This is a genomic window from Pseudomonas sp. GW821-FHT01C01 (assembly GCF_059422645.1).
On the sequence record NZ_JBWKXF010000013.1, the window covers coordinates 1 to 111,812 of the forward strand.

Annotated in this window: 87 protein-coding genes and 1 pseudogene; 49 read left to right on the forward strand and 39 right to left on the reverse strand. The window is 59.7% G+C overall.

Translation table 11 applies throughout. From position 1 onward, the window contains the following. Positions 1–159: 159 nt before the first annotated feature. Together AC07XF_RS11240 and AC07XF_RS11245 are read right to left on the reverse strand one after the other, a co-directional pair. Positions 160–2,571 (reverse strand): glucose/quinate/shikimate family membrane-bound PQQ-dependent dehydrogenase, encoded by a 2,412-nt coding sequence (locus AC07XF_RS11240; protein ID WP_495026540.1) that lies wholly within the window; start codon positions 2,569–2,571, stop codon positions 160–162. Positions 2,572–2,776: 205 nt separating this feature from the next. Then, a complete protein-coding gene (locus tag AC07XF_RS11245) occupies positions 2,777–4,159 on the reverse strand; it encodes a carbohydrate porin (RefSeq protein ID WP_495026541.1) in 1,383 nt (460 codons plus the stop codon). Between the two features lie 342 nt (positions 4,160–4,501). On the opposite strand from AC07XF_RS11245, the gene AC07XF_RS11250 reads away from it, so the two are divergent. Together AC07XF_RS11250 and AC07XF_RS11255 are read left to right on the forward strand one after the other, a co-directional pair. Then, the gene (locus AC07XF_RS11250) at positions 4,502–4,732 is read left to right on the forward strand and encodes a VF530 family protein (RefSeq protein WP_007985772.1); all 231 of its coding nucleotides are present in this window, start codon (positions 4,502–4,504) and stop codon (positions 4,730–4,732) included. A gap of 2 nt (positions 4,733–4,734) precedes the next feature. Continuing rightward, on the forward strand, positions 4,735–5,376 hold the full coding sequence (locus tag AC07XF_RS11255; protein ID WP_495026542.1) for a Pr6Pr family membrane protein: 642 nt from the start codon (positions 4,735–4,737) through the stop codon (positions 5,374–5,376). An 87-nt stretch (positions 5,377–5,463) separates the two neighbouring features. Here the strand turns inward: AC07XF_RS11255 and AC07XF_RS11260 are convergent, their stop codons facing one another. Both AC07XF_RS11260 and AC07XF_RS11265 read right to left on the reverse strand, forming a co-directional pair. Beyond that, positions 5,464–6,246: a siderophore-interacting protein gene (locus AC07XF_RS11260; RefSeq protein WP_495026543.1), complete on the reverse strand. Its 783-nt coding sequence runs from the start codon at positions 6,244–6,246 to the stop codon at positions 5,464–5,466. Further along, on the reverse strand, positions 6,243–6,818 hold the full coding sequence (locus AC07XF_RS11265; protein ID WP_495026544.1) for a PadR family transcriptional regulator: 576 nt from the start codon (positions 6,816–6,818) through the stop codon (positions 6,243–6,245). The genes AC07XF_RS11260 and AC07XF_RS11265 overlap by 4 nt, the downstream gene beginning before the upstream one ends. A gap of 516 nt (positions 6,819–7,334) precedes the next feature. On the opposite strand from AC07XF_RS11265, the gene AC07XF_RS11270 reads away from it, so the two are divergent. The 6 genes from AC07XF_RS11270 (at position 7,335) to AC07XF_RS11295 (ending at position 14,446) form a co-directional block, all read left to right on the forward strand. Next, positions 7,335–7,823 carry a CS1 type fimbrial major subunit gene (locus AC07XF_RS11270; protein ID WP_495026545.1) on the forward strand — a complete coding sequence of 163 codons (489 nt, stop codon included), beginning with the start codon at positions 7,335–7,337 and terminating at the stop codon, positions 7,821–7,823. Between the two features lie 109 nt (positions 7,824–7,932). Next, positions 7,933–10,455 (forward strand): TcfC E-set like domain-containing protein, encoded by a 2,523-nt coding sequence (locus tag AC07XF_RS11275; RefSeq protein WP_495026546.1) that lies wholly within the window; start codon positions 7,933–7,935, stop codon positions 10,453–10,455. A 40-nt stretch (positions 10,456–10,495) separates the two neighbouring features. Further along, positions 10,496–11,746: a hypothetical protein gene (locus tag AC07XF_RS11280; RefSeq protein ID WP_495026547.1), complete on the forward strand. Its 1,251-nt coding sequence runs from the start codon at positions 10,496–10,498 to the stop codon at positions 11,744–11,746. A gap of 52 nt (positions 11,747–11,798) precedes the next feature. After that, positions 11,799–12,539, forward strand: a complete 741-nt coding sequence (locus tag AC07XF_RS11285; RefSeq protein WP_495026548.1) for a molecular chaperone — start codon at positions 11,799–11,801, stop codon at positions 12,537–12,539. A 98-nt stretch (positions 12,540–12,637) separates the two neighbouring features. Further along, complete coding sequence (locus AC07XF_RS11290) at positions 12,638–13,126, forward strand: CS1 type fimbrial major subunit (protein ID WP_495026549.1); 489 nt, start codon at positions 12,638–12,640, stop codon at positions 13,124–13,126. 60 nt (positions 13,127–13,186) lie between these two features. Continuing rightward, positions 13,187–14,446: a hypothetical protein gene (locus AC07XF_RS11295; RefSeq protein WP_495026550.1), complete on the forward strand. Its 1,260-nt coding sequence runs from the start codon at positions 13,187–13,189 to the stop codon at positions 14,444–14,446. 54 nt (positions 14,447–14,500) lie between these two features. Here AC07XF_RS11295 and AC07XF_RS11300 read toward each other — a convergent pair whose 3' ends face one another. From AC07XF_RS11300 to AC07XF_RS11310, 3 genes are all read right to left on the reverse strand, one after another. Further along, positions 14,501–19,168 (reverse strand): NEL-type E3 ubiquitin ligase domain-containing protein, encoded by a 4,668-nt coding sequence (locus tag AC07XF_RS11300; protein ID WP_495026551.1) that lies wholly within the window; start codon positions 19,166–19,168, stop codon positions 14,501–14,503. Positions 19,169–19,313: 145 nt separating this feature from the next. After that, positions 19,314–22,439 carry a transglycosylase domain-containing protein gene (locus tag AC07XF_RS11305; RefSeq protein ID WP_495026552.1) on the reverse strand — a complete coding sequence of 1,042 codons (3,126 nt, stop codon included), beginning with the start codon at positions 22,437–22,439 and terminating at the stop codon, positions 19,314–19,316. Positions 22,440–22,689: 250 nt separating this feature from the next. Further along, positions 22,690–23,148, reverse strand: a complete 459-nt coding sequence (locus AC07XF_RS11310; RefSeq protein ID WP_495026553.1) for an REP-associated tyrosine transposase — start codon at positions 23,146–23,148, stop codon at positions 22,690–22,692. Positions 23,149–23,628: 480 nt separating this feature from the next. Here AC07XF_RS11310 and AC07XF_RS11315 point away from each other — a divergent pair, with 480 nt between their 5' ends. Then, on the forward strand, positions 23,629–25,050 hold the full coding sequence (locus tag AC07XF_RS11315; RefSeq protein ID WP_495026554.1) for an amino acid permease: 1,422 nt from the start codon (positions 23,629–23,631) through the stop codon (positions 25,048–25,050). A 112-nt stretch (positions 25,051–25,162) separates the two neighbouring features. Here AC07XF_RS11315 and AC07XF_RS11320 read toward each other — a convergent pair whose 3' ends face one another. Continuing rightward, the gene (locus AC07XF_RS11320; RefSeq protein WP_495026555.1) at positions 25,163–26,302 is read right to left on the reverse strand and encodes an OpgC family protein; all 1,140 of its coding nucleotides are present in this window, start codon (positions 26,300–26,302) and stop codon (positions 25,163–25,165) included. A gap of 246 nt (positions 26,303–26,548) precedes the next feature. Here AC07XF_RS11320 and AC07XF_RS11325 point away from each other — a divergent pair, with 246 nt between their 5' ends. Genes AC07XF_RS11325 through AC07XF_RS11335 form a run of 3 tightly spaced genes read left to right on the forward strand, consistent with a single transcriptional unit; the run spans position 26,549 to position 29,435 of the window. Beyond that, the gene (locus tag AC07XF_RS11325; protein ID WP_495026556.1) at positions 26,549–26,923 is read left to right on the forward strand and encodes a GtrA family protein; all 375 of its coding nucleotides are present in this window, start codon (positions 26,549–26,551) and stop codon (positions 26,921–26,923) included. Then, positions 26,920–27,885, forward strand: a complete 966-nt coding sequence (locus AC07XF_RS11330) for a glycosyltransferase family 2 protein (protein WP_495026557.1) — start codon at positions 26,920–26,922, stop codon at positions 27,883–27,885. Before AC07XF_RS11325 ends, AC07XF_RS11330 begins: the two co-directional genes overlap by 4 nt. Beyond that, complete coding sequence (locus AC07XF_RS11335) at positions 27,882–29,435, forward strand: glycosyltransferase family 39 protein (RefSeq protein WP_495026558.1); 1,554 nt, start codon at positions 27,882–27,884, stop codon at positions 29,433–29,435. The genes AC07XF_RS11330 and AC07XF_RS11335 overlap by 4 nt, the downstream gene beginning before the upstream one ends. Positions 29,436–29,468: 33 nt before the next feature. Here the strand turns inward: AC07XF_RS11335 and AC07XF_RS11340 are convergent, their stop codons facing one another. Both AC07XF_RS11340 and AC07XF_RS11345 read right to left on the reverse strand, forming a co-directional pair. Next, positions 29,469–31,088, reverse strand: coding sequence for an FMN-binding glutamate synthase family protein (locus AC07XF_RS11340; protein ID WP_495026559.1), 1,620 nt, complete (start codon positions 31,086–31,088; stop codon positions 29,469–29,471). Between the two features lie 165 nt (positions 31,089–31,253). Continuing rightward, positions 31,254–32,054, reverse strand: coding sequence for a helix-turn-helix transcriptional regulator (locus tag AC07XF_RS11345; protein WP_008000231.1), 801 nt, complete (start codon positions 32,052–32,054; stop codon positions 31,254–31,256). Between the two features lie 124 nt (positions 32,055–32,178). Between AC07XF_RS11345 and AC07XF_RS11350 the strand changes: the two genes are divergently transcribed. The 5 genes from AC07XF_RS11350 to AC07XF_RS11370 all read left to right on the forward strand — a co-directional run bounded on the left by AC07XF_RS11350 (position 32,179) and on the right by AC07XF_RS11370 (position 36,292). Continuing rightward, entirely contained in the window at positions 32,179–33,000 is an 822-nt protein-coding gene (locus AC07XF_RS11350) for a carbon-nitrogen hydrolase family protein (RefSeq protein ID WP_495026560.1), read from the forward strand. Positions 33,001–33,206: 206 nt separating this feature from the next. Next, positions 33,207–34,532, forward strand: coding sequence for an APC family permease (locus AC07XF_RS11355; protein ID WP_007985737.1), 1,326 nt, complete (start codon positions 33,207–33,209; stop codon positions 34,530–34,532). 166 nt (positions 34,533–34,698) lie between these two features. Continuing rightward, positions 34,699–35,130 (forward strand): NUDIX hydrolase, encoded by a 432-nt coding sequence (locus AC07XF_RS11360; protein WP_495026561.1) that lies wholly within the window; start codon positions 34,699–34,701, stop codon positions 35,128–35,130. Between the two features lie 23 nt (positions 35,131–35,153). Continuing rightward, positions 35,154–35,792, forward strand: coding sequence for a LysE family translocator (locus AC07XF_RS11365; protein WP_495026562.1), 639 nt, complete (start codon positions 35,154–35,156; stop codon positions 35,790–35,792). Positions 35,793–35,794: 2 nt separating this feature from the next. Beyond that, positions 35,795–36,292: a GNAT family N-acetyltransferase gene (locus tag AC07XF_RS11370; RefSeq protein ID WP_495026563.1), complete on the forward strand. Its 498-nt coding sequence runs from the start codon at positions 35,795–35,797 to the stop codon at positions 36,290–36,292. Between the two features lie 118 nt (positions 36,293–36,410). On the opposite strand, the gene metR is transcribed toward AC07XF_RS11370, so the two are convergent. Together metR and AC07XF_RS11380 are read right to left on the reverse strand one after the other, a co-directional pair. Next, positions 36,411–37,328, reverse strand: coding sequence for a transcriptional regulator MetR (gene metR / locus AC07XF_RS11375; protein WP_495026564.1), 918 nt, complete (start codon positions 37,326–37,328; stop codon positions 36,411–36,413). A 120-nt stretch (positions 37,329–37,448) separates the two neighbouring features. After that, positions 37,449–42,686, reverse strand: a complete 5,238-nt coding sequence (locus AC07XF_RS11380) for a dermonecrotic toxin domain-containing protein (protein WP_495026565.1) — start codon at positions 42,684–42,686, stop codon at positions 37,449–37,451. A gap of 219 nt (positions 42,687–42,905) precedes the next feature. On the opposite strand from AC07XF_RS11380, the gene AC07XF_RS11385 reads away from it, so the two are divergent. Continuing rightward, positions 42,906–43,940, forward strand: coding sequence for an alpha/beta fold hydrolase (locus tag AC07XF_RS11385; RefSeq protein WP_495026566.1), 1,035 nt, complete (start codon positions 42,906–42,908; stop codon positions 43,938–43,940). Between the two features lie 146 nt (positions 43,941–44,086). Further along, a complete protein-coding gene (locus tag AC07XF_RS11390; protein ID WP_495026567.1) occupies positions 44,087–44,752 on the forward strand; it encodes a DsbA family oxidoreductase in 666 nt (221 codons plus the stop codon). A gap of 164 nt (positions 44,753–44,916) precedes the next feature. On the opposite strand, the gene AC07XF_RS11395 is transcribed toward AC07XF_RS11390, so the two are convergent. Genes AC07XF_RS11395 through AC07XF_RS11415 form a run of 5 tightly spaced genes read right to left on the reverse strand, consistent with a single transcriptional unit; the run spans position 44,917 to position 51,102 of the window. Beyond that, positions 44,917–46,308 (reverse strand): sigma-54-dependent transcriptional regulator, encoded by a 1,392-nt coding sequence (locus AC07XF_RS11395; protein WP_495026568.1) that lies wholly within the window; start codon positions 46,306–46,308, stop codon positions 44,917–44,919. Beyond that, complete coding sequence (locus AC07XF_RS11400; RefSeq protein ID WP_495026613.1) at positions 46,298–48,070, reverse strand: sensor histidine kinase; 1,773 nt, start codon at positions 48,068–48,070, stop codon at positions 46,298–46,300. Before AC07XF_RS11400 ends, AC07XF_RS11395 begins: the two co-directional genes overlap by 11 nt. 53 nt (positions 48,071–48,123) lie before the next feature. Next, positions 48,124–49,020, reverse strand: a complete 897-nt coding sequence (locus AC07XF_RS11405; RefSeq protein WP_495026569.1) for an alpha/beta hydrolase — start codon at positions 49,018–49,020, stop codon at positions 48,124–48,126. Continuing rightward, a complete protein-coding gene (locus tag AC07XF_RS11410) occupies positions 49,017–50,411 on the reverse strand; it encodes an aspartate aminotransferase family protein (RefSeq protein ID WP_495026570.1) in 1,395 nt (464 codons plus the stop codon). Before AC07XF_RS11410 ends, AC07XF_RS11405 begins: the two co-directional genes overlap by 4 nt. Further along, positions 50,404–51,102, reverse strand: a complete 699-nt coding sequence (locus AC07XF_RS11415; protein ID WP_495026571.1) for an HAD-IB family phosphatase — start codon at positions 51,100–51,102, stop codon at positions 50,404–50,406. Before AC07XF_RS11415 ends, AC07XF_RS11410 begins: the two co-directional genes overlap by 8 nt. Before the next feature lie 219 nt (positions 51,103–51,321). On the opposite strand from AC07XF_RS11415, the gene AC07XF_RS11420 reads away from it, so the two are divergent. Continuing rightward, positions 51,322–52,074, forward strand: coding sequence for a MipA/OmpV family protein (locus AC07XF_RS11420; RefSeq protein WP_495026572.1), 753 nt, complete (start codon positions 51,322–51,324; stop codon positions 52,072–52,074). 167 nt (positions 52,075–52,241) lie between these two features. Here AC07XF_RS11420 and aauR read toward each other — a convergent pair whose 3' ends face one another. The 7 genes from aauR to AC07XF_RS11455 form a co-directional block, all read right to left on the reverse strand. Continuing rightward, positions 52,242–53,570, reverse strand: coding sequence for a two-component response regulator AauR (gene aauR, locus AC07XF_RS11425; protein WP_495026573.1), 1,329 nt, complete (start codon positions 53,568–53,570; stop codon positions 52,242–52,244). After that, positions 53,567–55,468 carry a two-component sensor histidine kinase AauS gene (gene aauS / locus AC07XF_RS11430; protein ID WP_495026574.1) on the reverse strand — a complete coding sequence of 634 codons (1,902 nt, stop codon included), beginning with the start codon at positions 55,466–55,468 and terminating at the stop codon, positions 53,567–53,569. The genes aauR and aauS overlap by 4 nt, the downstream gene beginning before the upstream one ends. A 161-nt stretch (positions 55,469–55,629) precedes the next feature. Continuing rightward, positions 55,630–56,364, reverse strand: coding sequence for an amino acid ABC transporter ATP-binding protein (locus tag AC07XF_RS11435; protein WP_007985725.1), 735 nt, complete (start codon positions 56,362–56,364; stop codon positions 55,630–55,632). Continuing rightward, on the reverse strand, positions 56,361–57,032 hold the full coding sequence (locus AC07XF_RS11440; protein WP_322616344.1) for an amino acid ABC transporter permease: 672 nt from the start codon (positions 57,030–57,032) through the stop codon (positions 56,361–56,363). Before AC07XF_RS11440 ends, AC07XF_RS11435 begins: the two co-directional genes overlap by 4 nt. Further along, positions 57,032–57,778, reverse strand: a complete 747-nt coding sequence (locus tag AC07XF_RS11445; protein ID WP_495026575.1) for an amino acid ABC transporter permease — start codon at positions 57,776–57,778, stop codon at positions 57,032–57,034. The genes AC07XF_RS11440 and AC07XF_RS11445 overlap by 1 nt, the downstream gene beginning before the upstream one ends. A 195-nt stretch (positions 57,779–57,973) precedes the next feature. Further along, positions 57,974–58,888 carry a glutamate/aspartate ABC transporter substrate-binding protein gene (locus AC07XF_RS11450; RefSeq protein WP_007985718.1) on the reverse strand — a complete coding sequence of 305 codons (915 nt, stop codon included), beginning with the start codon at positions 58,886–58,888 and terminating at the stop codon, positions 57,974–57,976. A gap of 356 nt (positions 58,889–59,244) precedes the next feature. Further along, a complete protein-coding gene (locus AC07XF_RS11455) occupies positions 59,245–60,873 on the reverse strand; it encodes a glucan biosynthesis protein D (protein ID WP_495026576.1) in 1,629 nt (542 codons plus the stop codon). A gap of 417 nt (positions 60,874–61,290) precedes the next feature. Here AC07XF_RS11455 and AC07XF_RS11460 point away from each other — a divergent pair, with 417 nt between their 5' ends. Beyond that, entirely contained in the window at positions 61,291–61,476 is a 186-nt protein-coding gene (locus tag AC07XF_RS11460; RefSeq protein WP_495026577.1) for a hypothetical protein, read from the forward strand. Between the two features lie 175 nt (positions 61,477–61,651). Here the strand turns inward: AC07XF_RS11460 and AC07XF_RS11465 are convergent, their stop codons facing one another. Continuing rightward, a complete protein-coding gene (locus tag AC07XF_RS11465; protein ID WP_495026578.1) occupies positions 61,652–62,152 on the reverse strand; it encodes a BRO-N domain-containing protein in 501 nt (166 codons plus the stop codon). A 437-nt stretch (positions 62,153–62,589) separates the two neighbouring features. On the opposite strand from AC07XF_RS11465, the pseudogene AC07XF_RS11470 reads away from it, so the two are divergent. Then, positions 62,590–63,834, forward strand: a pseudogene (locus AC07XF_RS11470) (AAA family ATPase); the annotation flags it as partial. 5 nt (positions 63,835–63,839) lie between these two features. Beyond that, a complete protein-coding gene (locus AC07XF_RS11475) occupies positions 63,840–64,466 on the forward strand; it encodes an RloB family protein (protein ID WP_495026579.1) in 627 nt (208 codons plus the stop codon). Between the two features lie 58 nt (positions 64,467–64,524). On the opposite strand, the gene AC07XF_RS11480 is transcribed toward AC07XF_RS11475, so the two are convergent. The 8 genes from AC07XF_RS11480 to AC07XF_RS11515 all read right to left on the reverse strand — a co-directional run bounded on the left by AC07XF_RS11480 (position 64,525) and on the right by AC07XF_RS11515 (position 74,616). Next, a complete protein-coding gene (locus AC07XF_RS11480) occupies positions 64,525–66,009 on the reverse strand; it encodes an APC family permease (RefSeq protein WP_495026580.1) in 1,485 nt (494 codons plus the stop codon). A gap of 275 nt (positions 66,010–66,284) precedes the next feature. Next, on the reverse strand, positions 66,285–67,709 hold the full coding sequence (locus AC07XF_RS11485) for a gamma-aminobutyraldehyde dehydrogenase (RefSeq protein ID WP_495026581.1): 1,425 nt from the start codon (positions 67,707–67,709) through the stop codon (positions 66,285–66,287). Between the two features lie 174 nt (positions 67,710–67,883). Then, the gene (locus tag AC07XF_RS11490) at positions 67,884–68,693 is read right to left on the reverse strand and encodes an ABC transporter permease (protein WP_495026582.1); all 810 of its coding nucleotides are present in this window, start codon (positions 68,691–68,693) and stop codon (positions 67,884–67,886) included. Beyond that, the gene (locus AC07XF_RS11495; protein ID WP_495026583.1) at positions 68,683–69,630 is read right to left on the reverse strand and encodes an ABC transporter permease; all 948 of its coding nucleotides are present in this window, start codon (positions 69,628–69,630) and stop codon (positions 68,683–68,685) included. Before AC07XF_RS11495 ends, AC07XF_RS11490 begins: the two co-directional genes overlap by 11 nt. A 1-nt stretch (position 69,631) precedes the next feature. Next, the gene (locus AC07XF_RS11500; protein ID WP_495026584.1) at positions 69,632–70,669 is read right to left on the reverse strand and encodes an ABC transporter ATP-binding protein; all 1,038 of its coding nucleotides are present in this window, start codon (positions 70,667–70,669) and stop codon (positions 69,632–69,634) included. Between the two features lie 192 nt (positions 70,670–70,861). Further along, complete coding sequence (gene ydcS, locus AC07XF_RS11505) at positions 70,862–72,013, reverse strand: putative ABC transporter substrate-binding protein YdcS (protein ID WP_495026585.1); 1,152 nt, start codon at positions 72,011–72,013, stop codon at positions 70,862–70,864. An 83-nt stretch (positions 72,014–72,096) separates the two neighbouring features. Continuing rightward, complete coding sequence (locus AC07XF_RS11510; RefSeq protein WP_495026586.1) at positions 72,097–73,596, reverse strand: gamma-aminobutyraldehyde dehydrogenase; 1,500 nt, start codon at positions 73,594–73,596, stop codon at positions 72,097–72,099. Between the two features lie 105 nt (positions 73,597–73,701). Then, on the reverse strand, positions 73,702–74,616 hold the full coding sequence (locus tag AC07XF_RS11515; protein WP_007975056.1) for a LysR family transcriptional regulator: 915 nt from the start codon (positions 74,614–74,616) through the stop codon (positions 73,702–73,704). Between the two features lie 203 nt (positions 74,617–74,819). On the opposite strand from AC07XF_RS11515, the gene AC07XF_RS11520 reads away from it, so the two are divergent. From AC07XF_RS11520 to AC07XF_RS11590, 15 genes are all read left to right on the forward strand, one after another. Next, positions 74,820–75,512 carry a tellurite resistance TerB family protein gene (locus tag AC07XF_RS11520; protein WP_495026587.1) on the forward strand — a complete coding sequence of 231 codons (693 nt, stop codon included), beginning with the start codon at positions 74,820–74,822 and terminating at the stop codon, positions 75,510–75,512. A 353-nt stretch (positions 75,513–75,865) separates the two neighbouring features. Beyond that, positions 75,866–77,488 (forward strand): methyl-accepting chemotaxis protein, encoded by a 1,623-nt coding sequence (locus tag AC07XF_RS11525; RefSeq protein ID WP_495026588.1) that lies wholly within the window; start codon positions 75,866–75,868, stop codon positions 77,486–77,488. Beyond that, positions 77,488–78,024: a chemotaxis protein CheW gene (locus AC07XF_RS11530; protein WP_495026589.1), complete on the forward strand. Its 537-nt coding sequence runs from the start codon at positions 77,488–77,490 to the stop codon at positions 78,022–78,024. The genes AC07XF_RS11525 and AC07XF_RS11530 overlap by 1 nt, the downstream gene beginning before the upstream one ends. Then, positions 78,021–79,292, forward strand: a complete 1,272-nt coding sequence (locus AC07XF_RS11535) for a CheR family methyltransferase (protein WP_495026590.1) — start codon at positions 78,021–78,023, stop codon at positions 79,290–79,292. Before AC07XF_RS11530 ends, AC07XF_RS11535 begins: the two co-directional genes overlap by 4 nt. Continuing rightward, positions 79,289–79,969 carry a chemotaxis protein CheW gene (locus AC07XF_RS11540; RefSeq protein ID WP_495026591.1) on the forward strand — a complete coding sequence of 227 codons (681 nt, stop codon included), beginning with the start codon at positions 79,289–79,291 and terminating at the stop codon, positions 79,967–79,969. Before AC07XF_RS11535 ends, AC07XF_RS11540 begins: the two co-directional genes overlap by 4 nt. Next, positions 79,966–82,251, forward strand: coding sequence for a hybrid sensor histidine kinase/response regulator (locus AC07XF_RS11545; protein WP_495026592.1), 2,286 nt, complete (start codon positions 79,966–79,968; stop codon positions 82,249–82,251). The genes AC07XF_RS11540 and AC07XF_RS11545 overlap by 4 nt, the downstream gene beginning before the upstream one ends. Then, positions 82,248–83,258, forward strand: coding sequence for a chemotaxis response regulator protein-glutamate methylesterase (locus tag AC07XF_RS11550; protein WP_495026593.1), 1,011 nt, complete (start codon positions 82,248–82,250; stop codon positions 83,256–83,258). Before AC07XF_RS11545 ends, AC07XF_RS11550 begins: the two co-directional genes overlap by 4 nt. Positions 83,259–83,306: 48 nt before the next feature. Continuing rightward, positions 83,307–84,308: a diguanylate cyclase gene (locus AC07XF_RS11555; RefSeq protein WP_495026594.1), complete on the forward strand. Its 1,002-nt coding sequence runs from the start codon at positions 83,307–83,309 to the stop codon at positions 84,306–84,308. Between the two features lie 282 nt (positions 84,309–84,590). Further along, positions 84,591–85,686, forward strand: a protein-coding gene (gene prfB, locus AC07XF_RS11560; protein WP_104450710.1) for a peptide chain release factor 2 whose coding sequence is annotated in 2 segments (ribosomal slippage) — positions 84,591–84,662 and positions 84,664–85,686 — 1,095 coding nt in all. Because the reading frame shifts where the segments join, the coding sequence is not laid out codon by codon here. Positions 85,687–85,781: 95 nt separating this feature from the next. Then, complete coding sequence (gene lysS / locus AC07XF_RS11565) at positions 85,782–87,284, forward strand: lysine--tRNA ligase (RefSeq protein ID WP_495026595.1); 1,503 nt, start codon at positions 85,782–85,784, stop codon at positions 87,282–87,284. 111 nt (positions 87,285–87,395) lie between these two features. After that, positions 87,396–88,100, forward strand: coding sequence for a TetR/AcrR family transcriptional regulator (locus tag AC07XF_RS11570; RefSeq protein ID WP_495026596.1), 705 nt, complete (start codon positions 87,396–87,398; stop codon positions 88,098–88,100). A gap of 139 nt (positions 88,101–88,239) precedes the next feature. Next, positions 88,240–88,794, forward strand: coding sequence for a hypothetical protein (locus AC07XF_RS11575; protein WP_495026597.1), 555 nt, complete (start codon positions 88,240–88,242; stop codon positions 88,792–88,794). 32 nt (positions 88,795–88,826) lie between these two features. Further along, the gene (locus tag AC07XF_RS11580; RefSeq protein ID WP_495026598.1) at positions 88,827–90,104 is read left to right on the forward strand and encodes a flavohemoglobin expression-modulating QEGLA motif protein; all 1,278 of its coding nucleotides are present in this window, start codon (positions 88,827–88,829) and stop codon (positions 90,102–90,104) included. A gap of 148 nt (positions 90,105–90,252) precedes the next feature. Then, entirely contained in the window at positions 90,253–91,167 is a 915-nt protein-coding gene (locus AC07XF_RS11585; protein ID WP_495026599.1) for an alpha/beta hydrolase, read from the forward strand. Continuing rightward, a complete protein-coding gene (locus AC07XF_RS11590; protein ID WP_495026600.1) occupies positions 91,164–91,490 on the forward strand; it encodes a PA3694 family proteiin in 327 nt (108 codons plus the stop codon). Before AC07XF_RS11585 ends, AC07XF_RS11590 begins: the two co-directional genes overlap by 4 nt. A gap of 133 nt (positions 91,491–91,623) precedes the next feature. Here the strand turns inward: AC07XF_RS11590 and AC07XF_RS11595 are convergent, their stop codons facing one another. Next, complete coding sequence (locus AC07XF_RS11595; RefSeq protein WP_104450704.1) at positions 91,624–91,968, reverse strand: pilin assembly protein; 345 nt, start codon at positions 91,966–91,968, stop codon at positions 91,624–91,626. Positions 91,969–92,169: 201 nt separating this feature from the next. Here AC07XF_RS11595 and ppc point away from each other — a divergent pair, with 201 nt between their 5' ends. The 6 genes from ppc to AC07XF_RS11625 all read left to right on the forward strand — a co-directional run bounded on the left by ppc (position 92,170) and on the right by AC07XF_RS11625 (position 98,779). Next, complete coding sequence (gene ppc / locus AC07XF_RS11600; RefSeq protein WP_495026601.1) at positions 92,170–94,800, forward strand: phosphoenolpyruvate carboxylase; 2,631 nt, start codon at positions 92,170–92,172, stop codon at positions 94,798–94,800. Positions 94,801–95,088: 288 nt separating this feature from the next. Beyond that, positions 95,089–95,736 carry an adenylate kinase gene (adk, locus tag AC07XF_RS11605; RefSeq protein WP_007990793.1) on the forward strand — a complete coding sequence of 216 codons (648 nt, stop codon included), beginning with the start codon at positions 95,089–95,091 and terminating at the stop codon, positions 95,734–95,736. A 94-nt stretch (positions 95,737–95,830) separates the two neighbouring features. Beyond that, positions 95,831–96,505, forward strand: coding sequence for a tRNA (adenosine(37)-N6)-threonylcarbamoyltransferase complex dimerization subunit type 1 TsaB (gene tsaB / locus AC07XF_RS11610; RefSeq protein ID WP_495026602.1), 675 nt, complete (start codon positions 95,831–95,833; stop codon positions 96,503–96,505). 255 nt (positions 96,506–96,760) lie between these two features. Then, positions 96,761–97,066, forward strand: a complete 306-nt coding sequence (locus tag AC07XF_RS11615) for a hypothetical protein (RefSeq protein ID WP_007990798.1) — start codon at positions 96,761–96,763, stop codon at positions 97,064–97,066. Further along, positions 97,066–97,926, forward strand: coding sequence for a DUF72 domain-containing protein (locus AC07XF_RS11620; protein ID WP_495026603.1), 861 nt, complete (start codon positions 97,066–97,068; stop codon positions 97,924–97,926). Before AC07XF_RS11615 ends, AC07XF_RS11620 begins: the two co-directional genes overlap by 1 nt. 31 nt (positions 97,927–97,957) lie before the next feature. Beyond that, positions 97,958–98,779, forward strand: coding sequence for an isocitrate lyase/PEP mutase family protein (locus AC07XF_RS11625; protein ID WP_495026604.1), 822 nt, complete (start codon positions 97,958–97,960; stop codon positions 98,777–98,779). 29 nt (positions 98,780–98,808) lie between these two features. Here the strand turns inward: AC07XF_RS11625 and AC07XF_RS11630 are convergent, their stop codons facing one another. Then, positions 98,809–99,429, reverse strand: coding sequence for an energy transducer TonB (locus tag AC07XF_RS11630; RefSeq protein WP_495026605.1), 621 nt, complete (start codon positions 99,427–99,429; stop codon positions 98,809–98,811). 93 nt (positions 99,430–99,522) lie between these two features. Here AC07XF_RS11630 and AC07XF_RS11635 point away from each other — a divergent pair, with 93 nt between their 5' ends. Beyond that, positions 99,523–100,305, forward strand: a complete 783-nt coding sequence (locus AC07XF_RS11635) for a class I SAM-dependent methyltransferase (RefSeq protein WP_008019582.1) — start codon at positions 99,523–99,525, stop codon at positions 100,303–100,305. A gap of 96 nt (positions 100,306–100,401) precedes the next feature. Here the strand turns inward: AC07XF_RS11635 and AC07XF_RS11640 are convergent, their stop codons facing one another. Continuing rightward, positions 100,402–101,040 (reverse strand): TetR/AcrR family transcriptional regulator, encoded by a 639-nt coding sequence (locus tag AC07XF_RS11640; protein ID WP_495026606.1) that lies wholly within the window; start codon positions 101,038–101,040, stop codon positions 100,402–100,404. A gap of 93 nt (positions 101,041–101,133) precedes the next feature. On the opposite strand from AC07XF_RS11640, the gene AC07XF_RS11645 reads away from it, so the two are divergent. The 4 genes from AC07XF_RS11645 (at position 101,134) to AC07XF_RS11660 (ending at position 107,726) form a co-directional block, all read left to right on the forward strand. Continuing rightward, positions 101,134–102,234, forward strand: coding sequence for an efflux RND transporter periplasmic adaptor subunit (locus tag AC07XF_RS11645; RefSeq protein ID WP_495026607.1), 1,101 nt, complete (start codon positions 101,134–101,136; stop codon positions 102,232–102,234). 6 nt (positions 102,235–102,240) lie between these two features. After that, positions 102,241–105,306 (forward strand): efflux RND transporter permease subunit, encoded by a 3,066-nt coding sequence (locus AC07XF_RS11650; protein WP_495026608.1) that lies wholly within the window; start codon positions 102,241–102,243, stop codon positions 105,304–105,306. Between the two features lie 665 nt (positions 105,307–105,971). Then, positions 105,972–106,253 (forward strand): DUF6124 family protein, encoded by a 282-nt coding sequence (locus tag AC07XF_RS11655; RefSeq protein ID WP_495026609.1) that lies wholly within the window; start codon positions 105,972–105,974, stop codon positions 106,251–106,253. Between the two features lie 126 nt (positions 106,254–106,379). Next, positions 106,380–107,726 carry a Fic family protein gene (locus AC07XF_RS11660; RefSeq protein WP_495026610.1) on the forward strand — a complete coding sequence of 449 codons (1,347 nt, stop codon included), beginning with the start codon at positions 106,380–106,382 and terminating at the stop codon, positions 107,724–107,726. Positions 107,727–107,775: 49 nt separating this feature from the next. Here the strand turns inward: AC07XF_RS11660 and AC07XF_RS11665 are convergent, their stop codons facing one another. From AC07XF_RS11665 to plsB, 3 genes are all read right to left on the reverse strand, one after another. Then, positions 107,776–108,465 (reverse strand): DUF4197 domain-containing protein, encoded by a 690-nt coding sequence (locus AC07XF_RS11665; protein ID WP_495026611.1) that lies wholly within the window; start codon positions 108,463–108,465, stop codon positions 107,776–107,778. A 24-nt stretch (positions 108,466–108,489) separates the two neighbouring features. Next, the gene (locus AC07XF_RS11670) at positions 108,490–108,888 is read right to left on the reverse strand and encodes a YbaY family lipoprotein (RefSeq protein WP_007990311.1); all 399 of its coding nucleotides are present in this window, start codon (positions 108,886–108,888) and stop codon (positions 108,490–108,492) included. A gap of 149 nt (positions 108,889–109,037) precedes the next feature. Next, positions 109,038–111,539, reverse strand: a complete 2,502-nt coding sequence (gene plsB / locus AC07XF_RS11675) for a glycerol-3-phosphate 1-O-acyltransferase PlsB (RefSeq protein WP_495026612.1) — start codon at positions 111,537–111,539, stop codon at positions 109,038–109,040. Positions 111,540–111,812: the final 273 nt, after the last annotated feature.

Consider the following 111,812-nt stretch of genomic DNA (forward strand, 5'->3'; position numbering starts at 1 on the left):
CGCGAAAGCGGTGTGCCAGACAACATTTGCATCGACTGACACACCGCATTCGCGAGCAAGCCCGCTCCCACAGTGGTCCGGGGGTGTTTTGAAATCTGCGGCCACAAAAAAAGGCGACGTCCTCACGGGCGTCGCCTTTGTTTTGACTGCCGCTAAAACTTACTCGGACAGTTTGTACGCAATCACATAGTCACCCATTTTGGTGCCCAGTGAGCCGTGGCCACCGACGACCAACAGCACGTACTGCTTGCCGTCCTTGCCGGTGTAGGTCATCGGCGTAGCCTGACCGCCCGCCGGCAGGCGCGATTTCCAAAGCTCCTTGCCGGTGTTGACGTCATAGGCACGCAGGTATTGATCCAGCGTGCCGCTCAGGAAGCCGACGCCGCCGGCGGTGACCATCGAGCCGCCCATGCTTGGCACGCCGAGTGTCAGGCCGATAGGCAATGGCGAGCTGTCGCGGCTGGTGCCGTTCTTGCGTTTCCACACGACTTTATTTGTGGTCAGGTCGATGCCGGCCACGTAGCCCCAGGCCGGAGCCTGGCACGGTACGCCGAACGGCGACATGAACGGGTGCATGATCACCGCGTAAGGTGCGCCCGTGTTCGGTTGCACGCCCGCTGTTTCGCTCTCGCGCTTGCTGCCGGCCGCGACTTCGGCGCGAGGCACCATTTTCGAGACGAAGGCCATGTAGTTCGGACTGGTGAACAGCATCTGGCGAACCGGGTCGACCGAAACTCCGCCCCAGTTGAAGACGCCGACGTTACCCGGATAGATCAGGCTGCCCTGTTCCGACGGCGGGGTGTACTGGCCTTCGTAGCGCAATTCCTTGAACTGGATGCGGCACAGCATCTGGTCAAACGGGCTGGCGCCCCACATGGCTTTTTCGGTCAGTTCCGGGGCCAGCAGGTTCAGGTCCGAACGGGCCTGGGTCGGTGCGGTGTGGTCACCCTTCACGGCGCCTTGCGGAACCGGGATTTCCTTGATCGGGATGATCGGCGTGCCGTCACGACGGTCGAGTACGTACAGGCTGCCTTGCTTGGTCGGTTGGATCACAGCCGGCTTGATGCCGTCGGCGGTTTTCATGTCCAGCAGGGTTGGCTGACTGCCGACGTCCATGTCCCACAGGTCATGGTGAGTGAACTGGTAGTTCCAGCGCACCTTGCCGGTGGCCAGATCCAGTGCGACCAGGCCGGCACTGAACTTCTCGGCGCCCGGGGTGCGGTCTGCGCCCCACTGGTCAGGGGTCTGGTTGCCCAGTGGCAGGTAGACCATGCCGAGTTTTTCGTCGACGCTGGCCAGCGACCACATGTTGGCCGAATTTCGGCTGTAGTGTTCGCCCTCTGGCAGCGGTGCGGTCGCGTCAGGATTGTTGCTGTCCCAGTTCCACACCAGATGACCGTCGTGTACGTCAAAGGCACGGATCACACCGGATGGCTCGTTGGTCGACTCGTTGTCGGTGACGTGGCCGCCCATGATCACCAGGTCACGGGTGATCGCTGCCGGCGAGGTGGCGTAGTAGCCACCGGGGGTGAACGGCCCGATGCCTTGAGTCAGGTCAACCACACCGTTTTTACCGAACCCTTCGCAGACCTTGCCGGTGTCGGCGTTGAGTGCGATCAGGCGTGCATCAGCGGTTGGCAGGTACAGACGACGCGGGCAGGCCTGGGCGACGGCTTTGCCGGCCTCGGAAATCACTGCGGAGGCCGCGTTTTCAGACTTGGCGTAGGCCGCTTCGTCGTAGTACGACACGCCACGGCAGGTCATGTGGGCGAAGCCCTTGAAGCCCACCGGGCTCTTGATCTGCGGGTCGAAACGCCACAGTTCCTTGCCGGTGTCCGGGTCCAGCGCCAGCACTTTGCTGTGGGCGGTGCAGGCATAGAGCATGCCGTTGGCCTTGAGCGGGGTGTTTTCGTTGGTCAGTTCCACCGGGTCATCGGCGGTTGGCAGATCACCGGTCTGGATACGCCAGGCTTCTTGCAGCTTGCCAACGTTACCCGGGGTGATCTGCTTGAGTGGCGAATAGCGGTCACCGAATTCGCTGCGGCCATAGGCCTGCCAGTCTCCGTCAGGCATTTGTGGCGCAGTGCTGGTCATGTCAGCCGATTCACGACCCAATTCGCCGAGGGTCTCGCCCGGGTGGGTGAACTGGCTGGCCACGGCGGTGGCGCCGGCCAGGACCACGGCCACACTCAAGGCGCCGGTGCCCATAGGGGCTGGGCCGTTAATCAGCAATGGACGACGGAACCACGGCAACAGCATCACCACGCCGAGGGCGAACCACAGCGCCAGGCGCGGCACCAGTTGCCACCAGTCGAGGCCGACTTCCCACAGGGCCCACACGGTACTGGCGAACAACACCAGTGCATACAGGCCCAGCGCGGCACGGCGGGCGGCGATCAGCAGGACGCCGCTCAGCGCGATGCCGATACCGGCCAGCAGGTAATACAGCGAGCCGCCAAGCATGCTCAGCTTGATCCCCCCGGCCAGCATGGCCAGGCCCATCAGCAGAAGCAGAATACCGAGCAGGGTCGGCAATAGACGGCTTCGACTCAAGGCACTATCAGTACTCATAGTGTGATTCTCCGTGACGTTTTAATGAGTCCCGCGCAGGTTCACTGTAGATGATGATCCTGAGCGGGCATGGTTCAGATAAAAGTGTTCGGTTTCCTTGTAGGAGCTGGCTTGCCAGCGAAAGCGGTGTGTCAGTCGACACTTGCATTGGCTGATACGGCCTCTTCGCTGGCAAGCCAGCTCCTACAGGGTTTTGTGTTGTTGCTTAGAACGACGACTGGACCTTGATCCCGCCAATCAGCGCGTCATCGACCTGGTTCACGCCACCGGGGTGGCGGATGTATTGCAGGTTCGGGCGCACGGTCAGCCAGTTGGTCACGTGCACGCCGTAATAGAGTTCGGCGCTGTATTCGGTGTCCTGGGGCGGCAGGAAGGCCGGGTCGTCGTAGTCGAAGACGGCGTGGGCCTGGTTGGTCGCCTCGGCATTCTTGCGAAAGGCCGGGTTGACGTGGACACGGGCCATGGCAAAGCCGATGTCATCCCTGGCGCGCGCGTCGAACAGGCCTTTGTAGACGAGGCCCGCCTGGACGTAGTTGTCGATCGCGTTGGTCTTCTTGTCGTGCATCGTGCCGTTGGCGAACAGGCTCAGGCCGCGCGAGTGGTCGCTGGCGATGCTGGTGACTTGCTGCTGAATGCCGAGCCACACGCCGTGTTTGCTGGAGGCGCTGCGATAGGCCTCGCCACTCAGGGCGGCCGGCTGACCATTGTTGTCCTTGTAGACATCGGTGGCGTTGGCGCTGCTGTAGTAGTAACCGGCGCGATACTCGCCCGGCAGGCCGTTGAGCTTCGGCGTCCACACCAGTTCCACCGGCAGGACCGCGCCCTGGGTGCCGCTGCCGCTGAGCTTGAAGCCGTTGCCGCGATCCAGGTTCGACGAGTTTTGCTCATACGCGCCGATCTGCGCGTACAGCTGCGGCGTCAGATGATATTTGACCCGCAGCGCCCACTGGCTGACCGGCCAGTTGTACCAGATGTCGCCCGCCCAGTTGCCGACCTGGGAGCCGCAGAACGCCAGGTTCTGGAAGTCGCAGGGGAAGCTGTTGAAGTCTTCGCCTTCGCCGAAACGGCCGGCCTTGATGTCGAGTTTTTCATCGAAGAATTTCTGCTGATACCACATCTGCGTCAGGCGCCAGGTCTGGCCACGGCCCCAGACTTCCTGGGCCGAGGTAAAGCCGCCGACACGCGGATCGTTGATGCGGTCGTTGCTGATGTTGTTGCCGCTGCGTTCGGTGATGGTCAGCTGGAACTCGGCGGCGTCCCAGCCGAGGATCTTCTGCAAGTCCAAATGAGTGCCGAGGGCAAACTGGTCGCTGTAGCGCGCGGTGCGATCGTGATCGTAACCACCGTGCAAATTGCTGCCCATTTCGCCGGTGTAATCGACTTTGAAGTCGTAGCCTTTTTCCGCAAGTTCGGTACGAGTGCCGTTCCAGTCACCGAGCATCCAGGGGGAGTCACTATCGAAGGCAGGTGCCGAGTGAGCGCAAGTGGCAAGGCCCAAAGCGGTGAATCCGCCTATCAGGTTCAAGGTTTTTCGGCAGGCAACAGGCTTGAAGACAGCGCTGTCTTTCGAAAGTTGGAAATCAGGCATAGAGAAGAAATTCTTGATCTTTTTCTGGGGATTAAACGGAAGAAATGGCTAGCAGAAGCGTTTCAGCTAAGGCGGGCGCAAGGATAATGATCTGTTACAAATAGAGAAAGGGCTTTTACTGACATGCATCCTTTCGGATTCGGTAACAGTTGTAGGAGCGAGCTTGCTCGCGATGGACTTGTGAGCAACGCGTTGATCCAGAATGTGCGCGTTATCGTTAACGACCATCGCGAGCAAGCTCGCTCCTACAAGTTCACCTACATTTGATAGATCGCTTCCCCCCAACGAAGCCCTCGGCTAAGGTGCGCGGCTTCCAATTCCCACTCTGCTCGAAGGCCCGGCATGACCGAACACAACACCGATCCGTTGCATGGCGTGACGCTGGAACAGATCCTCAACGCGCTGGTTGAACACTACGAGTGGTCGGGGCTGGCCGAGCGCATCGATATCCGCTGCTTCAAGAGCGACCCGAGCATCAAGTCGAGCCTGACGTTCCTGCGTAAAACCCCGTGGGCGCGGGAGAAGGTCGAACGTCTGTATGTGAAGTTGATGCGCACCAAACGACCGCTTTGAACATGGTCAACCCGTCTGCGTTACGCCATCGTCTTGTGGCCGTGGCTGCCATGCTCGGCTGGGCGGGATTGGGCATCCAGATGTACCTGATTTTCTATTCACGCTGGACGCTGGGTGCCAGCCTGATCGGCGGGCTGATGAGTTTTTTCAGCTATTTCACCGTGCTGAGCAACACCCTGGTGGCGACCGTGCTGACTTGTGAATGGACATCCCGCGAGTCAGCCGCGCGCCGCTGGTTCCTGCAGCCCTGGGTCAGCAGCGCGATTGCCGTGAGCATTGCCGTGGTCGGCCTGGCCTACAACCTGTTGCTGCGTCACTTGTGGCATCCCGAGGGCTGGCAATGGCTGGCCGATGAGCTGTTGCACGACATCATGCCGTTGCTGTTTCTGGGTTATTGGTGGAGTTGCGTGCCCAAGGGCACATTGCGCGTGGGGCATATCGCGGTGTGGGTGATTTATCCGCTGCTGTACTTCGCGTACTCGCTGCTGCGCGGGCATTTGCTGGCGGTTTATCCGTATCCGTTCATTGATGTGGATAAGCTGGGTTATCCACAGGTGTTTATCAATGCGGGTGGGTTGTTGGTCGGGTTTGTGCTGATTGCGCTGTTGCTGGTGGCGCTGGACCGTCGTCGTTATCAATTGTAGGAGCTGGCTTGCCAGCGAAAGCGTCCTGTTTGACACCGCAAGGCTCAAGGGCCTCTTCGCCGGCAAGCCGGCTCCTACAGAATGGGGTCACTCTTCAATGTTGTCATCCAGCCGCCAGTAGCCAACCGCCTTGACGAACTGCTCGTCCAGCCCGTGTTCATCGAGCAACACCCGACGAATCTGCCGCGAGACTTTGCTCTCGGTCGCCACCCACGCGTACAGGCTGCCGGCAGGCACCTGAACCTGGCGCACGGTGGTCAGCAAATGATCCTTGCCACCTTCGCGCAGCACCCAGATCACATTGACTTCGGCAGCGCTGTGCAGCACTTGCTGCTCCTTGCCGTTCTCCACTTCGATGATCACCAGGGCACGCCGATTGGCCGCCAGCCCTTCGAGGCGTCGGGCGATGGCGGGCAGGGCGGTTTCGTCGCCGATCAGCAAGTAGCTGTCGAACATGTCCGGCACGATCATCGAGCCCCGTGGCCCGCCGATGTGCAGGAACTGTCCAGGTTGGGCCTGTTCGGCCCAGGTCGCGGCCGGACCGTCGCCGTGCAGTACGAAATCGATGTCCAGTTCCAGCGTGTCGAGGTCGTAGCGGCGCGGGGTGTAGTCGCGCATTTCAGGCATCGGGCCGTTGTCCTTGCCGGCGCCGAGCACCAGGGTTTCCAGCGCCGCCGCTTGCTCGGCGTTCTGCGGGAACAGCAGTTTGACGTGGTCGTCCGTACCCAGGCTGACGAAGCCAGCCAGCTCAGGCCCGCCCAGGGTAATCCGGCGCATGCGCGGGGTCAGGTCGACCACCCGCAGCACTTCCAGGCGACGGCGTTTGATCTCGTGCATGACGCGGTGAATGGTGGTGATCACTTCAGTCATTCAGCGTTCTCCTGAACGGGTTGAACGGCAGGGCCGTCGACGATGGCTTTGGCGGTGTTGTTGAGCAGGGTGGCGACGCGCTGGATTTCTTCCGGGCTCCAGCGGCCGTGGTGCAGTTGCAGGGCATGGCGCAGGTTATGCACAGCTTCGTGGATTTCCGCCGGGCGATCATGGCCGCGCAACGAGCGCTTGCTGACATCGATGCGCACCCGCACACCTTCGAGGGCGACGGCTTGCTCGCTCAGGGACTGGCGTCCGGCGTCGGTCACGCTGTAGCGTTTTTTCCCGCCTTCGGCATCGCCCGCAATCAATTCGCTTTCTTCAAGGAATGTCAGGGTCGGATAAATCACACCGGGGCTGGGGCTGTAGGCGCCGTCGAACATGCCTTCGATCTGGCGGATCAGGTCATAGCCGTGGCACGGCTGTTCGGCGATCAATGCCAACAGCAGCAATTTCAGATCGCCGGGGGCGAACACCCGCGGGCCGCGACCGCCGCGTTCGCGGCCGGGGCGCTTCTCGAAGCCGTCACGGCCGTCGCCGTGTTCGCGGTGGGGGGAATGATGGTCTCTCATTTTTGCTTTCTCTCGTCGTGTTTAGATACAACTTAAGATATATCTTATCGAGCGAGCAAGGCTGACTGACCAACGGCGCGTCCGGCGGCAGGCGTAACCGTCATTGAAAATGGCGCTTTCACCGTTCCCGGAATGGCTTTTAATGTAGGTTGAAAAGTTGAAATTAGTGTTAACTCTCCAAATATTCGAATCGCGCCTTTATTTATTGGTTATGTAATATCTCTCCTACAGAAGTTGCTGTGTCGTTGTCGGCTGTTATTAGTCGATCGTTGGCTTCACGTAGTCCATCTCTTACAGTCGAACAGTGGGTTTATCGATAATTCAGTATTTTTCTTTCTGTGGTTGTGGCACTTTGGCTACGCACTTCAGGGAACTTGCCTGCTTACTTTCCAGAAGAATTGCTTGATCATTCTTCGGCGTTGAAAGTTCGGGAGAACACAAAACTGCTCGTGACGGTTTTTTGTTTTGTCGGAACTTTCAATGAACCGAAAATTTTATAAAGACAGGTACTGAATGATGTTCAAGAAATTCGCGATTGCCGCTCCACTGGCTGTTCTGGCTCTGAGTTCTTCGATGGCGTTCGCTGCGGAAGAAGTGCGTAGCTCCATTAACATCAGCGCCACCATTCCAAGTAAGGTATTTCACGCCCAGCCGGTGAACCCTGACTTCGGTAAAGATGAACAAATGAACTATAACCTGGTCGATGGCACTCTGAGTTCACTGCGGGCGCCTTACGATATCCGGCACACCAACGGCTCGGTCGGCGCTTATGTGGAAGGCGGGCCACAGCCCCTGTTCAACGGTGCCGACAACATTGCACTGACTTACACCTTCAACGGCGTGACCTTGACCGGAGCTTCTCAGGAAGTGGTAGGCGATACCGAATCCAATGGCGGTATGCGCGCTGATCTGGTGATTGCCGCGGCCAAACCATTGACCACTCAAACGGGTCTTTACACGGCCAATCCGGTTGTGATCTTCGATGCTATCCCGCGCATCCCTTAATAGGGTTATGACTTAAGGCTTGTCCCTATTCGTTAACGTTTACCGGTCGATGGGTAATCACTACCTGTCGATCGGGTTTTAATGCAATTAACTTCAGAGTATTTAGTTCATGTTCCCGATGACTCCCATCGCGACGGCGCTTGCCCTTTTTTTCTGCGCAACGGCTCTGGGCGCGCCAGCGAATACAGGTCATACGCCTCGAAGTTTGCTGGCGCAGGCAAAGGGTTTGCCAACCGAATTTGAAGAGCATTTTTTTGATGTGCCGCTGGTGGTGCGCGTGGAACTTGACCAGCAATTTCTCGGTGAAGCGATGGTGGTGCTAACCCGCGATGATCGTATCACCCTTGTTGACTTCGCCGATGTCGGTGACAGCACGGTAAAGGCCAGCGAACGCGACACCTGGTCGAACTATCTGAAACAGGGTGTCGCACTGGGCGGCTGCCAGGCCAAGTGTCCGGAGCAACTGTTGGCAGTGCACTACAGCCTTGAAAACTCGCTAGTGTCGATTCTCACGGAAAATGCCGAACGTGACGATCAGGAACAGCGTTACTACACACTGCCTGAAGGCGGCAGCACCGGGTTGATCGTACGCAATCAGATGAACCTCAACGGTGGCCAGAATCAGGATCTGGGTGGGCGCTATGGTCTTGAAGCCAGCAGTAGTCTGGGTAACTGGACTCAGGCGATCAATATGCAATTGTCCCGATTGGGCGGCATGGACAACACGCTCTATCACTCGGTCAATGAGCTTTTCACTCAGCGCGAACTGGAGGGCAGTTTCCTTCGCTTGGGCCTTTTCACACCCTCGTCCGAAGGGTTGACCCGTCAGCCGCGCACTTTTGGCACCAGTCCGGACACTGCGCTGGGCATCATGTACGGCAGCTCCGACAGTCTGGCCATCAATAATCCGAAACCGGCGGTCTATCCGATCTACGTCACCGCCAATCGCCAAGGCTCGGTGGAAATCTACCGTGATGGCTTATTGATCAACACCCAGGCGATGCCCGCCGGGTTGCAGACCCTCGATACCCGGCCGTTGCCGGGAGGGATCTATGAAGTGGAAGTACGCCTGATTGAAGACGGTCAGATCACCTCCAGCACCCAGGAGCTGGTCTACAAGCCCAACAATTGGCGCAATCACGACGAGCGCTGGCGCTACAACCTGTTCGCCGGTCGTGAATCCAAAGTGCTCAGCAATTGGACCGAACAGGATGACGGCGACATGACCGCCGGTGCGGCGTTCAACTACCTGTTGCATCCACGGGTCATCCTTGGCCTGAGCGGGCGGCAGGTGGGTGATGCCTTGCAATACGGCAGCTCGGTCGATTGGGCGATCGTCAACAATGCCAGCCTCTATGCCAGTATCTACCAGACTGAGAACTATGGCACCGGCCTCGACGTGCAGGGGCTCTACTCCTATGGTAGCGGCAGCATCGTCGCCAGTCACAACCGCAGCTGGCTCGACACGACTCGGCTCTACGACACGTTGCCGGACGGTACACGAGTGCGGCAGCGCAATGTGTTTGTCGGTCAGACCAGTAACTCTGCGCTGTCGGTTAATCATCGGTTGACCAGCAAAAGCTCGGTCAATGCCCGGGTGTCCCACAGCGAAGGCAACACCGAAGGTACGGGCATTGACCTTGGCTGGACCCAACGCACCCAACTGTTTGGCAGCGATGCCAACTGGCGGTTGTCTATGTTCGACCGACCCGGCAGTTTCAGTTCGGGTGACGACAGAAATCGGGGCATCGACCTGAGCGTCAACATCGCCCTTGGCGGCCCGGGTGAGCAGGTCTCCGGCAGTATCGGTACTCGTACGGCTCGGGACGGCGGCCGGGATAACAACGCGTCGATCACCTATCGCAAAGACCTTCAGGACCACCTGCTGCAAAGTGTTTCGGCCACGGCCATTACCGATACCTACGGTGTCGGTTTGAATGCCATGGCAAGCATGCAATCGGACGTGGTCAACGGCGACGGGTTTATCCAGCGCTCGTCTTTCAACAACGACCTTACCGGTGGCTTGAATCTGGACAGCACCATTGCCGTCGGCGCGCGCAAGATTGTCATGACCAGCCAGTACCACCGCGATGGCGCGGGCATGATCATCGACGTGGAGTCGGATATCGATGGCATCGTCCTGCGCGCTGACGACTTGAGTGGCGGCAACGCAGTGCTGCGTCCGGGGCGCAACTTCGTGCCGATCACCGCTTACAAAAGCAGTTCAGTCAGCTTCGATTTCGAGGGCAATCATGTGCCCGCGGCGAGTATCCAGCCGGCCCGCTCCAGCTATCACCTGAACAAGGGCGGCGTGGAGTACCGCAAGATCACCGTCAGCAAAACCATCACCGTGCTCGGCCGCCTGGTCGACCCCCAGGGTAAGCCGCTCAAGGGCCACCACATTATCAACCACGCCAGTCGTGGGGTGAGTGAAGTCGATGGCTTCTTCTCGATGGAAATGAACGCCGGTTCACCGACGCTGGAAGTGCGTTTCGGTAATCAGTTGCTCTGCCAGTTCCGTCTCGATCCGAACAACGCACGTCGTGAAAACGATGTGGTGATGATTGGGGATTTGCGTTGTTCGCCGGAGACGTTGGCGGATGTGACTTTCAAAGCCGAGAAGGCGGGGTGACGTAGTTTTGCGTCGCCATGAAATTTCAGGTGAACCAATCATGAATTTATCTTTTACGCGTAGTACAGCGGTGGCCCTTTGTCTCACAGTAGGGGTGCTGGCCGGGCTTCATGCGCCTTCGGCCGAAGCGGTGGTGCAGGAGGTCCGAGCGCTTTTCAAACCTGACCCAGCGAATCCGATGCTCAACAAGTTCGTCAATACAACTCCCCCAAGTGGGCTGTGTACTACGTACATGGCGACTCGCTGTAACGAACTGGGTATTTTCAGTTTAAGGGTTCCTGGTCTGACGTTCGAAACGGACAGAGAAGTCGTAGCCGATCATGCAGACCCGCGACAGGGCATCATGTTCTCCCTGCCTACAAACTGGCGAGACGTTGAAGTGGTTGACTCGGCAGGCGACCGCGAAACTGTGCAAGTTCGAATCGCCGGAATTGGTGGCAGCTGGAATATGTCTTGGCCTCCTGGTTTAAACGGATGGGCGAGGGGAGGAATTTCAGGGCCTAACAATTGGCGATACCCTCCTGCTCCATGTGCCAGTGCGGGATTTCTAATTAATGGTAATGCCTTCGCACAGTTTTTCTGGCTGATGCCAGAAGGTATCGGAGCTTGTGCGATTACTCCCTCGCTCTCATTTGATTATTTCCGTTACAGCGGTTTCGATTATGTGTATGAGCTACGTACTCCTAATCCGTTGACCATGCGTACTGGCCAGTATCGAGGAAGTCTGGTGTACAGCATTGGCAAAGGTATGGATTTCGATATGGGTGATGTCTTGATCCCTAGCGTCGACAGTCTGACCCTCAACTTCACACTTGATGTCATGCATGCGCTCAAGGTTGAAGTTCCGCCAGGTGGCAACAAGATCGAATTGTTGCCCCAAGGCGGCTGGCAAGCCTGGCTGAATCAGGGACGTAAACCCACGCGCCTGTTCCGCGACCAAACCTTCAATATCTCGTCTTCAAGCCGCTTCAGGATGCATCTCGAATGTCAGTATCCCACCGGCAATACCTGCGCATTACGAGACGCCGACTCTGCTGATCTGGTTCCCTTGAATTCCAGCGTAAGCCTGCCCAACGGTCTGACCGATGCTGTGGGCCAAACCGTCCAGCGTCGGCCCTTGTTTCTCGATGGCAGCGGCACCGAGTTGTTCCAGCCCAGTATTTATGTCGATCGCAAACCGGGAGCCCTGCACTTTGAAATAACCAAGGAACACGTCGAGCCGATATTGCGCGAAGGCGTGGGTAAAACCTTCACGGGCAATATCACGGTGATCTGGGACTCGGAAGTCTGAGTCTTGTTCATATGGTTCGATTAGTCTGTTTTAACAATTGAGGTGGTACGTGATGAAACGCCTGTTGGCACTATTTGGTTTTTTTGTGTTTTCCCATGTTGCACTGGCCGGGCCGCAAATCAATGTCGGTGTTGTCTACGATTATCTCGATGGCGATAAAAGTTCTTACTTGAAACGGGTATTCAACGGCGGTGAGAGCACGGCGTTCGTGAAGATCAATATTCTCGAGATCATCTATGACGCCGATGGCACGGCTAGAGAGGTTCCGTTGGAGAACCAGGCCGATGGCTCTGCCCGCAATGGCCTGATGGCCAGCCCTGCACGATTGATCGTGCCTGCCAATGGCATGCAGGGTTCGCGCTTGCTGTTCATGGGGGAACGGGAGAAAGAGCGTTACTTCCGTGTACGTTATGTGCCCGTAGTGCCTGAGAAAGAAGATGAGTTTGCCGTGTCTGCCGAAGAGCGTGACGATTACAAAAAGAATTTGTCGGCCGGGGTAAATGTGCTTGCCGGATATGGCACGGTGTTTTTCGTGCGCCCGAAAGAGACTCGTTTCGACAGTGTGATCGAAAACGAAGCGGGACAGTACCGGATCCGCAACAACGGCAATAGTGTGGTGGTGATCGACGAATTCAAGGATTGCTCGATCAAGAATGAGCAGGAGTGCCTGCCGACGACCAAGCATCACGTTCTGACCGGCCGAACGTTTCAGTTCGAAAAGCAGGCTGGTCGTCACTACCGTTTTACCTTGGTTGAAGGAAGCAAAAGCAATAATCTCGATATCAAGGGATAAAGCTGCAGTCGGGTGAGCATTAAGTTGCTTTAAAAACTTTGAGTTTCATATCGATTTCCTTGTTTGCAGCAATGAAGTGCAAACAAAAGGTGAAGATCATGTTGAAGAAATGGATAACCGTCACCTCGATGGTGTGTCTGACGCTGGCGAGTGTTTACACCTTTGCAATTGTGGAACGCGAAACCTTTGAAGTATCGGTGACTATCCCGGTTGCGGAGTTCTATGTATTGCCAGTGGACCCGGGCTGGATCGGGCGTGAACAAAAACTGCCCTGGAATCTGACGACGGAGGAACTCGGTTCGCTGCGTAAACATTTCGATGTCAAAAACGCCAATGGAGCGATTGCTGCCCGTTTGAGTGAGGAACCTTATTTAAGTAATGGCAGAGATATTGACAACATCGCGCTGGATGTCACATTCAATCGGGCAAAACTCACGGTGGACAATACCGAAGTCATTTCGGAACTGGACGGAAAAGCCGGCAAACGAGTGGAGTTACTGATTGCGGCAGTCAAACCTGTCGGCGGTTACAAACCCGGTGAGTACTACGGCAGTGTGCATATGATTTTTGAGGCCATCGCTCCTTGATTTTGTTTCAGGACTAAGTGACGGGTGTTCCGTCATATCGAAGTTTCAGGTTAACCCACTATGAAGTTATTTACTTTGCAAAGAATATTCGCCGCATTCTCCCTGGCGGGAGGCTTGTTGGCGAGTTTGTATGCACCACATGCCAATGCGGTCGTGCAGGAGATCCGGGCTAGGTTTGTGCCTGATCCGGCGAATCCCTTGGCCAACCGATTTATTAACACGACCCCGCAGACCGGAGTGTGCCCAGACCATATCTCTAATCGCTGCGCGCAGTTAGGTATCTTCAGCCTGAGAGTACCCGGTTTGAGATTTGAATCTTCGCAGCCTATTCTCGCCGGGCATACCGATCCCCGGCAGGGGGCGACCTTCAGTGTGCCGTCGAGCTGGCGCGCACTGGACGTTGTCCACAGTCGTACAGGTGAGCGAGAGACCGTTGAGGTGCGAGTTGCAGGCATTGGTGGTACTTGGAGTCTGTCCCACCCACCAGGCGTGAGTGCCTGGACGCCGCCGGAGGGCGGCTACTGGCGCAGGCCGTGGGTATATCCGCCAGCCCCCTGTAGAGGACTTGACATAAATGTTGCAGGAACCTCTTACGCGTTTTTCTTTTGGCTAATTCCTGAAGGCGCGGGGCCCTGCGGTCTAGTGCCCACTAAGGATATTCCCTGGTTCAGACACAGCTCAGTCGAATACGTTTATGAACTCAGGACCCCCAACCCTCTGCGCATGTCATCTGGCGAATACAAAGGTTCACTGACATACACCACCGGTCCCGGTGGTGACTTCGACATGGGAGATGTATTGCTCCCCACCGACAGCGCCATCACCCTAGACTTCACCCTGAGCGTCGAGCATTCACTCAAAGTCGAAATCCCCCCTGGCGGCCATCGCATCGAACTGGTCCCCCAGGGCGGCTGGCAAGCCTGGTTGAATCAGGGGCGCAAGCCAGTGCGACTGTTCCACGACCAAACCTTCAATGTCTCGTCCTCCTCACGCTTCAAGATGAAACTCGAATGTCAGTATGTCGTGGGTAATAACTGCGCGTTGCGCGACACGACATCCGCTGATCTTGTGCCCTTGAATACCAGCGTGAGTTTGCCCCACGGCCTGGTGGATGATTCGGGGCAACAGGTTCATCGCCGTCCTTTGCGAATCGATGGTGGTGGGACCGAGTTGTTTCAGCCTGGCTTTTATATCGAGCGCAAGCCTGGAACCATGCACTTTGAAGTTGCCAAGGAATACGTCGAGCAAATGTTGCGCGAGGGCGTATCAAAAACCTATGCGGGGGATGTCACGGTGATCTGGGATTCGGAAGTGGGTTGAAGAACCCCCCTGAAGTCCCGATCAGGATCTTCAGGGGGGTAAGGTGTCACGCCGTTACAGGTTAGCCTTCCTCATGGCAGCACGGGTCAAACGTCTCGACAGTTCTTTTTCGTCGTATCCAAGATCAATAAGCAGTCTGTCGTAAGTTTCCTCGCTCATTGGTTCATCGGCAAAGACTACTGTCTCCGGAACCGGTAAATCGTTCATCAGTTCTTTGAGCCTGTTTCTTAGCACGGTGCGTTGAGCCTCCGTTAACCGAGCCGAGTTAGCCCATTCGCGCTGAGTGGTTCGCAACGTCTCAAGTCGTTCAAATTTACTCAGGTAAAGTTGTTTGTTTTCTTCGAACTGCGAAGGATGTGTTTTACGGAGAAAACTCTCCCAAAAATCCAGTTCCAGCATTTTGTTGACTAGGCCATCACCATTTTCGAAGGATAGAACTGTGTCGTAGGCTTCATCAATCATGGAGTCAGTGACTCCGGACACCGGTCTATAAAGCATGCCTTCAGATTGCCAGGGCAGACTCAAACGTTTTGACAAGCTAGTCTGATAGGCCAGATAGACTTCGACTTCGTCTGGATTGCCTTCTCGGCTGCTCACATCGGCCCGGGCGATATCGTTAACCAGCTCAAGGCGTGCCGAACCTTTAGCTAGAGTCACTAATTTATCTTCCAGCTGCGCCGCATTGGTAGAGTAGTTATGTGCCTCTGAGGCCAATACTTCGATGCCCATGTTGTTAAACAGTTGCGCACCTGCATCGGCACATCTCACGGGGTCCATCGCCATGGCGAACAGTTTCTCCCTCAACTGAGTATCAACATGGATTGCATCGAGCATACGTGAGAGTCGCTGTATGAGTTGAACCCGAACTTCGCCGCCCGCCCGATAATCGGCGGATCTCCGTGCGTCAGAAATGAAAGACATAAAAGGTCTTGCGTTGGGTTCGTGAATTAACTCCTCCCATCGTTTAGCCTGCTCAGCACTTATGCCCGGCACGTTAGTTAACAGTGATTCGAGCGGCGGTTTTCTCCGTTGAGGAAGTGGGGCGTCGGGCTCATTAGGAAGGCCGAAATGTCGCCTTATCTGTTGATACGCCTGTCGATTGGAGACCGAAAGTCTTCTTACATCCAAACGAGTACGAGCCACAACCCATGCACTTGGCGAGCCCGGAACCACTTCCGGGATCACGTTGATCGGATTTTCCCGCATATCGAGGAAGAAGCCGCGAGGTCTGGTCTTGGCGAAGATACCTTCGGGCCAAGTGTTTATCCAAGTGTTTCTCAACTCCAAAATCATCAGCCTGGGCATACGCCCAATGTCCGGCAACATAGTCAATGGATTGTCTTCGAGCTCAAGTATTTCAAGATAGGTTAAGTTTCTCAGTTTTTCGACGGCGCGGGCGTCCAGGGTAATGGTGTTGTGACTCAGACGCATACGTTCCATGCGATGCATGGCACCGATACTGTCTGGCAGGCGCGTCAGTTGGCAGTGATTGGCGTTGAGTTCCCGAAGATTTGGAAAGTCCTTTAACACCCCGTATAGCTCGCTTGAAAATCTTGTATTGTCGAGTTTAAGAATGGTGACTTTGTCGAGGAATTTTTTAAGCTTCGGACGCTTGGACCACCAGGTTTCCAGATCTAAGACGAGCATCTCTCTGGAGAGGTCAAGGGAATAACTGTACGGGTCCGTTCGACTACCTAGCTCTGTATTTTTTCGCTCGAAGCAGTTGGTAAGCCGTTCGACAATATGGCTGCCACCACCGCTTAGAAAACTCTCACTGTCCCAAACCTCACCAAGAGGGTGTTGGCGTTCCCAGTTATCAAGTATCCCCCTTAACTCAGCGAGATCCTTTTCCTGCTCTTCTATTGCCTTAAGCGGTTCACCTCGGGCGGTCAAAGCGCTAGCAAATACATCAACTTCGGCCTCGTTGAAGTGCGGATGCAGATCCTGAATGCGTTCGTGCAGTGTTTTTCCATCTTGGCTGAGTCCGCCTCCACGCACCAACAGCATCGTTTCATGCTCGGCAACAGGGCGAACGGGCGGGGTGGCGAGCACGGTCCGGCGTTCGCTGGGCGGGGCTGATTTGACCATGACCCATTGCCTGAAAAGCTCGCTGTCACCCGGCTTGTAGCCCAGGCTGTTTCGTCCAGACACCTGCGTGGCCTGCAGGACGGCTTCGAAAAAGTCATCGGCTTCATGGATCGGCTGATCGTTACCATCACGCACCTGATACTGCCCGGCATCGTTGCGAATCAGTACCCGCACCCGCGTTGCGTCATCGGGGCCGACGCTGCAGCGTAACTCGCCATCGAATGTTCCCTGACGAATATCGAGGCGCAGGTCGCCAAAGGTATCGGTGTTAAAGCGCAAGGTGCCGAGCACCAGGCGTTCGGTGTCGGGAGTGATAGAGGCGCTCGGGTACAAACCCTGGGCCGCTCGCACCGTTTGCGTTTCGAACTGAAGTTCCCGCGCCTGGGTCCTCAGGCGCAGGGGCAGGCGGCTTTCTTGGGTTATCCGCTGACGTTCCGCAGCGCTGGCGCGGGCATGGATTTGTGCCGCAACGGTGGCCGGTAGCTCGGGGAAATCGCCGAACAGCGGCGCGATCTCAGGGGATAACGGAGCGGGTGCAATGGCCGGTAAAGCCAGGCGTTGCAGGGTATCGGTCAACAGCGGTGGCGGTGGTGCGCTTTCCACATGCACCCTGCGCAGCACGCCTTCATCGGTGCCGCTGATCTGACGAATCTGCTCCAGTTGTTCATCGCTGAAACCATCGGTGCTGTGACCCAGACGACGCATCAATGTCGAGCCTTCCCACTCGCGCGGGTTTTCCGTTTCGCTGATCCAGGCGCCGTGACCGTTGTGGCGCAGGCGCGGCGCATAGGCATCGGTTCGTTGCGGATGCTTGATGCGATGCTGACCGGTGACCGGGTCTTGCGCCACTTCGAAGTGCTGATCGTCCAGGCGCACGAAGCGGCGGCCTTGATGCCGGTAAATGCCCGATGCATCGGGACTGGCGTCGACTGGCAATGCCGGACCGGGTCGCACATAGGGCGCGAGATCGGGGTTCCACAAACGGGCCTGGCCATTGGCCAATTGCACCGGCTTGAGTCCCTCGAAAAACGGCGAGAGCTTTGTCCGTGCGGCATTACCCAGTGCCCCTCCCGCCGCGAACGCGCCCAACTGGACGATGCTTTCCAGTACCCCGAAGGTATGTTCACCGGCCTCGGCCAAACGCCCTTCGGCCAGATCGACGAGGCCCTCGACCACTTCATCGGTCAGTTGATAGGCGGTGTACGCCAGCATCAATTCGCCAAGACCCGGGACAATCGGCGTCGCCACCAGCAGCGCGGCATTGAGGATGTCCGAGAGCATTTTTTCCAGGTTGTCCCACCACGCCCAGCGCGCCATGCGGTCGGCGTATTCAGTGGAAATCGCGATTTCCCGGGCGTCATTGAGGATTTTGTTGAGTTTCTGTCGGTAGAAGTAGTCCCAGAGGTTGCCGTTGAAACGGGTCTCACGATCGAGCGCCACGTTTAACAGACTGAATTGCAGATTCGGGTTATCCACAGAGGTTTCACGCCAGGAGGGCAAGTTGGAACCTTGGGGCGCCGGCTGCCATTTCACCTTGCTCAATCGGTCATTCAAACCGGCAAAAAAATGCCCGCGTTGTTGATGCTCCACGAACTGGCTGAAGAACTGCTGATAGGAAGTGGAATGGGTACCGTCGCGTAATTGTCGAGTCAGTTCAGCCATGAACTCGAGCGACGACGGGTATTGCTTGAGCGGATGGTCCGGGTCATGCGGGACATACACCAACACGGGGACAGGACGGCTAGCGGTCGATACATCAGGGGTAATCATGACAATGTCGGTCATTCGCGTGTCCATCATCGCCAGGTTGTAGTAGCCAACGGCCTGGCCATTCCAGCGAAGATTCGCACGCTCGACGAGCACACCCTGCACCAGATCAAACGCGTCCTGATCAATATCGTTGTTCATCAGGGCCATGTGTGCCGCGACATTGAGCGCGCTCTTCTGGCTGAGAATGACCTTGTGGCGCAAGACGTTGTTGGCGACGGGATTGCTCGACTGTAGAAAGTCGTTCAGATGCTGTTGATAGCGGGCGCCGATATTCAGTTCGCGGCAGAGGGACTTGAACTGGTCGATGCTGATTTTGTGCTTCAGTGGCTTTACCGCGAAGTGCCCCCGGGTGTTCGGTCGGGTGATGAACTCGGAGTCCGGGGCAAAAGCCTCGTCACGGGAGAAGTTATGCAGGGCGGCGTCCAGCAGCGAAACGGTTCGGCTGGTGGTTCCGCCTGAAAAATCATGCACCCACCAGGCTGTTCTCGTCGGCGCATACAGCCGCAGCCAGGTCTGCTCGACGTCGTCCTCGACACCGAAGCGGACCTTCAACGCCTGTTGCAGCAAGGGTTTGGCAAAGGTGTAGACATCCTGCAGATTACTCAGTGTATGGTCGACGTCGTTTTGCGCGGTCCAGTTGAGCTTGATGCCATTTTTCAGATTTCGGTGCGCCGCTGGCGAAGCGTTTTTGTGCCAGTCGGGAAGCGTCAACCGAACGGTTTTCAGTGCGTTGACACGAGAAGCCGAAGCAGTGAGCAACCAGGCAGGAATGGCTTTGCTGACGAACTCGAAATGGCTGCTTTGATTGGCCGGGATAATGACAGGCCGATCTGGCCTTTGAATCGTGGAGGGTGGGTTGGGCATTGCTTGATCGTCCGTTGATCGTGATTCGAGCGATCAGACTAGGTAAGCGGGTTGCCCAAAAAAAGCGCAAAAACATGTTGGAAAAAACCTTGGCCGCGCCTTGACCCTCTTAAAAATGAAGAGGGAAAAATACATAAGTACCACTCTACCTTTGCGCCTGGCGTGTAGCGGTCGTCGCCGCTCCCTGGCACATCGTGTGGGTGCCCGGTTGCAGATACGGCGTCAGTATCGGTGCCATGCCCTTGAGCACCTGCACAGGCAGCGCCGAGGTAAAGGTGAAGCTTTCCGCCGAGCGTCCCGGTACGAAGGCGGTCAGGGTGCCGAAATGGTGATCGCCGATGTAGAACACGAAGGTGGCCGTGCGGTTGAGCGATTTTGAACTGAGAATCCGTCCGCCGGAACCGATGGCTTCGATGCGGTTGTCGCCGGTGCCGGTCTTGCCGCCCATGGCCAGTGGTGTGCCGTCGGGCAGTTTGAAACTGCCGGCGACCCGTTTGGCGGTACCGGCGTCCACCACTTGCGAGAGGGCTTCGCGCATGGCGGTGGCGACCTCGGACGGCATCACCCGTTTGCCGACATCCGGGTCGTTGATCAACTGGGTTTCATAGGGCGTGCCAGCGGCAAAATGCAGGCTGTCGATGCGCAGCGTCGGCATGCGCACGCCGTCGTTGAGGATGGTGCCGATCAGCTCGGCCAGGGCTGCCGGACGGTCGCCGGAGCTGCCGATGGCGGTGGCGAGCGACGGCACCAGATGGTCGAACGGATAGCCGACTTTCTGCCAGCGCTGGTGAATGTCGAGGAACGCTTCGATCTCCAGCATGGTACGGATGCGGCTGTCGCGGGCGCCCTTGTGCCGGCTCTTGAACAGCCAGCTGTAGACTTCCTGGCGTTCGAACTGGCTGGCCTTGACGATTTCGCCCCACTTGGCGTCGGGGTGGTTCAGCAAGTAGCCCATCAGCCACAGGTCCAGCGGGTGAACCTTGGCGATGAAGCCCTGGTCGGGCAGGTCGTAGGTGCCGGGGCCATAGGATTCATAGAGCCGCTGCAGGCGCTCGTCGGTGAGTTTTTCGGTGAGCTTTTCACCCTTGAGGTGCGAGCGCACGAAGGAGTTGAAGCTTTGCTGGCTGGCCTGCGGCAGCAGGTAGCGGTGTACGGCGGCCATGCGGATCGGTGTCGGGCGCATGCTGTCGAGGAAGGTGTCGAGCCGTTCCTGAGTGTCCTTGTTGCGGTATTTTTTCCAGAACTTGAGCAGGAACGACGTGCCCTCGCGGTCGGCGAATGAGGCCAAATACTCCTGACGCCGTGGGTCGCGGTCGTCCTTGAACAGTTCGGCGCTGCTATTGGGGCCGGAATAGGTCGCATAGCGCACCAGGTCTCGCATCAGGCGAATGAACGGCAGGTTGATCGACTCGCGCAGGGCGTCGCGCAGGGTCGGTATCCGGCCGTTGTCCTCTTTGCGGAAGTTGTGGAACACATGCAGGCCGCCCCCGGTGAAAAACGCTTCGCCGGGGCTGGCGGAATATTTGCGGTCCAGGGCAGCACCGAGCATTTTCTGCAGGTCGCGGTCGTTGTTCTCGATCAGGTAATCGACCGCCCAGCGGCTCAGGCGGTCCTGATCCGGCACGTCGACTTTCTTCAGTTCCGCAACGGTCATGTCGGCGTACTTGTCGTGCAGCTCCGAGATGATTTGCAGATAGGTGGTGAGCACGCGCATTTTCGCGGTGGAACCCAGTTCCAGTTTGCTGCCTTCATTGATGTCGAACGGCTGGTCAGTGCTGTCGGTCTGCACTCGAACCCGCGAGCCGTCCGGGGTCAGTTCGAACAGGGTGAAGCTGTAGCGCACCTGGGTGGTGCTGGTGGGGGTCAACAAACGTTCGCCCATCAGGCCGATTTCCGCCGCATAGGCAGGGTCGGCGAGTTTTTTCAGGTACGCGGTGGCCTGGGTTTGCAGTTCCCCTTGCAGGGTGCTGGTGGCAGACAGGTCGAGGCGGTCGAGGTCGTACAGCGGACGATTGAGCAAACCGGCCAGGCGGCTGCGGGCCACGCTGATGCCTTTGTTGGTTTCGATCGGTTGAATGGTCGGCTGGGTCGCCCAGTCGCGATACGTCACCTTGCTGGCCAGTGCCGCGGCGGCGAACGGCGCATCGATCACATTGTTCTGGGCCAGCAAACGAATATGACTGTCGGTGAGGTCGGCCAACTCATCGCGGCCCTTGGTCAGGTAATGCGACGGGCGGCGCTGCGCAATCATCAGCGACAGCATTTCGCGCAGGGCCAGGCCTTTGTCCGCCATGGTCTTTGGATCCGTCGCGGTGCTGGACAACGCTTCGTTGGCCAGTTTGAAGTCGGAGCCGTACCACACGCGCAACCCTTCAGCCATGCCATGCACTTCACCGTGGCCCGGTACGGCCGACAGCGGCACGCTGTTGAGGTAGTCGCGCACCACATTCTGCCGGACTTCGAGGGTTTGCGGCCCGGCCTGATAGGCGCGTACGGTAGCGGAAATCATCTGGCGAATTTTTTCTGCGCCATTGACCGTCAGACCATCAGGGGAATGCCGGTACTTCTCCAGTTGCGTGGCCAGGGTACTGCCACCGGCGGCTTGGCCGGGCACGTGCAACATCTTGGCCACCTGGGACCACGCTGCCATACCGAACCGCGGCCAGTCCACGGCTGGGTTGGCCAGAGGTTGCCTGGGGTCAAGCAGGAAGCGGTTCTCGATGAACAGCAGGCTGTTGACCACCACCGGCGGAATCGAGGCAAAGGATGAATAAAGCTGCTGTGGATAGTTGTACTGGTACAGCGGCGCTGCGCGGCAATCGGTGATCGACAGCCCGGCCTGGATCTTCTCGGCATAGGGTACGAACAGGCCCTGGTCGCTGTACTTCAACAGCGCCGGGGAAAAGCGGGTTTGCGCCTCAACGACGAAATCGCGCTTGATCAAGCGCGGCAGGAATTCATCCAGCGAGCTGTAGCCCAGGCGCCGATCGAACGGGCCGTCGCCCGGATAGCGAATCGCATCGCTGGGGCCGGGTTTGAGCTCATAGCTCAGGGACGCGGCGTATTTGCTGACTTCCCGGGCTTGAAACCTGGAGGTACGCATCTCCCTCGCGGCGGCCAGCCCCACGACAATCGCGATAATCAACAGCAGTAACCAGAACGCTCCCCAGCCGTGTCTGGAACGACGGGGTTTTTCAGGTAACGGCGCTTCATCCACACCTTCAGTCGGGACCACGGTTTTACTCGAATCGGTTTGCCACAAAGCGCCCATAGTCGACTGATCCATTCACGCAGATTTATCGGACTTGTCTGAAGCTTAGACGGTGGTTGGCGAAGGTGAAAAAAATGTGAAGTGCAAAATGTCGGGTTTTTGCCGTTTCCTGTGGCGAGGGAGCTTGCTCCCGTTGGGCTGCGAAGCAGCCCCAAACTCTGTAATTACCGTTTGGTATGGTTTTGCGCCTGCTGCGCAGTCGAGCGGGAGCAAGCTCCCTCGCCACAAAGGTGTGGTCAGTAGATGGATTTCAGAGCCAACACGCATCCCAGAGCGGGTAGTCGCCAATTTTCTCTACCAGACCTGCCCGCAATGGATTGGCAACGATGTAACGGGCGAACGGTAGAAGGTCCTCTCCATCGCGTATTGCCCGGTCGTGGTAGCCGGATTGCCAGAAGGCTCCACTTTCGTTCAATTTCCGGTTGATGGTGAGGGTGCTCCGGGATTTGATGGCCTGCATGAGTTGCGCCAGCGTGTAGCGTTCAAGCTGTATTAACCAGTGGAAATGGTCCGGCATGATGACCCAGGCCATTGAATCGACCCATTTTTGATCATGGGCTCGCCTGAACTCCTCAACCAAAAGGCGTCCAAGCCGCCAATCCGCGAATATTCGGCGGCGCTGATGCACGACTGCGGTAATTAAGTAGCCCCGTCCTGGTTCTGAGTAACGTCCACGGCGCAATAGATGCGAGTTTGGATGTGGAGGCATTCCGTTGCTCCCTTTTGCGTTTGACTAAATACGCTAGCTCCTCGTTTTCCTGCTTGAACCTGCATTTATTGAGTGAAATTTCCCTACTCGTTGAAGGATTCGGATCCACGCAGTGCTTTTGTGGCGAGGGAGCTTGCTCCCGCTGGACTGCGAAGCAGTCCCCATACCAGCAACTCTGATCGGTCTGGAATATCTGGTTTTTGGGTTTTGCGCCTGCTGCGCAGCCGAGCGGGAGCAAGCTCCCTCGCCACAGTAGAGTGGGCTGAAACACTTGAATTAGAGCTTTCCAGACTTTGGCAGGGGCATGACGATGCACCATTGTTGTGCAATACTCGGCGCCGCTTTTCCCACTGATTTTGCGGGTTTTTCCTACAAGACGGCTCTGCTCACGAAGCAGGGTCGGTTCGGGAGGCGATGGCTTATCGGTCAGCGCTTCGCCACTCGGTGGTCATATCCAATAACAAGACGAGGTTGTCACCAATGTCCACAGGCAATCACCTGCCCCAAGGCGAGACCGCTCAGGGCGGTCCGCTTAAACGTGAACTCGGCGAGCGGCATATTCGCCTGATGGCACTCGGCGCCTGTATCGGCGTCGGCCTGTTCCTGGGTTCGGCCAAGGCCATCGAAATGGCCGGCCCGGCCATCATGCTGTCTTATATCATCGGCGGTCTGGCGATCCTGGTGATCATGCGCGCCCTCGGCGAGATGGCCGTGCACAACCCGGTCGCCGGCTCGTTCAGCCGTTATGCCCAAGACTATCTCGGCCCGTTGGCGGGCTTCCTGACCGGCTGGAACTACTGGTTCCTGTGGCTGGTGACCTGCGTTGCGGAAATCACTGCCGTGGCGGTCTACATGGGCATCTGGTTTCCCGACGTGCCGCGCTGGATCTGGGCGCTCGCTGCGCTGATCAGCATGGGCTCGATCAACCTGATCGCGGTCAAGGCCTTCGGTGAATTCGAATTCTGGTTTGCCCTGATCAAGATCGTCACCATCATTGCGATGGTGTTCGGCGGCATCGGCATCATCGCCTTCGGCTTCGGCAACGACGGTGTGGCCCTGGGGATTTCCAACCTGTGGACCCACGGCGGCTTCATGCCCAACGGCGTGCAAGGCGTGTTGATGTCACTGCAAATGGTGATGTTCGCCTACCTCGGCGTGGAGATGATCGGCCTGACCGCCGGCGAGGCGAAGAATCCGCAAAAGACCATCCCGAACGCCATCGGCTCGGTGTTCTGGCGGATTCTGCTGTTCTACGTCGGCGCGTTGTTCGTGATCCTGTCGATCTACCCATGGAACGAAATCGGCACCCAGGGCAGCCCGTTCGTGATGACCTTCGAGCGTCTGGGCATCAAGACCGCTGCCGGCATCATCAACTTCGTGGTGATCACCGCTGCGCTGTCGTCCTGCAACGGCGGCATCTTCAGCACCGGGCGCATGCTCTACAGCCTGGCGCAGAACGGCCAGGCTCCGGCGGGGTTCGCCAAGACGTCGAGCAACGGTGTACCGCGGCGTGCGCTGCTGCTGTCGATTGGCGCGTTGCTGCTGGGTGTATTGCTCAACTATCTGGTGCCGGAAAAGGTCTTTGTCTGGGTGACGGCGATTGCCACCTTCGGCGCGATCTGGACCTGGGTGATGATCCTGCTGGCCCAGCTGAAATTCCGCAAAGGCCTGAGCGCCAGCGAACAGGCCGGTCTGAAATACCGCATGTGGCTGTACCCGGTCAGTTCATACATGGCGCTGGCGTTCCTGGTGCTGGTGGTCGGCCTGATGGCGTACTTCCCGGACACCCGCGTGGCGCTGTATGTGGGACCTGCGTTCCTGGTGCTGCTGACCGTGCTGTTTTACGTGTTCAAGCTGCAACCGACCAATGCTTCACAAGGCGCGGCGCGTTCGGTTTCGTAAGTTGTAACGTCTGAAACTGTAGGAGCGAGCTTGCTCGCGATGGACTCGAAAACGCCGCGTTTAGCCAGTAAAGACGCGTAATCGTTAACGACCATCGCGAGCAAGCTCGCTCCTACATAAGGCGGTCCAGTGCGGGCACAGTTTTCAGTGCTCGATTCAAACGCTTGTTGAACTCAAGCCACGCTCCCAGCAACGCCATCAACCCGGCCCCCACCAGTGCGGTAAAGATCTGCATGGCGAAAGCATCGTCGGTCAACGCATTGACCATGTCCGCCAATGGCGCCAGCAGCACGCCCAGACAGAAAATCTCCAGCGAGAAACGGCCCATGCGGCAGCTTTGCTGCGCCAGCCAGTTTTGCGTCCATCCACTGTCGGGAATCAGTTTCGCCGTGACGTAGGCCAGTGCCAGGAAGTGCAGCAGGCGCACAGGGGAAAGATCGGTCTTGCTGATGGGGTACAGAAAGTTTTGCACGCTCGCCGGGATCACGGCATCGTGAATTTCCGGCCAACGCCACAAGACGGTCAACACCCCCGCGGCCACTGCATACAGCGCCGCACTCACAAACAACGGCTGGCGTATCAGCGGGCGAGATTCGGGCAAGCGCGGGCGCTGGCTGTGGATCGCAGCGGCACCGCCGAGCACGAACAGCAACTGCCAGGCAACCGGGTTGAAATACCACACGCCGTCCTTGATGGCCGCCAGGTTCCAGCCAGCCAGCGGCACCATCAGGTACAGCGCCACCGACATCGCGACCACCACCCAGGCTTTGCGCACCAGCAGCGGCAGCACCAGGGGCAAGCCCGCCAACAGCACGATGTACAACGGCAGCGGGTCCATCAGGTTCGGTTTGAAGCGCAGCAGCAACTCATCGATCAACGCTTGCTGCGGGTTGCTGATGAAGTGATGCATGCCCATTTCCTCCACCAGATCCCGTGTTTCCACGTGGCTGTTGGCGAAAAACACAATGCCCATCAGCATCGCCAGCAGGAAAATATGCACCACGTAGAGCACCCACGCGCGGCGCAGGATTTTCACGCAGGCGATCAGAAAGCCTTCGCGTGCCAGGACTTTGCCGTACGCCAGCACGGCCGCGTAACCGGCCAGAAACACGAAAACCTCGGCCGCATCGCTGAAACCGAAGTTACGCAAGGTGATTTGCCCCAAAGGGTTGTGGGGCACGTGATCCCAAAAGATGAAGATCAGTGCCAGACCACGAAAAAAGTCGATCCGGTGATCGCGCGCTAACGTCATGGCAGCAGGCTCGTAACAGCAGGTGAAAATGGGCTTGGCCGTGGGCGCAAAAGGCCGCGCGCTCAAGCGGCGGCGCGCAGGGTGGACTGATTCGCGGGCAATTGCAAAGTCGGGATATTACCGGATGTCTCGGGCGTTGCCCCGAGGCTCAACCGCTGGTCTGAAAGGTTCAAAAACCTGCGATTTCTGACAGTAGACAGGCTCAAATATTAATGAGTGCAACGTTCTAAAAAGCGGGAGTCTCCCATGAGACTGTTGTGGAAAGGGCTGTCCAGTTACACGGTGATCGGGGTCGCCAACACCCTGATTCACTGGCAGATCTTTTTCCTGCTGAGCGTCGCCGCCGGCCTCAGTCAGGCAGTCAGCAACCTGGCGGCATTTTGCGTGGCTGCGTCGTTCTCCTTCTACATGAACGCGCAATTTACCTTCGCCACCCGGATCTCGGTCGTTGGTTATCTACTGTTTGTTTCGGGAATGGGGGCATTGAGCCTGGGTGTCGGCCATTTGGGCGACGTCTGGCGATTGCACGGGTTGCTCACCGTGGCCCTGTTTTCGGCATTGAGCCTGGTGCTCGGCTTCCTGTATTCCAAATACGTGGTGTTTCGCGAGCGTGACGCATGAAAGTCTCGTTGATTGTTCCGGTGTTCAATGAAGAACAGGCGATCGACCTGTTCTACCAGGCCGTGCGCCAGGAACCCTCGCTAAGCCCCTATCAGGTTGAAATCCTGTTTATCAATGACGGCAGCACCGATCACACTTTATTGCTGGCGGGTTCGATCGCTCGGCAGGACAGCGATGTGCTGTTGATTAATTTTTCGCGCAACTTCGGCAAGGAGCCTGCGCTGTTTGCCGGGCTGGAACATGCCACCGGTGATGCGGTCATTCCGATGGATGTGGACTTGCAAGACCCGGTCAGTGTCATTTCCCGGCTGATCAAGGAGTGGACCGATGGCGCTGACGTGGTGCTTGCCAAGCGCCGCAATCGTTCGGCCGACGGTTATTTCAAACGCCATTTCGCGGCCCTGTTCTATCACCTGCTCAATCGAATTGCCTCGACTCGCATCGAAGAAAATGTCGGTGATTTTCGCTTGATGGACAGGAAAGTCGTCGACGTCATCAAGAGCCTGCCGGAGCAGCAGCTGTTCATGAAGGGGGTGCTGTCATGGGCCGGATTCAATACGCGAGTCATTGAGTACGATCGCGCGCCACGTGCCGCCGGCAAAAGCAAATTCAATATCTGGAAGCTATGGAACCTGGCACTTGAAGGCATCACCTCGTTCAGCACGGTGCCGTTGCGTGTTTGGTCCTACGTGGGTGGCATCATCTCGCTGGCGGCACTTGTGTATGCGGCCTACATGATTCTGGACAAGATTCTGTTCGGCAACGATGTCCCGGGGTATCCGTCCCTGATGACAGCGATTCTGTTTCTGGGCGGTGTTCAATTGATTGGCATCGGCATCCTCGGTGAATACATCGGGCGCATCTATATGGAGTCCAAGCATCGGCCCCGCTATGTCATCAAGGACATCATCAAAGGCAGTGACGAGCCAGCCGACAAACCCTCACTGAAGAGGATTGTATGAACACGATGGAACACCTGGCCGAGGATGTTCAGGTGCGTCGGTGGCGTCTGGCCGTCTATCCATCGATTGTGCTGGCGTTGTTCACCCTGGCCCTGATCGTTCGATTTCACGGGATTTCAGTCCCGATCATCTGGTACGACGAAGGCTATAGCCTGATGCTGAGCGAGCGTTCGCCGGCATTGATCTGGTCCACCACGGCGGGAGACGTTCATCCACCGTTGTATTACGTGATTCTTCATTACTGGACGATGCTGTTTGGTACCAGTGTGGTGGCTGTGCGCGGCCTGAGCGCCGTGGCGGATGTGGGCACGGTGCTGCTCTGTATCAAACTGATGAGTCTGCTCGCCACGCGAAGAGCGGCCTGTATCGCCGCAGTTTTGCTGGTGTTGCTGCCGATCACGGTTCGTTACAGCCAGGAAGTGCGCATGTACACGCTCGTCGGTTTCTGGCTGATGGCCGCCACGGTTGCGCTGGTCTGCTGGAGTCGGCAACCGCAACTCAAACGCTATCCCGTGATGTACGTGCTGCTGATGACAGCAGCTTTCTACACACACTACTTTGCAGCGCTCGGTGTGCTGGTGCATTGGCTGTATTGGTCGGGACTGGGCAGTAGCGAGTCGGCATTGTTGCCTGTGCGCAAGTGGCTGATGGCCAATGTCGCGATTGTCGCGCTGTATTCGCCCTGGTTACCGCATCTGATTGACCAGACGTGGAAAATGAAAGGGCTCGAATGGATATCGCCGACCACATGGGAGATGTTGCCGAGCTTTATCGCGCAATGTGCGGCGATGATTTCAACCACGGAGGGCGGGTTGTGGGGGACGCTGATTGTCTCGGCGGTGGTGATCGCCTGTTGTGTGATGGCGTGGCGGTATAGGCGCACGGACCGCCGCTCGACCGTGCTGGTCATCGGCTACTTCTTCGTGCCGCTCATCACGGCATTTTTCTTGTCATTGGCCGTTCCGATCTTCGTTCCCAGGTACCTGGTGTTTGCCGCAGCCGGTTTGCCTTTGTTCGTCGCCGTTGTGCTGGATCGGTTGGCTGAACGACGTCCTGTGATTGCACTCCTCTGCTTGAGTGTGTTTGTTGCAGGGGAAGTACATGGACTGCAGAAAGTGTATTCGCAGGAAGACGGGATGAACGGAACCTTCATTCGTAAAATGGCCAGGCTGGATACGTTGGCAGATGGCATCAAGAGGGAGGCCGAGGCGGGCGACGAGTTGGTCATTGACGGCTTGTACTGGTATTTGCCATTCCATTACTACAACACCACGGGTATCCAGCCGAGGCTTTACATCGCCCGATTACCGACAGGAGCTTCGGACGGTCCCTTCAACTATGGTGGCTGGCTTCTTATCCCTCAGACGTTGGACTGGATTTTTTTCGACAATGTCGCAACGGTAAAACTCAGTTCCAAAAGAGTCTGGTGGGTGACCGGCAGGCCCCGGCCGGAAAAAGTCGTGACATTTCCCAAGGGGTGGAAACAGACGCAGACCCTCAAGGGAGAGGAAGTCGAGGCGCGCCTGTTTATACTCGACGGCGAGCGCTGAAGTCGTCCCGAACCTTCAGCGCTGGAGTCAACGTCAGGCGGCTGCCACTTCATTGGGCTCAAAACTGTCCGCCCGCGCCATCTGCCACATCCGCGAGTAGAACTCGCCGTTCACTTCACCGGTCAGCAGCTCGCCGGGTTTGAGGAATACATGTAACTGCGAGAACAGCTTGATCTCGGTCGCCGACATGCGCCGCACCAGGTGCTTGGCGGACAACTGCGACGGATGTTCGAGGCCGGCGGCGGCGAGCATTTCCGCCAAAGCCTTGAGCGTGCTGCGATGGAAATTGAATACGCGCTGGGCCTTGTCCGGCACCACCAGCGCACGCTGGCGCAGGGCGTCCTGGGTGGCGACGCCGGTCGGACACTTGTTGGTGTGGCAGCTCTGCGACTGGATGCAACCGATGGCGAACATGAAGCCACGCGCCGAGTTGGCCCAGTCGGCACCGATGGCCAGCACACTGGCGATGTCGAAGGCGCTGACGATCTTGCCGCTGGCGCCGAGTTTGATCTTGTCCCGCAGGTTCAGGCCCATCAGGGTGTTGTGCACGAACAGCAGGCCCTCGCGCATCGGCACGCCGATGTGGTCGGTGAACTCCACAGGCGCCGCGCCGGTACCACCTTCCTTGCCATCCACCACGATGAAGTCCGGGAGGATGCCAGTCTCCAGCATGGCCTTGGCAATGCCCATGAACTCCCACGGATGGCCGAGGCAGAACTTGAAGCCCACCGGTTTGCCACCGGACAGTTCACGCAGTTGTGCGATGAAATGCATCATTTCGATGGGCGTGGAAAACGCGCTGTGGCGCGACGGTGACACGCAGTCTTCGCCCATCAGGACGCCGCGGGTTTCGGCGATCTCTTTGGTGACCTTGTGTTTGGGCAGGATCCCGCCGTGGCCGGGCTTGGCGCCCTGGCTCATCTTGATTTCGATCATCCGCACCTGCGGCGTCCGGGCTTGCGCCGCGAAGCGTTCCGGGTCGAAGTGACCGTCGCTGGTGCGGCAACCGAAATAGCCGCTGCCCAGTTCCCAGGTCAGGTCGCCACCGTGTTCCCGGTGATAGGGGCTGATGCTGCCTTCGCCGGTGTCATGGGCAAAATTGCCGAGCTTGGCGCCCTGGTTCAACGCGCGGATGGCGTTGGCGCTCAGCGAGCCGAAGCTCATGGCTGAAATGTTGAACACCGACGCCGAGTACGGCTGGGTGCACTGCGGACCGCCGACCGTCACCCGGAAACCGCTAGGGTCGCTCAACGGTGCCGGGCGCATGGAGTGGCCGATGAATTCGAAACCCGACTGATACACGTCAATCAGCGTGCCGAAGGGTTTGTCGGCGGTTTCATTCTTGGCCCGGGAATAGACCAGCGAACGCTGGGCCCGGGAGAAGGGCAGGGCGTCGCTGTCGGATTCGAGCAGGTACTGGCGGATTTCCGGGCGGATGCCTTCGACCAGATAGCGGATATTGCCGAGGATCGGGTAATTACGACGCACCGCGTGGGGAATTTGCAGCAGGTCAAACAGGCCGATCAGGCTGAGGACGCCGGTGACGGCGGTGATCGGCCAGAGCCAGTCATAGTCAAGAAACGGCAGGCTGGCGAGGGTGAAGATCACGCAGACAGCAAAGAAGGCGTAGCGGCTCAGGAGTGACAGGCTCATACGGTTTCCTTGGGTTCGGACTCAATAAATTTGGCTAAACACAAAACACTGTGGGAGCGGGCTTGCTCGCGAAGACGGAATCACTTTCAGCATACTGATTGGCTGACACAGCGCATTCGCGAGCAAGCCCGCTCCCACATAAAAGCAAAGCGCTCCACAGGACGTTCAGGCATTTTGTGCCTGGAGAAAAATTGAAAACAGCTCGGACTGGGACTTGATCCCCAGCTTGCTGTACATGTGTTTCTTATGGACTTTCACGGTTTCGACCGAGATTTCCAGCTTACGGGCGATTTCTTTACTGGAGCAACCGCTGAGCATCAAACGCCCGACATCCAGCTCCCGGGCGGTCAACTGCGCGCCTTTGAGCTGCTGCACCGAAGCTTCCAGTTGTACCCGCCAATCGGCTTGCGGTGGTGCGGGGGCCAGGGCCACGACTTCGTTGATTTCATAGGGTAGACGCTGGCGCAACAAGCCGAGCACCCACGGCTGGATCAACGACAACAAGGCGATCTGCTGGCTACTGAAGCGCTGTGTGCTGCCCAGAGACAGGCACAGCGTGCGGTCACCTTCGAGCTGACAATTGAACTGGATTTCGTCGGCCACCACATTCAGACGAAAGTAGCGCTGGTAATACTCGGTCAACTCGAAGTGTTCCGGGGCCACTTCCGACAAACGATACAGTCCGGTGCGCGACTGCTCGCGGCAGGCAATGTAGAACGGGTCGAGCAGGTACAGGCCGCGCAGGTAATCCTGGAACAACTGGTCGGGGCTACCGTCCTCGCCTGGGCACTCGGCGAACACCTGCGGGCGCTGGTCGGCGCTGAAAAGCAGGGCCACCCAGCTGTCGAAGGACACGTACTGATCCAGCAAACGCACCAGCTGGGTCCAGAAATTGGGCTTGTCCAGGGCGTCGATCAGTTGCCCCACCGAGCGGTGCCAGGCGATGTCGTCCAACGAGAGTGTCATGCATCTACCCCTATCGTGTTACCCCAGCGGCGTGATTCCCCGCCCGGTTGCTTGCTGCGCATACTGGCGCACAGACACCGACCGGGCAATCTTTCTGCCGCCCGGTCCATAACAAGGAATACCCATGAAGGTCGAACTCGCCCAATTGGCAGGTCGTGATAACGACACGGCTTACAACCTCGAACGCACCCTGGCGGCGATTGCCGGGTGCGCAGCCGACACGCAGCTGATCATGTTCCCTGAAGGCCATTTGATGGGCTTCCCTTCGGCCGAGTCCGTCGCCGAGGTGGCCGAGGCGCTTAACGGACCGTCCGTCAGCTCGGTGATCGCCGCCGCCCGCGAGCACAATATCGCCGTGGCCATCGGCATGGCCGAGAACGACAACGGCCGCTTCTACAACACCACGCTGCTGATCACCCCTGAAGGCATTGCGCTGAAATACCGCAAGACTCACTTGTGGGCCTCGGATCGCGGTGTCTACGAGGCGGGCGATCGCTACGCCACCTGCCTGTGGAACGGCGTGCGCGTGGGCCTGCTGATTTGCTACGACATCGAATTCCCCGAAAGCGCCCGCGCCCTGGCGCAACTGGGTGCCGAACTGTTGATTGTCACCAACGGCAACATGGACCCGTATGGCCCGACCCACCGCACCGCAATCATGGCCCGCGCCCAGGAAAACCAGGCGTTTGCGCTGATGGTCAACCGGGTGGAAGCGGGTGACGGTGGTTTGCTGTTTGCCGGCGGCAGCGCATTGGTCGATCCGCTGGGCACCTTGTTGTTCGAAGCCGGACGCGAGGAAGGGCAGTTTGCGGTCGAGCTGGACCTGAACCAGCTGACGGCGGCGCGCCAGGATTATCGCTATCTGGATGATCAGCGGCTGAAGTTGCCGGGGGAGGTGGTCGAGCAGGCCGGCGGGTTGCGCGAGCTGCTGATTCCCAAAAGCTGATCCGGATTCTGTGTGGCTGGTGCTGGCCCCTTCGCGAGCAAGCCCGCTCCCACATAAAACCAATGTGGGAGCGGGCTTGCTCGCGAAGAGGCCCTCCCAAACGACACACCTGCTTGATCATTCACCGAAGAACAACAACGCAACACCCGTAATTTGCGCCGAACTCGGCTCTGCCATAAATCCAATAAAATTCGGAGTAGTCGCTCATGGCTCGTTTGCAACGCACCCTGTCGCTGGGGTCGGTGGTGCTGTTTGGCATCGCCTACATGACGCCGATCATTGTGCTCGGCACCTTTGGCATCCTCGCTCAATCCACCGCCGGCATGGTGCCGGCCGCGTACCTTGCAGCACTGGTGGCCATGTTCTTCACCGCCATGAGCTACGGGCGCATGGCCTCGGCGTTCCCGGTGGCCGGCTCGGCCTACAGCTATGTGCGCAAGGCCATCAGCCCGAAACTCGGGTTCATCGCCGGTTGGGCGGTGCTGCTCGATTACCTGTTCCTGCCCATGGCGATCTGGCTGATCGGCGCGGCCTACCTCAACTCCGCATTCCCCGCGGTGCCGCAGTGGATCTGGGTGCTGGCGTTCATCGGCATCACCAGCGCGATCAACATCGTCGGCCTGAAACTGGCCAACGGCATCAACGCCTTGCTGATGCTGGTGCAGTTCCTGGTGCTGATCGCGTTCGTCGCGTTGTGCGTGCATTACGTCGGTGGTGATGCGAGTACGCCGTTGTGGTCGATCAAACCGTTCTTCAATGGCGACATGCAGATGCCGTTGATCATGAGCGGCGCGGCCATCGCCTGCTACTCGTTCCTCGGTTTCGACGCGGTCAGCACCCTGACCGAAGAAACCCGCGATCCACGTCGCACCATTCCCCGGGCAATCATGTTGATCACCCTGATCGGCGGGTTGATTTTCGTTGGCGTGTCGTACTTCGTGCAGATCGCCCATCCGTCGTTCCAGTTCGAAAGTGTCGACTCGGCGGCCTATGAAATTGCCCGCAACATTGGCGGTGACCTGTTCGTCTCGATCTTCCTGATCGGCCTGATCGTCGGTCAGTTCGCCTCGGGTCTGTCGGCCCAGGCCAGCGGTTCGCGGTTGCTGTATGCCATGGGCCGTGACGGCGTGCTGCCGAAAGCGTTTTTCGGCACCTTGCACGAACGCTTCGGCACGCCGATCAACAGCATCCTGCTGTGTGCGGTGGTGGCGTTGCTGGCACTGAAACTGGACGTCACCACCTCGACCTCGTTCATCAACTTCGGCGCGTTCCTGGCGTTCAGCCTGGTCAACCTGTCGGTGATCTTCCATTACTGGATCGGTGGCGAGAAGAAAGGCCTGCGTGAACTGGTGCTGTTCCTGCTGTTTCCGTTCATCGGCCTGGCAGCGGATTTGTGGCTGATGGTCAGCCTCGATCATCTGGCGGTTTATCTGGGGTTGAGCTGGCTGGCGATTGGTGTGGTGTACCTGGCGGTGTTGACCGGCGGTTTCCGTCGGCAGCCGCCGGAAATGGATTTCCAGGAAGCTGCATAAGCCAGGCCACACCCCTTGTAGGAGCCGGCTTGCCGGCGATAGCAATCTCAAGACTTGCGTCGCTGGTGAGAGGGACATCGCTGGCAAGCCAGCTCCTACAATGGCATTGCCGGTCTTCTGCCCTCATGTGATCCTTGCGCCTTTCATCCACGACCGAATCTGATCCATGACACTTTTATCCGCGTCACCTCGCATCATCCGCATCGCCGCTGCCCTGCTGATCGACCCTGACGGCCGCACGTTGCTGGTGCGCAAGCGCGGTACCACGGCGTTCATGCAGCCGGGTGGCAAGATTGAGCCTCACGAGCTGCCGGTTCATGCGCTGGCCCGTGAGCTGGAAGAAGAGTTGGGTCTGGACATCGACCCGGCGCAGGCCGTTTACCTCGGTCCCTTCTCGGCACCGGCGGCCAACGAGCCGGGCTTTGTCGTACACGCCGAGATTTTTCAATTGAGCATCGATGCCGACGTGACGCCGGCGGCGGAGATCGAAGAAGTGATCTGGATCGACCCGGCCACCGAGGGTGGTGTCGTTCTGGCGCCATTGACACGGGACCTGATCCTGCCGTTTTATCGAGCATCGCTGACCGCGATCGCCTGATCATTACGCAAAGGACTTCGCCCATGATCCCGCTTCAAGACTTGCTGATTTTTGCCGCTGCCGCGTTGCTGATGGTGCTGACGCCGGGGCCGAACATGATCTACCTGATCTCCCGTTCGATTTGCCAGGGGCGCAAGGCCGGGGTGATTTCATTGCTCGGTGTGGTCGCCGGATTCTTCGTGCATTTGTTCGCTGCGGCTGCCGGTTTGACCGCGGTGTTCCTGGCGGTGCCGATGGCCTATGAGGTATTGAAGTGGGCCGGTGCGCTGTACCTTTTATGGCTGGCCTGGCAGGCGGTCAAGCCTGGTGCGCGGTCGCCGTTCGAGGCGCAGCAATTACCCCCGGACTCGTCACGAAAACTGATCACCATGGGCTTTCTGACCAGCGCCCTGAACCCGAAAATCGCGGTGTTCTATCTGTCGGTGTTTCCGCAATTCATCACGCCGGAGCATGGCTCGGTGTTCAGTCAAAGCATCATCCTTGGCCTGACCCAGATCAGCGTCAGTTTCTGCGTCAACCTGATGATCGCCATGTTTGCCGCAGGCATCGCCTCGTGGTTCGTCAACAATCCGGCCTGGCTGGCGATGCAGCGCTATTTCATGGGCTTCGTGCTGTCGGGGCTGGCACTGCGGCTGATGCTTGAGCAAAAACGGATGGCTTGAGCATGTGGATCGAGCGACTGGATGCCAGCCATGCCCTGGACTATCGGGCGCTGATGCTCGAAGCCTACGACCTGCACCCGCAGGCCTTCACCTCGAGTGTGCGTGAGCGGGCGGCGATGCCGCTGAGCTGGTGGGAATCGCGCCTGACCGGCAAGCTGGACGTGGTGCTTGGGGCGTTTGCAGAAGGCCGGTTGGCCGGCATTGTCGGCCTCGCGTTCGAGCCTCGGGAAAAGGCCCGGCATAAGGCGACGCTGTTCGGCATGTACGTCTCGCCAAGGGTTCGCCAGCGCGGTCTCGGCTATCAACTGGTCCGGGCTGCACTGGCCGAGGCGCAGAACCATGCGGGTTTGCGCCTGATCCAGTTGACCGTCACCGCCGGCAACGATGCTGCATTCAATCTTTACCAGCGTTGCGGGTTCATTCAGTTCGGGCTTGAACCGATGGCGGTGCGGGTGGGTGAGGACTATTTCGACAAAATCCACATGTGGCGCGAGCTCTGAAGCCACCACAGATCCCTGTAGGAGCCGGCTTGCCGGCGAAAGCGGCGGATCAGTCTACGCAATGTCGCCTGAGACACCGCCTTCGCCGGCAAGCCGGCTCCTACAGATGGGTGTTGCTCTATCGAACCGCACTGACGCCGTCGAGCGTCGAAAACGACGTGTCCTTGGCCGTCAGCAAGAAGTCACGCATGTACGGCGCATCGAGCATGTCGGCGCGGATCGCCGCATATAGCGTGGCGAACAAACCTTTCTCACCGAGCCGCTTGGCTTTCACGTAACCCCGCGAGCTGTATTCATGCAGTGCCCAATGAGGCATGCCGCACACGCCGCGACCGCTGGCCACCAGTTGCATCATCATCACCGTCAGTTCCGAGGTGCGGACCTGGGCCGGTTCGACGTCGGCGGGTTCGAGGAAACGGGTGAAGATGTCCAGCCGATCCCGTTCCACCGGGTAGGTGATCAAGGTTTCCGGGAGCAAGTCTTCCGGGACGATGTAGGCCTTGCTCGCCAGACGGTGCTGGTTGGCCACCGCGAGCATCGCTTCATAGGTGAAGAGCGGGACATAGGTGATCCCGGCCAGATCCACCGGATCGGAGGTCACCACCAGGTCCAGGTCGCCACGGGCCAGGGCCGGCAGCGGGGCGAAGGAAAAACCCGAAGCCAGGTCCAGTTCGACTTCCGGCCAGGCATCACGGAACTGGTCGATAGTCGGCATCAGCCACTGGAAACAACTGTGGCACTCGATGGCCATGTGCAAGCGCCCGGCGGTGCCCCCGGCCAGGCGACTGATGTCGCGCTCGGCGGCGCGCAGCAGCGGCAGGGTGGCGTCGGCCAGTTGCAGCAGACGCAAACCGGCGCTGGTGAAACGCACCGGTTTGGTTTTGCGCACGAACAACGGCATGCCCATGCGTTCTTCCAGCTCCTTGAACTGGTGAGACAGGGCTGACTGGGTCAGGTGCAGGCGATCGGCCGCATCCACCAGGCTGTCGGCTTCGCGCAAGGCGTGCAGGGTCTTGAGGTGACGGATTTCAAGCACCGGGGGCTCCATGAGGGAAACTTGTTAACAACTCGAAAAGGTTGAGTTTGTCTCATGTTGATGCGGCTGTCGACCGTCACGCGAACAGCGAAGCACACCGCGTGCTCCGCTGTTTTTCATTCAGAGTTCGGAAAAGTGTTTGATCCCCAGCGGTTTGCCGATGTCGCCGCGCCAGATCGCCTCGACCGGTGCGCCCGTGGCCGCCACGGCCTGCTGCCATTGCAGGCCCAGGTTGCGTTGTTCGGGCAGTTTCAGATGCCCTTTGACGAAGTCGCTGAATGACGGCTTGGCCGAATTGTAGTGAAAGTGCGCATACCACAATGGCCGTGGCGGATTCATCGTCAAATCACGCACTTCATATTCCTGCAGGAAATCCCTGCGCCCATCCGCGCGTTTACCCAAATCCCGCAAGCTGCCTTCCTTGCGGATCTCCACCACGCGCTGTTGCAGCAGATAATCCAGATAACCTTCGGTGGGCGTTCTGCTGTTCAGCGATTGCTCGATTCTCAGGGTTCGCCCGGTTCGCAGAAACGCATCCGAACGATTTCGTAACTGCAAGACGAGCGGGTCGGTGGGTGAAAGCCTTTCTATGTTTCCGGCGCGGACGCTCAGTTCGGCGGCTTCACTGCTCATCATGTGTTCCAGATCGATCGGCAGCATGTTTTGCCGTGCGTAACCTTCGACTTTGTTTTTGTAAGCGTCCGCGGCGCCCAACCTGGCCTTGGCTTCTGTCAGCAATGCCCGGACATCGCCTGTAAGTTCGGGCAATGTCGAACCTGGTGATTCACTCAAGTGATATTTGCCGTTGTTGCGCGGTAGCCAGGTTTCCGTGTGGCCATCGACTCCTTCGATAGTGAAGCGCTTTTGCCGGGTGACGGTATCGGTGCTGGCAATCCCGATCAGCAGTTGGTTGTCTTCGGTCTCGAACAGTTGTTTGTCGCTGCGCCCTTTGGTGGGAGTGACGGGAGGCCGGTGCTTGATGGCATTGCGCGCAACGTCTTCGACCTGTTGCAGATTGTCGAGAAAGATCGCGACTTGCTCCAGATCAAGATGCTGTGGATAACCCAGGGTCCAGGCCTGGAGATTGCGTCGAAACTCGGCATAAGTGGTCAGGCAGTCTTCGAGTATTTTGTTGCGCTGGGCCACGCTGGAACGCACTTCCGGGAGCTGGTGCTGGGTGAGCAGCGTACGCCCCATTTTGGTCCGGGCCACTTTGAACTGTGTATGAAAGTAATCCCAGGACAGATCGTCGACAGCCTCATAGCGGGCGATGATTTCCAGGCGATGGGCTGTTTTCAAATAGTAGTAATTGGCGTCGCTCAGTTTATCGTTCAGGACCGCCAGGTCAGGGGCCACCTTTGCTTTCTGCGTGCGGTTGGAAATTCGAGCGTTCCAGCTGTTGGCTTCTTCGAGGATGACTTGCTGTTCGTCGAACTGCTTGAGGAAGGCTTTGCGAACGGTTTTGCGTTGCGCCATCAAGTCGAGGTGCGTTGCGGTGTTACTGACTGGTGTTGTATCCGAACGGGCCGCAAGCTGATCAACCTGGTCGAGATAGTGCACCAGCCGGTCTCTGGCCACATCGATCCGCCGTATCGAACGCTCGACCACGAGCCAGGCACAGCGGCTTTGAAGATCATCGAGCTTTGCGCGTTTGCGACCATGGCTCAACGGCTTGAGTTGTTCGAGGGTCTGGTATTGGCTTTGGGCGATATCAATTTCGTTCTGGCAGGCAGCATCGAGCCGTGCCCGGTGCGGCTGGCGTTGCCCCCGTTCCAGGCCGTAGTAGTGTTCCATCAGGTTATTGGTACTGCGGGTTTCGACATCGAGACGCAGCGAGTAATTATCGGCGGTGTGGGTCAGGGTCAACTGGCGACGCAAGGTGCGATCGGTCCACCAGCGCGGCAACCAGCGGCGGATGGCGGCGGGCCACAGTGGGTCCAGGCCGTCGGCCATGTGCCCGAGTACGGCGCCACCCCCAGCGCCGCCTCCCTCCATGACAGTGCCGTACACCGCGTAATGAGTGTTCCAGTTTCCGGCGTCATCCAGTGCGATGGGTTGTTTATAGGACCGGGACCCCGTGCCGCTCAGGCGCCACTGGTGGGGATTGGTGCTCAGTTCGATGCGGTAGATGCGCCCGTGGCTGATCATGAAGTCGCCATCGGCGTGTCGATAGACATTTCGATAGATCCCCTGGGTTTGCGGTTGCAGGCCGGCGAGGGAGATGTCGTGCTCGTATTCATAACCCTTGAAACGATCCAGCGCGCGCCGGGCCTGTTGCCGGGTCGGTAGTTTCATGGCGCCGGCATTTTTCGTCACGGCTCGAAGTTGACGCTGGCGGGTGACGCCACGAGCGTTCACAGGCGCTGCGCTGGCTCCGGGAAGTATGTCCATTGCCGCATCGATCAATGACAGCAGCACCGCTTCGACTTCGGCCAGGCCATGGCCGGCATCGCCCCGCAGAAACGCCGCCACCGCCAGATTGGCGCTGCCCCAGGCGTCATACAAGGCAACGGCACTGCCTACGAAGGGCACCATGCCTATAGCCATCTTCAGATAGTTGAACACGACGCCGGACTGCAACGCGCAATGTTCCAGATACAACGCATCATTGGAACGCGAGGTCGTCCGGTGAGCCTGCAGCAGACGCCCCATATGGGTATTGACCAGATGGGCGGCCAGCGAAGTGGTCGCCGGCCAGGCCATGCCGATACCGATCATCGCGTCGAAGTTTTTCAGCAGGGCCTGATGGATTCGGCTGACATGCTGCGCCACATCGCCGTGCACGGCGCGGCCGGCGAGGTAGTCCGCCATTTCGGTGCGCAGGCACAGGTTGAACAGGGCCTTGCGCGCTCGTTCAAGGCTGTCGTATTGGCGCACAAAGAGGCCGTCGGGACTGTCGGGCAGATAGAGCAGGGTCAGTCCGCTGTTGTGCTCCACGATAAAGGTGACGCCAGACAACGTGCTCGGCCCTTGTTTGTCGGTATCGGCACCGCCCGCGCTCAAGTGCGCCGGCCGGAGCACAATGCGTTTGCCCTCGGTTGTGTAAGCCTCGCGGCTATTGGCGTCGATGGCGATGTCCAGCACGCGCTGACCATCGGCATCGATGTCCTTGTTCAGCATGGCGAATTCGCCTTGCAACCGGAGCATCAGGCGCCAGGGTTCGCTCAGGCATTCGCGTCGGTGTTCATTGCTGAAGGCCGACGCGGTCGCGGTGCCAAGAAAAGCCTCGCGGATCAGCGTTTCGTACTTCCCGGCCAGATCCAGTTCGGTGACCAGCGCCCGCAGCCAGGGTTGGGTAATGGCGTCCTTGAACTTTTGCCGTTCGGCCTCGTCGGCACCGCTGATCTCGACTTTCATCAACGATAGCCGCCACCACATCGCTTGATCGACATTGCTTTGCGCCAGTTCGGCCAGTGACAGCTTGCTGCGCTCCTGACTGCCGATCAGCACATTCTGCTGCGGCGTCCCGGGCGCAGCGCCCTCCACGGCGACTTTGCGCCAGGTAGTGGAGTCAGGCACATCCAGCAGCACCCCGACGTTTTGCGTGAGTCCGAAGGTCTGACGCAAATGGGTGTCGATAGCCTTTTGACTGAAGTCCTCCCGGGGCGGCAGCTCGCGTTCAAGCAGTGCATGGGAGCGTTTCATGGCTTTGATGTAGGACTTGAACAGCGACTTGAGTCGCTCGCGTTGCGCTTCGGAGAGTGCGCCGTGCCACGACGGCAGTTGGCTGGCCAGCATGCTGCTGCGGTTTTGCTCGATGAGCTGCGCGTAAGCCAGTTCCCGGGCGGCGGCCGTTGGCACGGTCAGGTGGGCGAGAGTCTGCTCGCACAGTTTTTCCAGTTCCACCGAGCGTTGGCTGGCATGGACGGGAACGGGATGCTCGGCAATCAGTCGTGCGGCCTGTTGTTCACAGTTGTAGAGCTGACTCTGCAATGCATGTTCGAACGGATCTCCACTTAGCGTCGAGAGCTGCAACGACAGGCTGCTGTCGTTGGCCGCGCGTTTGAACAGCGTCTGTTCAAGGTCCAGGCGCGAGGCAAAGCGTTGCAGGCCACCGAAGCGTCCGGGCCAGTACAGCAACAGGCTGTGGGGCTCGGACTGCTGTAACGCGGACGGTTGGGCAAACAGCAAAACACCGTCCAGTTCATGGGTTTGCATTGTGCTGTTGTCGCTTTCGGTGTCACTTTCCGAGAGAGTCAGCCGGGCCACCACAACCTCCGGGCGTTCATCCGTTCGTTCGGGGGCGTCGAGCACGGTGGTGAGCCGTTGGTGCTCTTCGGCGCTGATCTGCTGCAGGCTCAATTGAATATCGGCTTCGGCGCGCAGGCCGGCCAGGCGCGCCTGGTACAGGGCGGTGTAGTGCTGACTCGGCTGGTGTCGCAGCTCGAGCAAGTGCAGGGCATTTTGGCTGCCAAGCAGGGCCGTTGCCGCGGCGGTGCTGGCCTGTTCGGCGGCGGCGAGTGTGTCGAGTTGCTGTTGCAGGCGTTGCAGGCGCGGATCGTGTTGATCGCCTTGAAAATCGGAGCCGAGCAGGTTTTCCAGCGCTGTCTGTTGTTGTATCAGTGCGACATGGCGTAGCTCCAGCGGGATATCCGGGGTCAACTGGCCGAAAGGGGCCATGCTGTCGTTCGCGTCCGTCACTGGCAGTTCGGGTGGCAGAGAGAAAACGCTTTTGTGTCGATGCCGGTCCATAGTCGCAACGGCCAATTGCAACCACAGGAATTCGGCACTGCTCTGCAACACGGGTTTATTGAGAGCGGTGTAGTCGACGTTGACCGTGGATGTGTCGAATCGGGGCTGATCCGCAAGCTGTGGCTGATGTTCGATCAGCCAGCGTTCCATTTCGGCGCGTTCTGCAAAGCTCATCCAGGCAGTTTGCGCTGAGGGTAAGTACAGCATCCGTGGGTACGGTCGGGCGGAATCGAGACCGATGACCATTGCGCCCGACAGTTCGACACGTCGGCCGTCACTGCCCTTCAAAGCTGGCCGGCTGACCTGAAACTGGCGGGCGTCGACCAGTCCTTCTGCCTGGGCTGGATCGATGATCGCCAGAAGGCCCTTCATCTGTTCGCCACTGAGGTCGCCCCGGGCGAATGCGAGTTGGCTCGAGGCCTCGAAATGCTGGTGATACAGCCGGGTTGCCTGAGCCCGGCGTGAAAGGGCCGTTCCACGTGCGCGGGCACTCCACCAGTGCTCGTCGAGTGTTGATGGCGGGCTCTGTGCCAAGAGTTCGAGCCATTGATCATGGCAATCATTCCAGCGTGTCGCGGCGCTCAGGAACAGGTTCTGGTCGGTGTTCGGTGGCAAAGGGGCGGCAAGGCCGAAATCGGCTGGTTGGTACGCAGGTTCGTCGCGCATGACGACAGATCTCCAGAAGGCCGGGCCATGCCGGCGTTGCGGCCATTAGAGGTCAGGCGTTATGGGGGCGGGCGGTACATAGTTATCGCGGGTCGCATTGTGTTCGCCGGATGACCGCCCGGCACTCTTCATCAAACTGTCATGGAACTGTGGCAGCGCGCTTGAACAAACTTCATCAGACTCGCGCTCTACTGGGGTTCTGCGTTTTGGTGTTTTTTCATGGGTGCTTCATTCTTTTCACGAATCATATTTCTGGCCGCGCTGTTGTTCGGCCTGCCGTCCTTGGCGGCTTCGCGTTGTGACGTCAATGTTCCGACTGAACGGGTGGATCTGGCCCAGGTAAGCCTGGCGTACCAGAGCATCGGCCGTGCGTCGGATCCGGCATTGCTGTTGGTGATGGGCCTGGGCGGCCAATTGATTCACTGGCCGGACGAGGTGGTGGTCGCGCTCTGCCAGCAGGGTTTCCGGGTGATCCGCTATGACAATCGCGATGTCGGCCTGTCGACCTGGCGGCAAGCACCGGCCGAAGCCAACCTGACCTTCGAAGTGCTGCGCTACAAACTCGGTTTGCCAGTGTCGTCGCCGTATTCGCTGACCGACATGGCCGACGATGGCCTGGGGCTGATGGACGCCTTGCACATCGATCAATTCCACGTGCTGGGCGCCAGCATGGGCGGGATGATCGCCCAGCACATGGCCGCCATGGCACCGCAACGGGTCGAGAGCCTGACCCTGATCATGACCACCTCTGGTGCCGAAGGATTGCCGGCGCCGAGTGCGGCGCTGGTGCAGTTGTTGTCCCGGCGTGGCGCACCGAACCGCGACGTGGCCCTGGAACAACAGGCTGACTTGTTGGCGGCGCTGGGCAGCCCGATGGTCACCGATGATCGCCAGGCGCTGCTGCATCAGGCGGCGCTGTCCTATGACCGGGCGTTCAATCCCGAAGGTGTGAAACGTCAGATCATGGCTATTCTCGCTGAGCCGAGTCGGGTGGCGTTGCTCAACCAGTTGCGGGTCCCGGCGCTGGTGGTGCATGGCACGGCCGATCCGCTGTTGCCGGTGATGCACGGGGTGCATCTGGCGGCGCATCTGCATGGCAGTCAGTTGATCTTGATTCCGGGATTGGCCCATCGCTTCCAGGAGGCGTTCAAGGCACCGTTGCTGGCGGCGGTGTTGCCGTATTTGCGGGAACACCGTGAAGACACTTCGCATTGGGCACAGATCGAGCCCGTGGCCGATCACAACCTTCTGTAACCCCCCTGTGGGAGCGGGCTTGCTCGCGAAAGCGGTGTATCAGTCGACATCATTGCTGGCTGACACACCGCCTCCGCGAGCAAGCCCGCTCCCACAAGGTGTATCGTGCAGGTTTTCCGGCGCCTTTCCCGATTGCGAGGTGTGTGATGAGTACGGCATTGAAGATCGATTTCGTCAGCGACGTGTCCTGCCCCTGGTGCGTCGTGGGTTTGTATGGCCTGACCAAAGCCTTGCACATCCTGCGTGACGAGGTTCAGGCCGAGATCCGTTTCCAGCCGTTCGAACTGAACCCGAAGATGGGGCCGCAAGGGCAGAACATCACCGAGCACATCAGCGAAAAGTACGGCTCGACGCCGGAGCAGTCGCAGAAAAATCGCGAAATGATCCGCGCCCGTGGTGCCGAACTCGGGTTTGCGTTTCGCACTGACGCCGACAGCCGTATCTACAACACCTTCGATGCCCATCGCCTGCTGCACTGGGCAGGTCTGGAAGGGCTGCAACTGCAATTGAAAGAAGCGTTGTTCAAGGCGTTTTTCAGCGATGGCGGCAATCCGTCCGATCACGCTCAACTGGCGCGGATCGCCGAGCGTGTCGGGCTGGACCGCCAGCGTGCCGAGGCGATCCTGGCCTCGGACGAATTTGCCCGCGAGGTTCGCGAGCAAGAACAGGTGTGGCTGTCCCGTGGGGTGAGTTCGGTGCCGACCGTGGTGTTCAACGGGCAGTACGCGGTCACCGGCGGGCAACCGGTGGAGAGTTTCGTCATGGCGATCCGGCAGATCATGGCGCAAGCGAATGGCGGGACCGTGAACTGAAGCAGGTCGCGCTTTTGTGGCGAGAGAGCTTGCTCCCGCTCGGCTGCGCAGCAGTCGTAAAACCAGCCTGTCAGGTATCGCTGGAAGAATGCGGGGAGCGCTTCGCACTCCAACGGGAGCAAGCTCCCTGGCCACAAAAGCTCTCAAGCCAAAAGAGTGGGGGCTCAACGCACAATCTTGTCCACGTGAATCCCCAGTTTCTTCAAGCGATACCAGAAGCTGCGCTCGGAAATCCCGATCAGTTGGGCTGCCGCGGCCTGCACGCCGTTGCTTTTGGCGAGGGCAGCCAGGATGTAAGTCCTTTCCACTTCAGCCAGCGCGGCGTCGAGATCTGACGGTACGCTGCTGCCCTCGGTGAAAATCACGCCGCTGTCGACGGGGCTTGCCGCGAACAGGTAGGCCGGCAGGTCCTGCTCTTCAATCACCGTACCCGAGGCGACGATGGTCGCCCGCTCGACGCAGTTTTGCAGCTCACGGATGTTGCCCGGCCACGAGTAATTGGCCATGGCCTGCAAGGCTTCAGGACTGAAGCCGCTGATGCGCTTGCCCGCGGTGGCGCCGAGGATGTGAGCGAAGTGTCGGGCCAGCGCAGTGATGTCCTCCGCTCGTTCGCGCAAGGCGGGAAGGGGGATGGGGAACACGTTGAGGCGGTAATAGAGGTCCTCGCGAAACTCCTTGGCGGCCACCGCTTCCAGCAGGTTCTTGTTGGTGGCAGCGATTACCCGCACATCGACCTTGCGCTCGCGAGGGTCGCCTACCGGCTCAATGACGCGCTCCTGCAAGGCACGGAGGATTTTTGCCTGCAAGGCCAGGGGCATTTCACCGATTTCATCGAGGAACAGCGTGCCCTTGTCAGCCTGCATGAAGCGCCCGACCCGGTCGCTTGTGGCCCCGGTGAACGCGCCTTTGCGGTGGCCGAACATTTCGCTTTCCAGCAAGCCTTCGGGAATCGCCGCACAGTTCACCGCGACGAAGGGTTTGTCGGCCCGGGTGCCGTGTTTGTGGATCGCCCGCGCGACCATTTCCTTGCCGGTGCCGCTTTCGCCGGTCAGCAGGATCGTTGCGTTGCTTTCACGCACCGAATCGATCGCATGCAGCACCCGCCGGAAGCTCGGGCTGTCGCCGATCAGGCTGTCGATCTGCTGGTGCTCGTCGAGCTCGGCGCGCATGCGCTGGTTGTCTTTGAGGATGTCGCGAAATTGCAGGGCCTTGCTGACGGTGATGTCCAGTTCATCGATGTCGAATGGCTTGGCGATGTAATCGAAGGCGCCGTTGCGCATCGACTGCACGGCGTTTTTCACCGTGCTATAGGCGGTCATGACGATCACCGGCAACTGTGGATAACGGGTCTTTATTTCCGCCAGTAACTGCGGGCCGTCCATGCCGGGCATGCGCCAGTCGCTGATCACCAGGTCGACGTCCTCGACCTCCAGCACCTTGAGCGCATGCAGGCCATTGCCGGCGGTGAACACGCAGATGCCGTTCTGACTCAACGCCGAGGCCAGCAGATCGCAGAGCTTGGGCTCGTCATCGACCACCAGTACGTTATGTGTCATTGCTGCCCTCGTCGAAATGTTCACCGTTGGCCGGAATGTACAGGCTGAAAGTGGCCCCGGCATCCTTTTCACTGACGCACTCGATGCGTCCGTCATGACTCTCCATGATCGAGAAGACCTTCGCCAGACCCAGGCCCGTGCCCGAGGCCTTGGTGGTGACGAATGGCGTGAAGATCCGCTCCAGCATGTCCGCCTCGATGCCCGGCCCGGTGTCGCGGATGCTGATCACGACGTAAGGTGCTTCGCGGCTGATGGTGACCGTCAGGCGACCGCCATCGGGCATGGCGTCGATGGCGTTGACGATCAGGTTCAGGCCGGCCTGCTTGAGTTGCCGTGGGTCGGCGTACAGCGTCGCGCCAGGGGCGTGATCGTGTATCTGCACATCAATCTGGTGGCTGGCCAGTTCCGGGGCACAGAAGCCGATCAACTCATCGACCACCTGGCGTGCCGGTTGGGCCGAGCGCATCGGTGCGCTGGGCTTGGCGAAGTCGAGGAATTCGGTGATCAGGTCATTGATCCGGCTGACTTCACTGACCACGTATTCGAGGTGACGCTTGTCCGACTCGGGCAAGTCGGTGCGCCGGTGCAGCAGTTGCGTGGCGGTCTTGATGATGCCCAGCGGGTTGCGGATTTCATGGGCCAGGCCCATGGCGACTTCGCCCAGTGCGTGCAATCGGTCACGACGGCGCAGTTGTGATTCCAGATGCTGCAACTCCCCCAGGCGCTCGCTCATGAGGTTGAAGGTGCTGCTCAATTCCGCCAGTTCGTCGCCGCCGGTGACCGGCAAACGCTGGCGGTAATCCCCGGCGATAACGGCCTGGACGCCTTTGGACAGGCTGCTCAAGGGCTTGGTCAGGCGCTGGGACACCAACCAGCCGACGGCCAGCGAAGCCGCCGAGCTGAGCAGGAAAATCAGGATGAACAGGTTGCTCTGGTTCACCAGCCCGACCAGGCTGGTGTGGCGCAGCAAGCCGCTGAAGATCACGCCTTGCAGTTGGCCGTTCTCGTTGAGAATCGGCCGGTAGATGCCGCTATAGCGATTGGTGGATTGCTCGATCGGCTGCTTGGTGTTGCGCAGGGTCTGTTCGATTTTTTCCGGCACCGCCGCCGGGTGATCCTCGAAACGCTGGGTCGAAAATATCTCCGAGAAGTTGTCGTCCTTGGCCAGGTACAACCGCAGGTCCAGGGAGTGTACGTCGGCCACGCTGGTCAGGAAGCTGCTGTCGAGGTAGGTGGCAACGATCATTTTGTAGTCGACGCCGTCCTGCTCGGTCTCGAACGTCGACACCACCGTGCCGGTCGCGACCCCGCCGACCTGCAACGTCTGCAGCACTGCTTTTGGGGCGGTACTGATCTGCCGGATGATGTCGTCGGCCACGGTGCTGAACACCACTTTGTGATCGCTGTTGCGCACCAGTGCGACCACGTCGAGGCCCATGGAGTCGGCGATATCGGCCGTCAGTTTGTTGTGCCGGGCCGTCAACTCGTCCGTGGGCGAGCGTGTAACGCGCAGGAACAACTGCGCGGCCCGGGCGTTCTCGTGGAGGATCTCGGTGATTTCGTCCTCGACGATCTTGGTCGACTCCTGCAGCCAGATCCGCACGTTACTGTCGAAAATCAGCGACAGGGTGGTGGCCGCGAGTTCCGCGGCAATCATGGTCGGAATCACGCTGACCAGCCAGAACGCCAACACCAGTTTGCGTTGCAGGCTCCAGCCGGAGAGGGTGAAAGGTCGGGCGTCGGGGCGTTGGTCTCGAGTCATCATGCTTCGCTTGGTGCAGCTCGCTTATCGCGGCAGCCATGGCAGGGTCGTGTTCAATACAGTAGCCGAGATTGGCCATTGACCGCGCGGTGCTGCGTGGTCAATGGCTGCTGCATGAAGCGCTGCTGGATGAAATCCGCGCTCAACTCCACCACGCGCCGGTATTGCAGGTCGACGGTAATCATGTGATAGCAGTCGTCGAGCAGGATCTTCACCACCGGGCCACCGAGTTTGCGCTCCACATAGTCGGCGTTCCAGCGACTGGTGATGTCGTCTTCACGTGAATGCACAACCAGCGCCTGGGTGGTGATCTGCGGCATGCGTTTTTTCACCGCCGCCACCAGCCGGTGCAGCTCGCGGACACTGACCCCGGACATGGTGAGCAGCCCGGCGTTACCGCTTTCGCCGGCCCGCATCTGCCGTTCGACGATGGCGCGCAGACGTTCGTCCTTGATGCCATAGGGCGGTTTTTCATTGAAGCGGCACAGGTGCACGCCAAACGGAATCGACATCACCAGGCTGCTCAACTTTGCCACCCAGGGCATGTTCCAGCCGTCGTAGCGCAGCGTCGTCGAGTACAGCAACAGGCCTTCGATTTGACCGGGGTGTTCGGCTGCCAGGTACATCGACAGCACTGCGCCCATGGACAAGCCACCGACGAACACATGGGCGTGCTTGCGCCGCACGCCGACAAACGTGTTGCGCGCGCTTTCGTACCAGTCACGCCAGCCTGTGGCTTGCAGGTCGGCGTTGTCACCGCAATGGCCGGCCAGGGTTGGCACATACACCGTGCACCCCGCTGCAGCCAGGCCCATGGCCACCCGACGCAGTTCCGTCGGCGTGCCGGTCAGGCCGTGGATCAACAACACCGCGACCTCGCCACTGCCAAGCACGAACCCGGCGCTGCCTTCACCCATGTCGATGGCATCAAGTTTGACGGCGGTGTTCATCGTTTCATGGCTCGTGCAAGCAGGCGGTCGAGCAGGGCGATGCCCAGGTCAATCTCCGGGTAGCTGATCTCGAGCGAGGGTGCGAGGGTGATCACGTTCTTGTAGTAACCGCCCACATCGAGAATCAGGCCCAGACGTCTGCCGTCGATTTCGATGTCGCCCTTCATGCCTTCTTCGACCATGAAGTCCAGGGTTGCCTTGTCCGGGGTGAAGCCATCCGGGGCGCAGATTTCACAACGCAGGGCCAGGCCCAGGCCATCCACGTCGCCGATGATCGGGTAGCGTTTCTGCAGGTCTTTCAGGCCTTCGAGGAAGTACTTGCCCTTGTTCATGACCATCGCGCCGTAGTCGACTTCGCTGGTCATCTTGAACATTTCCAGACCGACAGCGGTGCCCAGCGGATTGGAGGCGAAGGTTGAATGGGTGGAGCCCGGCGGGAAGACTTTCGGGTTGATCAGTTCTTCCTTGGCCCAGATGCCGCCCAGCGGGTTGAGGCCGTTGGTCAAGGCTTTGCCGAAGACGATCACGTCCGGTTTGACGTCGAAGTGCTCGATCGACCACAGCTTGCCGGTGCGGTAGAAACCCATCTGGATTTCATCGACCACCATCAGGATGCCGTGCTGGTCCAGCACATGCTTGAGTTCGCTGTAGAAGTTCATCGGCGGGATGACGTAGCCGCCGGTGCCCTGGATCGGCTCGACATAGAACGCGGCGTATTCGCTCTGGCCGACTTTCGGGTCCCAGACGCCGTTGTATTCAGTCTCGAACAAGCGGGCGAATTGCTGCACGCAATGGCTGCCGTACTCTTCCTTGGTCATGCCTTTGGGGCCGCGGAAGTGGTACGGGAACGGGATGAAATTGGCGCGCTCGCCGAAATGGCCATAGCGGCGGCGATAGCGGTAGCTGGAGGTGATCGACGAAGCGCCGAGGGTACGCCCGTGGTAACCGCCCTCGAAGGCGAACATCAGGCTTTTGCCATTGCTGGCGTTACGCACGACTTTCAGTGAGTCCTCGATGGACTGCGAACCACCGACGTTGAAGTGCACGCGGCCGTCGAGTCCGAACTTCTTCTTCGCGTCCACGGCGATCATTTCCGAGAGCTCGATCTTGCCTTTGTGCAGGTACTGGCTGGCGATTTGCGGCAGGGTGTCGATCTGTTGTTTCAGCGCATTGTTCAGGCGCGGGTTGGCGTAACCGAAGTTGACCGCCGAGTACCACATCTGCAAATCGAGGTAAGCCTGATCGCTGGTGTCCCAGACGTAGGAACCTTCGCAGCGGCTGAAAATACGCGGCGGTTCGATGTAGTGAACGGTGTCGCCATAGGAGCAATACCGGGCTTCTTTTTCCAGCAGGATTTGGTCTTCGGCTGTAGCGATTCGAATATCAGACATGTTGGAAACGTTCCTGTGGTTCGACATTGAAAGAGGTGGCGTTGACAGCGCTGGCAGTCGGCAGCAGGGCCAGCAGGGCAGGGAGTTCGGCGAAGCTGTCGAAGCGCGCGTAAGCAATGCCGTTGCGCTCGCAGTGTTCGGCCAGGCGATCCTTGGCGAACACGAAATCGGCGGTGGCGGCCACGCACATATCGGACTGGCCGTCACCGATCACCAGCACGCGTTTGGCGCCGGGCGTGGATTTGCATTTGCAGTTGCCGGCCGCGGCGCGGCAGGCGTCGCTGGCATGGGGGAAATCGATGCGCCAGCTATCGTGATCGACCTGGCGCAAGCGGTTGGCGAGGATCGGCAACAGGCTGACGTAGTGCCGCGCCAGGATGCGGGCGATGCCCTGCTCGATGCCGTCGCTGACCACTTCAAAAGAGGCGCCGAGGCCGATCACGTGGTCGACGAAGTCGGGGAAGTCCGGGTCGATGTCGATGCCGTCAAAGAACCCGAGCAGTTCGCCCGGCGACGCCTTGACCAGCGAGAGCTGGCGGCTGAGGCATTCACGGGAGCCCATGTCGCCGGCCAGCCACTGGTTTTCGATGGCTTCCCAACTCGGGTCGGCGAATCGCTGGAGGATGCCGTCGATCACGTCGGTGCGGGTGATGGTTCCATCGAAGTCACACACGATATGCCAGTCATTCATCTGCTGTACCTATTTGCCAGGACGCGCTGTCTGCGCTTGCCAAGGGGGTAGAGCAGGGACTGTGCCAACCAGGTTTGGCCCCGTAGGTGCGGGGTTTTGGCGGGTTTTGCTGTGCGTGAAGCTACAATTTTTGTAGGTCGCTACAAACAACATGAGTGCTTGCGCGGATGGCCCGATCGGAGGATTGATGCGCGCATATCCATAAAGGGTGCGCGACTCATGTTCAGAGTTGTCTGTTTACTGATGGCGGCATTGAGCTGTGTTCCGGCCGATGTCATGGCCCAAGGCATCACCGGTGAGGCGGGTGCCGGCATCAGCTATCAACCCCACGATCCGACCGCCAGCCGCCAGGACGCCAAGCCAGTGCCTTACCTCGACCTGGACTGGGGCGACGTCAGCCTCAGTACCGATGACGGGCTGACCTGGAGTGCCTTCAAAGCCAACGGTTTCAGTGCCGGGCCGTTCTTGAATTATCTGCCGGGGCGGACCGCCAATGGCAGCTTGCAGGGTTTGCACGATGTGCCGGACATGGGCGTGGTGGGTGGTTTTGTGCAGTACGCGCCGGCTGACTTCTGGCGGGTGTTTGCCTCGGTTGGCGAGGCCGTTGGCGGGCCTCGGGGTGTGGTCGGGCGTTTGGGCGGCGAGGTAGGGTATCCACTGGGCGGCGGGGTGATCGGCAGCAGCAACCTGACAGCGCACTTTGCCGATGCGCAGCAGAACCAGGCATTTTTTGGCGTCGGCAGCGATGAGTCTCGGGCTTCGGGCATCGCTCGATATAACGCCGGAGGAGGTTTGCAGAACGTGGCGTTGACCCAGAGTGTCGAGTTTCCTCTGGCCCCGCACTGGTCGCTGCTGACCAGTGTCAGCTGGATTCACCTGACCGGCTCGGCGGCGGACAGCAGCATTGTCAAACAGGTCGGGCACACCGATCAGGGTGAAGCGCAGATGGCGCTAGCCTACAAATTCAACTGAACCAGCCTTTGTGGCGAGCGAGCTTGCTCGCGCCGGGCTGCGAAGCGCCCCCAAGGTTCCGAAACTGCTGCCGATGCTGTGAGTGCTGCGCACTCAAGCGGGGGCAAGCCCCCTCGCCACTGAGGGGCGGGTCGCGGTAATGATCAGCACAGCTACGCAGCTCTCGCTTAATGGCTCAGCCCGTACTTCTTCACTTTGTCGAACAGCGTGGTCTTGGCCATGCCCAGTTCCTGGCTGGCCTGGGTCAGGTTGCCGCCGCTGCGTTGCAAGGCATCGCTGAGCAGGTTGCGTTCGAACGCTTCCACCGCTTCGGCAAAGGCCAGGCCCTGGTTGCCGCCGCCGGCACCGGGTTTTTTGAACGCCGGCAGACCCAGGGCAAAGCGCTCGGCAACGTTGCGCAGTTCACGCACGTTGCCCGGCCAGTCGTGGCTCATCAGGTTCGAAACAGTCTGGTTGTCCAGTTCCGGCACCGTGCGGTCGAAGCGCAGGGCTGACTGCTGCAGGAAGTGTTCGAACAGTTGCAGGATGTCCTCGCGCCGCTCGCGCAGCGGCGGCAGCTCCAGGGTCACCACGTTGAGGCGGTAATACAGGTCGCTGCGGAATTCGCCGGCCTTGCTCGATTCGACGAGGTCGGATTTGGTCGCCGCGATGACGCGGCAATCCACCGCCACGCTCTGGTTCGAACCGAGGCGTTCGAGGGTGCGTTCCTGCAACACCCGCAGCAGTTTGATCTGCAAGGGCAGGGGCATGCTTTCCACTTCGTCGAGGAACAGCGTGCCGCCGTCGGCATGTTCGATCTTGCCGATCCGTCGTTTGCCCGCACCGGTAAAGGCGTTGGCTTCGTGGCCGAAAATTTCACTTTCGAAGAGGTTTTCCGGCAGGCCGCCGCAGTTCAAGGCGACGAACTGCTTGGTGTGCCGCCGACTGAAATCATGCAGGCACCGCGCAACCAGTTCCTTGCCGGTGCCGGTCTCGCCTTCGATCAGCACGTTGGCCGAAGTATCGGCGACGTTGGCGATCAGTTCCCGCAGGTTCTGCATGGCCGGCGAGCGCCCGATGATTCGCCCTTCGAGGGAGTCGCGCTCGGCCAGTTGCCGACGCAACGACGAGACTTCCCGCGCCAGGCTGCGTTGCTCCAGGGCACGCCGCGCTACATCCACCAGACGTTCGGGAGAGAAGGGTTTCTCCATAAAGTCGTAGGCGCCTTTCTGCATCGCGCCGACGGCCATGGAAATGTCGCCGTGACCGGTGATCAGCACCACCGGCAGGCTGCGGTCGCGGGCCTTGAGCCGGGTCAGCAATTCCAGGCCGTCGATGCCCGGCAGGCGAATGTCGCTGACGACGATGCCGGCAAAATTGTCGCCGACCCGCTCCAGGGCTTCTTCGGCGCTGCCCACGCCGATGCAGGGAATGTCTTCCAGGGTCAGCGCCTGTTGGCAGCCGAGCAACACATGGGGGTCGTCTTCGACGATCAATACACTAAGGTCGTTGTTCATATTGGCTCGGCGGAAGTGGGGCTTACCAACGGTAAACTGAGGACGAATGCAGTACCACCGCTGGCCGGGTGCTCGACACCCAGGTGCCCGCCGGTAGCGGCGGCCAGGCTGGCGGAAAGGGTCAGGCCAAGGCCCAGGCCCTGTTCGCCGGGCTTGGTGGTGAAGAAGGGTTCGAACAGGTGTTTGCGCGCTTCGGCGTCGATACCGTGGCCGTTATCCCGCACGCGTAGCCGGTATTTGCCATCGAATGCTTCGCCTTCGAGCCACAACTCGGGTTGCGGCTGCGCCTGCATGGCATCGAGGGCGTTGCCGATCAGATTGACCAGAATCTGCTCCAGGCGGGTCTGGTCGATTTGCACCTGCACATCGGTGAAGTCACGATGCAGTTGCAGGTGAATGTTTTCCACCCGGCCGCCGAGCAATTGCAGGGCTGCGTCCACCGCTTTGCCGAGGCAGGCCTGGCCCTTGTCGTCACCACGCCGGGCGAACGAGCGCAGGCTGGCGGTGATCCGGCCCATGCGGTCGATCAGTTCGTTGATGGTCTTGAGGTTGGTGCTGGCCACGTCGAGCTGGCCGCGCTCGAGGAAGCGCACGGTATTGCCGGACAAGGTGCGCAGCGCCGCCAGCGGCTGGTTCAGTTCGTGGGCGATGCTGGTGGACATCTGCCCGATGGCCGCGAGTTTTCCGGCCTGGACCAGTTCATCCTGGGCGCGGCGCAAGGTCTCTTCGGCGAGGCGGCGTTCGCGGATCTGGCCCTTGAGCCGTTCGTTGCTGGCGCGCAGGTCGGTGGTGCGTTCGGTAATCCGACGCTCCAGCTGGTTGTTGGCTTCCTGCAAGGCTTCCCGGGCGGCGAGGCGGGTGGCGATCACCTTGCGCCGCTCGTTCCAGGCAATCAGCAGGAACGCCACGAGGGCAAACGCCACCGCGACCAGAATCCCCTGATTGATCGCTTCGCGACGCAAATCCTGTAGCGGCGTGAGCAGGGTGAAATTCCACGGTGTGTCGCTCAGCGGCCTGGTTTGCGAGAGGTAGCTGATGTTTTCTTCGTCGGACACCAGTTCGCTGTTGGCCGGGAAGGTGAGTTTTTCCACGCCCTCGGACAGGGTTTCCCGGGCCAGTGGCTGCAATTCGTTCAGCGGAAACCAGTAGTACTGCAGGCTGCGAGCCAGTTTCTCTTTGGTTTCATCGCTCAGCGGCACCACCGACTTGAGTCGACGCGCCGGATCGCTGGAGAGAATGATGATGCCGTTCTCGTCACTGACAAAGGCTTCCAGGCGCGCTTTTTGCCAGCGTTCTTCCATGGCTTCCAGGCGCACCTTGACCACCGCGACACCGATGATCTTGCCGTGTTCCTCCAGGCCATGGGCCAGGTAGTAACCGGGTTCGCCGCTGGTGCTGCCGATGCCGTAGAAGCGCCCTGGCTGACCGCGCACGGCGTTCTGGAAATAGGCGCGGAAGGACAGGTCTTCACCCAGGTAACTGTCGACATCGCGCCAGTTGCTGGTGGCCATCACACGGCCGGTGGTGTCCATCACGTAGATGGCCCGACTGCGGCTGCGCCGATTCAGGCCTTCAAGGTAATCATTGACCGATTGCCGGTGTTCCGGGGTCGGGTCGGCCAGCAACTGCGAAACGCTGGTTTCGAGCTCCAGCAGGCTGGGCAGGTAAGTGTATTTGCTGATCTCGCTCTCGACGGCGCGCGCGTGCAGCTCCAGCTGACGCTGGCCGTTCTCGCCAAGGCTGCGAATGCCATAGTGTTCGCTCAGCCAGAAGCCGATATAGCCCAGGCCGATCATCATCGCGATGATCAGCGGCGGCAGGAACAAATGACGAATCAGACGGGGTTTCACGGCGAGTGATGGCGGCGCTGCGCGATAAAGATTGGGATCGCATTTCATCACAGAAGCCTTGGGTCAACCACAACACAAATCAGGAGCCTTGCGCCGTCCCCTGTAGGAGCTGGCTTGCCAGCGAAAGCGGAGTGTCAGTCACATCTATATTGGATGTGCCGCCGTCTTCGCGAGCAAGCCCGCTCCCACATTTGGGGAGCGGTGTTTGCTTAGTGCTGCAGAATCTTGTTGAGGAAGTGCTGCGTACGATCGGCGCGGGCGTTGATGTCGCCGAAGAATTCCTCTTTCTTGCAGTCTTCGATGATCTTGCCGGCGTCCATGAAGATCACCCGGTCGGCCACTTTGCGGGCGAAGCCCATTTCGTGGGTCACGCACATCATGGTCATGCCTTCGTGGGCCAGTTGCACCATCACGTCGAGCACTTCGTTAACCATTTCCGGGTCCAGCGCCGAGGTCGGTTCGTCGAACAGCATGACGATCGGGTCCATCGCCAGCGCACGGGCAATCGCCACACGCTGCTGCTGACCGCCGGAGAGCTGGCCGGGGTGCTTGTGGGCATGGGCCGATAGACCAACGCGCTCGAGCAGTTGCAGGCCTTTCTTGGTGGCTTCTTCCTTGCTGCGGCCCAGCACCTTGATCTGCGCGATGGTCAGGTTTTCGGTGATGGTCAGGTGCGGGAACAGCTCGAAGTGCTGGAACACCATGCCCACGCGCGAACGCAGTTTCGGCAGGTTGGTCTTCGGGTCGGCGATGGAGGTGCCGTCGACCACAATATCGCCTTTCTGGAACGGTTCCAGGGCGTTGACGCACTTGATCAGGGTCGATTTGCCGGAACCGGATGGCCCGCACACCACGATCACTTCGCCTTTCTTGACCTCGGTGCTGCAATCAGTCAGTACCTGGAAGTCCCCATACCACTTGTTGATGCTTTTGATAGAGATCATACGGCGAACCTTTTTTGCAGACGCTTGACCAGCTGCGAGGCGGCAAAGCTGATGATGAAGTACACGAGACCCGCGAAAACCAGGAACTCATTGGAGCGGCCAATGATGTCGCCACTGGCACGCGAAGCATTGAGGAAGTCCACCAGGCCGACCGCGTAGACCAGCGAGGTGTCCTGAAACAGGATGATGCTCTGTTGCAGCAACAACGGCGTCATCTTGCGGAACGCTTGCGGCAGGATGATCAGGCGCATCATCTGGCCGTAAGTCATGCCCAGTGCCTGGGCAGCGCCCATCTGGCCCTTGGGAATCGACTGTACGCCGGCGCGGACGATTTCGCAGAAGTACGCCGCTTCGAACATCATGAACGCCACGATGCACGACGCGAACGCGCCGATCGGCGTGTCTTCGCCGGTGATCCAGCGCAGCACGAACGGCACCGCCAGGTAGAACCAGGTGATCACCAGCAGCAACGGAATCGAACGGAAATAGTTAACGTAGGCGCCGGCGATGTTCGACAGCAGCTTGTTGTGGGACAGGCGCATCAGAGCCAGGATCGTGCCGAGGATGATCCCGCCGACCACGCCCATGGCCATCAGCTTGAGGGTCATGATCATGCCGTTCCACAGGCCCGGCAGAGACGGGATAATGCCCGAGAAATCGAATTCCATCATTTACCCCCTACGGAGATCAGGCCCGGTACAGCGACTTTCTTCTCGACCAGGCGCATCAGCAACATCAGGCTCATGTTCAGGGTGAAGTAGATCAGCGTTGCCAGGGTAAAGGCTTCGAACAGGTTGGCGGAGAACTCGGCGGTCTGTTTGGTCTGCGCGAGCAGTTCCATCAAACCGATCAGCGAGGCCACGGAGGTGTTCTTGAAGACGTTCAAAAATTCCGAGGTAAGCGGCGGAATGATGATCCGGTAGGCCTGGGGCAGCAGCACGTTCCAGTAGATCTGCGGCAGCTTGAAACCCATGGCGCGAGCCGCGGATTCCTGGCCTCTTGGCAGGGCCTGGATACCGGTGCGCACCTGTTCGCAAACCCGGGCGGTGGTGAACAGACCCAGGCACACGACGACGCTGAGGAAGGCCGAGGTGGTCGGGTTCAGATCCTGCTTGTACCACTCTTGCAGGTCCGCCGGCAGCAGGTCGGGTACCAGGAAGTACCAGATGAACAGCTGAACCAGCAGCGGCACGTTACGGAAGAGTTCGACGTAGCAGGTGGCGATGCCCGATACGATGCGATTCGGCACGGTACGCATGACGCCCAGGATCGAGCCCAGTGTCAGGGCGATGATCCAGGCCGCGATGGCGATGCCGATGGTCCAGCCCAAACCGGTCACGTACCAGTCGAAATAGGTCTCGCTGCCCACGCCGGTGGACTTGAAGAACACGCCCCAGTCCCAGTTGTAATTCATTAGGGTCTCCCCTCAGTTCAATCGATGTGCAAGTGCCCGCTTGGGGGAAACTCCGTTCCCGCCTGACCTTGAGAGTCAGGCACACGCTCCCGGCTCGACAGCCACCGGTTCGAGTGTTTCCAAAAAAATCCAGCAGGAAGTGACCACCTCCTGAAAGGGCGACGGCCCTCTCAGGAGATAAGGTTAGTCAGAAAATCAGGACTTCTTGTCGTCAGCCGCTTTATCGGTCGGTTTGGCGATCAGGGCCTTGAGCTCGTCGCTCATCGGGAAGTTCAGGTTCAGGCCTTTTGGCGGGATTGGCTGCATGAACCACTTGTCGTAGATCTTGTTGATCTCGCCCGATGCGTAGGTGGCCTTGATGGCGTCATCCACAGCCTTTTTGAACGGCTCGTCGCCTTTGCGCACCATGCAGCCGTAGATTTCGAAGGACTGCGGAGTACCGGTCACTGCCCAGTCTTTCGCATTCTTGGCCTTGGCTGCTTCACCTGCCAGCAGGGCGTCGTCCATCATGAAAGCCACGGCACGGCCGGTTTCCAGCATCTGGAAGGATTCGCCGTGGTCTTTGGCCGAGATGACGTTCATGCCCATCTGCTTGTCGGCGTTCATCGCCTTGAGGATGCGCTCGGACGTGGTGCCGGCGGTGGTCACGACGTTCTTGCCGGCCAGGTCAGGGAAATCCTTGTACTTGGAGTCTGCCTTGGACAGCAGGCGAGTACCGATTTCGAAGATGCCAACGGAGAAGTCAACTTGCTGCTGACGCTCGACGTTGTTGGTGGTGGAACCGCACTCGAGGTCCACGGTGCCGTTCTGCACCAACGGGATGCGGGTTTGCGAGGTCACCAGGTTGTATTTGACCTGGAGATTCGGCATGTCGAGGTCTTTTTTCAGCGCTTCGACGACTTTCAGCTGGATGTCGTGGGAGTAGCCAACCGGTTTGCCAGAAGCATCCGCGATATAGGAGAACGGAATGGAAGCGTCGCGATGCCCGAGGGTGATGACACCGGACTCTTTGATCTTTTTCAGGGTGCCGGTCAGTTCGGCGGCGAAAACTGGAGTGCTGATCAGAGCGGCAGCAATGGCTGCGCCCAGGATGTGGGGAACGATGCGCATCAAATTTTCCTCGACATTGTTTTTTTTATGGAGCCAGTTCATCGGCCCTTTTTGTGCTGCAAAACACCTGAACGCTACGATGAGTAGGCGCAAAGGATATTCGTCGAAGAAGTGTAGAGCATGACTCGTGCCAGACCAGTCTCAATTAGTCAAAGTATTGATTTACAAGGGAATTAAATATTTTTTGCGCTGAAGTTTCAGTGCGATGATCCGGTTAACCGAACCGACCGGCAGGTCGCGTTCGGAAAACCGAATGGCGGATTGTGTGCATTGCTTTTTGTAGGAGCCGGCTTGCCGGCGATAGCGCTCTCGAGGTCGCCATCGCCGGCAAGCCGGCTCCTGCAGGGCGGGTGTTCTCAGGGATATTTGCGCTTGTCCGGGGCGGGCGGGAAGTACTGGTACAGCCAGGTTTCACTGAGTGTGCGCTCGTTGGTGCGGATGAACAGGCGCAGCTCGACAGGCTCGACGCTGTCATTGGTCGGGTACCAGTCAAACAGGATGCGATAGCCCTTGATGTCATCCAGCTTGAGGATGCTGAAATCCTTGACCTCGCCGTTCGAGCAAGTGACCACCGGCTCGATGCCCGCGCCTTCAGGCAATCGGTCCAGGCCGCCGCCGGTGAAGTCCACGGCAAAACGACGGGCCCAGACTGGCGGGTAATGCTCGCCGGGTGCCCAGCCTTCGGTGAAGCCGCCCATGCCCGAACGGGTCGCATTGACCCGCGCCAGCGGTGTGCCAACCGGTGGCAGTGCGCTCCAGTAGAGCTTGTAGCCGTAGTTCAGCGAATCGCCGGCAGCCACCGGTTTCTTCGGGGTCCAGAAGGCGACGATGTTGTCCATGGTTTCGCCGGTCGTAGGAATTTCCAGCAGATCGACCGAGCCTTCACCCCATGCCGTGGTCGGTTCGACCCACAGGCTCGGGCGGCGGCTGTACCAGTCGACGGTGTCCTGATAGCTGGCGAACTCGTGGTCGGTCTGCACCAGGCCGAAACCTTTCGGATCCTTGTCGGCGAAGGCATTGAATTGCAGGGTCGCCGGATTGTTCAGCGGACGGCAGATCCACTCGCCATTACCGCGCCACATGGCCAGACGATCGGAGTCGTGAATCTGCGGGTGAATGGTGTCGCACATACGGCGTTCGTGGGTACCGCAACTGAACATGCTGGTCATCGGTGCGATACCCAGTTGGTCGATGGCAGTGCGTGCGTTGACGTGGGCGTCGATCTCCATCACCACGCGCTCGGCCTGGCAATCGATATCGAAACGATAGGCGCCGGTGGCGCTCGGCGAGTCGAGCAGGGCGTAGACCACGAAGCGGGTGCTGTCCTTGTCCGGCGTCTCGAACCAGAACTTGGTGAAGTCGGGGAATTCCTCACGTTTTTTGGCGTAGGTATCAATGGCCAGCCCGCGGGCCGACAATCCGTACTGGCCGGTGGCGTCCACCGCTCGGAAGTAACTGGCACCGAGGAAGGACACAACGTCGTGTTTGTCCAGTTCCGGAGCCTTGAACAGCTTGAAGCCGGAGAACCCCAGATCGCCCTTGAGCTGGGTGGTGTCGACCGTTGTTTGTTCATAGTTGAACAGCGACGGACGGAAATGCACCTCACGCGCCTGGCGGGTCTTGGGGTCGACGCTGTACATGCGTACCGGCTGCTTGAAACCCATGCCGACGTGGAAAAACTGCACATCCAGCTGACCGTTCAGGTCATTCCACAAGGAGTGGTTGGCGTCGTAGCGGATCGCGTTGAAGTTCTGCGGCGTCATGGTTGCCAGGGTCGGTGGCAACTGTTGCTTGGTGTCCTGGTAGCGATTGCTGGCGAGTTGTTTGGCCTGGAGTTTCAGCGCCTCGAAATCGAACGTGGTGGCCTCGCCATCAGCGGTGCCGCCGTTGGCGGCCCAGGCTTGGGCGGCCAACAACCCCGTGGCGGACAAGCCGGTGTAGGCCGCGATGGCCATGGAGGCTTTGAGCAAATTCCTGCGGTGCATAGATACAACCTGTCGTGAACAATCCCGCGCCGTTCCTGGCACGTACTGGATCAGAAATATCGGTTCGGACATGCCTTCGGCCAAACGCAACGGACTTTAAACAGATGCCGGATAGCTTAAACCGTTCGATTGCAGAGCTGAATTGATTGATGGCACGGCGCTAGCCCGGCAATGAAACAAGACATGTCGGGAAACAATTCCGACAGGTGTTTCTGATTTAAAGGGCATTTCTGCTTTTTTCGACTAATTACTCTAAAAACTGCTTTTCAGCGCCCGGATTATTTCTATTCTGTGCACATGACCGGTTTATGCCCTTCGGACCGGTGCGGTTCAGTAGGCACCCAGCGGCTGCTGAAAAAGGGATAGGGCGATGCGGTTTTTTGCAGTTTCTTTGACGTCTAGAGAAGGACATCGTCCATGTCGAAAGTACAGAACATCACCGAAATGTTGGGAATCTTTCCGTGCCTGGCCAGCGGACAGCGAAGACGCCGGCTGAATTCCGAGGAGATGAAACTGGTGGAGCGCTATCGCGAGTTATCGGAGAGCGACCGGATTGCGATGCGGTATCTGGTGGATGCGATGAGGAGTGTTTCACGGTTTTGAGGCAATGGTGGTTACCGTGAAAGCCATTTGGCTTTTACGGTGGCCAGATCTATCAACTTGCTGTGGCGAGGGAGCTTGCTCCCGCTGGGTCGCGCAGCGGCCCTCGCTTCACCTTCAAAACGAGGACTGCTTCGCAGTCCAGCGGGAGCAAGCTCCCTCGCCACAGGTCATGCATTCAAGCCCTAAAAACCGGAGAAGGTCGCTGTCCATGCATCAGCTCAGGCACATCACGCCACTTCACCCAGGCCTGTTGTTGCCAGTGCAGCAGCGGCACAGTGACACCGGCCCAATGCACCGAACTAAGGCTGGGGCGGTTTTCCACAGGAGTGGCGCTGGTTTCCCGCATCATGGGAATGACTTCATTGCTCAGCCATTGGCGCAGGTGGCAGTTTTCCGGAGCGAAATGATGAACCAGCAAGGCGTACATGCCTGATTCGCTGACCATCAGGGTATCGACCGTTTTGCCGTCCTTGAGCAACCAGACACTACGACGCTGATCGGGATCGAGTTTCAGGGTGAGTCGTTCATTCAATGGTTTGCCCATCAAACGACCCAGATCCTGGACGCAGAACCAGGCTTGATGATCCAGCATGAAGGTGTGGAGGAAACGGTTGTGGCGGGTGAAGACGGTGGGGGTGAAGTAGGGATGAGACGAGTTTTGAGAATGCGCTGACATTAGAGGATTTCCGTTTTGATTTGGAAAGCCGCCACCAACCCTTCGATAGGTTGGGTGGCGAACCGAGTGGCGTTCGAAGTCGGGACACTCCCAGTCAAAACGGAAGCCGAAAGGCCCGCGCCACACGGCCCGCCATAAAGCAGAACTGAAGGCAAAAAACAGCCACAGTCCTATGAGGGCACGCAAGCACCGTTTTGACTCGTTCCGGCTTCGACTCCGGGTCGCTGATTTGGCAGCGACGGGATGAAGCCTATCGGTCAGGCGCTCGCGGCGCCAAGTCTACTCTGGCGACGCTTGTTGTAGGAATCGAGGGTTTTTCAGGAAGGCTGCATCTGTAGGAATTTCCTGTTTTTGCACGGGCTGCAGAGAAGCGGCACCTGAAGGGCAGTTTTTCCGTTATTTATTCGCATCCAAGGAATGAACTGCAGGTTTTCTCCATGCTGATCGAATTTTCAGTTTCCAATTACCGCTCGATCCGTGACAAGCAAACCTTGTCCATGGCGGCAACGCCTCGACTGAGCAAGACGCGTAATACATTCAAACCTTCCAGCGCAGAAAAGCTCCCCGACTTGTTGAAGGTTGCCGCGATATACGGCCCAAACGCTTCCGGTAAGTCCTCACTGGTTCGCGCGATGGGGGTCGTCGGGCGCTTGCTTGCGACACCTAAAGCAAGTGATGAGCCGTTATCGGTTTCGCCTTTTCGTTTCGATTGCACATTGAAGAATGCGCCCAGCGTATTTGAGTACAACTTCATTCAAGGTGGGCTGCGCTATCGGTTTGTAATCGGATTGACTGGGCAGCGGATTGTTCAAGAACAACTGGTCTGCTATCCGAAAGGGAAAGAAACGCTTCTGTATGACCGCCAATTCGACGGGGAAGGAGAGCGTTACGTTTTCGGGAAAACGCTTGAAGGCGGTAAAGAGGTGCATTGCGCTTGGCGGCGTTTGACGAGCCCGAAAATGCTCTTTCTCGCGCAGGCAGTGACGAACAGCAGTGAAGAGTTGACTCAGTTGCGGGTGCCGTTCGGCTGGTTCCAAACCGGTCTTCTCGTGGTTGAACAAAACAGCATGATGGAGTTGTCGACGGCGTCGATCCGGTTTCTTCAAATGGTGTCGAATCGTACGAACGATCTTCGAGACTTTCTCAAGGCATTGGACATTCCGGTCTCTGCCATTGAACTCAATTCAGACGATGTCGATACGCTTCACAACAATAAAAAAACCACTCTGAAGGAGGTCTTTGCGACGGCTCAAAAGAACCAAGTAACCCTCACACACTCCAGTCAGTCAGGTGATGCGGAGTTTGATTTTTCGGAAGAGTCTTGCGGTACAAAGAACCTGATCGGCTTTTGGTTGCCCTGGTTCATGATCAATCAGGCCGGGGGCAGCGGAGTGCTCTGTGTCGATGAACTCAATAGCAGTCTACACCCAGACATCGTCACGGACTTGATCGACAAACATTTGGATAGTGGCCTTGATACCCAGTTGATTTTTACAACTCATGACACACACCTCATGAATGAAAAGATTTTGCGCCGGGATCAGTTCTGGATTACCGAGCGTGACGTCAATTGCGCCACGTGTTTGTTTTCCGTTCACGATTTTGAGGGTCGAGAGAGTGAGGATGTCGAGAAACGCTACTTTGAGGGCCGTTATCGCGGATTGCCGCTTATAAGGCAGGGGCGAGCATGGCAAGCCCAGGCAAGTCATTTGATCGCAAGGCATCGCGGTTCAAGCCTCAACCTAAAGTGTTGGTGCTTTGCGAGGACAGCAAATCAGGAAAGCGCTATCTGGAAGAGGCCGCATTACATTTTCGGGCCATGGCCCAGGTTGAAATTGTTCACTGCGGCGTCACGCATCCGAGTGGCATTGTTGAGCGAGCAATCCTTCGGCAGAAGAGCTTCGACAAAGTGTTTTGTGTGTTGGATCGCGATACGCACCTCTGTTTTCAGCGTGCATTGAATGTTGCGAGACCCCATCCAAAGATCAGAGTCATTGCATCGTATCCCTGTTTTGAGTTTTGGCTTCTGCTGCACTTTGGTTTCAGTCGGAAACCTTTCAGAGCTGTCGGGAAGTATTCTCCGGGAGAATTAGTGACCAAGAGTCTGAGAGAAAAACCCTGCATGGATAAGTACGAGAAAGGCAAAGACATCAGTTACTTTGCCCAACTGCTGGGTGAGCCATTCCATACAGCAAGAACCTTGGCACCGAAAATCCTCGAGGACGTCGCCATTAGCGGCGAACCCAACCCCAGTACCGAGATTCACTTGCTGATGGATGAATTCGAAGCCCTCTCCAAACCGTTGCTGATCTAACCCGCCGAATCCTGCCCGCATCACTGCGGGCAGGGTGATTTAACGAGGGGCGAGTCCGTTACCGACTAACCTTCCAGGCATCCCCCGCAGGCGCCGTACCGTGGTCATACGGTTTGGCGATCCACATGTAGAGCAGGCCCAGGCCAATAACGATGGCAGTACTCAGGACCATGGCGTAGTTGATGTACCACGCGGCATCCGGTGTCCGTGGCCAGGCCATGTTGATGATGGCACCGACACCATAGACCAGCGCGCCGATGTTCACCGCCCAGCCCCAGGCGCCGAGGGTGAATTTGCCGCTCGGTTTCCAGCCTTTCATGCGGGCGTACAGGGCCGCGAGCACGATCATCTGGAACGCCAGGTAGATGCCGATTGCCGCGAAGCTGACGATGGTGGCTACTGCGTCTTGCAGGAAGAAGCCGAGGATGATGATCAGCGCCGGCAGGACACCGGAGACGAACAGCGCGGCAACTGGAACCTGAGTCGTAGGGGAAATCTTCTTCAGCAGTCGGCTACCAATAACCATTTCGTCGCGGGCGTAGGAATACAGCAAACGACTGGCTGCAGCTTGTAGGCTGATGACGCAGGAGATGAAGGAAATCATCACCACGCCCATCACCACTTTCGAGCCCACCGGGCCAAATGCGTTGTTGAGGATGGTGGTGACCGGGTCCTTGTCGGTGCCGTTGATCACGGCTTGCATGTCCGGCACGGCCAGGATCAGCGCCAGGCAGGCGAACATCGCCGCGATGCCGCCAATGTAGATGGTCATGCGCATGGCCACCGGGATCTGCTTGCTCGGGTTCGGGGTTTCTTCGGCCACGTCGCCGCAGGCCTCGAAGCCGTAGTACAGGAACATCCCCGCCAGCGACGCGGTGAGGAATGCTGGCAAGTACGAGCCATCGACGCTGATATCGAAAGTGTTGAGCAACACGCTGATCGGTTGATGACGTTCGAAGATCAGCAGGTAAACACCAACGATCACCGCGCCGACCAGTTCGCACAGGAAGCCGAACATGGCGATGCGCGCCAGCACTTTGGTGCCGCTGAGGTTGACCAGGGTGGCGAACAGCGTCAGCACCAGGGCGATGACAATGTTGGTGTTGTTGTTCGGTTCAAAACCGAGCATGGCCGCCAGGTACGGACCGGCACCGACTGCAACGGCAGCGATGGTCACGCACAGGGCGATGGAGTAGATCCAGCCCACCATCCACGCCCAGCGCTTGCCCACCAGACGGCGAGCCCATGGGTATACGCCGCCGGAAATCGGGAACTGCGAAACCACTTCGCCGAAGATCAGGCACACCAGCAACTGGCCGCAACCGACCAGCAGATAAGCCCAGAACATCGGTGGCCCGCCAGCGGCGAGGCACAAGCCGAACAGGGTATAAACCCCGACGACCGGGGAAAGGTAAGTGAAGCCCAGGGCGAAGTTTTCCCACAGGCTCATGCTGCGATTGAAGTTGGAGGTGTAACCCAGCTTGCGCAGTTGCTCGGCATCGCTGTCGGCAAGGACTGCAGAGAGATCGGGTGATGCACTCATGTGTGTTTGCTCCGGAAAATCGGCAGATTTCGGATGTCCGAAACCGTGGCGGGGCCTTGAGGGCACCGCCCGGATCGGTGGTTATTGTTTTGTCTTCTTTGGGGTGGAGCCTGGTGGTGCTGGGTGCCGGTTTCTTCCTTGAGTTCGCGGTGACGCCATTCGCTGTAGGAGCGAGCTTGCTCGCGAAAAACCTGAGGACACCGCGGGGCGTCAGGATCCCCGCGTCAACGTTGACGTCCATCGCGAGCAAGCTCGCTCCTACAGGCGATGCTTTTTTAATGTTTGAACATCACATGCCGCACGACGGTGTAGTCCTCAAGCCCGTACATGGACATGTCCTTGCCATAGCCGGACAGTTTCTGACCGCCATGAGGCATTTCGCTGACCAGCATGAAGTGCGTATTCACCCAGGTGCAGCCGTAATGCAAGCGGGCCGACAGGCGATGGGCGCGACCGACGTCGGCGGTCCACACCGACGACGCCAGGCCGTATTCCGAATCGTTGGCCCAGCCGAGTACTTGCGCTTCATCGCTGAATTTGGTCACCGACACCACTGGCCCGAACACTTCGCGACGGACGATTTCGTCGTCCTGCAGCGCGTCGGCCAGTACGGTCGGTTCGAAGAAGTAACCGTTGCCGTCCACCGCTTTGCCGCCAGTGATCAAGCGAATGTGCGGTTGAGCAATGGCGCGTTCGACGAAACCGGCAACGCGGTCGCGGTGTTGCGCGGTGATCAGCGGGCCGAGTTCGGTGGACGGATCATCCTGCAAGCCGTACTTGATACTGCTGACCGCAGCCCCTAGCTTCTCGACGAACTTCTCGTAGATGCCTTCCTGCGCATAGATGCGGCAGGCGGCGGTGCAGTCTTGCCCGGCGTTGTAGAAACCGAAGGTGCGGATGCCTTCGACAGCGGCGTCGATGTCGGCATCATCGAAGATGATCACCGGGGCCTTGCCGCCCAGTTCCATGTGCATGCGTTTGACGCTGTCGGCGGTGCTGGAAATGATGTTCGAACCGGTGGCAATCGAACCGGTCAGCGACACCATGCGCACTTTCGGGTGGGTGACCAGCGGGCTGCCGACGGTAGGACCACGGCCAAATACCAGATTGAGCACACCGGCCGGGAAGATTTCCGACGCCAGTTCGGCCAGGCGCAGGGCAGTCAGCGGGGTTTGTTCCGACGGCTTGAGTACCACGGTATTACCGGCGGCCAGGGCCGGGGCGATTTTCCAGGCCACCATCATCAGCGGGTAGTTCCACGGCGCGATGGAGGCGATCACGCCCACCGGGTCGCGACGGATCATCGAGGTGTGTCCCGGCAGGTATTCGCCACCGGCCGAACCGCTCATGCAGCGGCTGGCGCCGGCGAAGAAGCGGAACACGTCGGCAATCGCCGGGATTTCGTCGTTCAGCGCGGCACTGTAAGGCTTGCCGCAGTTGTCCGATTCCAGTTTGGCCAACTCTTGGCCGTGGGCTTCGACGGCATCGGCGAGTTTGAGCAGCAGCAGCGAACGCTCTCTCGGCGGGGTTTGCGACCAGCTGTCGAACGCAGCGTCGGCGGCGCGCACCGCGGCATCGACCTGGGCTTCGCTGGCTTCGTTGATTTCCACCAGCACATGACCCAGCGCCGGGTTGAATACTGGTTGGGCGGGGCCTTCGCCGTCGAGCAGTTGGCCGTTGATCAAGAGTTTGGTTTGCATGGCATTTGTCCTCTTCGGAACTGTTGTTTTTTCTCTGTGGAAACCGGCCCCGTAGGAGCTGGCTTGCCAGCGAAGGGGTCATCAGGCTCAACAAGGTTATTGACTGATCTACCGCTTTCGCTGGCAAGCCAGCTCCTACAGAAGCCAATTTCCACAGTCAGAAAGGGTTGTCAGTTACTTACCACCACTGCCCGCAACGCTTTCGCCACCACGGGTCAGGTAATAGGCGCCGAGGATCGGCAGCATGGTCACCAGCATCACCAGCATCGCCACGACGTTGGTCACCGGTACGTCCCGTGGGCGGCTGAGCTGGTTGAGCAGCCACAGCGGCAGGGTCCGTTCATGGCCGGCGGTGAAGGTGGTGACGATGATTTCGTCGAACGACAGGGCAAACGCCAGCATGCCGCCGGCGAGCAACGCCGAGCCGAGGTTCGGCAGGATGATGTAGCGGAAGGTCTGCCAGCCGTCAGCACCGAGGTCCATCGAGGCCTCGATCAAACTGTGGGAAGTGCGGCGCAACCGGGCGATGACGTTGTTGTAGACGATCACCACACAGAAGGTCGCGTGACCGACGATGATGGTGAACATCCCAGGTTCGATGCCCAGTGTCTTGAATGTCGCCAGCAACGCGATCCCGGTGATGATCCCCGGCAAGGCAATCGGCAGGATCAGCATCAGCGAGATGCCTTGCTTGCCGAAGAAGTCCCGGCGGTACAACGCGGCGGAAGCCAGTGTGCCGAGGACCATGGCGATCAGGGTGGCAATCGAGGCGATCTGCAACGACAGCTTGATCGCTTCGAGCACGTCCGGGCGCGAGAACGCCACGCTGAACCAATTCAGGGTGAAGCCCTTGGGCGGGAAGCTGAACGCCGCGTCTTCGGTGTTGAAGGCGTACAGGAAGATGATCAGGATCGGGAAGTGCAGGAACACCAGCCCGCCCCAGGCCGCGATGCGCAGGCCCAAGGATGCTTTTTCAGAGTGCATCGAAGGCCCCCAGGCGTTTGACGATGGACAGGTAGATGGCGATCAGCACGATCGGCACCAGGGTGAACGCGGCAGCCATTGGCATGTTGCCGATGGCGCCTTGCTGGGCGTACACCATGCTGCCGACGAAGTAGCCGGGCGGGCCGACCAGTTGCGGCACGATGAAGTCGCCCAGGGTCAGCGAGAACGTGAAGATGGAACCGGCGGCAATGCCCGGGATCGACAGCGGCAGAATCACTTGCGTGAAGGTCTGGCGTGGCTTGGCGCCAAGGTCGGCGGAGGCTTGCAGCAGCGATGGTGGCAGGCGTTCCAGCGAGGCCTGGATCGGCAGGATCATGAACGGCAGCCAAATGTAGACGAACACCATGAAGCGGCCCAGGTGCGAGGTCGACAAGGTGCTGCCGCCAACGCCCGGAATGCCCAGCACCAGTTGCAGAACCGGTTCCAGCCCCAGGTGCTGCACGAACCACTGCGCCACGCCACCCTTGGCCAGCAGCAGCGTCCAGGCGTACGCCTTGACGATGTAACTGGCCCACATCGGCATCATCACCGCGATGTAGAAAAACGCCTTGGTCTTGCCCGTGGTGTAGCGCGCCATGTAGTAGGCAATCGGGAACGCGACGATGGCGCTGGCAATCGATACGACAATCGCCATGCCCAAGGTGCGCAGGATGATGTCGAAGTTCGACGGCTGGAACAGCGCGGTGAAATTCGCCAGGGTCAGGTCAGGGGTGACCGCCATGGTGAAGTCATCGAAGGTGTAGAAACCTTGCCACAGCAGAACCAGCAACGAGCCCAGGTAGATCGCGCCGAACCACAGCAGCGGTGGCACCAGCAGCATCGACAGATAGAGGTTAGGCCGGCGATACAGCAGGTTGGAGAACCGGCGCAACGGCGAGCCGCCCGACCGGGTTTGAGAGATAGCCAGGGTGTTCATGTCACACCCCGCCCGCAACGGTGTCGTGCAAAGGAATCATGGCTTCACGCGCCCAGCGTGCGCTGATGCGCTGGCCGGTCTGGTGTTGTGCGCTGGTGTCCAGCCATTGGTTGTTGGCCTGGCTGATGTTCAGGGTCTGGCCGTTTTCCAGTTTCAGCTCATAGCGAGTCGCACTGCCCTGGTACTGGATGTCGTGCAGCAAACCGCTGACTTCGATTTCGTGGCTGGCCAGCGGGCCGTCGGCGAAACGCACGTGTTCCGGGCGAATCGAGAACGGCTGCGGATTGCCACTCAACTGCCTGGCCAGGTCGCCGCGAATCACGTTGGAGGTGCCGACGAATTCCGCCACGAAGGTGGTCGCCGGTTTCATGTAGAGGTTGCGCGGGCTGTCGACTTGTTCGATGCGACCCTTGTTGAACACCGCGACGCGGTCGGACATCGACAGTGCCTCGGTCTGGTCGTGGGTGACGAAAATGAAGGTGATGCCGAGCTGGCGTTGCAGCTTCTTCAATTCGCCTTGCATTTGCTCGCGCAGCTTCAGGTCGAGCGCGCCGAGGGGTTCGTCGAGCAGCAGCACCCGTGGACGGTTGACCAATGCGCGGGCCAGGGCCACACGCTGGCGCTGACCGCCGGAGAGCTGCACCGGCTTACGGTCGCCGTAGCCGCCGAGGGCAACCATCTCCAGGGATTCTTCGGCGCGCTTCTGGCGCTCGGCCTTGCCGATACCTTTGACCTTCAAGCCGTAGGCGACGTTGTCGCGAACGTTCATGTGCGGGAACAGCGCGTAATCCTGGAACACGGTGTTCACGTCGCGCTGGTACGGCGGCAGGCCGGCGGCTTCTGCGCCATGAATACGGATGGAGCCTGCGCTCGGCTGTTCAAAACCGGCGATCAGGCGCAAACAGGTGGTTTTGCCCGAGCCGGAAGGCCCCAGCATGGAGAAGAACTCGCCGTCCTGGATGTCGATGGAAACCCGGTCTACGGCTTTCACTTCGCCGAATTGCCGGGAAACGTTGGTGAACTGGACTGCAAGCGTCATGGTGCGGTGCTCCAAAAAGGCGAAGGCCGTCGCAGCGGCCCTGCCTGGACTTCTGAAAAAACTGAATCAAAGTGAACTGCGTCGTAGCAGCTGCCGAGGTACGAGGCTGCGTTGCGCGTCCGCAGGACCGCCCTCGGGGGGCCGCTGCGCAGCCCGACGTAGCCTCGTGCCTCGGCAGCTGCTACAGAGGGGTTAACGACCGCCCATGATCGCGATGTAATCCTGGGTCCAGCGGCTGTAGGGCACGAACTTGCCGCCTTCAGCCTGTGGGGTTTTCCAGAAGGCGATCTTGTCGAACTGATCGAAACCGTTGGTCTTGCAGCCTTCGGCGCCGAGCAATTCGCTCTCCTTGCACGCCGCCGGAACCGCTGGCAACGAGCCGAACCACGCCGCGACGTCACCCTGGACTTTCGGTTGCAGCGACCAGTCCATCCACTTGTAGGCGCAGTTCGGGTGCTTGGCCTCGGCATGCATCATGGTGGTATCGGCCCAACCGGTGGCGCCTTCTTTCGGGATGGTCGAGGCGATTGGCTGTTTCTCGTTCATCAGGCCGTTGACCTGATACGGCCATGAACTGGAGGCGACCACGCCTTCGTTCTTGAAGTCGCTCATTTGCACGGTGGTGTCGTGCCAGTAGCGGTGGATCAACGGCTGCTGGGCGCGCAACAGGTCGAGCACGGCCTTGTACTGGGCTTCGGTCAGTTCGTAGGGGTTCTGGATGCCCAGTTCCGGCTTGGCGCTCTTCAGGTACAGCGCCGCGTCGGCGATGTAGATCGGGCCGTCATAGGCCTGCACGCGGCCCTTGTTCGGCTTGCCGTCCGGCAGGTTTTGCGCATTGAACAGCACACCCCAACTGGTGGGCGCGGTCTTGAACACGCTGGTGTTGTACATCAACACGTTCGGGCCCCACTGATACGGGGTGCCGTAGGTCTGCTTGTTGACCACATACCACGGTCCATCCTTGAGGCGCGGGTCGAGGTTTTTCCAGTTCGGGATCAACGCCGTGTTGATCGGCTGCACGCGCTTGCCGACGATCAGGCGCAGGGAGGCATCGCCCGACGCTGTCACCAGGTCGTAACCACCCTTGGCCATCAGGCTGACCATTTCGTCAGAGGTGCCGGCCGTCTTGACGTTGACCTTGCAGCCGGTTTCCTTCTCGAAACCGGTCACCCAGTCGTAGGCCTTGTCGCTCTCGCCACGTTCGATGTAGCCAGGCCAGGCCACAATATCCAGTTGGCCCTCGCCGGCCCCGACAGCTTTGAGCGGCTCGGCGGCCTGGACACTGGCGCTGGCCAGCAGCGCGGTGGTGATTGCACTGAGCAGTGCGGTCTTGTGCACGAACATGGAATTTCCCTCTTCTTCAAATTATGGTCGGGGCAGTTGTGAACGTGGTGAAGCACGCCGTTGGTGGCTTGTTATAAGCGTAGTCAGAGATGCTCGCCATGGCGGGCCATGATGTGCCGCACCACGCTGTAGTCCTGAAGCGAATCGCTGGACAGGTCTTTGCCGTAGCCCGAACGTTTCAGGCCGCCATGGGGCATTTCGCTGACCAGCATGAAATGGCTGTTGATCCAGGTGCAGCCATACTGCAAGCGCGCCGCAACCTGCATGGCCTTGTCGAGGTTCTGGGTCCAGACCGACGAAGCCAGGCCGTATTCCGAATCGTTCGCCCAGTCCACCGCCTGTTCCAGTTCATCGAAGCGGGTCACGGTGACCACCGGCCCGAACACTTCGCGCTGGACGATCTCGTCACTTTGCTTGCAGCCGGCGAGCAGGGTCGGCTGGTAATAGAAGCCGGCACCGGAATGCACCGCCGCGCCGGTCACTCGTTCGATGTGCGGCTGGCCGAGGGCGCGTTCGACAAAACTGGCCACGCGGTCGCGTTGGCGGGTGCTGATCAATGGGCCGATTTCATTGTCGGCATCGCGTTTGCCGGCGAAGCGCAGGCTGCTGACCGCCGTGCCGAGTTCGGCCACCAAACGGTCATGAATCCCGGCCTGGGCATAAATGCGGCAAGCAGCGGTGCAATCCTGGCCGGCGTTGTAATAGCCGTAGGTGCGCACACCTTCGACCACGGCCTGGATGTCGGCATCGTTGCAGACGATCACCGGGGCTTTGCCGCCGAGTTCGAGGTGGGTGCGTTTGAGCGTTTTCGAGGCGGCTTGAAGGATTTTTTGCCCGGTGACGATATCGCCGGTCAGCGACACCATGCGGATCTTCGGATGGCTGACCAAATGGCTGCCGACGCCTTCGCCGCCACCGCAAATAATATTGATCACCCCGCGTGGCAGGATCTCGGCCAGCGCCGGAGCCAGGGCCAGGATCGACAGGGGCGTGTGTTCCGACGGCTTGAACACCAGGGTATTGCCGGCGGCGAGGGCCGGGGCGATTTTCCACGCGGCCATCATGATCGGGTAGTTCCACGGCGCAATCGACGCCACGACCCCGATAGGATCACGACGGACCATGCTGGTGTAGCCCGGCAGGTATTCACCGCTGAGCTGGCCGGTCTGGCAGCGCACGGCACCGGCGAAGAAGCGGAACACGTCGACCGTGGCATTCAAGTCATCCTGACGGGCCAGGTGCAACGGTTTGCCGCAGTTCAACGATTCGAGGCGGGCCAGCAGGTCGGCGTTTTTTTCGATGGTGTTGGCGATCTCCAGCAGCAGGTTCGAACGCTGCTGTGGCGTGGTCCGTGACCAACCGGCAAAGGCGCGATTCGCAGCGAGGATCGCCGCTTCGACTTGCTCGCTGCTGGCTTCGGCAATTTGCGTCAGCACTTCGCCAGTGGCCGGGTTGAGAATCGGCTCGACGCAGCCTTGACCGGCGACTAATTCACCATCAATCAACAATGCGGTGAACAACGGGGTCTGCGCACCAGCCATTTTTCGGGTTCTCTTTTCTTGTGTTGCTTCTTGTGTAGACATGGCAGCGCTCCCTGTGACTGGAGCCCGGCCGTCTTTATTAGATGTCACAAGACTAGTGCGCGGACCCGAGGACAACAAATACTAAATACTGAAGGTGGCGTTCGATTAAATAGATGGCTTGCGCCCGCCGTGGGGTTGTTCGCGGGCGACCGTGAGAAACGGGTCCACCAGCGCCGGACGCGCAGTGCCGCGACGCCAGGCGAGGCCGACATCGAGGGTCTGGCTGAGGTCGGCAATCGGTCGCGCTTCGATGATGTCGCCCTCCAAAGACCACGGGCGATAGGTCATGTCGGGCTGGATCGACACACCCAGACCGGCAGCCACCAGGCTTCGCACCGCTTCGGTCGAGGCCGTGCGCAGGGTGATGCGTGGTTGCAGCGAGGCGGCTGACCACATGCGCTGGGCGTTACGGTCCATTTCATCGACGTTCAGTTGAATCAATGGCTCGCGGGCTACATCGGCGAGGTTGATGCTGTCGTGCTCCAGCAGCGGGTGCTGGGCCGGGAGCCACAGCCGGTGCGGCGAATGGGTCAGCACTTCGGTCTGCAAGGCATGGCGGTCTTCGAGGTTGGACAGGATCAACACGCCGACATCGATTTCGCCGCTGACCAGCAAATGCTCGATGTACGGGCGCTCATCTTCCATCACGCGGATTTCCACGTTGGGGTAGGCCCGCTGGAAACGGGTGAGCAAATCCGCCAGGTAGTAACCGGCCACCAGGCTGGTCACGCCGACGATCAACTGCCCGGCGACCTGGTCGGTGCTCTGTTGCAGGCTGCGCTTGGCGTTATCCACGGTGGCTAGAATCAAGTGCGCCTGGCGCAGGAATTGATGCCCCTGGTGGGTCAGGGTCATCCCCTTGGCGTGGCGACTGAACAGGCTGACGCCGATTTCCTCCTCCAGTTGCTGGATCGCCAGGGTCAGGGTCGACTGGGAAATGAACGCGGTTTGCGCGGCGGCCGAGATCGAGCCGGTCTCGGCCACGGCAATGAAGTGACGGATCTGGCGCAAGGTCATCATGGGAAAGCACCCGGTGGGCTGTTTTTATCGATTGGCGAGAGTGTATATCGTTTTTTTGAAAGGCAGCTTTATGCCGCAAGCTTCAAGCGGCAAGCAGAAAGGCTGGAGCAACATCTCGAAGCACTCTTGCGGGCAGCAATCGGGCACTTTCGATCTAGGCTGGTGGCCTTTGTTTCAGGTTAAGTGTCTTGAGGAGGCGGTAAATGAACACCCGTGGATTGCTCGATCAACTACTCAAATCCGGCCAGGACCTGTTGCAGAACAAGGCCGGTAGCTCGCAGCAAAAGGGCGCGAGCGGTGGCACTGGCGCCCTCGGCAGTTTGCTCTCCGGCGCGAGCGGCGGGGCATTGGCGGCAGGGGCCATGGGTTTGCTGCTCGGCAGCAAAAAGGCCCGTAAAGTCGGGGGCAAGGTTGCGGTCTACGGCGGTCTCGCCGCGTTGGGCGTGCTGGCCTATAAAGCCTACGGTAACTGGCAGGCGCAGCAGGGCGCTGCGGTCGGTACGGAACCGCAAACCCTGGATCGCGTACCGGCCGCGCAAGTCGAGCTGCACAGTCAGGCGATTCTCAAGGCGCTGGTGGCAGCGGCCAAGGCTGACGGTCATGTCGATGAGCGTGAGCGGGCCTTGATCGAAGGCGAGTTCACCCGGCTCGACAATGACCAGGAGCTGCAACACTGGCTGCACGCCGAGCTCAACAAGCCGCTGGACCCGAGCGACGTCGCCCGCGCCGCCCGTTCACCGGAAATCGCTGCCGAAATGTACATCGCCAGCGTGATGATGGTGGACGAGGAAAACTTCATGGAGAAGTCCTACCTCGATGAGCTGGCGCGGCAGCTCAAGCTGGAGCCGGGGTTGAAAGCCGAACTGGAGAAGCAGGTACGCCAGGCTTCCCTGTAATTGTAGGAGCTGGCTTGCCAGCGAAAGCGGTAATTGTAGGAGCTGGCTTGCCAGCGAACGGTTGTCTGACACGACGCTTTCGCTGGCAAGCCAGCTCCTACAGGGTTCCTCGCCAGGCTCAAGATGTGCGTACGACGCAGTCATCAGCCGCACCACATCCCCAATGGCCGATCCATCGCCCGATTCTGCCCAATCACCCCTAACACCCATTCCCTCAATTAGCGGACAGTCCCAACCCAGAGCCCATCCCACCTTTTTTCAACGGGATGAGCAGTGGCGCGCAACCGTCTTATAAATGAAACACCGCCCTCAGCTATACTCCCCGCATTTCGAATCAGGCCCGAGGATTGACTGTGAAGAACTGGACGTTGCGCCAACGCATCTTGGCGAGCTTTGCGGTAATTATCGCCATCATGTTGCTGATGGTGGTCCTCTCCTATTCGCGATTGCTGAAGATCGAAGAGAGCGAAGCCAGCGTCCGGGACGACGCTTTGCCGGGAGTTTATTACAGCTCCATGATTCGCAGCGCCTGGGTCGACACTTACCTGCAGACTCAGGAACTGCTCGGCTTGAAAGAAGGGCAGGGCATCAGCAGCGAAGACGCCGCGGAATTCAAGGCTTTCGAAGCGCGTCTGCTGGAGCAGATAGGTAACTACCGCAACACCGTCACGACCGATGAAGACAAGGTCGAGTTTGCCGCTTTCGAACAACGGCACGAGGAGTTCAGCAGGATTCTGACGGCAGTGCTCGATCTGCACAGCCGCAACCAGGAAGCCGAGGCCGTCAAGTTGTTCACCGAGCAACTGACCCCGGTCTGGACCGCAGGTCGCACGAAGCTCAACGACATCCTGCGCGAAAACAAATTGGTGGCCGACCACGAAATGGCCGCCATCGACGACGCCGTGCTTTCGGCAAAAATCAGCATGGGCATTTCCCTGCTGGTGGCCGTCATGGCTGCCGGCCTCTGCGGTTTGCTATTGATGCGCGCCATCATGGCGCCGATGAACCGCATCGTGAAAATCCTCGAGATCATGCGTACGGGTGACCTGAGCAGCCGCCTGAATCTGGAGCGCAAGGACGAATTCGGCGCAGTAGAGACCGGCTTCAACGACATGATGACGGAGCTCACTTCCCTGGTGTCCCAGGCCCAGCGCTCGTCGGTGCAAGTCACCACGTCGGTGACCGAAATCGCCGCCACTTCCAAGCAACAGCAGGCTACTGCCACCGAAACCGCCGCCACCACCACGGAAATCGGCGCGACCTCCCGTGAAATCGCCGCCACTTCCCGGGATCTGGTGCGCACCATGACCGAGGTTTCCACCGCCGCCGACCAGGCTTCCGTGGCCGCCGGCTCCGGGCAGCAGGGCCTGGCGCGCATGGAGGAAACCATGCACTCGGTGATGGGCGCGGCCGATCTGGTCAACGCCAAACTGGCGATCCTCAACGAGAAGGCCGGCAACATCAACCAGGTGGTGGTGACCATCGTCAAGGTCGCCGACCAGACCAACCTGTTGTCGCTCAACGCCGCCATCGAGGCCGAGAAGGCCGGGGAATACGGACGCGGTTTTGCCGTGGTCGCTACCGAAGTGCGGCGTCTGGCGGACCAGACCGCCGTGGCCACCTACGACATCGAGCAAATGGTGCGCGAGATCCAGTCGGCGGTATCGGCCGGAGTCATGGGTATGGACAAGTTCTCCGAAGAAGTGCGTCGTGGCATGTCCGAGGTGCAGCAGGTCGGCGAGCAGTTGTCGCAGATCATCCATCAGGTTCAGGCGCTGGCGCCGCGGGTGCTGATGGTCAACGAAGGCATGCAGGCCCAGGCCACCGGTGCCGAGCAGATCAACCACGCACTGGTGCAGTTGGGTGATGCCAGCAGCCAGACCGTCGAGTCCTTGCGCCAGGCCAGTTTCGCCATCGATGAGCTGAGCCAGGTGGCCGTCGGGCTGCGCAGCGGCGTTTCGCGATTCAAAGTCTGATGAGCGAAATCACGGCCAAACGCTCTGCCGTGAAGCAGGCGCTGCATGCATTGTTCCTGGTGTTCCGCATCGGCAGCGAACGCTATGCCTTGCAAGCCATCGAGGTGGCGGAAGTGCTGCCGCGCCTGCCGTTGAAGCCGATTCCCCATGCACCCGCCTGGGTCGCCGGGGTGTTTGCCTATCGGGGTGCCGTGGTACCGGTGATCGACTTGAGCGCACTGACCTTTGGTACGCCTGCACAGGCGCGAACCAGTACGCGGCTGGTGCTGGTCAACTACCGCCCGGATGCAACTACCGAGGCGCACCTGCTCGGGCTGATTCTGGAACAGGCGACCGACACCTTGCGTTGCGATCCGGCGGATTTTCAGCCCTATGGCCTGGACAACCGGCAGACGCCTTACCTGGGGCCGGTGCGCAAGGATGAGCAGGGCTTGTTGCAATGGGTACGGGTCAGCGATTTGCTGGACGACCAGGTTCGCGCATTGTTGTTCCCCTCGCCGCCACTGGATTCGGCGCTGCTTGAGGAGCGGCCATGAATAACGATCAGCGTTTTTTCGACTTCCTCAAGGAACGCATTGGTCTCGACGTGACCTCCGTGGGGCCTGCGATCATCGAGCGTGCGGTGCGCCAGCGCCGCCTCGCATCGCAAGCACTCTCGGCCGATGAGTACTGGTGCACCTTGCAGGGCTCGCGGGACGAGCAGCAGGCCTTGATCGAAGCGGTGATCGTTCCCGAAACCTGGTTCTTCCGCTATCCGGAATCCTTCGCCACCCTGGCGAAACTGGCGAGAAAGCGTCTGGCCGAGATCAATAATCTGCGCGCACTGCGGATTCTCAGCCTGCCGTGCTCCACCGGCGAAGAACCGTACTCGATTGCCATGGCATTGTTCGATGCCGGGCTCCAACCGCACCAGTTCAAGGTCGACGGCATGGACGTCAGCCCATTGTCGGTGGAAAAGGCCCGGCGGGCGTTGTATGGCAAGAACTCTTTTCGGGGTGACGACATTGTATTTCGCGACCGTCATTTCATTGCCGAAGGCGAGTGCTATCGACTCAATCCGCGCGTACTTGAGCAGGTGCGCTTGCAGGTTGGCAATCTGCTGGATCCGGACCTGCTTGCCGGCGAACCACCGTTTGATTTCGTGTTTTGCCGCAACCTGCTGATCTATTTCGACCAGCCGACCCAGAAACAAGTCTTCGAAGTGCTCAAGTGTCTGACCCACGTTGATGGCGTGCTGTTTATTGGTCCAGCCGAAGGCAGTCTGCTGGGACGTTTGGGGATGCGCTCGATCGGTATCGCGCAGTCCTTCGCGTTCACCCGGCAAGGGGCGCCGGCCCCTGACACCTTGCCGGCGTTCGTTCCAGCGCCGCTGCCGGTGCCGCAACCACTGCGCAACCCTCCACCTGTGCCTGCGCGCAGTCGTCCGTTTGCCCGGGTTGAGCCGCTGCAGCCTGCGCCTGCAACCTCAGGTGCCGACACAGCCGTGCTGCTGGCCAATATCGCCGCGCTGGCCGATAAAGGCAAAAGCGCCGAGGCGCGAACGGCGTGTGAAAGCTACTTGCGCAGCCATGAGCCGGTGGCTCAAGTCTTTTACTGGCTGGGACTGCTCAGCGATGTGGCCGGCAATACCCTTGAAGCCCAGGGTTTTTACCGCAAGACGTTGTACCTCGAACCGCAACATCCTGAAGCGTTGATGCACCTGGCCGCATTGCTGCAGGCCCAGGGCGACGCCATGGGAGCCAGACGATTGCAGGAGCGTGCCGCTCGCAGCGGGCGCGCCACCGACAGTGAGCGCAAACGATGATCGCCTCCGACACCTTTAGCGTCACCCGGGATGCCCAGGCCATCGACGACTGCTGGAACCGCATCGGTATCCACGGCGACAAGTCATGCCCGCTGCTCGGCGAGCATATTCATTGCCGCAATTGTGCGGTGTATTCGGCGGCCGCGACGCGATTGCTCGATCGCTATGCATTGCAACAGGAAGATCGCGGGCCAGTGTCCGTCGCGGTCGAGAGCGAGGTGAAGACCCGCTCGTTATTGATGTTCCGCCTGGGTGAAGAATGGCTGGGCCTGGCCACGCGCAGTCTGGTGGAAGTGTCGCCGTTACAGGCGATTCACTCATTGCCGCACCAGCGTTCCCGGGCCTTGCTCGGCGTGGCGAATGTGCGCGGCGCGCTGGTCGCCTGCCTGTCGCTGGTGGAGCTGCTCGGGCTCGACGGCACCAGTAACGTGGCACCCGGCGCGCGGGTCATGCCTCGCATGCTGATCATCGCGGCCGATGGCGGGCCGGTGGTGGTGCCGGTGGACGAGGTGGACGGGATTCATGCCATCGATGAGCACATCCTCGATGCCGCGTCGCGCTCGGGTGCTCAGGCCAGCGCCAAATACACCCGTGGCGTGTTGCAATTCAAAGGTCGCAGCCTGCGTTGGCTGGATGAAGAGCAGTTGCTGTCCGCCGTGACCCGGAGCCTCACATGACCCCTGAGCAAATGCGCGACGCCTCTTTGCTGGAACTGTTCAGCCTGGAGGCCGAAGCCCAGACCCTGGTCTTGAGCGCCGGCCTGCTGGCGCTTGAGCGCGACCCGACCCAGGCCGATCAACTTGAATCGTGCATGCGTGCGGCACACTCGCTCAAAGGCGCGGCGCGTATCGTCGGCGTCGATGCCGGTGTCAGCGTCGCCCACGTGATGGAGGACTGTCTGGTCAGTGCCCAGGAAGGCCGCCTGTTGCTGCGCCCCGAGCACATCGATGCACTGCTGCAAGGCACCGACTTGCTGATGCGCATCGCCACACCGAACAGCACGCCGGGGACCGTGGACATTGACGCCTATGTGGCATTGATGGCGCGGTTGCTGGACCCGGCGGCCTCCGTGATTGCGCCGGTTGCACCGGTAATGGCCGAACTTCAACTCGAAGCCCCCGCGCCCACGGTCGAGTTGCCGGCGCCTGCCGTCGAACCGCCAGCGGCGCCAGATCCGGCCCCGCGCAAGGCCAAACGCACCACCGAAAACGGCGAACGTGTGCTGCGTGTCACGGCCGAGCGCCTGAACAGTCTGCTCGATCTGTCGAGCAAATCCCTGGTGGAAACCCTGCGGCTCAAACCGCACCTGGCGACCATGCAGCGACTTAAACGCATGCAGAGCAACAGCCTGCGCGCCCTGGAAAGTCTCAACGTTCATCTCAAGGACCAGGCCCTGAGCCTGGAGGCCCGGGAAGCCCTTGAGGATGCGCGGCGCTTGCTGGCGCAATCCCAGCAACTGCTCATGGAAAAGAACGCCGAACTCGATGAGTTTGCCTGGCATGCCAGCCAGCGCGCGCAGGTGTTGTACGACACGGCGCTGGCCTGTCGCATGCGGCCGTTTGCCGATGTGCTGACCGGGCAGGTGCGAATGGTCCGGGATCTGGGGCGCGATTTGGGCAAACAGGTGCGGCTGGAAATTGAAGGCGAGAAGACTCAGGTTGATCGCGACGTACTGGAAAAGCTTGAAGCACCGCTGACTCACCTGTTGCGCAACGCAGTCGACCATGGCATCGAAACGCCGGAACAACGCCTGCTGGCGGGCAAGCCGGCTGAAGGTTTGATTCGCCTGCGAGCTTCTCACCAGGCCGGTTTGCTGGTGCTTGAGTTGAGCGATGACGGCAATGGTGTGGACCTGGAAAAAGTCCGCCGCTGCATCGTTGAGCGAAATTTGTCGCCCGCGCAAACCGCCGCGCAGTTAAGTGAAGAGGAACTGCTGACGTTCCTGTTCCTGCCCGGTTTCAGTCTGCGCGACACGGTCACCGAGGTGTCCGGTCGCGGCGTCGGCCTGGATGCGGTGCAGCACATGGTCCGGCAGTTGCGCGGTGCGGTGGTGCTGGAGCAGACGGCGGGCGAGGGCAGTCGTTTCCACCTTGAGGTGCCGCTGACCCTGTCGGTGGTTCGCAGCCTCGTGGTGGAAGTCGGCGACGAAGCCTATGCCTTTCCGCTGGCTCATATCGAGCGCATGTGCGACCTGGAGCCGGAGGATATCGTACAGGTCGAAGGTCGCCAGCATTTCTGGCACGAAGGCCGGCATGTCGGGTTGGTGGCGGCCAGCCAATTGCTGCATCGTCCAGCCAGCCAGAACAGCGGACAAACCCTGAAAGTCGTGGTGATTCGCGAGCGTGATGCCATCTACGGCGTAGCGGTCGAGCGCTTTATCGGCGAGCGCACGCTGGTGGTGTTGCCGCTGGATGAGCGTCTGGGCAAGGTGCAGGACATTTCCGCCGGGGCCTTGCTCGACGACGGTTCGGTGGTGCTGATCGTCGATGTCGAAGACATGCTGCGTTCGGTGGACAAATTGCTCAATACGGGGCGTCTGGAGCGTATTGCCCGTCACAGCAATCAGGTGGTCGAGGCGGCCCGCAAACGAATTCTGGTGGTGGATGATTCCCTGACCGTGCGAGAGTTGCAGCGCAAGCTGTTGCTCAATCGCGGTTACGACGTGGCGGTTGCAGTGGACGGCATGGACGGCTGGAACGCGCTGCGTTCTGAGGATTTCGATCTGCTGATCACCGACATTGATATGCCGCGCATGGATGGTATCGAACTGGTCACGCTGCTGCGTCGGGACAATCGCCTGCAATCGCTGCCGGTGATGGTGGTGTCCTACAAGGATCGTGAAGAGGACCGGCGCCGTGGACTGGATGCCGGGGCCGACTATTATCTAGCCAAGGCCAGTTTTCATGACGACGCCTTGCTCGATGCAGTGGTCGAGCTCATTGGAGGAGCGCGGGCATGAGGATCGCAATCGTCAACGACATGCCCATGGCGGTGGAGGCCCTGCGCCGCGCCCTGGCATTCGAGCCGGCACACGAGGTGGTCTGGGTCGCCGGCAATGGCGCCGAAGCGGTGCGCCAGTGCGCGCAGGACACGCCGGACCTGATTCTGATGGACCTGATCATGCCGGTGATGGATGGCGTCGAGGCCACGCGGCGGATCATGGCCGAGACCCCGTGCGCCATCGTCATCGTCACCGTGGATCGCCAGCAGAACGTGCACCGGGTGTTCGAGGCCATGGGCCATGGTGCGCTGGACGTGGTCGATACCCCGGCCGTCGGCGCCGGCAATGCCCAGGAAGCAGCCGCGCCGTTGTTGCGCAAGATCCTGAACATCGGCTGGCTGATCGGCGACAAGGGCAATCGCCCGCGCCCGATACCGGCACCATTGCGCAGTTCGGGCTCACGCCAGAGCCTGATCGCCATTGGTTCATCCGCCGGTGGGCCAGCAGCGCTGGAAGTCTTGCTCAAGGGACTGCCGCACAATTTCTCACCGGCCATCGTGCTGGTTCAGCACGTTGACCAGGTATTTGCCGCCGGCATGGCTGAATGGCTCGGCAGCGCCAGCGGCCTCAACGTGCGGTTGGCCGAGGAAGGCGAGCCACCGCAAAGCGGCACGGTGTTGCTGGCCGGCACCAATCATCATATTCGCTTGCTGAAAAACGGCACGCTGGCCTACACCGCCGAACCGGTCAACGAAATCTACCGTCCCTCCATCGATGTGTTCTTCGAGAGCGTGGCCAGTTACTGGAACGGTGACGCCATAGGGGTTTTACTCACCGGCATGGGGCGTGATGGCGCCCAGGGGCTTAAACTCATGCGCCAACAGGGCTACCTGACCATCGCACAAGACCAAAGCAGCAGTGCGGTGTACGGCATGCCAAAGGCGGCCGCAGCCATCGACGCTGCCGTGGAGATTCGCCCGCTGGACAAGATAGCGCCACGATTGCTGGAGATTTTCGCCAAATGAGCACCTTTTTCCTCATTCCTGGCTCAGGTAGTACTCAGGTGACCGCACATGAATGAATTACAGCTCGACGACTTCAAGACCGACGAAAACGCCGCCATGGTGTTGCTGGTGGACGATCAGGCGATGATCGGCGAAGCCGTGCGCCGCGGCCTGTCGAATGAAGACAATATCGATTTCCACTTCTGCGCCGACCCGCACCAGGCCATCGCCCATGCGGTGCGTATCAAGCCGACGGTGATTCTTCAAGACCTGGTGATGCCGGGGCTGGACGGGCTGAGCCTGGTGCGCGAATACCGCAATCACCCGGCGACCAAGGACATTCCGATCATCGTCCTGTCGACCAAGGAAGATCCGCTGATCAAGAGCGCGGCCTTCGCGGCCGGGGCCAACGACTACCTGGTCAAACTGCCGGATACCATCGAACTGGTTGCGCGCATCCGCTATCACTCGCGCTCCTACATGACCCTGCTGCAACGGGACGCGGCGTACCGCGCATTGCGGGTCAGCCAGCAGCAACTGCTCGACACCAACCTGGTACTGCAACGCCTGATGAACTCCGATGGCCTGACCGGGTTGTCGAACCGCCGGCACTTCGATGAATACATGGAACTGGAATGGCGCCGTTCGCTGCGTGAACAGAGCCAGTTGTCGTTGCTGATGATCGATGTCGACTACTTCAAGGCCTACAACGACAGTTTCGGCCACCTGGAAGGCGATGAAGCCCTGCGCAAGGTCGCCGCGGCGATTCGTGACGCAAGCGCCCGGCCTTCGGACCTGCCGGCCCGTTACGGCGGTGAAGAGTTCGCCCTGGTGCTGCCCAACACCTCCCAGGGCGGTGCGCGCCTGGTGGCGGAAAAGCTGCGCATGACCGTGGAAGCCATGAAGATCCCGCACATTTCGCCCGCCGAAGGGGCGAGCCTGACCATCAGCATCGGCCTGTCGACCATCACCCCGAAAGCAGGCAGCAACTGCCGTGACCTGATCCTGGCGGCGGACAAGGGGCTGTATTCGGCGAAGAACAATGGGCGTAATCAGGTGGGGATCGAGTAACAAAAAGCGCTGCTCGTAGCGCTGTAGCGCTGTAGCAGCTGCCGAGCCCGCGAGGCTGCGTTCGAGGACGAAGTCCTCGCCATCGCCGTTTTCCTGAAAAACCGCATCGTCCGGTTTTACGACGGCTGCGCCGCCGAACGCAGCCTCGCAGGCTCGGCATCTGCTACCAGTGCCTTGCCGTGGAAACCATTCGCCGGTAAACCCGCCATGCGGGCTGCCGGGACCGCTTGATTACGGTATACTCGCCGGCTTTCAAAAGTTCGCCAACGAGTGCTGCCCGTCATGGAAATCAACCCGATCCTGAACACCATCAAGGACCTGTCCGAGCGCTCCGAAACTATTCGGGGGTATCTTTGACTACGATCAAAAGCATGAGCGTCTGACCGAAGTCAATCGCGAGCTTGAAGATCCGAGTGTCTGGAACAAACCTGAATACGCCCAGGAATTGGGCCGCGAGCGCGCTGCGCTGGCGCAGATCGTCGATACCCTCGACGGGTTGAACACCGGTCTGGCCGATTGCCGCGACCTGCTGGACATGGCCGTCGAAGAAAACGACGAAGGCGCAGTGGATGATGTCGTCGCCGAGCTGGCCCGACTCGAGGAAAGTCTGGCCAAGCTGGAATTCCGTCGCATGTTCAGCCACGAAATGGACCCGAACAACGCCTATCTGGACATCCAGGCCGGTTCCGGCGGCACCGAAGCCCAGGACTGGGCCAACATTCTGCTGCGCATGTACCTGCGCTGGGCCGACAAACGCGGTTTCGACGCGACCATCATGGAACTGTCCGCCGGTGAAGTCGCCGGGATCAAGGGCGCGACCGTGCACATCAAGGGCGAATACGCGTTTGGCTGGTTGCGGACCGAGATTGGCGTGCACCGTCTGGTGCGCAAGAGCCCGTTCGACTCCGGCAACCGTCGCCACACCTCGTTCTCCGCGGTGTTCGTCTCGCCAGAGATCGATGACAAGGTGGAAATCGAAATCAACCCGGCAGACTTGCGGATCGACACCTATCGTTCCTCGGGTGCCGGTGGTCAGCACGTAAACACCACCGACTCGGCCGTACGTATCACCCACGTACCGACCAATACCGTGGTCAGCTGCCAGAACGAACGTTCCCAGCACGCCAACAAAGACACCGCCATGAAAATGCTGCGGGCCAAGTTGTACGAGCAGGAAATGCAGAAGCGCAACGCGGCGTCCCAGGCGCTGGAAGACACCAAATCCGATATCGGCTGGGGTCATCAGATCCGTTCGTACGTGCTCGATGCCTCGCGGATCAAGGATCTGCGCACCAACATCGAACGCAGCGACTGTGACAAGGTGCTCGATGGCGACATCGACGAATACCTCGAAGCGAGCCTGAAGTCCGGGCTGTAAGTTACTGACACACCGCGATCCCCTGTAGGAGCCGGCTTGCCGGCGATCCCCGGCCGCAGGCCGGGGAAAACGAACCAGATGGAATATTTAAAGACATGAGCGACCTAGAACTCGACCCGCAAGCCCTGCAACAGGAAGAAAACTCCCTGATCGCCCTGCGCAAGGAAAAGCTTGCTGCCGAGCGCGCCAAGGGCAATGCCTTCCCGAACGACTTCCGCCGCGAAAACTACTGCGATGCACTGCAGAAGCAGTACGCGGACAAGACCAAGGAAGAGCTGGCAGAGGCTGCGATCCCGGTCAAGGTTGCCGGTCGCATCATGCTCAACCGTGGCTCGTTCATGGTGATCCAGGACATGACCGGTCGGATTCAGGTCTACGTCAACCGTAAAACCCTGTCCGAAGAAACCCTGGCCGCGGTGAAAACCTGGGACATGGGCGACATCATTGCCGCCGAAGGCACCCTGGCCCGTTCCGGCAAAGGCGACCTGTACGTTGAAATGACCAACGTGCGCCTGCTGACCAAATCCCTGCGCCCGCTGCCGGACAAGCACCACGGTCTGACCGACACCGAGCAACGCTACCGCCAGCGCTACGTTGACCTGATCGTCAACGAAGACGTGCGCCAGACTTTCCGCGTGCGTTCGCAAGTCATCGCCCACATCCGCAGCTTCCTGATGAAGCGTGACTTCCTGGAAGTGGAAACGCCGATGCTGCAAACCATTCCGGGCGGCGCGGCAGCCAAGCCGTTCGAAACCCACCACAATGCGCTGGACATGGGCATGTTCCTGCGTATCGCGCCGGAGCTGTACCTCAAGCGCCTTGTTGTTGGCGGGTTTGAGAAAGTGTTCGAGATCAACCGCAACTTCCGTAACGAAGGCGTTTCGACTCGTCACAACCCTGAATTCACCATGTTGGAGTTCTACCAGGCCTACGCCGACTACGAAGACAACATGGACCTGACCGAAGAACTGTTCCGCGAACTGGCTCAGCTGGTTCTGGGCAGCACCGACGTGCCATACGGCGACAAAGTGTTCCACTTCGGCGAGCCGTTCGTACGTCTGTCGGTGTTCGATTCGATCCTCAAGTACAACCCTGAGCTGACCGCTGACGACCTGAACGACATCGACAAGGCCCGCGCCATCGCCAAGAAGTCCGGTGCCAAGGTGTTGGGCTTCGAAGGCCTGGGCAAGCTGCAGGTGATGATTTTCGAAGAACTGGTCGAGCACAAGCTGGAACAGCCGCACTTCATTACCCAGTACCCGTTCGAAGTGTCACCGCTGGCCCGTCGTAACGACGAGAACCCGAACGTCACCGACCGTTTCGAGCTGTTCATCGGTGGTCGTGAAATCGCCAACGCCTACTCCGAGCTGAACGACGCGGAAGACCAGGCCGAGCGCTTCATGGCCCAGGTGGCCGACAAGGACGCCGGCGATGACGAAGCCATGCACTACGACGCCGACTTCGTTCGTGCGCTGGAGTACGGCATGCCGCCAACGGCCGGTGAAGGCATCGGCATCGACCGTCTGGTGATGCTGTTGACCAACTCTCCGTCGATCCGCGACGTGATCCTGTTCCCGCACATGCGGCCGCAAGCGTAAGTGTTTCAATTAAAAAGCCGCCTTTTCAGGCGGTTTTTTATTGCCTGTCTGGTACAAACGTATCAACTTGTTACTTTCATCTGAGAGGAAATACCTGTCGTGATTCGTGCAATGGCTCAAGAAGGTGCAGCGGGTGTCGCCACTGCGGTCGCTGAAAGTGTTCAGTACCAGGGCCGCAAGGCCAGCCGACAGGGCAGCGAGCAGCGTCGACAGGACATTCTCGACGCCGCGATGCGCATTGTCGTGCGCGATGGCGTGCGCGCCGTACGGCACCGTGCGGTGGCGGCCGAGGCGCAAGTGCCGTTGTCGGCGACCACATACTATTTCAAGGATATCGATGACTTGCTCACCGACACCTTTGCCCAATACGTGGAACGCAGTGCGGCGTACATGGGCAAGCTGTGGGTGAACAACGAAGGCCTGTTGCGCGAAATGATCGACAGTGGCGACGGCAGCCCGCAGGCGCGCTCGAAACTGGCGGACGATATTGCGCGGCTGATGACCGATTACGTTCACCGGCAACTGGTCAATCGCCGTGAACATTTGATGGCCGAGCAGGCGTTCCGCCAGGAAGCGTTGCTTAACCCGCGCCTGGCCGTGCTGGTGCGCTCGCATCAGCAAATCCTGTTGCAGGGCTCTTGCCAGCTGTTCCAGGTGTTGGGCTCGCGCGAACCGCATCAGGATGCCAAGGTGTTGACGGCGATTATCGGCCGGATGGAATATCAGGGGCTGCTCAACGTAGACGAGCCTGCCGCCGAAGAGGAAATGCTCGGCATCCTGACGCGCTACATGCACCTGGTACTGGCGTCGGAGTGAGCGAAGGGCACGGCCCTGTGGGAGCGGGCTTGCTCGCGAAGGCGGTGTGTCAGTCAACATTAATGTTGAATGTTGTACCGCTTTCGCGAGCAAGCCCGCTCCCACATTTGCTCGGCGTATGTTTCATAGGGAGTATTGAATGAAAGCCTGGCGTGTCGTTGTGATCGCCTTGTCGTTCCTGCTGCTCAGTGGTTGTCTGGTGACCTTCAGGGAGCCGCTGCCTGCAAGCGAACCCGCGCCCAAAGGATTGCTCGGCAAATGGACCAGCACCAATGCCTGGGGCGAGCCGCTCAACCTCGAACTGACCCGCATCGGCGACAACCGCTACCAAGCCGTCAGTTACTACCGGGCCAGGCCCAAGGAACGTGAAGCCTATCCGTTCACCCTGTCGCGCCATGGCAATCGCTGGTATCTGTCGGCGAAGGTGCCAGCGCAGTTCGGCGGGCATTTCACCATTGGCGGGTTTGAACTGACCGACAAGCATGAACTGGTGGTTTACAACCTCGACCTCGACCAGATCAACCAGGCCATGAAGCAAAAAGCCCTGAGCGGTGAAAGCTTCCAGACCAACGACGGCGATGGCGTATTGATCGACAGCAACATGGATCAAGTCGCCGCCTACCTTGACGACCCGGCCAATTCCGATGTGTTCGTCGAAGCGGTGCGCTACCAGCGTCAGGCCAAAGCCAAATAACCGGCACCAACGGGTTTCTACAGGAGTTTCGCGTGGACGATTACCAGCAGTCGATACGTGCTTTGTCCGATCGCATCGTGTTGGCGCAGACGCCGATCCGCGTCCTCGATGCGGTCAAATGGGACGACAACATTCGCAAGGGCTTCCTCAAGGCCAAGGGCAAGGAAATGCCGGCGGTGGACCGCGACTACTACCTCAACCGGCCGCTGGCGTTCGATTCCAGCAAAGTGAAGCTGGAGTTCCAGAACATCGAGCGCGACATCACCCGCCAGCTCGGCCAGTTCAACCCGGTCGGCCAGATCATGCGGCGCATGTGCAAGGAATACCGCATGGTGGTGCGCATGCTCGAAGCGCGTGGCACCGAAGATTTCGGCCTGATTTCCCAGGAGTTGTACGGTGCCGCGTCCGATGCGTTCCATGCCGGCGACCCGACGCTGTCCGACCTCGGCCTGATGCTCTCCGATTACCTGAACAACATCGACGGCCGTGGCGATCTGAAGGATGAACCGAAGACGCTGACCGCCAAGGATGCGGTCGACATGTTGCAGCATCGCTTGAACAAGGTGTTTGGCGAAGCCGAGGAAACCATTCGGGTGTTCGAGTCCGACGGAATCGTCGCCGATGCGGCGGCCGGCGCCGACTACATCAAGATCCGCTCCGACGCGATGTTCAACCAGCGCGATGTGCGTGCCCTGGAAGTCCACGAAGGACTGGTGCACGTCGGCACCACGCTCAACGGTCTGAACCAGCCGATCTGCACCTTCCTGTCCAAAGGCCCGCCCTCGTCGACGGTGACCCAGGAAGGCCTGGCGATCCTGATGGAGATCATCACTTTCGCGTCTTACCCGAGTCGCCTGCGCAAGCTCACCAACCGCACCCGCGCCATTCACATGGTGGAGGAGGGCGCGGACTTCCTGCAGGTGTTCGAGTTCTTCCGTGAGCAAGGCTTCGAGATGCCCGAGAGCTACAGCAACACCAGCCGCGTTTTCCGAGGCTCGGTGCCGACAGGTCTGCCATTTACCAAAGACTTGTCCTACCTCAAGGGCTTCATCATGATTTACAACTACATTCAACTGGCCGTGCGTAAAGGCAAGCTGGAGCAGATACCGCTGTTGTTCTGCGGCAAGACCACCCTGGAAGACATGCGCACCTTGCGCCAGTTGGTGGACGAAGGCCTGGTGGTGCCGCCCAAGTACCTGCCGGAACAGTTTCGCGACATGAACGCGCTGTCGGCGTGGATGTGCTTCTCCAACTTCCTCAACCACCTGAGCCTGGACCGGATCGAGGCGGATTACTCGAACATCCTGTGATCCTGGTGATATTCCCCGTAGGAGCTGGCTTGCCAGCGAAGGCGTTGTGTCAGACAACAGTCATGTTGAATGTTAAACCGCATTCGCTGGCAAGCCAGCTCCTACAGGGAGACGCATTCCAATGCCATTTTTTGCGAGGTTTCAACGGATGAGAATCCTCGGCATCCTCTGTCTTCTCCTGGCCTTGAGCGGTTGCAGCTCGCTGTTGTTCTACCCGGAACCCGGCCAGTTGTTCACCCCGGAAAAGGCCGGGCTCGAATACCGCACCATCACCCTGATCACCGCCGACGGCCTCAAGCTGAACGCATGGTGGCTGCCGGCGAAGCCGGGTGTCGAGGTCAAAGGCACGGTGCTGCACCTGCACGGCAACGGCGGAAACCTGCCCATGCACCTTGGCGGCAGCTTCTGGTTGCCGAAAAATGGTTACCAGGTGTTGCTTGTGGACTATCGCGGTTACGGCCTGTCCGAAGGCAAGCCGAGCCTGCCGGCGATCTATCAGGACATCGATGCGGCGTTCGCCTGGCTGGACACGGCGCCGGAGGTCAAGGGCAAGCCGCTGATCCTGCTCGGCCAGAGCCTCGGTGGCTCGATGGCCGTGCATTATCTGGTCCAGCACCCGGAACGCCAGAAGCAGCTCAAGGCCATTGTGCTCGATGGTGCTCCCGCCAGTTACCGCAGCGTCGGTCAGTTCGCCCTGAGCAATTCGTGGCTGACCTGGCCGTTCCAGGTGCCGTTGTCGTGGCTGGTACCGGACGGCGACAGCGCGATCAACGCCATGGCGCAACTCAAGGATGTGCCGAAACTGCTCTACCACAGCATCGACGATCCGATCGTGCCTCTTTCCAACGGCATCCGACTGTATCAAGCTGCGCCGCCGCCGCGGGTGCTGCAACTGACCCGCGGCGGTCATGTGCAGACGTTCGCCAATCCGGTCTGGCGCAAGGTCATGCTGCGTTATCTTGACGACCCGCAGCATTTCAACGGCCTGCGCCGCCTGGGCGAAATCCCCAATTATCCGGCACCCCCGAATTCTGAAGATGAACCACCAGAGAGTCCGCAATGAGTGAAGAACGTAACGCCATCCCGCTGATCATCACCGGTATCTGCAGCATCCTCGGCACCGTCGGTGCCCTGTGGTGGTACGGCTACCTGCACTTTGCCAAGCCCGAGGATGCGTTGCTGCTCAACGAATTCACCATGCTCAAGACGATTCCGGGCGAAGACTACAAAGTCTCCCTGGAGCCGGCCGCCCAGGTGGCGCAGTGCATCGATGGCGTGCTGGTGCTGTTCGACACCGAGCAGAAAGGCCTGACCGGCGTACTGGTCGACGGCAAGAAAAAGGCGGTGCGCTGCATGGGGCAGGAAACCCCACAGCTGGAGCAATAAGCCAGTATTTGTTGGCAACAGAGATCAAATGTGGGAGCGGGCTTGCTCGCGAAGGCGGTGTATCAGTCAACATTTTTGTTGAATGTTAAACCTCATTCGCGAGCAAGCCCGCTCCCACAGGTTCTGCGCAAACTCAGTGTTTCTGTTTGTCGTCAGGCATCGACAAATCGTGCAAATGCCGACGGGACAGCGCCAGAAAACGCGGGGTCGGCCCGATGTCTTCGTACAGCGGATCGCCTTCTTCGTCGGTGGCGACCACGGTCGAGCCTTTCACGTACGGGAAGCTTCTTTCCAGCTCTTCCAGCGCGGCGCCGATCAGATCGCCCAGCAGTTCTTCGGGATGCCGTTTGGGGTACATCTCGACGAGCGCGGCCAGCCGTGCGGCAGACTCCACATCCAGATGAATCGAGTAGCCGGTGTCAGTCAGGCGACCCTTGGCGTTTTCTTCCCAGTGGTGGGCAAGCTCGCGGATTTTCATATTGACCTCATGGCGCGACCGCTCGTGGCAGGCAGGGTGAGTGTCCGGCATTGGCCGGCGACAGCCGTTGTAAGGCTTATCTTCAGACTAGCTTCTACAGGCAGGGTTTGAAGTCCCTTCGTCGTCTTGCTTGTAAGAACCTGTCTGGAGCGGCACTCTCTAGGTTCTTAGCCGCCCGGATTTTTTGCTGGAGACCTGCTGATGACCGATATTGATGCACGCTTGCGCGAGGACGTTCACCTGTTGGGTGAGCTGTTGGGCAACACCATTCGTGAACAATATGGCGACGGTTTTCTCGACAAGATCGAGCAGATCCGCAAGGGCGCCAAGGCTGACCGGCGCGGCTCCATGGACGCCGAACTCAGCGCCAGCCTCAACCAGCTGACCGAAGACGAACTGTTGCCGGTAGCGCGGGCGTTCAACCAGTTTCTCAACCTGGCCAATATCGCCGAGCAATACCAGTTGATTCACCGTCGCGAGGAGTCTCAACAGGCGCCGTTCGAAGCCCGGGTGTTGCCCGAATTGCTCGCTCGCCTGCGTGCCGAGGGTCATGGCGCCGAAGCACTGGCCCGGCAATTGGGGCGACTGGAGATTGAACTGGTGCTGACGGCGCACCCGACCGAAGTCGCGCGTCGCACGCTGATCCAGAAGTACGACGCCATCGCCGCACAGCTGGCGGCACAGGATCACCGCGACCTGACCAATGCCGAGCGAGAGCAAGTCAAAATCACATTGCAGCGGCTGATCGCCGAGGCCTGGCACACCGAAGAAATCCGTCGCACGCGTCCGACACCGGTGGACGAAGCCAAGTGGGGTTTCGCGGTGATCGAGCATTCGCTGTGGCAGGCCATTCCGAATTATCTGCGCAAGGCCGACCAGGCCCTGCACGCCGCCACCGGCCTGCGCTTGCCACTGGAGGCAGCGCCGATTCGCTTTGCCTCGTGGATGGGCGGCGACCGCGACGGCAACCCCAATGTGACAGCGGCGGTTACCCGAGAGGTTTTACTGTTGGCGCGCTGGATGGCAGCTGATTTGTACCTGCGGGATGTCGATCACCTCGCAGCAGAACTGTCGATGCAGCAGGCCAGCGCAGAATTGAAGGCCAAGGCGGGTGACAGCGCCGAACCTTATCGGGCAGTGCTCAAACAGTTGCGCGAACGCCTGCGGGCGACGCGCAACTGGGCGCACACCTCGTTGTCGACGCCCACTCCGGCACCGACCGATGTGCTGCAAAACAACCGCGAGCTGCTCGACCCGCTGGAGCTGTGCTACCACTCGCTGCATGAATGCGGCATGGGCGTGATCGCCGACGGGCCGTTGCTCGATTGCCTGCGTCGGGCAGTGACGTTCGGCCTGTTCCTTGTTCGTCTGGATGTACGCCAGGACTCGTCGCGGCACACCGCTGCCATGACCGAAATCACCGATTACCTGGGCTTGGGTCGCTACGAGGACTGGAGCGAGGAAGAGCGCATCGCCTTCCTGATGCGTGAGCTGAACAACCGTCGGCCGTTGCTGCCGACGTATTTCAAGCCGTCCGCCGACACCGCCGAAGTGCTGGCGACCTGCCGGGAAGTCGCCGCCGCGCCAGAGGCGTCTCTCGGTTCCTATGTGATCTCGATGGCCGGTGCCGCCTCCGATGTGCTGGCCGTGCAATTGCTGCTCAAAGAGTCCGGTTTGCTGCGGCCAATGCGCGTGGTGCCGTTGTTCGAAACCCTCGCCGACCTCGACAACGCCGGCCCGGTGATCGAGAAACTGCTGCTGTTGCCGGGCTATCGCTCGCGCCTGCAAGGGCCGCAGGAAGTGATGATCGGCTATTCCGATTCGGCCAAGGACGCCGGCACCACCGCGGCGGCCTGGGCGCAGTACCGGGCGCAGGAGCGGCTGGTGGATATCTGCCGTGCGCAGCAAGTGGAACTGTTGTTGTTCCACGGTCGTGGCGGCACCGTGGGGCGTGGCGGCGGCCCGGCCCACGCGGCGATCCTGTCGCAGCCACCGGGTTCGGTGGCGGGGCGCTTCCGCACCACCGAACAGGGCGAAATGATTCGATTCAAATTCGGCCTGCCGGACATCGCCGAGCAAAACCTCAATCTGTACCTGGCGGCCGTACTTGAAGCGACGTTGCTGCCTCCGCCGCCACCTACGCCTGAGTGGCGACACTTGATGGATGAACTGGCGGCAGACGGTGTCAGCGCTTACCGCGCCGTGGTGCGGGAAAATCCGCAGTTTGTGGAGTATTTCCGCCAGTCCACGCCGGAGCAGGAACTCGGTCGTTTGCCGCTGGGCAGTCGTCCGGCCAAGCGCCGGGCCGGGGGGATTGAAAGCCTGCGGGCGATTCCGTGGATCTTCGGCTGGACCCAGACGCGCCTGATGCTGCCAGCCTGGCTGGGTTGGGAAGCCGCCCTGAGCAAGGCTCTGGAGCGTGGCGAAGGCGAACTGCTGGGGCAAATGCGTGAGCAGTGGCCGTTCTTCCGCACCCGCATCGACATGCTGGAAATGGTCCTGGCCAAGGCCGATGCCGACATTGCGCAGTCCTATGACGAGCGTCTGGTGGAGCCGAATCTGCTGCCATTGGGCGCGCACTTACGCGACCTATTGTCGCAGGCGTGCACCATCGTTCTCGGCCTGACCGGGCAGTCGCAGCTACTGGCACATAGCCCGGCGACCCTTGAGTTCATCCGCTTGCGCAACACCTACCTCGACCCGCTTCATCTATTGCAGGCCGAGTTGCTGGCCCGTTCGCGAGTGCAGGACGTGGCACAGGGCAGCCCGGTAGAACAGGCCCTGCTGGTGTCTGTCGCGGGGATTGCCGCCGGATTGCGTAACACCGGCTAAGGTTTTTGCCGTGGGTTCAGGCATCCGGCAGGTGAGGCGGATGCCGCCGCAGCAGGGGTTGAAAAGTGCTGTCAGGCGACAGTTAATGATGGGGTTGCGACTTGGGGAACTGCGCGCAATGGTCGCAAGAGGCAGCGGTTTCTCCGACTTTTGGCGTCTTGTGTGGGCGCAGCCTGCTGTGTATCTTGATCAGCCTTTGGCCGTTTGGGCGGTCACGACCCTATTTTTGAGATTGGCCCCACGAGGCGAATCTGACGTTATCTATATAAAAAATTGAGGAGCACATCGATGCGCGTCATTCTGCTGGGAGCTCCCGGGGCCGGTAAAGGTACTCAGGCTAAGTTCATCACCGAAAAATTCGGCATTCCGCAAATCTCCACCGGTGACATGCTGCGTGCAGCGGTCAAGGCCGGCACCGAACTGGGCATCAAGGCCAAGAGCATCATGGATGCCGGTGGCCTGGTGTCCGATGACCTGATCATCGCACTGGTCAAGGACCGCATCGCCCAGTCCGATTGCGCCAACGGTTTCCTGTTCGACGGCTTCCCGCGCACCATTCCCCAGGCTGAAGCCCTGGTGACGGCCGGCGTCGAGCTGGATGCTGTGGTTGAGATCGCCGTCGAAGACGAAGAGATCGTCCAGCGTATCGCCGGTCGTCGTGTTCACGAGGCCAGCGGCCGCGTGTACCACATTGTCTACAACCCGCCGAAAATCGCTGGCAAGGACGACATCACCGGTGAAGAGCTGGTACAGCGCAAGGACGACACCGAAGAAACCGTGCGTCATCGCCTGTCGGTCTACCATTCGCAGACCAAGCCGCTGGTGGATTTCTACCAGAAGCTGTCGGCTGCCAATGGCAAGCCGCAATACAGCCATATCGAAGGCGTCGGTTCGGTTGAAGCGATCACCGCCAAGGTGCTTGCAGCCCTGAGCTGAAAAGTCTGATCCGCTGCATCATCCACGGCCCGCTTGCGGGCCGTAGTTGTTTATACTGACGCACTTTTTTCTGATCTCTCTTGTGGATACATCGATGAGCACCTTGCTGGCCCTGGACACCGCGACTGAAGCTTGCTCCGTTGCCTTGCTGCATGACGGCAAGGTCACGAGCCATTACGAGGTGATCCCGCGCCTGCACGCGCAGAAGCTGTTGCCGATGATCCAGCAGTTACTGGCCGATGCCGGGACCACACTGCAAGCGGTCGATGCCATCGCGTTCGGCCGTGGTCCGGGTGCCTTCACGGGCGTGCGCATCGCCATCGGCGTGGTGCAAGGCCTGGCGTTTGCCCTGGATCGCCCGGTGCTGCCGGTGTCGAACCTGGCCGTGCTGGCGCAACGTGCGTTCCGCGAACACGGTGCCAGTCAAGTCGCCGCCGCCATCGATGCGCGGATGGACGAAGTGTATTGGGGGTGCTACCGCGAAACGGCCGGGGAGATGCGCCTGGTGGGTGCGGAAGCGGTACTGCCACCGGAGTCCGCCGCATTGCCGGCCGACGCCAGCGGCGAATGGTTCGGCGCAGGCACCGGTTGGGGTTATGGCGAGCGCATCGCCGTCAGCCTGAGCGGGCAGGACGCAGGCATGTTGCCCCATGCCGAAGACCTGCTGACCCTGGCGCGATTTGCCTGGGCGCGCGGCGAGGCGATCGTGGCCGATGAGGCGCAGCCGGTGTATCTGCGCGATAAAGTGGCGACGCCCAAGGCACGTTGATTCATGCAGCACCTGTGGGAGCGGGCTTGCTCGCGAAGGCGGTATAACATTCAACATTTCTGTTGCCTGACACACCGTCTTCGCGAGCAAGCCCGCTCCCACAGGGTTAGTGTTCTGCTCTAATTCTGCCAATTGTCGTTTTCTAACCCCAGCTTTTAAACCTTTTGTCTTTTATGTGTTCTAGTTATCACTCGGCGGTTTGCGAAGTGGTTTTTGCGCCACTAAACTGCCATCACTGATTCCGAGTATGCACCTATGCGTATAGACGGCGTTTCCTCTCAGTCCTACCCCATCAAGCGCAAACCTCGCACAGGCCGCGTGGTGGAAGACGACGCCATTGATATCGAAGGCGAGCTGGAATTCCCGACTGAAGAGCAACTGGCTGCACGCGCCGCCAAAGCCTCTGCGCAAAAACTGAGCAATCTCCCTGCCCGTCAACAAGACATGCTTTACCACCGTGCCATGAGCAAAAGCGTGGCGATGGCCCTGGCCAGCTACCTGAGCACCGCCGGTTTCGTCGATTGGGAAGCGGATGTGCTGGGTCTCGACCTGTACATCTGATGTTGCTGCCTTACTACCTCGGCTGTCCTTCATGGAGTGAAAACGCCTGGCGCGATTACCTGTATCCGTCGGACGCCAGGCCCGCCGAGTTTCTTGATCTCTATTCCCAAGTATTCAATGCCGTAGAAGGCAACACGACCTTCTACGCGAGCCCGGCTGCGAGCACCGTGCAGCGTTGGGCCGATACCATGCCCGAACACTTTCGTTTCACCGCCAAGTTTCCCGGCGAGATCAGCCATGGTGGAGACCTGCGCGAGCAGCTGACAGCCGCCGAAACCTTCCTGCAATTACTCAGCCCGCTCGGCGAGCGGGTGTCGCCATTGTGGTTGCAGCTGTCGAAAAGCTTCACGCCCCAGCGTTTGCCCGAACTGGCCGGATTTATCGATGCCCTGCAACGGCCGCTGGCCGTGGAAGTGCGGCATGATGACTTTTTCGCCAAGGGGGACAGCGAGCGAATGCTCAATCGTCTGCTGCTGGATCGCGGAGTCGAACGCATCTGTCTCGATCCCCGCGCGCTGTTCAGTTGCACCTCGACCGAGCCCTCGGTGCTCCATGCGCAATCGAAGAAACCCCGTGTGCCACCGCGTCCGGCGGCATTCACGGCATTCCCGCAGGTGCGTTTTATCGGCCATCCGACGCTTGAGGCCAACGATCCGTTCCTTGAACCCTGGGTCGAAAAAATCGCGCTGTGGATCGAAGAAGGCCGCACGCCGTATATCTTCCTGCACACGGCCGACAACGTACTGGCCGCAAAACTGGCGCAGCGCTTTCACGCCAGGCTAATGCTGCGTTTGCCTGGCTTGCCGGCGTTGCCTGAGCTATACAGAGAGCCCGCCATCGAGCAACTTGGCCTGCTCTGAGGCGGACTTCCCCCTCTTCAGGAGCCTGCCAATGGATGCGCAAACCCTTCGAGCCCAGGCGTTCAAAGCCCTTCACGAACGCCAAGGCGCTTTTGTGATTCCCAATCCGTGGGACGCCGGGTCGGCGAAAATGCTCGTCAGCCTCGGCTTCGAGGCGCTGGCGACCACCAGTGCCGGCTATGCCTTTTCCCAGGGGCGTGCCGATGGCGGATTGACCCTCGACGATACCCTGCTGAATGTTCAGGCGATTGTTGCCGCCACTGACCTGCCGGTTGCCGTGGACTTGGAAAACGGTTTTGCCGACAACCCGGCCGATTGCGCCAAAAGCATTTTGCGCGCGGCAGAGGTCGGTGCTGTCGGTGGTTCGATTGAAGATGCCACCGGCCGCGAAGAAGGCCCGATCTACTGTTTCGAACACGCCGTGGCGCGAATAGAGGCCTCTGTCGCTGCTGCTCGCAGCTTGCCGTTCCCCTTCACATTGACTGCCCGGGCGGAAAACTTCCTGCACGGCAATCCGGATCTGGCCGACACGATTCGCCGCTTGCAGGCATTCGCCGAGGCCGGTGCCGACGTGCTCTACGCACCGGGCCTGCGCAGCGCCGAGGATGTCTTGGCGGTGGTGCGCGCGGTGGCGCCAAAACCGGTGAATGTGTTGATGTCGGGCGGCTTGAAGCTGACGGTCGCGCAGTTGAGTGAAATGGGCGTCAAACGCATCAGCGTGGGCTCGGCGCTCGCACTGGCGGCGTATGGCGAGTTCTTTCGCGCCGCCGAAGAAATCCAGACGTCAGGCACGTTCGGTTTCACGTCCCGGTCGATGCCGTACCAGAAGGCCAATCAGTTCTTCAAAGGCTGAACATTGAGTGTGTGGCGGGGTGCTGAGGATCAGGCGGCGATGCGCAGGTTCTGCAGGATGATCGGGCGGGCCCAGCCATTATCGAAATCGAGTTGTTTCTGCTGCTCCACCCGTTCTTCTGGCGAGAACGGCGGGAACGGCTTGTCGAGCAGGTCGAGGTCGAACTCGGCGATGGGCAGGTGCAGCGGACGCGGTTGCGGGGCAGGGCCGGCTTGTGGCACCGGCTGACCGGCGTTCAGTACGATCGGGCGAACCCAGCCGCTTTCGAAGTCCTGCTGTTTTTGCTGGGCGACGATTTCAGCCGTCGGGAACGGTGGGCGTGGTTTGTCTGCCAGGTCCATTTCGAGTTCGGCAATCGGCAGGAACAGCGGCTCGGGCGGGCGGATTACAGTGTCCGTCACGTCGCATTCGCGCTGGGACACGATGTGCGCCAGCAGTTCGCTGCCGACGGTAGGTTCAACCGGGCTTTCGATGTCGACCGGTGGAAAGTTCAACGATTGCGGCAGCACTTCACCCGACTGTTCGGCCAGCGCCCGGGCAAAGAAATCCTGCCAGATATGGCTGACGCCGCTCAGTGCCTGGGTATTTCGCAGGTTGTAGTCGCCGTAGGGCGAGATAAAACCTGTGAATGTGGGTTGAATGTCTGACATTTCTCTCGGTCGACGCTCAGCTCTGGCAAAATGCTCGATAGTTTTGTTATCGGCAGTTTTTGCCGATCATTAATTTTTTGAGCGTGTTTTCCGATGATTGATCAACCTGCGGCCTGCCGCATCCATGTCCAGGCCCTGGACGCGGCTTTCGAGCCACAAGCCGAGCAATGGGCCGAGCGTCTGGGCTTGCCGATGCAAGTGGCTGACGGTGAATTTGCCTTGCAGGTGGGCGACCAGGGTTTGCAACTGCAACAGCTCGGGCCGGATGCGCCGGGGCCGGTGCGGGTGGACTTCGTCGAGGGCGGTGCGGCCCATCGCCGGTTGTATGGCGGTGGCAGCGGGCAGATGATCGCCAAGGCCGTCGGTGTTGCCCAGGGCGTGCGCCCGCGCGTACTGGACGCCACGGCCGGGCTGGGCAAGGATGCGTTCGTGCTGGCCAGCCTCGGTTGCGAGATGAGCCTGATCGAGCGTCAACCGCTGATTGGTGCCTTGCTGGAGGATGGACTGGCCCGTGGCGCGGAAGATTTCGACGTGGCGCCGATCGTCGCGCGCATGCGCTTGCTCAAGGGTAACTCGATCGAGGTGATGCGCAATTGGGAGGGCGAACCGCCGCAGGTGATCTATCTCGACCCGATGTTCCCGCACCGTGAGAAAACTGCGCTGGTGAAGAAGGAAATGCGCCTGTTCCGGCCGCTGGTGGGCGATGACCCGGATGCGCCGGCATTGCTCGAAGCCGCGTTGGCCCTGGCCAGCCATCGGGTGGTGGTCAAGCGTCCGCGCAAGGCACCGTGCATCGAAGGGCCGAAACCGAGTCATGCGCTGGACGGCAAGTCCAGTCGGTATGACATCTATCCGAAGAAGGCGCTCAAGCCTTAAGACCGAGTCGCCTGCTTCGCTACAGAAAGTCCGGCCCCTTGTAGGAGCTGGCTTGCCAGCGATGGCGCCCGCCCAGACAGCACAAATCCATCAGGCTCACTCAGGCCGATAAGCCCGCATAAACAACCCCACAACTTCCCGCACATGACTCTCCGCCGCCTCGCCAACCGGTGGTTCGCCGCAGCCATACAGCAAGCGGAAATTCCCGGCGCCCTTGAGCAGGCAGAAGAAGTGCTCGGCGGCGTTGTGCGGTTTGTCGATGGTCAGCACGCCACTTTCGTCGATCCGGCTCAGCAAGCGTTCCATGCCATGCAGCATGCGCTCTGGGCCGGCCTCAAAGAAGATTTGCGCGAGTTTCGGGTCCTGGCTGCCCAGGGTCATCATCAAACGGTGCAGGTTCACGGACTCATCACTGTTGATCAGCTGATGAAAACCGCGCGCGATGTTCAGCAGCACGGTTTCCACTGCCGCACCTTCCGGCAATTCGAAGAACAGCGGTGGCAACTGCTCCTCGCACTTGGCCATCACGGCGGCGGAGAACAGCGTCTCCTTGTCGTTGAAGTGGCTGTAGACCGTCAGCTTCGACACACCGGCCTCGGCTGCAACGGCATCCATGCTGGTATTGGCGTAACCCTTACTCAGAAACAGCACTTTCGCCGCATCGAGAATTGCCTGGCGCTTGACCAAATCCTTGGGTCTGCCTGGGCCATTGGGTGCTGAAAGATTGTTTGGCATATTCGTTTTTATTACTGGACTGGTGAGTTTGCTATTAATAACATACTGCTCAGTATAATTATTCAAAGCACCATTAGCGAAAGGTCCTTCACCATGTTCCGCTATGCCTTGCCCCTCGCGTTGCCAGTCACCCTGGCTTTTTTATTGTCTGCGTGTGGTCACGAAGAGGCGCCGCAAGTCAGTGTGCGCCCGGCCATGGTGGTTCAGCCAGAGCCTTCGGCGCAGTCCATGGAAAGCTATCCCGGTGAAGTTCGCGCGCGTTATGAACCGGATCTGGCGTTCCGTATTGGCGGCAAAGTCAGCCGACGACTGGTCGAGGAAGGGCAGCGGGTCAAGGCCGATCAACCCTTGGCGGAGCTCGATCCTCAGGACGTGCGCCTGCAACTGGAAGCCACTCGTGCCCAGGTCGCCGCCGCTGAAGCCAATCTGAACATGGTGCGCGCCGAGCGTGATCGCTATAAAACCCTGATGGAACGTCAGCTGGTCAGCCGCTCGCAGTACGACAACGCCGAGAACCTCTACCGCTCCGGCGAAGCCCGCCTCAAGCAAATCAAAGCCGAATTCAACGTTTCCAATAACCAGGCCAGCTACGCCGTGTTGCGTGCGCCGCAGGACGGCGTCGTGGCCAAGCGTCTGGTGGAAGTCGGGCAAGTCGTGGCCGCGGGGCAAACGGTGTTCACACTGGCTACCGATGGCGAGCGTGAAGTGTTGATCAGCCTGCCGGAGCAAAACTTCGGTCGCTTCAAGGTCGGTGAACCGGTGTCGGTGGAACTCTGGACCCAGCCCGACCAGCGTTTCGAAGGGCGTATCCGTGAGTTGTCGCCAGCAGCCGATCCAAAGTCCCGCACATTCGCGGCGCGCATCGCCTTCACATCCGGCAAGGTTCCGGTGGAACTGGGCCAGAGCGCCCGAGTGTTCGTGCAGGCCGCCGACGTGGTGCCTCTGTCCGTTCCGCTGTCTGCGCTGACCGCCGAAAATGGCGTGACCTATGTCTGGGTCGTCAGCGCCAACAACACCTTGAAGAGAACCCCGGTGCGCGTCGGTGCCTTCGGCGAGAAAACCGTACCGGTGCTTGAAGGGCTCAACGCCAGCGACTGGGTGGTGGCCGCCGGTGTCCATGTGCTTCTCGAAGGGCAGCAGGTACGCCCGGTGGATCGCTCCAATCGCGTGGTCAATCTGGCGGACAAGGAGTAAGCCCCAATGCGCTTCAACGTTTCCGAATGGGCGCTGCGTAATCGCCAGATCGTCCTGTTCCTGATGCTGTTGCTGGCCATTGTCGGCGCACTTTCCTACACCAAGCTCGGCCAGAGTGAAGACCCGCCGTTCACCTTCAAGGCCATGGTGATTCGCACCAACTGGCCCGGAGCGACCGCCCAGGAAGTCTCGCGCCAGGTCACCGAACGTATTGAAAAGAAACTGATGGAAACCGGCGAGTACGAGCGCATCGTGTCGTTCTCCCGCCCCGGCGAATCCCAGGTGACCTTCATTGCGCGCGACTCCATGCACTCGGTGGAGATCCCGGAGCTCTGGTATCAGGTGCGCAAGAAGATCAGCGACATTCGTCATACCCTGCCGCCGGGGATTCAGGGGCCGTTCTTCAACGATGAATTCGGCACCACCTTCGGCAATATCTACGCACTGACCGGCGAGGGTTTCGACTACGCCGTGCTCAAGGATTATGCCGACCGCATCCAGATCCAGCTGCAACGGGTCAAGGATGTGGGCAAGGTCGAACTGCTGGGGTTGCAGGACGAGAAAATCTGGATCGAGCTCTCCAACGTCAAGCTCGCCACCCTCGGCTTGCCGCTGGCGGCTGTCCAGCAAGCCCTTGAAGAGCAGAACGCGGTGTCCACGGCAGGCTTCTTCGAAACCAGCAGCGAGCGATTGCAACTACGGGTGACGGGGAATTTTCAGACGGTCGACGAGATCAAGAACTTCCCGATCCGCGTCGGTGATCGCACCTTCCGTATCTCCGATGTGGCTGATGTGCGGCGTGGTTTCAACGATCCACCGGCGCCGCGCATGCGCTTCATGGCGCAAGACGCCATCGGCCTGGCGGTGGCGATGAAGGACGGCGGTGACATTCTGGTGCTGGGCAAGGCACTGGAAGTCGAATTCGCCCGTATCCAGAAAAACCTCCCGGCCGGTATGGAGCTGCGCAAAGTCTCCGACCAGCCGGCGGCGGTGAAAACCGGGGTTGGCGAGTTCGTGCAAGTGCTGGTCGAGGCGCTGGCCATTGTTTTGCTGGTGAGCTTCTTCTCCCTCGGCGTGCGCACCGGCATGGTGGTGGCGCTGGCGATTCCGCTGGTGCTGGCGATGACGTTCGCCTGCATGTATTACCTCGGCATCGGTCTGCACAAGATTTCCCTCGGCGCGCTGGTACTGGCCCTGGGTTTGCTGGTGGACGACGCGATCATCGCCGTGGAAATGATGGCGATCAAAATGGAGCAGGGCTTCGACCGGGTCAAAGCGGCGAGTTATGCCTGGACCAGCACCGCGTTCCCGATGCTCACCGGTACGCTGATCACTGCGGCCGGCTTCCTGCCGATTGCCACGGCGCAATCGGGCACGGGCGAATACACCCGTTCGATCTTCGAGGTGGTCACCATCGCGCTGTTGGCGTCGTGGGTGGCCGCGGTGGTCTTCGTGCCGTACCTGGGGGAAAAACTCCTGCCAGACCTGGCGAAGATTCACGCCGCCAAACACGGTGCCGGTCAGCCCGATCCGTATGGCACGCCGTTCTATCAGCGTGTCCGGCGTCTGGTGGAGTGGTGTGTGCGCTGGCGCAAAACCGTGATCCTGGCGACCGTGCTGTTGTTCATTGCCTCCATCGTGCTGTTCAAGTTTGTACCGCAGCAATTCTTCCCGGCATCGGGTCGCCTGGAGTTGATGGTCGACCTGAAACTGGCCGAAGGCGCTTCGCTAAGCAACACCGCCGACGAGGTCAAACGCCTCGAAGCGCTGCTCAAGGACAAGGCTGGGATCGACAATTACGTGGCCTACGTCGGCACCGGTTCGCCGCGCTTCTACCTGCCGCTGGATCAGCAACTGCCGGCGGCGAGCTTCGCCCAGTTTGTTGTCCTGGCGAAAACCATCGAAGAACGGGAGGCCCTGCGCACCTGGTTGATCTCAACCCTCAACGAACAATTCCCGGCTCTGCGCTCGCGGGTCACGCGTCTGGAAAACGGTCCGCCAGTTGGCTATCCGGTGCAATTCCGGGTGACCGGTGAGCATATCGAGGAGGTGCGGGCGCTGGCGCGCAAAGTCGCGGCCAAGGTTCGCGAGAACCCGCATGTGGTCAACGTTCACCTGGATTGGGAAGAACCGAGCAAAGTCGTCTACCTGAACATCGATCAGGACCGCGCGCGGGCGCTGGGCGTGAGTACGGCGAACCTGTCGAGGTTCTTGCAAAGTTCCCTGACCGGTTCCAGCGTCAGCCAGTACCGTGAAGACAACGAGTTGATCGAGATCCTGTTGCGCGGCACCGTGCATGAGCGTACCGAGTTGTCGTTGCTGCCGAGCCTGGCGGTGCCGACCGATAACGGTCGCAGCGTCGCACTGTCGCAGATCGCGACCCTGGAGTACGGCTTCGAGGAGGGCATCATCTGGCACCGCAACCGCCTGCCCAACGTGACGGTTCGCGCTGACATCTATGGCAAGGAGCAACCGGCGACGCTGGTGCAACAAATCATGCCGACTCTCGATCCGATCCGCGCCGAACTGCCCGATGGGTATTTGCTGGATGTCGGCGGCACGGTGGAGGACTCCGCACGTGGACAGAACTCGGTGAAGGCCGGCGTGCCGTTGTTCATCGTGGTGGTGTTGACCTTGCTGATGCTGCAACTGCGCAGTTTTTCGCGCACGGCGATGGTGTTTCTGACGGCGCCGCTGGGGTTGATTGGGGTGACGCTGTTTCTGTTGGTGTTCCGCCAGCCATTCGGTTTTGTGGCGATGCTGGGGACCATCGCCTTGTCGGGGATGATCATGCGTAACTCGGTGATTCTGGTGGATCAGATCGAGCAGGACATTGCTGCCGGGTTGAAGCCTTGGCAGGCGATCATCGAGGCGACGGTGCGGCGGTTCCGGCCGATTGTGTTGACGGCGCTTGCTGCTGTTTTGGCGATGATTCCGTTGTCGCGTAGCGTGTTTTTCGGGCCGATGGCGGTGGCGATCATGGGGGGGTTGATCGTTGCTACGGCGTTGACGCTTTTGTTTTTGCCGGCGTTGTATGCGGCCTGGTTCCGGGTTCGCAAAGAACCCGTTTGACCTTGGCGGCCTTCGGGCCGACCAGGTTCCTGGTTGATTGAGTACATATCCGTTTCTGCGGTAACGGCGGCTTATGGTTCCGCTCTTACAGCGGGTCACTTTTGGCAAACGCCCCAAAAGTAACCAAAAGGTCTCGCCCCTTACGTACGGCCCCTCGCTGAGGCTCGGGGTTCCTTCGCTCCGGCATTCATCCGGGGGCATCGCCTCCGGTCGGCTTCGCTTCGACCTCCTCTCGATGTGTTCGGCTTCGCCGAACGGCGCTGCGCGCCCACCCCCGGATGAACGCCTCCCCTCAGCCTGCCGAGGGGGCGGGTGGATCAAGATCAAGAGCTGCAGGCGAGCTAACGCTCGGCCTGATGAGTGGTGAAGAGCAGCAGTGAGTGCCATCCCCTGTAGGAGCTGGCTTGCCAGCGAAGGCTGCCTGCCAGCCGACCAATTTCTTGCTGATGCCCACCGATCAAATTGTGGGAGCGGGCTTGCTCGCGAAGGCGGCCTGATGGCCAACAATGTTTATCGCCTAATCAAACATTCAGACCATTCCCACAAGACTTTCAGGTTGCCCGTCGGAAGCACGATCTCTAGCCTTTGACCGTCGCTGCCAATTCAGCGACCGGGACTGCAAGCCCGCCAATAGTTTGTTAGGCGCCTACTTTGGGAGCTTCGCAATGATCAAAGACAGTCCGGATCCCTCCGCCTCTGAATTCGAAAAACAAACGAGAAATCCACACCGCCCCTGCCCAATTTTCACCATCCGCCCAGGCATCAACTCCGAAACCCTCTTGGTTCACGCCTATGAAACTCTCGCTTCAGCCAATGTGATGGCAACTGAGTTGTCGTCCATCCTGACGGGCCCAACCTGCAATCTGGTGCTCGGTATTCAGCAGCTGATTGTCCTCGCACAGCTATCAGTGAACGGTGTGCTGGATCATCTCGATCCACCGCAATAGCTTTTGTAGGAGCTGCCGCAGGCTGCGGCAGCTCCTACATCAATCTCGGACTCGTCTGATATTGAGGTGCAGTGGTTTGAGTGTTGTATTCAGAACTCGGTTTCACGACTGTTTGAGACAGCAATCATGAAAAATCCACCCAAGTTGAGGGGGTGGTCCGACCCGGTATTTGATCGGTTGGGACAATCACCGAACAAGGAACGCCTTTCGGATTATCTCGCTCTGCTCAAGCCCCTGGATGATCAGGGGCGTTATCTGCCATTCGATGCATTGCGCTATCGCTGGGCTCCGGGGCTGGATTCGAACCTGTGTTGGGCTTTGGTCAAGAAAGCCCGGGCTGCGCAGTATTCGAACCTTTTGCCGTTGGGAGAGCCTTCCCGGTGGCTGCAATTCGTGCTGACGCCGCAAGCGCAAAAGGCCATTTCCGCGGTGGACCGGCAAACGACAACCGCCGTGCTGGAATACATGACCGGCCAGATCGGGGAGCGTGCGCACTTCAGTTATCTGCTCAATGACCTGATCGAAGATGAAGCCATCAGTAGCAGCCAGCTCGAAGGCGCGGCAACCACGACACGCGTGGCCAAGGACATGCTCAAGCGTCATCGCCTGCCGCGCACGCCGGACGAGCGAATGGTCATCGGTAATTTCAAGATGATGAACTTCGCCTGGGAGCAGCGCTACGAGCCTCTGAGCGTTGAGTTGATCATGGCGATGCACCGCGTTGGCGTCGAGGGCATCGATGATCCGCAGTATTCGCCGGGGGTGTTCAGAAGCCGTGATGATGTCGTGGTGCAGGATGGCGAGGGCAACACCGTTCATACGCCGCCGCCTGCGGCAGGTATTGGGTTGCGTTTGCAGGCGCTGGCGCAATGGATCAACCATTCCCATAACAACCTCCATCAAGCGGATTACCTTCATCCATTGATCAAAGGCATCGCTCTGCATTTTGCCCTAGGTTACGAGCATCCTTTTCGCGATGGTAACGGTCGGGTCGCGCGGGCGCTGTTTTACTGGTTCATGTTCAAGAATGACTTCTCGGCGTTCCGTTACATCGCGATCAGCGTCTTGTTACGCAATGCGCCGGTGAAGTACGGGCGCTCATACCTGGATACCGAGGCGGATGATCTGGATCTGACGTATTTCATCGATTTCCAGTGTTCGGTGGTGCTGCGTGCCGTGGGCAGTTTTACCGAGACGTATCGGAAAAGTCTGGTTGATGCTGAGTGCTTTGATCGATGGCTGCGGGAAAGTGGTTTTCTCGACCAACTCACGGAGAATCAGCGGGCCGTGTTTCAAGTGGCCAAGAGCGGAATGGCCAAGGAATTTACCGCGGTCAATGTGAAGGAAAACCTGGGGTGCTCTTACAACACGGCATCAGCCACATTGAATGGGCTGGTCGAATTGAAGCTGTTCGAGAAACGGAAAATGGGGCAGGAGTGGGTGTTTTTTCTACGACCGGCCTCCACGACCTGAACCAATGTGGGAGCGGGCAGGCCCACTCCCACAGGGTTTTTGTTGTGGCTTAAAGCGTGCCGAATACCTTCTTCGCCAAACTGGTCGCTGCAGCCGCCGGGTTCTGGCGGATGGTTTCTTCCTGTTTGCCGATCATTTCGAACAAACCGTTCAAGGCCTGCTCGGTGACGTAGTTCTCGACGTTGGCGTTTTTCGCATCCACTACGCCCATGGTTGCCGCTTGCCCGGCGAACGAGTTGTACTGCTGGGCCAGGCCAACCTTGTCGGTGGCTTGCTTGAGGATCGGCAGGAACTTGGCGCGGATCTGCTCGCGGCTGGTCTTGTTCAGGTATTGGGTGGCCGAGTCATTGCCGCCGCTGAGGATGCTCTTGGCATCTTCCACAGTCATTTTCTTCACGGCATCGACGAGGATTGGCTGGGCCTGGGTCACGGCGGTTTCGGCGGCCTTGTTCATGCTGGCTTCCAGTTCATCGACCTGGTCACCCATGCCGAACTGTTTCATTTTGCTGGCGACCTTGCCCAGTTTGCCCGGCAGTTCGATTTTCACCTCCGGGTTGTTACTGAAGCCGCCCGGGGTACCGAGCTGTTTTACGGCCAGTTGTGCACCTTGGGTCAGCGCGTCCTTGAGCCCGCCTGTGGCGTCTTTCTGCGACAGGTCGCTGAGGGACAGCGCCAGGGCGCTGGCGGAGATCATCAAACCTGCGCACAGGCCGGCAAAGCGGAGGGTAGGGCGGAGCATGGCAACTTCCTTTTTCAAAGGTATTTAGCGGGCCGCGTCAACGCGGACCTTCAGCGGTTGTGGGTCGGTACCGTCCAGGCGTACAGCGTGATTTTCGGTGGTAATGAACATCAGCTTGCCGTCGACTTCGATACGCGCGCTGACTGAGTAACGATGACCCGGTTTGACCTGTGCCGGATCGTAACTCAGATGGAACGGTAGCGGCACTTGGCCTTTGACCTGGCCTTTCTGTTCGTCGAGGACCACGGCCGGTGCGTCGGCGAGCGACACGTCCTGCAAGCTGACGCTCAGGGTGGCGGTGGGCGGCAGGGCGCTGCGTTGCAGGTAGAAGACTTCACCGTCGAGGCTGGTTTTCGCCGCAGGTTGAATCGACTGACAGGCACCGAGCAGGGTGCTCATTGCCAGGATAGAGAGTTTTTTCATCGGAGATCTCCGTATCGAAGGCGCCAGAAGCAGCCTGGCGCCTGTAGAGATGTGGGAGCGGGCTCGCTCGCGAAGTCGGTGTATCAGACAACAGAGATGTTGCATTTCACACCGCTTTCGCGAGCAAGCCCGCTCCCACAGGTTCTGCATCAGGCCTGTGGCGCTGGGAGCGCTTGATCCGCCGCATCTTCACTGCGATGCAACGCCACCTGCCGGATCGACAAGCGAATTTCTGCCGGCAATACGCGCTTGGCCGCGCCTTCGGCCAGTTCACCGAGCAGTTCGTGATAGCTCAGCTTGCCCGCTTCGTCGCGCTTGAGCACGTCAAGGTCGAGCATCGTCTGGATGAAGTGGCGGAACAGGCTCTTGTCGAAGAATTCCGGGGCGTTCAGGCCATGCAGGATCGATAGCCTCTGGGCCATGACCGTGCACAGGTCCTCCAGTTCTTCGGCGCTGATGCTGTTCTGGCCGCTGTTGAGCAGCAGCGACACGGTCATGTAGAAGCGTTGCAGAGTCTGGGCGATGCTTTTCGAGAGCAGCGTCAGCAGCACGAAATGCCGCGAACTCGGCGCCGGACGCAGGTACACGTCGTTTTCGAAACGCAGCAGGCCTTGTTCGACGAAGGCTTCCAGCCATTGATCGATCACCCCGTCCAGCTCATCCAGCGACCAGCGAATGAACAGCTCCGCTTGCAGGTACGGGTAGAGCGCGCGGGTGTAGCGCAGGATCTGTTCGCGGCTCATGCGCGATGCGCTCTGGAAGAAGCTCGCCAGCAGCGCCGGCAAGGCGAAGATGTGCAGCACGTTGTTGCGGTAGTAAGTCATCAGGACCGCGTTCTGCTCGTCCAGATAGAGGATCTTGCCCAGGGCATCGCTCTGCTCGGACAGCAGGTCCATGTCCTTCACATGCTCGATCAACGCCCGGCCGTCACCTTCCGGCAGGGTGGTGTGTGGCGAGTAGGGGACCTTGCGTAACAGCGCCAGATACAGGTCGAGTACCCGCGCCATGGCGCGATCATCCAGAGCCAGGCGGCTGGTGGACAGCAGCGCCAGTGCAACGAGGTTGACCGGGTTGATCGCCGCCGCTTCGTTCAAATGCCGGGCGACTTTCTCGCCGAGACGGTTGGTGGTTTCGTTGAGCCAGGCGGGTCTGAACTGCGGGCCGAGTTCCTGCTTGCGCCAGTCCGGCTGCTCGCTGTCGAGGAATTCCGCCAGTTTGATCGGCTCGCCGAAGTTCACGGCGACCTGGCCGAAGCGCTGCTTGAGTGCGCCAATGACTTTGAAAATATCGAAGATCGACTCTTTCTTCTTGCTCGCCCCGCGCAATTCACCGAGGTAGGTCCGGCCTTCCAGCACACGCTCGTAGCCGATGTACACCGGCACGAACACGATGGGCATGCGCGAGGAACGCAGGAAACTGCGCAGGGTGATCGCCAGCATCCCGGTTTTCGGTTGCAGCATGCGCCCGGTGCGCGAACGGCCGCCCTCGACGAAGTACTCCACCGGGAAGCCCTTGGTGAACAGGGTGTGCAGATACTCGTTGAACACCGAGGTGTACAGTGGGTTGCCCTTGAACGTGCGGCGCATGAAGAACGCGCCGCCACGCCGCAGCAGGCCACCGATCAGCGGCATGTTGAGATTGATCCCGGCGGCGATGTGCGGCGGGGTCAGGCCGTTGCGGAACAGTAGATAGGACAGCAGCAGATAATCGATATGGCTGCGGTGGCACGGCACATAGATCACTTCGTGACCCTGGGCGACTGTCTGCACGCCTTCGATGTGGTTGACCTTGATGCCGTCGTAGATCTTGTTCCAGAACCAGCTCAGCACCACTTCCATAAAACGGATCGCAGTGTAGGTGTAGTCCGAGGCGATTTCGTTGCCGTATCGCAGGGCCTGGGCCTTGGCTTTCTCCGGTGAAATGTTCTCGCGCTCGGCTTCGTCGAGGATCGCCTGTTTGACCTGTGGCTGGTTCAGCAGGCCTTTGACCAGGTTGCGGCGGTGGGAAATGTCCGGGCCGATCACCGCGGCCTTCAGGTTGCGGAAGTGCACCCGCAAAATGCGCTGGGCCATGCGCACAGTGCGCTCATGGCCCTTGTCGTGCTCAATCAGTTCACGCAGGTGGATCGGCGCGGAGAACTGCACGCGGGTCTTGCGCCCCAGCACGATGACGCTCAGCAAGCGACGCAGACGCCCGGTCACCGCCCAGCTGTCGGCAAACAACAGCTTCCATGGGCTGTTTTCACTGTCCGGCGACTGGCCCCAGAACACGCTGACCGGAATGATCTGCGCGTCTTCGGCGGCATTCTGGCTCAGGGCGCTGACCAGGCGAGTCAGGGTTGGCGGTGCGCCGCGCTTGTCCTGGCGGCCGAGCCAGTCCGGGTCCGGTGTCAGGTAGAAGAACGCGGCGGGTTCCAGCAGGTTACCCACCGAGACCGGCAGCACCGGACGCGGCAGGCCAGCCTTGCTGCACTCGGTGTCGACCACGGCGAGATCGGTCAGCGAAGGGTTTTGCAGGACGTAGAACACCGGACGACTGCGGTCGAGGTTAAGGGTGAACGACGACTGGTTGATCGTCTCGGAGCGAACCCAGAGGTACAACAGTCGGCGCAGGGTGCCAAACACAAGACGGCGGAACGGGGAGCGGGTCATACGGCTTCTGCGTGAGTGAATAAAACCAAGCGTTTGCTCGGGCGGGCGTAGGGGGCCTTCTCAATTAGTTTCCACGCCGCGTTGTCGCCTTAAAGCGGGCCAGGCAAGGCGCAGGCCGCTGGGAATGGTTGCTCCCTTTCCAAGGCCTGCAACGCAGCCTGGCCCGCTTTAAGGCACAACCCGAAGGGCCGGGCCTGGGGGGGGGGGGGGGGGGGGGGGGGGGGGGGGGGGGGGGGGGGGGGGGGGGGGGGGGGGGGGGGGGGGTGGGGGGGG

Coding starts and splice junctions, on each gene's coding strand:
- AC07XF_RS11365 (WP_495026562.1), top strand. CDS start 35,154: ATGATCCCGCTTCAAGACTTGCTGATTTTTGCCGCTGCCGCGTTGCTG.
- AC07XF_RS11250 (WP_007985772.1), top strand. CDS start 4,502: ATGACCGAACACAACACCGATCCGTTGCATGGCGTGACGCTGGAACAG.
- AC07XF_RS11340 (WP_495026559.1), bottom strand. CDS start 31,088: ATGAGCCTGTCACTCCTGAGCCGCTACGCCTTCTTTGCTGTCTGCGTG.
- AC07XF_RS11635 (WP_008019582.1), top strand. CDS start 99,523: ATGATTGATCAACCTGCGGCCTGCCGCATCCATGTCCAGGCCCTGGAC.
- AC07XF_RS11630 (WP_495026605.1), bottom strand. CDS start 99,429: ATGTCAGACATTCAACCCACATTCACAGGTTTTATCTCGCCCTACGGC.
- AC07XF_RS11255 (WP_495026542.1), top strand. CDS start 4,735: ATGGTCAACCCGTCTGCGTTACGCCATCGTCTTGTGGCCGTGGCTGCC.
- AC07XF_RS11350 (WP_495026560.1), top strand. CDS start 32,179: ATGAAGGTCGAACTCGCCCAATTGGCAGGTCGTGATAACGACACGGCT.
- AC07XF_RS11380 (WP_495026565.1), bottom strand. CDS start 42,686: ATGCGCGACGAACCTGCGTACCAACCAGCCGATTTCGGCCTTGCCGCC.
- AC07XF_RS11385 (WP_495026566.1), top strand. CDS start 42,906: ATGGGTGCTTCATTCTTTTCACGAATCATATTTCTGGCCGCGCTGTTG.
- AC07XF_RS11295 (WP_495026550.1), top strand. CDS start 13,187: ATGAAGTTATTTACTTTGCAAAGAATATTCGCCGCATTCTCCCTGGCG.
- AC07XF_RS11530 (WP_495026589.1), top strand. CDS start 77,488: ATGAGCGAAATCACGGCCAAACGCTCTGCCGTGAAGCAGGCGCTGCAT.
- AC07XF_RS11420 (WP_495026572.1), top strand. CDS start 51,322: ATGTTCAGAGTTGTCTGTTTACTGATGGCGGCATTGAGCTGTGTTCCG.
- AC07XF_RS11275 (WP_495026546.1), top strand. CDS start 7,933: ATGTTCCCGATGACTCCCATCGCGACGGCGCTTGCCCTTTTTTTCTGC.
- lysS (WP_495026595.1), top strand. CDS start 85,782: ATGAGCGACCTAGAACTCGACCCGCAAGCCCTGCAACAGGAAGAAAAC.
- AC07XF_RS11515 (WP_007975056.1), bottom strand. CDS start 74,616: ATGATGACCTTGCGCCAGATCCGTCACTTCATTGCCGTGGCCGAGACC.
- AC07XF_RS11405 (WP_495026569.1), bottom strand. CDS start 49,020: ATGAACACCGCCGTCAAACTTGATGCCATCGACATGGGTGAAGGCAGC.
- AC07XF_RS11310 (WP_495026553.1), bottom strand. CDS start 23,148: ATGCCTCCACATCCAAACTCGCATCTATTGCGCCGTGGACGTTACTCA.
- AC07XF_RS11540 (WP_495026591.1), top strand. CDS start 79,289: ATGATCGCCTCCGACACCTTTAGCGTCACCCGGGATGCCCAGGCCATC.
- AC07XF_RS11535 (WP_495026590.1), top strand. CDS start 78,021: ATGAATAACGATCAGCGTTTTTTCGACTTCCTCAAGGAACGCATTGGT.
- AC07XF_RS11585 (WP_495026599.1), top strand. CDS start 90,253: ATGAGAATCCTCGGCATCCTCTGTCTTCTCCTGGCCTTGAGCGGTTGC.
- AC07XF_RS11315 (WP_495026554.1), top strand. CDS start 23,629: ATGTCCACAGGCAATCACCTGCCCCAAGGCGAGACCGCTCAGGGCGGT.
- AC07XF_RS11370 (WP_495026563.1), top strand. CDS start 35,795: ATGTGGATCGAGCGACTGGATGCCAGCCATGCCCTGGACTATCGGGCG.
- AC07XF_RS11355 (WP_007985737.1), top strand. CDS start 33,207: ATGGCTCGTTTGCAACGCACCCTGTCGCTGGGGTCGGTGGTGCTGTTT.
- AC07XF_RS11650 (WP_495026608.1), top strand. CDS start 102,241: ATGCGCTTCAACGTTTCCGAATGGGCGCTGCGTAATCGCCAGATCGTC.
- AC07XF_RS11435 (WP_007985725.1), bottom strand. CDS start 56,364: ATGATCTCTATCAAAAGCATCAACAAGTGGTATGGGGACTTCCAGGTA.
- AC07XF_RS11660 (WP_495026610.1), top strand. CDS start 106,380: ATGAAAAATCCACCCAAGTTGAGGGGGTGGTCCGACCCGGTATTTGAT.
- AC07XF_RS11300 (WP_495026551.1), bottom strand. CDS start 19,168: ATGCCCAACCCACCCTCCACGATTCAAAGGCCAGATCGGCCTGTCATT.
- AC07XF_RS11395 (WP_495026568.1), bottom strand. CDS start 46,308: ATGACACATAACGTACTGGTGGTCGATGACGAGCCCAAGCTCTGCGAT.
- AC07XF_RS11460 (WP_495026577.1), top strand. CDS start 61,291: ATGTCGAAAGTACAGAACATCACCGAAATGTTGGGAATCTTTCCGTGC.
- AC07XF_RS11480 (WP_495026580.1), bottom strand. CDS start 66,009: ATGAGTGCATCACCCGATCTCTCTGCAGTCCTTGCCGACAGCGATGCC.
- AC07XF_RS11335 (WP_495026558.1), top strand. CDS start 27,882: ATGAACACGATGGAACACCTGGCCGAGGATGTTCAGGTGCGTCGGTGG.
- AC07XF_RS11575 (WP_495026597.1), top strand. CDS start 88,240: ATGAAAGCCTGGCGTGTCGTTGTGATCGCCTTGTCGTTCCTGCTGCTC.
- AC07XF_RS11655 (WP_495026609.1), top strand. CDS start 105,972: ATGATCAAAGACAGTCCGGATCCCTCCGCCTCTGAATTCGAAAAACAA.
- AC07XF_RS11360 (WP_495026561.1), top strand. CDS start 34,699: ATGACACTTTTATCCGCGTCACCTCGCATCATCCGCATCGCCGCTGCC.
- AC07XF_RS11265 (WP_495026544.1), bottom strand. CDS start 6,818: ATGAGAGACCATCATTCCCCCCACCGCGAACACGGCGACGGCCGTGAC.
- aauR (WP_495026573.1), bottom strand. CDS start 53,570: ATGAACAACGACCTTAGTGTATTGATCGTCGAAGACGACCCCCATGTG.
- AC07XF_RS11510 (WP_495026586.1), bottom strand. CDS start 73,596: ATGTCTACACAAGAAGCAACACAAGAAAAGAGAACCCGAAAAATGGCT.
- AC07XF_RS11325 (WP_495026556.1), top strand. CDS start 26,549: ATGAGACTGTTGTGGAAAGGGCTGTCCAGTTACACGGTGATCGGGGTC.
- tsaB (WP_495026602.1), top strand. CDS start 95,831: ATGAGCACCTTGCTGGCCCTGGACACCGCGACTGAAGCTTGCTCCGTT.
- aauS (WP_495026574.1), bottom strand. CDS start 55,468: ATGAAATGCGATCCCAATCTTTATCGCGCAGCGCCGCCATCACTCGCC.
- AC07XF_RS11670 (WP_007990311.1), bottom strand. CDS start 108,888: ATGAAAAAACTCTCTATCCTGGCAATGAGCACCCTGCTCGGTGCCTGT.
- AC07XF_RS11640 (WP_495026606.1), bottom strand. CDS start 101,040: ATGCCAAACAATCTTTCAGCACCCAATGGCCCAGGCAGACCCAAGGAT.
- AC07XF_RS11545 (WP_495026592.1), top strand. CDS start 79,966: ATGACCCCTGAGCAAATGCGCGACGCCTCTTTGCTGGAACTGTTCAGC.
- AC07XF_RS11665 (WP_495026611.1), bottom strand. CDS start 108,465: ATGCTCCGCCCTACCCTCCGCTTTGCCGGCCTGTGCGCAGGTTTGATG.
- AC07XF_RS11595 (WP_104450704.1), bottom strand. CDS start 91,968: ATGAAAATCCGCGAGCTTGCCCACCACTGGGAAGAAAACGCCAAGGGT.
- AC07XF_RS11285 (WP_495026548.1), top strand. CDS start 11,799: ATGAAACGCCTGTTGGCACTATTTGGTTTTTTTGTGTTTTCCCATGTT.
- AC07XF_RS11555 (WP_495026594.1), top strand. CDS start 83,307: ATGAATGAATTACAGCTCGACGACTTCAAGACCGACGAAAACGCCGCC.
- AC07XF_RS11490 (WP_495026582.1), bottom strand. CDS start 68,693: ATGCACTCTGAAAAAGCATCCTTGGGCCTGCGCATCGCGGCCTGGGGC.
- AC07XF_RS11330 (WP_495026557.1), top strand. CDS start 26,920: ATGAAAGTCTCGTTGATTGTTCCGGTGTTCAATGAAGAACAGGCGATC.
- plsB (WP_495026612.1), bottom strand. CDS start 111,539: ATGACCCGCTCCCCGTTCCGCCGTCTTGTGTTTGGCACCCTGCGCCGA.
- AC07XF_RS11475 (WP_495026579.1), top strand. CDS start 63,840: ATGGCAAGCCCAGGCAAGTCATTTGATCGCAAGGCATCGCGGTTCAAG.
- AC07XF_RS11615 (WP_007990798.1), top strand. CDS start 96,761: ATGCGTATAGACGGCGTTTCCTCTCAGTCCTACCCCATCAAGCGCAAA.
- adk (WP_007990793.1), top strand. CDS start 95,089: ATGCGCGTCATTCTGCTGGGAGCTCCCGGGGCCGGTAAAGGTACTCAG.
- AC07XF_RS11570 (WP_495026596.1), top strand. CDS start 87,396: ATGGCTCAAGAAGGTGCAGCGGGTGTCGCCACTGCGGTCGCTGAAAGT.
- AC07XF_RS11280 (WP_495026547.1), top strand. CDS start 10,496: ATGAATTTATCTTTTACGCGTAGTACAGCGGTGGCCCTTTGTCTCACA.
- AC07XF_RS11390 (WP_495026567.1), top strand. CDS start 44,087: ATGAGTACGGCATTGAAGATCGATTTCGTCAGCGACGTGTCCTGCCCC.
- AC07XF_RS11240 (WP_495026540.1), bottom strand. CDS start 2,571: ATGAGTACTGATAGTGCCTTGAGTCGAAGCCGTCTATTGCCGACCCTG.
- AC07XF_RS11455 (WP_495026576.1), bottom strand. CDS start 60,873: ATGCACCGCAGGAATTTGCTCAAAGCCTCCATGGCCATCGCGGCCTAC.
- AC07XF_RS11500 (WP_495026584.1), bottom strand. CDS start 70,669: ATGACGCTTGCAGTCCAGTTCACCAACGTTTCCCGGCAATTCGGCGAA.
- AC07XF_RS11590 (WP_495026600.1), top strand. CDS start 91,164: ATGAGTGAAGAACGTAACGCCATCCCGCTGATCATCACCGGTATCTGC.
- AC07XF_RS11415 (WP_495026571.1), bottom strand. CDS start 51,102: ATGAATGACTGGCATATCGTGTGTGACTTCGATGGAACCATCACCCGC.
- AC07XF_RS11625 (WP_495026604.1), top strand. CDS start 97,958: ATGGATGCGCAAACCCTTCGAGCCCAGGCGTTCAAAGCCCTTCACGAA.
- AC07XF_RS11305 (WP_495026552.1), bottom strand. CDS start 22,439: ATGGGCGCTTTGTGGCAAACCGATTCGAGTAAAACCGTGGTCCCGACT.
- AC07XF_RS11485 (WP_495026581.1), bottom strand. CDS start 67,709: ATGCAAACCAAACTCTTGATCAACGGCCAACTGCTCGACGGCGAAGGC.
- AC07XF_RS11345 (WP_008000231.1), bottom strand. CDS start 32,054: ATGACACTCTCGTTGGACGACATCGCCTGGCACCGCTCGGTGGGGCAA.
- ppc (WP_495026601.1), top strand. CDS start 92,170: ATGACCGATATTGATGCACGCTTGCGCGAGGACGTTCACCTGTTGGGT.
- AC07XF_RS11450 (WP_007985718.1), bottom strand. CDS start 58,888: ATGCGCATCGTTCCCCACATCCTGGGCGCAGCCATTGCTGCCGCTCTG.
- AC07XF_RS11260 (WP_495026543.1), bottom strand. CDS start 6,246: ATGACTGAAGTGATCACCACCATTCACCGCGTCATGCACGAGATCAAA.
- AC07XF_RS11495 (WP_495026583.1), bottom strand. CDS start 69,630: ATGAACACCCTGGCTATCTCTCAAACCCGGTCGGGCGGCTCGCCGTTG.
- AC07XF_RS11465 (WP_495026578.1), bottom strand. CDS start 62,152: ATGTCAGCGCATTCTCAAAACTCGTCTCATCCCTACTTCACCCCCACC.
- AC07XF_RS11410 (WP_495026570.1), bottom strand. CDS start 50,411: ATGTCTGATATTCGAATCGCTACAGCCGAAGACCAAATCCTGCTGGAA.
- AC07XF_RS11400 (WP_495026613.1), bottom strand. CDS start 48,070: ATGACTCGAGACCAACGCCCCGACGCCCGACCTTTCACCCTCTCCGGC.
- AC07XF_RS11445 (WP_495026575.1), bottom strand. CDS start 57,778: ATGAATTACAACTGGGACTGGGGCGTGTTCTTCAAGTCCACCGGCGTG.
- AC07XF_RS11620 (WP_495026603.1), top strand. CDS start 97,066: ATGTTGCTGCCTTACTACCTCGGCTGTCCTTCATGGAGTGAAAACGCC.
- AC07XF_RS11270 (WP_495026545.1), top strand. CDS start 7,335: ATGTTCAAGAAATTCGCGATTGCCGCTCCACTGGCTGTTCTGGCTCTG.
- AC07XF_RS11245 (WP_495026541.1), bottom strand. CDS start 4,159: ATGCCTGATTTCCAACTTTCGAAAGACAGCGCTGTCTTCAAGCCTGTT.
- AC07XF_RS11440 (WP_322616344.1), bottom strand. CDS start 57,032: ATGGAATTCGATTTCTCGGGCATTATCCCGTCTCTGCCGGGCCTGTGG.
- AC07XF_RS11320 (WP_495026555.1), bottom strand. CDS start 26,302: ATGACGTTAGCGCGCGATCACCGGATCGACTTTTTTCGTGGTCTGGCA.
- ydcS (WP_495026585.1), bottom strand. CDS start 72,013: ATGTTCGTGCACAAGACCGCACTGCTCAGTGCAATCACCACCGCGCTG.
- AC07XF_RS11520 (WP_495026587.1), top strand. CDS start 74,820: ATGAACACCCGTGGATTGCTCGATCAACTACTCAAATCCGGCCAGGAC.
- AC07XF_RS11550 (WP_495026593.1), top strand. CDS start 82,248: ATGAGGATCGCAATCGTCAACGACATGCCCATGGCGGTGGAGGCCCTG.
- AC07XF_RS11290 (WP_495026549.1), top strand. CDS start 12,638: ATGTTGAAGAAATGGATAACCGTCACCTCGATGGTGTGTCTGACGCTG.
- AC07XF_RS11645 (WP_495026607.1), top strand. CDS start 101,134: ATGTTCCGCTATGCCTTGCCCCTCGCGTTGCCAGTCACCCTGGCTTTT.